100 protein-coding genes (1 of these 100 cut by a window edge) are annotated in these 115,343 nt (G+C 45.0%); 50 read left to right on the top strand and 50 right to left on the bottom strand.

Going from position 1 to position 115,343, the window contains the following annotated elements; all coding sequences use genetic code 11:
* Nucleotides 1–498: the 5' end (the start) of a fatty acid cis/trans isomerase gene (locus OAG1_RS04375; protein WP_338624303.1), read on the bottom strand. It extends 1,872 nt beyond the left edge of the window; 498 of the gene's 2,370 nt are visible here — the first part of the coding sequence; the start codon lies at nucleotides 496–498; its stop codon lies off the left edge, out of view.
* A gap of 354 nt (nucleotides 499–852) precedes the next feature.
* Between OAG1_RS04375 and OAG1_RS04370 the strand changes: the two genes are divergently transcribed.
* Complete coding sequence (locus OAG1_RS04370) at nucleotides 853–1,056, top strand: DUF2061 domain-containing protein (RefSeq protein WP_016401391.1); 204 nt, start codon at nucleotides 853–855, stop codon at nucleotides 1,054–1,056.
* A complete protein-coding gene (locus OAG1_RS04365; protein ID WP_338624300.1) occupies nucleotides 1,050–1,247 on the top strand; it encodes a DUF4250 domain-containing protein in 198 nt (65 codons plus the stop codon). Before OAG1_RS04370 ends, OAG1_RS04365 begins: the two co-directional genes overlap by 7 nt.
* Nucleotides 1,248–1,332: 85 nt before the next feature.
* Here the strand turns inward: OAG1_RS04365 and OAG1_RS04360 are convergent, their stop codons facing one another.
* Together OAG1_RS04360 and OAG1_RS04355 are read right to left on the bottom strand one after the other, a co-directional pair.
* Entirely contained in the window at nucleotides 1,333–2,007 is a 675-nt protein-coding gene (locus OAG1_RS04360; RefSeq protein WP_338624298.1) for a hypothetical protein, read from the bottom strand.
* 40 nt (nucleotides 2,008–2,047) lie between these two features.
* Nucleotides 2,048–2,761 (bottom strand): HAD family hydrolase, encoded by a 714-nt coding sequence (locus OAG1_RS04355; protein WP_338624296.1) that lies wholly within the window; start codon nucleotides 2,759–2,761, stop codon nucleotides 2,048–2,050.
* A 155-nt stretch (nucleotides 2,762–2,916) separates the two neighbouring features.
* On the opposite strand from OAG1_RS04355, the gene OAG1_RS04350 reads away from it, so the two are divergent.
* Nucleotides 2,917–3,153: a DUF2375 family protein gene (locus OAG1_RS04350; protein WP_016401395.1), complete on the top strand. Its 237-nt coding sequence runs from the start codon at nucleotides 2,917–2,919 to the stop codon at nucleotides 3,151–3,153.
* On the opposite strand, the gene OAG1_RS04345 is transcribed toward OAG1_RS04350, so the two are convergent.
* Entirely contained in the window at nucleotides 3,150–4,619 is a 1,470-nt protein-coding gene (locus tag OAG1_RS04345) for an MATE family efflux transporter (protein ID WP_338624293.1), read from the bottom strand. The two genes, OAG1_RS04350 and OAG1_RS04345, sit on opposite strands and share 4 nt — an antisense overlap.
* A gap of 103 nt (nucleotides 4,620–4,722) precedes the next feature.
* The gene (gene metE, locus OAG1_RS04340) at nucleotides 4,723–6,990 is read right to left on the bottom strand and encodes a 5-methyltetrahydropteroyltriglutamate--homocysteine S-methyltransferase (RefSeq protein ID WP_338624290.1); all 2,268 of its coding nucleotides are present in this window, start codon (nucleotides 6,988–6,990) and stop codon (nucleotides 4,723–4,725) included.
* A 269-nt stretch (nucleotides 6,991–7,259) separates the two neighbouring features.
* Between metE and OAG1_RS04335 the strand changes: the two genes are divergently transcribed.
* Nucleotides 7,260–8,183 carry a LysR substrate-binding domain-containing protein gene (locus OAG1_RS04335; RefSeq protein ID WP_338624288.1) on the top strand — a complete coding sequence of 308 codons (924 nt, stop codon included), beginning with the start codon at nucleotides 7,260–7,262 and terminating at the stop codon, nucleotides 8,181–8,183.
* A 143-nt stretch (nucleotides 8,184–8,326) separates the two neighbouring features.
* Nucleotides 8,327–9,313: a GGDEF domain-containing protein gene (locus tag OAG1_RS04330; RefSeq protein WP_338624286.1), complete on the top strand. Its 987-nt coding sequence runs from the start codon at nucleotides 8,327–8,329 to the stop codon at nucleotides 9,311–9,313.
* Nucleotides 9,314–9,369: 56 nt separating this feature from the next.
* Here the strand turns inward: OAG1_RS04330 and OAG1_RS04325 are convergent, their stop codons facing one another.
* Nucleotides 9,370–10,143 (bottom strand): glycine zipper domain-containing protein, encoded by a 774-nt coding sequence (locus tag OAG1_RS04325; RefSeq protein ID WP_338624284.1) that lies wholly within the window; start codon nucleotides 10,141–10,143, stop codon nucleotides 9,370–9,372.
* A gap of 174 nt (nucleotides 10,144–10,317) precedes the next feature.
* Here OAG1_RS04325 and OAG1_RS04320 point away from each other — a divergent pair, with 174 nt between their 5' ends.
* Entirely contained in the window at nucleotides 10,318–11,259 is a 942-nt protein-coding gene (locus OAG1_RS04320) for a helix-turn-helix transcriptional regulator (protein WP_338624282.1), read from the top strand.
* A 15-nt stretch (nucleotides 11,260–11,274) separates the two neighbouring features.
* Here OAG1_RS04320 and OAG1_RS04315 read toward each other — a convergent pair whose 3' ends face one another.
* Nucleotides 11,275–11,640, bottom strand: a complete 366-nt coding sequence (locus OAG1_RS04315) for a hypothetical protein (RefSeq protein ID WP_016401402.1) — start codon at nucleotides 11,638–11,640, stop codon at nucleotides 11,275–11,277.
* A 203-nt stretch (nucleotides 11,641–11,843) separates the two neighbouring features.
* Here OAG1_RS04315 and OAG1_RS04310 point away from each other — a divergent pair, with 203 nt between their 5' ends.
* On the top strand, nucleotides 11,844–12,803 hold the full coding sequence (locus OAG1_RS04310; protein WP_338624280.1) for an endonuclease/exonuclease/phosphatase family protein: 960 nt from the start codon (nucleotides 11,844–11,846) through the stop codon (nucleotides 12,801–12,803).
* Here the strand turns inward: OAG1_RS04310 and rarD are convergent.
* The 6 genes from rarD to OAG1_RS04280 all read right to left on the bottom strand — a co-directional run bounded on the left by rarD (nucleotide 12,800) and on the right by OAG1_RS04280 (nucleotide 17,920).
* On the bottom strand, nucleotides 12,800–13,744 hold the full coding sequence (gene rarD / locus OAG1_RS04305; protein ID WP_338624278.1) for an EamA family transporter RarD: 945 nt from the start codon (nucleotides 13,742–13,744) through the stop codon (nucleotides 12,800–12,802). The genes OAG1_RS04310 and rarD overlap by 4 nt on opposite strands.
* A gap of 80 nt (nucleotides 13,745–13,824) precedes the next feature.
* On the bottom strand, nucleotides 13,825–14,403 hold the full coding sequence (locus OAG1_RS04300; RefSeq protein ID WP_152784385.1) for a hypothetical protein: 579 nt from the start codon (nucleotides 14,401–14,403) through the stop codon (nucleotides 13,825–13,827).
* 90 nt (nucleotides 14,404–14,493) lie between these two features.
* Entirely contained in the window at nucleotides 14,494–15,141 is a 648-nt protein-coding gene (locus OAG1_RS04295) for an HAD family phosphatase (protein WP_338624274.1), read from the bottom strand.
* A 53-nt stretch (nucleotides 15,142–15,194) separates the two neighbouring features.
* Complete coding sequence (locus tag OAG1_RS04290; protein ID WP_338626412.1) at nucleotides 15,195–16,556, bottom strand: YjiH family protein; 1,362 nt, start codon at nucleotides 16,554–16,556, stop codon at nucleotides 15,195–15,197.
* Nucleotides 16,557–16,799: 243 nt separating this feature from the next.
* A complete protein-coding gene (locus tag OAG1_RS04285) occupies nucleotides 16,800–17,186 on the bottom strand; it encodes a hypothetical protein (RefSeq protein ID WP_338624272.1) in 387 nt (128 codons plus the stop codon).
* Entirely contained in the window at nucleotides 17,183–17,920 is a 738-nt protein-coding gene (locus tag OAG1_RS04280) for a type 1 glutamine amidotransferase (RefSeq protein WP_338624270.1), read from the bottom strand. Before OAG1_RS04280 ends, OAG1_RS04285 begins: the two co-directional genes overlap by 4 nt.
* 72 nt (nucleotides 17,921–17,992) lie before the next feature.
* On the opposite strand from OAG1_RS04280, the gene OAG1_RS04275 reads away from it, so the two are divergent.
* Together OAG1_RS04275 and OAG1_RS04270 are read left to right on the top strand one after the other, a co-directional pair.
* On the top strand, nucleotides 17,993–18,730 hold the full coding sequence (locus OAG1_RS04275) for a lysophospholipid acyltransferase family protein (RefSeq protein ID WP_338624268.1): 738 nt from the start codon (nucleotides 17,993–17,995) through the stop codon (nucleotides 18,728–18,730).
* 65 nt (nucleotides 18,731–18,795) lie between these two features.
* Nucleotides 18,796–19,176 (top strand): PilZ domain-containing protein, encoded by a 381-nt coding sequence (locus tag OAG1_RS04270; RefSeq protein WP_338624266.1) that lies wholly within the window; start codon nucleotides 18,796–18,798, stop codon nucleotides 19,174–19,176.
* On the opposite strand, the gene radA is transcribed toward OAG1_RS04270, so the two are convergent.
* On the bottom strand, nucleotides 19,173–20,534 hold the full coding sequence (gene radA, locus OAG1_RS04265; protein WP_016401412.1) for a DNA repair protein RadA: 1,362 nt from the start codon (nucleotides 20,532–20,534) through the stop codon (nucleotides 19,173–19,175). The two genes, OAG1_RS04270 and radA, sit on opposite strands and share 4 nt — an antisense overlap.
* Nucleotides 20,535–20,691: 157 nt before the next feature.
* Here radA and OAG1_RS04260 point away from each other — a divergent pair, with 157 nt between their 5' ends.
* Nucleotides 20,692–23,091: a PilZ domain-containing protein gene (locus tag OAG1_RS04260; protein WP_338624263.1), complete on the top strand. Its 2,400-nt coding sequence runs from the start codon at nucleotides 20,692–20,694 to the stop codon at nucleotides 23,089–23,091.
* On the opposite strand, the gene serB is transcribed toward OAG1_RS04260, so the two are convergent.
* Nucleotides 23,080–24,078, bottom strand: a complete 999-nt coding sequence (serB, locus tag OAG1_RS04255) for a phosphoserine phosphatase SerB (protein WP_338624261.1) — start codon at nucleotides 24,076–24,078, stop codon at nucleotides 23,080–23,082. The genes OAG1_RS04260 and serB overlap by 12 nt on opposite strands.
* A 10-nt stretch (nucleotides 24,079–24,088) precedes the next feature.
* Between serB and OAG1_RS04250 the strand changes: the two genes are divergently transcribed.
* Nucleotides 24,089–24,877 carry an AhpA/YtjB family protein gene (locus OAG1_RS04250; protein WP_016401415.1) on the top strand — a complete coding sequence of 263 codons (789 nt, stop codon included), beginning with the start codon at nucleotides 24,089–24,091 and terminating at the stop codon, nucleotides 24,875–24,877.
* On the opposite strand, the gene deoD is transcribed toward OAG1_RS04250, so the two are convergent.
* The 6 genes from deoD to OAG1_RS04220 all read right to left on the bottom strand — a co-directional run bounded on the left by deoD (nucleotide 24,874) and on the right by OAG1_RS04220 (nucleotide 30,890).
* Complete coding sequence (gene deoD, locus OAG1_RS04245) at nucleotides 24,874–25,578, bottom strand: purine-nucleoside phosphorylase (protein ID WP_016401416.1); 705 nt, start codon at nucleotides 25,576–25,578, stop codon at nucleotides 24,874–24,876. The genes OAG1_RS04250 and deoD overlap by 4 nt on opposite strands.
* A 58-nt stretch (nucleotides 25,579–25,636) precedes the next feature.
* Complete coding sequence (locus OAG1_RS04240) at nucleotides 25,637–26,857, bottom strand: phosphopentomutase (RefSeq protein WP_338624256.1); 1,221 nt, start codon at nucleotides 26,855–26,857, stop codon at nucleotides 25,637–25,639.
* Nucleotides 26,858–26,867: 10 nt separating this feature from the next.
* Nucleotides 26,868–28,199, bottom strand: coding sequence for a thymidine phosphorylase (gene deoA, locus OAG1_RS04235; protein WP_338624254.1), 1,332 nt, complete (start codon nucleotides 28,197–28,199; stop codon nucleotides 26,868–26,870).
* Nucleotides 28,200–28,230: 31 nt separating this feature from the next.
* Nucleotides 28,231–29,004, bottom strand: a complete 774-nt coding sequence (deoC, locus tag OAG1_RS04230) for a deoxyribose-phosphate aldolase (RefSeq protein WP_338624252.1) — start codon at nucleotides 29,002–29,004, stop codon at nucleotides 28,231–28,233.
* Nucleotides 29,005–29,104: 100 nt separating this feature from the next.
* Nucleotides 29,105–30,343, bottom strand: a complete 1,239-nt coding sequence (locus OAG1_RS04225) for a NupC/NupG family nucleoside CNT transporter (protein WP_016401420.1) — start codon at nucleotides 30,341–30,343, stop codon at nucleotides 29,105–29,107.
* 376 nt (nucleotides 30,344–30,719) lie between these two features.
* Nucleotides 30,720–30,890 (bottom strand): DUF1427 family protein, encoded by a 171-nt coding sequence (locus OAG1_RS04220; RefSeq protein WP_016401421.1) that lies wholly within the window; start codon nucleotides 30,888–30,890, stop codon nucleotides 30,720–30,722.
* A gap of 187 nt (nucleotides 30,891–31,077) precedes the next feature.
* On the opposite strand from OAG1_RS04220, the gene OAG1_RS04215 reads away from it, so the two are divergent.
* A complete protein-coding gene (locus OAG1_RS04215; protein WP_338624249.1) occupies nucleotides 31,078–32,499 on the top strand; it encodes a hypothetical protein in 1,422 nt (473 codons plus the stop codon).
* 58 nt (nucleotides 32,500–32,557) lie between these two features.
* Here OAG1_RS04215 and OAG1_RS04210 read toward each other — a convergent pair whose 3' ends face one another.
* A complete protein-coding gene (locus tag OAG1_RS04210) occupies nucleotides 32,558–33,352 on the bottom strand; it encodes a TatD family hydrolase (protein ID WP_338624246.1) in 795 nt (264 codons plus the stop codon).
* Between the two features lie 564 nt (nucleotides 33,353–33,916).
* Here OAG1_RS04210 and OAG1_RS04205 point away from each other — a divergent pair.
* From OAG1_RS04205 to OAG1_RS04190, 4 genes are all read left to right on the top strand, one after another.
* Complete coding sequence (locus tag OAG1_RS04205) at nucleotides 33,917–34,912, top strand: BMP family ABC transporter substrate-binding protein (protein WP_016401424.1); 996 nt, start codon at nucleotides 33,917–33,919, stop codon at nucleotides 34,910–34,912.
* 64 nt (nucleotides 34,913–34,976) lie between these two features.
* Nucleotides 34,977–36,542 carry an ABC transporter ATP-binding protein gene (locus OAG1_RS04200; RefSeq protein ID WP_338624242.1) on the top strand — a complete coding sequence of 522 codons (1,566 nt, stop codon included), beginning with the start codon at nucleotides 34,977–34,979 and terminating at the stop codon, nucleotides 36,540–36,542.
* Nucleotides 36,539–37,660, top strand: a complete 1,122-nt coding sequence (locus OAG1_RS04195) for an ABC transporter permease (protein ID WP_016401426.1) — start codon at nucleotides 36,539–36,541, stop codon at nucleotides 37,658–37,660. The genes OAG1_RS04200 and OAG1_RS04195 overlap by 4 nt, the downstream gene beginning before the upstream one ends.
* Nucleotide 37,661: 1 nt before the next feature.
* Nucleotides 37,662–38,627, top strand: a complete 966-nt coding sequence (locus OAG1_RS04190) for an ABC transporter permease (protein ID WP_016401427.1) — start codon at nucleotides 37,662–37,664, stop codon at nucleotides 38,625–38,627.
* Between the two features lie 76 nt (nucleotides 38,628–38,703).
* Here the strand turns inward: OAG1_RS04190 and prfC are convergent, their stop codons facing one another.
* Nucleotides 38,704–40,293 carry a peptide chain release factor 3 gene (gene prfC / locus OAG1_RS04185; protein WP_338624238.1) on the bottom strand — a complete coding sequence of 530 codons (1,590 nt, stop codon included), beginning with the start codon at nucleotides 40,291–40,293 and terminating at the stop codon, nucleotides 38,704–38,706.
* Between the two features lie 440 nt (nucleotides 40,294–40,733).
* On the opposite strand from prfC, the gene OAG1_RS04180 reads away from it, so the two are divergent.
* A complete protein-coding gene (locus OAG1_RS04180; RefSeq protein WP_338624236.1) occupies nucleotides 40,734–41,435 on the top strand; it encodes a PEP-CTERM sorting domain-containing protein in 702 nt (233 codons plus the stop codon).
* A 44-nt stretch (nucleotides 41,436–41,479) separates the two neighbouring features.
* Here the strand turns inward: OAG1_RS04180 and OAG1_RS04175 are convergent, their stop codons facing one another.
* The 5 genes from OAG1_RS04175 to nhaR form a co-directional block, all read right to left on the bottom strand.
* Nucleotides 41,480–42,514 (bottom strand): DUF2955 domain-containing protein, encoded by a 1,035-nt coding sequence (locus OAG1_RS04175; protein ID WP_338624234.1) that lies wholly within the window; start codon nucleotides 42,512–42,514, stop codon nucleotides 41,480–41,482.
* Nucleotides 42,504–43,598: an HlyD family secretion protein gene (locus OAG1_RS04170; protein WP_338624232.1), complete on the bottom strand. Its 1,095-nt coding sequence runs from the start codon at nucleotides 43,596–43,598 to the stop codon at nucleotides 42,504–42,506. Before OAG1_RS04170 ends, OAG1_RS04175 begins: the two co-directional genes overlap by 11 nt.
* Nucleotides 43,599–43,654: 56 nt before the next feature.
* A complete protein-coding gene (locus OAG1_RS04165; RefSeq protein WP_338624230.1) occupies nucleotides 43,655–44,728 on the bottom strand; it encodes an AI-2E family transporter in 1,074 nt (357 codons plus the stop codon).
* 278 nt (nucleotides 44,729–45,006) lie between these two features.
* Nucleotides 45,007–47,724: a TIM-barrel domain-containing protein gene (locus tag OAG1_RS04160; protein WP_338624228.1), complete on the bottom strand. Its 2,718-nt coding sequence runs from the start codon at nucleotides 47,722–47,724 to the stop codon at nucleotides 45,007–45,009.
* A gap of 146 nt (nucleotides 47,725–47,870) precedes the next feature.
* Nucleotides 47,871–48,761 (bottom strand): transcriptional activator NhaR, encoded by an 891-nt coding sequence (gene nhaR / locus OAG1_RS04155; RefSeq protein WP_338624225.1) that lies wholly within the window; start codon nucleotides 48,759–48,761, stop codon nucleotides 47,871–47,873.
* A 119-nt stretch (nucleotides 48,762–48,880) separates the two neighbouring features.
* Here nhaR and OAG1_RS04150 point away from each other — a divergent pair, with 119 nt between their 5' ends.
* The 7 genes from OAG1_RS04150 (at nucleotide 48,881) to OAG1_RS04120 (ending at nucleotide 55,533) form a co-directional block, all read left to right on the top strand.
* Entirely contained in the window at nucleotides 48,881–49,336 is a 456-nt protein-coding gene (locus OAG1_RS04150; RefSeq protein ID WP_338624223.1) for an HPF/RaiA family ribosome-associated protein, read from the top strand.
* The gene (locus OAG1_RS04145) at nucleotides 49,333–50,007 is read left to right on the top strand and encodes a Bax inhibitor-1/YccA family protein (RefSeq protein ID WP_016401582.1); all 675 of its coding nucleotides are present in this window, start codon (nucleotides 49,333–49,335) and stop codon (nucleotides 50,005–50,007) included. The genes OAG1_RS04150 and OAG1_RS04145 overlap by 4 nt, the downstream gene beginning before the upstream one ends.
* 22 nt (nucleotides 50,008–50,029) lie before the next feature.
* Nucleotides 50,030–50,722, top strand: coding sequence for a tellurite resistance TerB family protein (locus tag OAG1_RS04140; RefSeq protein WP_338624218.1), 693 nt, complete (start codon nucleotides 50,030–50,032; stop codon nucleotides 50,720–50,722).
* Between the two features lie 120 nt (nucleotides 50,723–50,842).
* Nucleotides 50,843–51,028 (top strand): DUF2986 domain-containing protein, encoded by a 186-nt coding sequence (locus OAG1_RS04135; protein WP_338624216.1) that lies wholly within the window; start codon nucleotides 50,843–50,845, stop codon nucleotides 51,026–51,028.
* A 224-nt stretch (nucleotides 51,029–51,252) separates the two neighbouring features.
* Nucleotides 51,253–53,490 (top strand): endo-1,4-beta-xylanase, encoded by a 2,238-nt coding sequence (locus OAG1_RS04130; RefSeq protein ID WP_338624214.1) that lies wholly within the window; start codon nucleotides 51,253–51,255, stop codon nucleotides 53,488–53,490.
* A gap of 170 nt (nucleotides 53,491–53,660) precedes the next feature.
* Nucleotides 53,661–54,233, top strand: coding sequence for a thioredoxin family protein (locus tag OAG1_RS04125; RefSeq protein ID WP_152784344.1), 573 nt, complete (start codon nucleotides 53,661–53,663; stop codon nucleotides 54,231–54,233).
* Complete coding sequence (locus tag OAG1_RS04120; RefSeq protein WP_338624210.1) at nucleotides 54,217–55,533, top strand: MipA/OmpV family protein; 1,317 nt, start codon at nucleotides 54,217–54,219, stop codon at nucleotides 55,531–55,533. Before OAG1_RS04125 ends, OAG1_RS04120 begins: the two co-directional genes overlap by 17 nt.
* Nucleotides 55,534–55,570: 37 nt before the next feature.
* Here OAG1_RS04120 and rimI read toward each other — a convergent pair whose 3' ends face one another.
* From rimI to OAG1_RS04080, 8 genes are all read right to left on the bottom strand, one after another.
* Nucleotides 55,571–56,041 (bottom strand): ribosomal protein S18-alanine N-acetyltransferase, encoded by a 471-nt coding sequence (gene rimI, locus OAG1_RS04115; protein WP_338624208.1) that lies wholly within the window; start codon nucleotides 56,039–56,041, stop codon nucleotides 55,571–55,573.
* Nucleotides 56,002–56,388, bottom strand: a complete 387-nt coding sequence (locus OAG1_RS04110; protein ID WP_152784340.1) for a DNA polymerase III subunit psi — start codon at nucleotides 56,386–56,388, stop codon at nucleotides 56,002–56,004. The genes rimI and OAG1_RS04110 overlap by 40 nt, the downstream gene beginning before the upstream one ends.
* Nucleotides 56,389–56,427: 39 nt before the next feature.
* A complete protein-coding gene (gene rluF, locus OAG1_RS04105) occupies nucleotides 56,428–57,294 on the bottom strand; it encodes a 23S rRNA pseudouridine(2604) synthase RluF (RefSeq protein WP_338624203.1) in 867 nt (288 codons plus the stop codon).
* Nucleotides 57,295–57,366: 72 nt separating this feature from the next.
* Complete coding sequence (locus OAG1_RS04100) at nucleotides 57,367–58,194, bottom strand: HDOD domain-containing protein (protein WP_221077405.1); 828 nt, start codon at nucleotides 58,192–58,194, stop codon at nucleotides 57,367–57,369.
* Between the two features lie 255 nt (nucleotides 58,195–58,449).
* Entirely contained in the window at nucleotides 58,450–58,746 is a 297-nt protein-coding gene (locus tag OAG1_RS04095; RefSeq protein ID WP_338624199.1) for a S24 family peptidase, read from the bottom strand.
* Nucleotides 58,747–58,751: 5 nt separating this feature from the next.
* Nucleotides 58,752–59,255 carry a superoxide dismutase, Ni gene (gene sodN / locus OAG1_RS04090; protein WP_338624197.1) on the bottom strand — a complete coding sequence of 168 codons (504 nt, stop codon included), beginning with the start codon at nucleotides 59,253–59,255 and terminating at the stop codon, nucleotides 58,752–58,754.
* Between the two features lie 10 nt (nucleotides 59,256–59,265).
* Nucleotides 59,266–59,454 (bottom strand): hypothetical protein, encoded by a 189-nt coding sequence (locus tag OAG1_RS04085; protein ID WP_338624194.1) that lies wholly within the window; start codon nucleotides 59,452–59,454, stop codon nucleotides 59,266–59,268.
* A 22-nt stretch (nucleotides 59,455–59,476) separates the two neighbouring features.
* Nucleotides 59,477–59,905: a hypothetical protein gene (locus tag OAG1_RS04080; RefSeq protein WP_215426388.1), complete on the bottom strand. Its 429-nt coding sequence runs from the start codon at nucleotides 59,903–59,905 to the stop codon at nucleotides 59,477–59,479.
* Nucleotides 59,906–60,291: 386 nt separating this feature from the next.
* On the opposite strand from OAG1_RS04080, the gene OAG1_RS04075 reads away from it, so the two are divergent.
* The 3 genes from OAG1_RS04075 (at nucleotide 60,292) to OAG1_RS04065 (ending at nucleotide 62,043) form a co-directional block, all read left to right on the top strand.
* Entirely contained in the window at nucleotides 60,292–60,972 is a 681-nt protein-coding gene (locus tag OAG1_RS04075) for a Crp/Fnr family transcriptional regulator (protein ID WP_338624190.1), read from the top strand.
* Nucleotides 60,973–61,017: 45 nt separating this feature from the next.
* The gene (locus OAG1_RS04070; RefSeq protein WP_338624187.1) at nucleotides 61,018–61,383 is read left to right on the top strand and encodes a VOC family protein; all 366 of its coding nucleotides are present in this window, start codon (nucleotides 61,018–61,020) and stop codon (nucleotides 61,381–61,383) included.
* A gap of 294 nt (nucleotides 61,384–61,677) precedes the next feature.
* On the top strand, nucleotides 61,678–62,043 hold the full coding sequence (locus tag OAG1_RS04065; protein ID WP_338624185.1) for a DUF4019 domain-containing protein: 366 nt from the start codon (nucleotides 61,678–61,680) through the stop codon (nucleotides 62,041–62,043).
* 70 nt (nucleotides 62,044–62,113) lie between these two features.
* Here OAG1_RS04065 and OAG1_RS04060 read toward each other — a convergent pair whose 3' ends face one another.
* On the bottom strand, nucleotides 62,114–63,886 hold the full coding sequence (locus OAG1_RS04060; RefSeq protein WP_338624182.1) for an IucA/IucC family protein: 1,773 nt from the start codon (nucleotides 63,884–63,886) through the stop codon (nucleotides 62,114–62,116).
* Nucleotides 63,887–64,076: 190 nt separating this feature from the next.
* Between OAG1_RS04060 and OAG1_RS04055 the strand changes: the two genes are divergently transcribed.
* From OAG1_RS04055 to OAG1_RS04020, 8 genes are read left to right on the top strand one after another with little or no spacing between them, the layout of a single operon-like run.
* Nucleotides 64,077–65,186: a hypothetical protein gene (locus OAG1_RS04055; protein WP_338624179.1), complete on the top strand. Its 1,110-nt coding sequence runs from the start codon at nucleotides 64,077–64,079 to the stop codon at nucleotides 65,184–65,186.
* A 28-nt stretch (nucleotides 65,187–65,214) separates the two neighbouring features.
* A complete protein-coding gene (locus OAG1_RS04050; RefSeq protein ID WP_338624177.1) occupies nucleotides 65,215–67,440 on the top strand; it encodes a TonB-dependent siderophore receptor in 2,226 nt (741 codons plus the stop codon).
* Nucleotides 67,441–67,450: 10 nt separating this feature from the next.
* Nucleotides 67,451–68,221, top strand: a complete 771-nt coding sequence (locus OAG1_RS04045) for an ABC transporter ATP-binding protein (protein WP_338624174.1) — start codon at nucleotides 67,451–67,453, stop codon at nucleotides 68,219–68,221.
* On the top strand, nucleotides 68,218–69,162 hold the full coding sequence (locus OAG1_RS04040) for an iron-siderophore ABC transporter substrate-binding protein (protein ID WP_338624171.1): 945 nt from the start codon (nucleotides 68,218–68,220) through the stop codon (nucleotides 69,160–69,162). Before OAG1_RS04045 ends, OAG1_RS04040 begins: the two co-directional genes overlap by 4 nt.
* A complete protein-coding gene (locus OAG1_RS04035) occupies nucleotides 69,155–71,077 on the top strand; it encodes an iron ABC transporter permease (protein WP_338624169.1) in 1,923 nt (640 codons plus the stop codon). The genes OAG1_RS04040 and OAG1_RS04035 overlap by 8 nt, the downstream gene beginning before the upstream one ends.
* A complete protein-coding gene (locus tag OAG1_RS04030; RefSeq protein WP_338624167.1) occupies nucleotides 71,074–71,697 on the top strand; it encodes a nitroreductase in 624 nt (207 codons plus the stop codon). Before OAG1_RS04035 ends, OAG1_RS04030 begins: the two co-directional genes overlap by 4 nt.
* Entirely contained in the window at nucleotides 71,694–74,420 is a 2,727-nt protein-coding gene (locus tag OAG1_RS04025; protein ID WP_338624165.1) for a GNAT family N-acetyltransferase, read from the top strand. Before OAG1_RS04030 ends, OAG1_RS04025 begins: the two co-directional genes overlap by 4 nt.
* 10 nt (nucleotides 74,421–74,430) lie before the next feature.
* Nucleotides 74,431–75,747 (top strand): SidA/IucD/PvdA family monooxygenase, encoded by a 1,317-nt coding sequence (locus tag OAG1_RS04020; protein ID WP_338624162.1) that lies wholly within the window; start codon nucleotides 74,431–74,433, stop codon nucleotides 75,745–75,747.
* A 116-nt stretch (nucleotides 75,748–75,863) separates the two neighbouring features.
* Here OAG1_RS04020 and preA read toward each other — a convergent pair whose 3' ends face one another.
* Both preA and OAG1_RS04010 read right to left on the bottom strand, forming a co-directional pair.
* The gene (gene preA, locus OAG1_RS04015; protein WP_221074687.1) at nucleotides 75,864–77,138 is read right to left on the bottom strand and encodes an NAD-dependent dihydropyrimidine dehydrogenase subunit PreA; all 1,275 of its coding nucleotides are present in this window, start codon (nucleotides 77,136–77,138) and stop codon (nucleotides 75,864–75,866) included.
* Nucleotides 77,139–77,142: 4 nt separating this feature from the next.
* On the bottom strand, nucleotides 77,143–78,498 hold the full coding sequence (locus OAG1_RS04010) for an NAD(P)-dependent oxidoreductase (protein ID WP_221074688.1): 1,356 nt from the start codon (nucleotides 78,496–78,498) through the stop codon (nucleotides 77,143–77,145).
* A 295-nt stretch (nucleotides 78,499–78,793) separates the two neighbouring features.
* On the opposite strand from OAG1_RS04010, the gene OAG1_RS04005 reads away from it, so the two are divergent.
* The gene (locus tag OAG1_RS04005; RefSeq protein ID WP_016401611.1) at nucleotides 78,794–79,444 is read left to right on the top strand and encodes a TetR family transcriptional regulator C-terminal domain-containing protein; all 651 of its coding nucleotides are present in this window, start codon (nucleotides 78,794–78,796) and stop codon (nucleotides 79,442–79,444) included.
* A gap of 86 nt (nucleotides 79,445–79,530) precedes the next feature.
* Here OAG1_RS04005 and OAG1_RS04000 read toward each other — a convergent pair whose 3' ends face one another.
* Nucleotides 79,531–80,799 (bottom strand): Zn-dependent hydrolase, encoded by a 1,269-nt coding sequence (locus tag OAG1_RS04000; RefSeq protein ID WP_016401612.1) that lies wholly within the window; start codon nucleotides 80,797–80,799, stop codon nucleotides 79,531–79,533.
* A 448-nt stretch (nucleotides 80,800–81,247) separates the two neighbouring features.
* Here OAG1_RS04000 and hydA point away from each other — a divergent pair, with 448 nt between their 5' ends.
* The 5 genes from hydA to OAG1_RS03975 are packed head-to-tail and all read left to right on the top strand — an operon-like array spanning nucleotide 81,248 to nucleotide 86,466.
* Nucleotides 81,248–82,687, top strand: a complete 1,440-nt coding sequence (hydA, locus tag OAG1_RS03995) for a dihydropyrimidinase (RefSeq protein ID WP_338624157.1) — start codon at nucleotides 81,248–81,250, stop codon at nucleotides 82,685–82,687.
* A 37-nt stretch (nucleotides 82,688–82,724) separates the two neighbouring features.
* Nucleotides 82,725–83,558 carry an ABC transporter ATP-binding protein gene (locus OAG1_RS03990; protein ID WP_338624155.1) on the top strand — a complete coding sequence of 278 codons (834 nt, stop codon included), beginning with the start codon at nucleotides 82,725–82,727 and terminating at the stop codon, nucleotides 83,556–83,558.
* Between the two features lie 20 nt (nucleotides 83,559–83,578).
* A complete protein-coding gene (locus OAG1_RS03985; RefSeq protein WP_338624153.1) occupies nucleotides 83,579–84,466 on the top strand; it encodes an ABC transporter permease in 888 nt (295 codons plus the stop codon).
* Nucleotides 84,459–85,421, top strand: coding sequence for an ABC transporter permease (locus OAG1_RS03980; RefSeq protein ID WP_338624151.1), 963 nt, complete (start codon nucleotides 84,459–84,461; stop codon nucleotides 85,419–85,421). Before OAG1_RS03985 ends, OAG1_RS03980 begins: the two co-directional genes overlap by 8 nt.
* Nucleotides 85,422–85,461: 40 nt before the next feature.
* Complete coding sequence (locus OAG1_RS03975; protein WP_016401617.1) at nucleotides 85,462–86,466, top strand: ABC transporter substrate-binding protein; 1,005 nt, start codon at nucleotides 85,462–85,464, stop codon at nucleotides 86,464–86,466.
* A 239-nt stretch (nucleotides 86,467–86,705) separates the two neighbouring features.
* On the opposite strand, the gene OAG1_RS03970 is transcribed toward OAG1_RS03975, so the two are convergent.
* The 5 genes from OAG1_RS03970 to OAG1_RS03950 form a co-directional block, all read right to left on the bottom strand.
* Nucleotides 86,706–87,215, bottom strand: a complete 510-nt coding sequence (locus tag OAG1_RS03970; RefSeq protein ID WP_338624147.1) for a DUF2937 family protein — start codon at nucleotides 87,213–87,215, stop codon at nucleotides 86,706–86,708.
* A 499-nt stretch (nucleotides 87,216–87,714) separates the two neighbouring features.
* Entirely contained in the window at nucleotides 87,715–88,227 is a 513-nt protein-coding gene (locus OAG1_RS03965) for a hypothetical protein (protein WP_016401619.1), read from the bottom strand.
* A 129-nt stretch (nucleotides 88,228–88,356) separates the two neighbouring features.
* Nucleotides 88,357–90,378 carry a methyl-accepting chemotaxis protein gene (locus OAG1_RS03960; RefSeq protein ID WP_338624144.1) on the bottom strand — a complete coding sequence of 674 codons (2,022 nt, stop codon included), beginning with the start codon at nucleotides 90,376–90,378 and terminating at the stop codon, nucleotides 88,357–88,359.
* Nucleotides 90,379–90,702: 324 nt separating this feature from the next.
* The gene (locus tag OAG1_RS03955) at nucleotides 90,703–92,055 is read right to left on the bottom strand and encodes a carbohydrate porin (RefSeq protein ID WP_016401621.1); all 1,353 of its coding nucleotides are present in this window, start codon (nucleotides 92,053–92,055) and stop codon (nucleotides 90,703–90,705) included.
* 391 nt (nucleotides 92,056–92,446) lie between these two features.
* Nucleotides 92,447–93,418, bottom strand: a complete 972-nt coding sequence (locus tag OAG1_RS03950; RefSeq protein WP_016401622.1) for a MalM family protein — start codon at nucleotides 93,416–93,418, stop codon at nucleotides 92,447–92,449.
* Between the two features lie 274 nt (nucleotides 93,419–93,692).
* On the opposite strand from OAG1_RS03950, the gene OAG1_RS03945 reads away from it, so the two are divergent.
* Both OAG1_RS03945 and OAG1_RS03940 read left to right on the top strand, forming a co-directional pair.
* Nucleotides 93,693–94,982, top strand: coding sequence for a GGDEF domain-containing protein (locus OAG1_RS03945; RefSeq protein WP_338624141.1), 1,290 nt, complete (start codon nucleotides 93,693–93,695; stop codon nucleotides 94,980–94,982).
* Between the two features lie 17 nt (nucleotides 94,983–94,999).
* A complete protein-coding gene (locus OAG1_RS03940; protein ID WP_338624139.1) occupies nucleotides 95,000–95,815 on the top strand; it encodes a hypothetical protein in 816 nt (271 codons plus the stop codon).
* Nucleotides 95,816–95,886: 71 nt separating this feature from the next.
* On the opposite strand, the gene OAG1_RS03935 is transcribed toward OAG1_RS03940, so the two are convergent.
* From OAG1_RS03935 to OAG1_RS03920, 4 genes are all read right to left on the bottom strand, one after another.
* A complete protein-coding gene (locus OAG1_RS03935) occupies nucleotides 95,887–97,971 on the bottom strand; it encodes a carboxypeptidase regulatory-like domain-containing protein (protein WP_338624137.1) in 2,085 nt (694 codons plus the stop codon).
* A 136-nt stretch (nucleotides 97,972–98,107) separates the two neighbouring features.
* The gene (locus OAG1_RS03930; RefSeq protein WP_338624135.1) at nucleotides 98,108–99,439 is read right to left on the bottom strand and encodes a glycoside hydrolase family 16 protein; all 1,332 of its coding nucleotides are present in this window, start codon (nucleotides 99,437–99,439) and stop codon (nucleotides 98,108–98,110) included.
* A gap of 160 nt (nucleotides 99,440–99,599) precedes the next feature.
* The gene (locus OAG1_RS03925) at nucleotides 99,600–101,492 is read right to left on the bottom strand and encodes a hypothetical protein (RefSeq protein ID WP_338624133.1); all 1,893 of its coding nucleotides are present in this window, start codon (nucleotides 101,490–101,492) and stop codon (nucleotides 99,600–99,602) included.
* A gap of 126 nt (nucleotides 101,493–101,618) precedes the next feature.
* Nucleotides 101,619–103,904 (bottom strand): hypothetical protein, encoded by a 2,286-nt coding sequence (locus OAG1_RS03920; RefSeq protein WP_338624131.1) that lies wholly within the window; start codon nucleotides 103,902–103,904, stop codon nucleotides 101,619–101,621.
* A gap of 555 nt (nucleotides 103,905–104,459) precedes the next feature.
* On the opposite strand from OAG1_RS03920, the gene OAG1_RS03915 reads away from it, so the two are divergent.
* From OAG1_RS03915 to OAG1_RS03885, 7 genes are all read left to right on the top strand, one after another.
* Complete coding sequence (locus OAG1_RS03915; RefSeq protein ID WP_338624129.1) at nucleotides 104,460–106,097, top strand: ABC transporter substrate-binding protein; 1,638 nt, start codon at nucleotides 104,460–104,462, stop codon at nucleotides 106,095–106,097.
* A 48-nt stretch (nucleotides 106,098–106,145) separates the two neighbouring features.
* A complete protein-coding gene (locus OAG1_RS03910; protein WP_016401631.1) occupies nucleotides 106,146–107,120 on the top strand; it encodes an ABC transporter permease in 975 nt (324 codons plus the stop codon).
* Between the two features lie 8 nt (nucleotides 107,121–107,128).
* On the top strand, nucleotides 107,129–108,067 hold the full coding sequence (locus OAG1_RS03905; protein ID WP_221074779.1) for an ABC transporter permease: 939 nt from the start codon (nucleotides 107,129–107,131) through the stop codon (nucleotides 108,065–108,067).
* Entirely contained in the window at nucleotides 108,064–109,032 is a 969-nt protein-coding gene (locus OAG1_RS03900; RefSeq protein WP_016401633.1) for an ABC transporter ATP-binding protein, read from the top strand. The genes OAG1_RS03905 and OAG1_RS03900 overlap by 4 nt, the downstream gene beginning before the upstream one ends.
* The gene (locus OAG1_RS03895; protein ID WP_016401634.1) at nucleotides 109,029–110,012 is read left to right on the top strand and encodes an ABC transporter ATP-binding protein; all 984 of its coding nucleotides are present in this window, start codon (nucleotides 109,029–109,031) and stop codon (nucleotides 110,010–110,012) included. Before OAG1_RS03900 ends, OAG1_RS03895 begins: the two co-directional genes overlap by 4 nt.
* Nucleotides 110,013–110,077: 65 nt before the next feature.
* Nucleotides 110,078–113,509 carry a hypothetical protein gene (locus OAG1_RS03890; protein WP_338624123.1) on the top strand — a complete coding sequence of 1,144 codons (3,432 nt, stop codon included), beginning with the start codon at nucleotides 110,078–110,080 and terminating at the stop codon, nucleotides 113,507–113,509.
* Between the two features lie 15 nt (nucleotides 113,510–113,524).
* The gene (locus tag OAG1_RS03885; RefSeq protein ID WP_040307117.1) at nucleotides 113,525–113,950 is read left to right on the top strand and encodes a WxcM-like protein; all 426 of its coding nucleotides are present in this window, start codon (nucleotides 113,525–113,527) and stop codon (nucleotides 113,948–113,950) included.
* 36 nt (nucleotides 113,951–113,986) lie between these two features.
* Here OAG1_RS03885 and OAG1_RS03880 read toward each other — a convergent pair whose 3' ends face one another.
* On the bottom strand, nucleotides 113,987–115,000 hold the full coding sequence (locus OAG1_RS03880) for a LacI family DNA-binding transcriptional regulator (RefSeq protein WP_152784213.1): 1,014 nt from the start codon (nucleotides 114,998–115,000) through the stop codon (nucleotides 113,987–113,989).
* Between the last annotated feature and the right edge of the window lie 343 nt (nucleotides 115,001–115,343).

Genomic DNA, 115,343 nt, shown 5'->3' with positions numbered 1-115,343 from the left:
AGCAAAATCAAAGGCCTCGGGATCTAGGATCTCGTTACCGGGGTCTACGTAATCGCGCTTTTGTTTTAAGGCTTGGTACATTACCCCCGCTTCTAAGTTCGCTTGTTCGCTTTGAATGCGCTCATTTAATACTGGGTTAAAACCTTTCTGACGCCACATTTGCGTAGACTTAGCATCAGTATATAGACGGGTGGTCGGAGCGGCAGTCACTCTGCTGGCATTGTACACGCGCTCAGTAGTTACCCCACGGTCAATCCCGGCGGCAGAAGTAAGTTTTAACTGACAAGGCGCGTCGTAACAGGCATGACACATCACACAGCGCTGGTCTAAAATTGGCTTTACCTCTGCAAGGAACTCTGCAGCAGGAGGATGGGTCTCTGAAAAAACTCGCGTTTGTACCGAGGCTTCGCCAAATTGTTGATCAAACTGATTAACAATTACGCTTGAACAACCTACTACAAACAGCAGCCCCCAAAAAATACTAAAACGTCGAAACATAGCTCATCCCTGATACAGCCTTATCTTTACTATTAGGCGCTTAACAATAGCCTAAGTATATAACAACTAAGCAGCTTAGCGCGCTTTTAGATTGGCCAGCTAACACAAGCAGGCAAGATACAGGTTTGTGGTTTTATTAGTAAAAAAGCAGTTCAACCGCGCTAATTGCAGCAAGATAAAGCACAACATGTGTCTGTTCATTTTTAGAAGTGACTGGTGCATTTAGCTACTTCCCTAGCCAGCTTTAAATTTTTGCCTCCCAATCAACTGTCGAATAAAAAAAGCACAAAAATAACTTGCAAAGTAAATGATAATGATTATCATTTAGATATAGAAATAAACGAGGACAACACTATGATTAAAACATTAACTTTTGCCAGCATGCATTTCACTATCGCTTTTTTGGTCACTTGGTTATTAACTGGTGACATGATGATTGGCGGTTTGGTCGCCATAGTAGAGCCAGCTGTAAACAGTGTGGCTTACTTCTTTCACGAAAAAGCATGGACCAAATGGGGCTTCAACCGCCCTCAACCAGCCAAGGAGTATGCATGTTAGACCAACAACGTGTTCAACAAATGGATATCAATATTTTGGTAAGCATTGTAAACATGCAAATTAGAAATGAGTTCTCTAGCTTTACTGAACTATGCAGATTTTACGAGCTAAATCAGAGCCAATTGAGCCAACGCTTAGAATCAGCAGGCTACCAATTGCAAACTAAGCAACAACAGTTTACCGCGGCCTAATCACCTACCCTGCTCTGCTCAACAAAGCGGATGGCTAGTTTACATAAGCACTTAAAAAGAATAAGCAGCTTGGTAAATAGCTAAACTACTCTGCACTGGCATTCATCGCGCTATAAGCACGGTAAGCAAATACTAAAAAGAAAGCTTCGAGCACTTGCCCAAAGACTCGATTGACAAACACCCATATGCCATTGGCGTTATTGTCTAATAGCCAATGATGCACAGCCCAAACCGGTATCATTGTAACCCCTGCAACCACTATCACACCCGCTAGCAAAGGCCACTTATAGGCTTCGGTTTGCCGCCAACTTGCGCTAATTGCTTCCACGGGATTGCTTTTATTTAGTACACAGTGTAAATCTGCCACCAACAACCGACTGGCGATAACAATACCAGGCAACACAAAAAAGCTCAGGCCAAGCATTACCAAAGCAAAACAAATTGCCACTACCGTAAACAACAAAGGCCAAATACTTAACGACGCTTGGAAGCAGCGAGCAATTGACCAAGGTTGCTGTTTAAACTGGGCGCGCATGTACAAAATGGTTGCACCTTGATAAACAGGCTGCATTAACAAACCTATTATCACAAACATCCAGTAATTTGCGGTTGAAGGCTCGCTAGGGTTTTGAACATATTGGCTTTGCAGTGCGGCAAAAGGAACAGCAAAGGGCAAAACCATTAATGCCAATTGAGCAAAGTGCTGACGGTAAAAACGTAAGCTATCGGCCAACCAGTCCCATAAACCAACTATTGCCATACTGCTTTCACTACTCCTTTAAAACCGCCAACCAACACGTTTAAGCTAAACCAATGCACTGATGTAATTGATTTAGTGAGGCTATTGTCCAGTTTACATTTTCCAATGGCAGATATTCAGGTTCACAGCTCTTGCTTCTTTGTAGCCACACACTGTTCATCCCCGCTGCATTAGAGCCTTGAGCATCATTCACCAAGTTGTCTCCCACATAACAACATTGGCTAAGCTCAAGCTTGGCCAATTGCGCGGCTTGCTGAAAAATCTCTGCTTTAGGCTTAGCAACACCAGCCGCTTCTGCGGTTAGAACAAACTCAAAATAATCGAACAAGCCAGCTGCACGTACTTTTCGCTGTTGCATATCTTCTGGCCCATTAGATACTAACGCCAGGCGCCAGCCTTGTTGCTTAAGCTGATCTAAACAAGCCAAGGTATCACCGTACAACACTGTTGCATCGATATATTGCTGCATGAAATATTCGAAAGCCTGCTCAGCAGCTTCAGCACTTAAACTCTTATCTTGCAAAGCCTCGCGCGCGCGGGCTTGGCGCATTTCAGCAGCGCTAAGTTTACCTTGTAAAAAAGCTGGATAATGAAGTTTTAGCGCACGCTTCCAATGACTTAAGGCGTCATCAACTTGCGAGGGATTATATTTACCAAACAAAGCTTTAGCGGCGGTTTCGGTAGCAATTCCGTCATCCACTAAGGTGTCGTCTAAATCAAACATTAGCATCTTGGCTTGGATTGGTTTAATCATCGGTATTCCTTTTATTTTCAGTCAGATTAGCGACAGGAAATAAGAAGTCAACGATTGTTTACAGCAAGTCCTTCTGCCTTCCCCCTAAAAGCTAGTGATCTAATCGGCCAGTGCTAACGTTATATTGAGGCAAAACACAATTGGAAGGACTCATCATGAAAACTCAATCTGTTGGCCTAAGTGATGTTACCGTGCTTTTTTACCCAAGCGACAACCCTTATCAGCTGCAATCTATGCTGTTAAAAGATCAAGTTGTGAATTGCCAAGGCAGAGTGGTGATCCCCAGCAAACACAAGCAGGGAAAAATTATTGTTGCCGTGATAGCCGGCCAAGCCGACTTACTAAACTTACTCGGCGACCGATTTGATGTAAGCCCCTTGTCTGTGGCTTAAGATTTAGCCGCTGCAGTATCTGTAGGAGACACAGTATCTTCCAGATCAGCTTCCGCACACATATAAGCGCGACTAGAACAAAATGGCGTAAGCGGCACACTGGGCTCTAATGGCTGCTCTTGCTCGGCCAATTGACGTTGATGCTTATTGGTGACTCTAGCCACAATATAGAAAGCCATTCGCAATGCCAATAATCCAAATACAACTGTTCCTACTGCTTGGCCACCCAACACGCCCAGCGGCCCAAACCACTGTCCACCTAGATAAACAAAAGGGATTGTGCCTAGAGTTGCTTTACCAAAATTAAGCATGGTAGAGGTGCTTGGGTAACCAAGATTATTAAAGGCAGCGTTAGCCACAAACATCGCCCCATTAAATACAAAGCTAAAGCTTATCCAGGTACAGAAGAAGCCAATAACAGTAGCCGCTTCGCCACCCACGCCAAACACATCCACAATGACGTTTTGCCCTAACAGCAAAATTAATGACACAGCAACAACAAACCCACCGTTAAACCAAAGCGCTTTGCTTAAGGCCTCATGTACTCTAGCGTAATTGTTTGCACCAAAGTTTTGCCCAACAATAGGGCCAATGGCGCCAGATAATGAGAATATCATGCCAAATGCCACCGGCATTATACGCCCAACCACAGCCCAACCCGCTACGTAGGCATCGCCAAAAATAGCAATAGAAGCAGTAACATAGGCATTGCCTAAAGGGGTGGCTACATTGGTCATCATGGCAGGAGCGGCCACCTTTAAGATAGCGCGCAGATCTTCCAACCACTTTTGCAAACTAAAGCCAGCAAACAACTGGTGCTTGTAGACCACTCCAGACAAGGCAACACCTGCAACCACAAAGCGCGCAATAACCGAGGCAATAGCGGCACCAGGTAATCCAAGTCCAAGCGCAAATATAAATATCGGATCGAGTACCGCATTTACCCCGCCGCCAGCCAAGGTAGACCACATCGCCCGTTTAGCATCACCTACCGAGCGCAGTGCAGCGCCACCACTCATGGCCAAACCAAGAATCGGTAGCGAAGGCAGCAAGATTCTTAAATATTGCACTGCAAGTTCATGGGTTCTGGCCTTAGCGCCAATCAAGCTCAATAGCTCTGGCGCAAAATACCAAGCCAAAGCGGCAAAAGCAGCACTAATTAAAAAACCAGTAAATAAGATATTGGTGACTAACTGCTTAGCCCGCGCTTTATCTTGTTGGCCAATCGCTTTCGACACCAAAGCGGTCATCGCAATCGATAAGCCAATAGAAATTGAAGTGGTAAAAAATGCGATAGTTCCGGCGTAGCCTACCGCTGCAGCAAGCTCAGCCTCCCCCAGCAAGCTAATAAAAAACAGATCGGCTAAATCAACCAAAAATAAAGCAGTTAAGCCAATGGCATTGGTGGAGGACATAACAACGATATGGCGAAAAATATCACCAGACACGAACTTTGCCTTTGGCATAGAAACTCTCAAAACAACTGGGTAATTTCTAGTGTAGGCGCTAATCAAAACGAAGTCATTGGCGAAATAGCCCCTTAATTAAAGGGGCTATTGCTGGTTAAATTTAGCTAAAGCTAGCACGTAGCTCTTTGGTTGCTAGTACCATGTTGTTTAGAGCTGCCTCAGTTTCCTGCCAATTACGGGTTTTTAAGCCACAATCAGGGTTTACCCACAAGCGTTGCAATGGGATCCATTGTGCTGCTTTATCGATCAACGCCTTAATATCATCGATGCTAGGAATGTTAGGCGAATGAATGTCGTAAACACCTGGGCCAATTTCATTTGGATACTCAAAGTGCTCAAAGGCCTGCAACAAACTCATCGCCGAACGAGAAGTCTCAATGGTTAATACGTCGGCATCCAATGCGGCAACCGCCGGCATAATGTCATTAAACTCGCTGTAACACATGTGAGTATGGATCTGCGTTTCTGGCTTGGCGCTAGCGGCTGACAACTTAAAGGCCGATACCGCCCAGTTTAAATAGTCATCCCATTGGCTGCGTTTAAGCGGCATACCTTCGCGAATAGCAGGTTCATCAATTTGAATAACTTGAATACCGGCTTGCTGCAGCTCGGCCACTTCATCATTAAGCGCGATAGCGATTTGCTCGGCGATTTGGGCGCGGCTAATATCCTCTCGGGCGAAGCTCCACGTCAAAATAGTCACCGGGCCAGTTAGCATGCCTTTAACCGGCTTGTTAGTTAAGGATTGCGCATAACTGCTCCACTCAATGGTAAGAGGTTTAGCGCGCTCGATATCATCTACAATAATTGCTGGTTTTACACAACGCGAACCGTAACTTTGCACCCAACCAAAGCGGCTAGCAATAAAGCCATCTAATAGCTCAGCAAAATACTCAACCATGTCGTTACGCTCGGCTTCACCATGCACTAACACATCCAAATCTAAGCGCTCTTGACGCTCAATGGCATCCTTAATATGTTGTGCAAGCGCAGCATCATAATCAGCTTGGCTTAGTTGTCCTGCTTTATATTCGCGACGCTGACGGCGAATTTCATTGGTTTGTGGAAATGAACCGATGGTAGTGGTTGGCAAGGGTGGCAATTGCAAACTTTGCTGCTGAATCTCTTGGCGCTGTTCAAAATTTAAAGTACGCTCACGCTCAGCCGGGGTTAAGGCGCTAATTCGCTGCTGCAAGCTGGAGTTGTTTTTCTTGCTAAGGTTTTGCAAAGCGGCGCTGTATTGGCGAGATAGCCGCAGGGCGTCAGCTTCACCGTTTAGCGCTTCATCCAGTATTTGCAGTTCAGATAGTTTTTGCTCCGCAAAAGCCAAACGATACTTAGCATCACCTAAGTCCGTTTCACTCTCTAGATCAAGCGGGCTGTGCAACAAAGAACAAGACGAGGCAAGCCACAAGCGCTCGCCTAAACGAACTTTAAGTGAGCTATAGTTCTCGATAATCTCTGGCAAATTTGCTCGCCATACATTGCGACCATTAATCACACCAGCAGACAGTATCCATGCCTCAGGTAACCAAGTCAGCACTTGCTCAAGCTGTTGTGGAGCAGCAGATAAATCTAAATGCAGCCCGTCTACCGCCAATTGCTTAATCACCTCGGCATTGTCTAACACATCTGCAAAATAGCTGGTCAAAAGCAACTTAGTGGGGCTTAGCTTTGTTTGATAAGCAGCTAACAATGCGTCTTGCCATTTCGAATCGAGCTCTAGGCCCAAGATAGGTTCGTCCACTTGAACCCACTCCACACCTAAATCAGCAATAGCTTGGAAGATCTCGCGGTAAACCGTTAACAACTGTGGCAATAACGACAAACGGTCAAAATCACTGGCTGCTTGGTCGTCATTTTTACCTAGGTACAGGTAAGAAACAGGCCCCAAAATAACTGGCTTAACTGCATGGCCTTGCTCAAATGCTTCGCGAATCTCATCAAACAGTTGCTGCCACTGTAGGCTAAATACGCTATCTTCAGAAAACTCCGGCACAATGTAATGGTAATTGGTGTTAAACCATTTGCTCATGTCTGATGCCGCATGATTACAGCCACAGCCCTGTTGGCCACGAGCAATTGCAAACATGCTATCTAGGTTAATTTGCTCAGACTGATGACGCTTAGGCAGGTTACCTAACAATAATGAGGTATTTAGTACTTGGTCGTACCAAGCAAAATCGCCTACGGTCACCCAAGCTTGACCGCTGTCTTTTTGCGCTTGCCAGTTTTGTTGGCGAATATTTTTGCCAACTTGTAATAACTCTTGCTGCGAAGAGTCACCACGCCAGTAGCTCTCTAAAGCAAATTTTAGTTCTCGTTGCTTACCAATTCTTGGGTAACCCAATACGTGAGTAGTGCTCATATCAATATCCTTTTAGCCGTCTAGATGTATAAATCCATATTGACCAGAGCGAGGCCTCAACACAATTGAAAAGCCATCAAGTTAAATTGAATTTCTCTCAACTCTGCTTAATCCAGTGAAAACTGGTTATACAGAATTAAAGCGATCCCCATACCTATATTGAAAAATATTCATGTTAAGCCATCTAACTTGGCACTTATATGTACAAACAAACCTGAACTACCTAAGCTGCAAATTCGCCCAAACACTTAAAGGAGCTAGTCAGATAAATGTTAGAGATAAAGCATTTACGTTGCATTCAAGCTATTGCTGCTAGCTCTTCTTTAAAATCAGCTGCTGCTAAGTTGTTTATTACAGATTCGGCGCTATCTCACCAGCTAAAAGACTTAGAGCAACGCATCAATAGTCACCTAGTGTTAAGAAAGCAGCAGCCCTTGCAACTTACTCAACACGGCCAGCAACTGCTTAATTTAGCTCAGCAAGTACTGCCTTTAATTGAACAAACCGAGCAACAATTTAGCGCCGCCCAACAACAGCAAACACGTTTAAACATTAGTGTTGATTGTCATGCTTGTTTTCAATGGCTATTACCAGCTTTGCAGCGATTTCAGCAAACTTGGCCAGAGGTAAATAGCCATTTTTGCCAAGATAAAGACTATAACGGCCTGCCCTTGTTACAACGTGGGGAAGCTGACATTCTACTAACGTCTGAAGTAAGCCCAGAGGAGCAAATCCACTTTGAGCCTTTGTTTGAATATGAAATGGTACTTATTTGTCCAGCTCAACACCGCTTAAGCAGCCAAGCGACAGTAAAAGCCTCCCAGTTGAGCCAAGAGACCATCATTAGTTACCCGGTAACGCCACAACGCTTAGACTTATATCGTTACATTCTTCAGCCCAGCCAAGTAGCTGTAAAACAATGGAAACACGCCGATAACCCAGCCATGTTACTGCAAATGGTCGCAGCAGGAATGGGAGTGGCAGCGATGCCTTATTGGGCTGTAGAGCATTATGCGCAGCAACAATTTGTGCACTTGTTGTCGTTTGAACAAGCCTTATGGCGTCCCATGTACGCAGCTTTTAGTAAAAACGCTCAATCAAGTACAGTGCTAAAAGATTTTGTTGAACTTATTTTGCAACAAGCACTCAGCCAACTAAAAGGCAGCAGAGCACTAAGCTTTAAGCATAAATAAAGCGTCAATTTGATTTGACGGATCCGCCAAAAAGAGTTTACTTTTAATAACATAAGGAAAGCTCCCAGCTCGTATTTTAACTTTTGGCATAGGTTTTTGCGATGGTGTCTGACTGGTCTCCAGCAGAGTTTACAGAAAGAAAAATGAGCCTTGTCATGCATTTGGCAGGTTTCATTCCTAGTGCTTATTTTTCAATTACTCATTTAGTTAATGGGGTATTTTGGTACGGTTTAGTGGTACTACCCTGCGCCTTGGCCATTTTAGTTTCGCTATTCTTCTTATTCACCAAACCCGAATCCAACCATTACAAAACTGCCGACGTATGGTTCTTATTGCTAGCCATTCCCCCGGTTTTATTAGCACTAACTCAACCTAATATGCATGGCGAGTTTTTTGTTCCCGCATTAATTTTGGCCTGCTTTATCCACTTACCACTGCAAATGGCAGAGCGCCTTGTATTGGCTGTAAGCATTCTGGCAATAATTCTTGGTGTTCATCACTTAGGTGTTCATCAAGGTATACGATTTAGCATTGGCGTAGTGGCTTCACACATCTTTGCTTGGGGCTTAGCGCGGGTACTGGTAAAACAAAATAACGAACTCAAAGAACTCGCTTTTAAAGACTCCCTAACGCGTTGCTATAACCGCAGAGCCTTGTTTGATGAGCTGCTAAAAGCCACCCAACAACACAAACGCAGCGGCATCAAAGCTAGCATTATCCTTTTAGATTTAGACCATTTTAAAGCCATTAATGACCAACATGGCCATAATGTAGGCGATCAAATACTAGTGTGGTTTGCCCACTTTTTGCAACAGAACACCCGCGTTAACGACCGAGTATTTCGCTACGGAGGCGAAGAGTTTCTTATCATGTTGCATGATGCAGACTTTGATACTGCCTACCAAACTAGTGAGAAGCTAGTAGCTAAAATTTCTAGTTTATTGGCGCCTAACCAACTGTCGATTAGCTTTAGTGCAGGCATAGCTAGCATCAAAGAAAGTGAGAGTATTGATGATTGGATTGAACGGGCAGACCAAGGTTTATATCAAGCCAAGCAAGCGGGGAGAAAGCAAACTTGGCCCAGTCAATTTGAGCGTGTAGAAACCAGCTCACCAAAACAGCCTATTTAAACACGTCGTTTAAATAGGCTAATCACGACTAACGTTAATTTATAAGTATAATTTTATTAGCTGATCTTGCTAAAACGATAAGACTGGATCATTTTCTCTTCACTACCCTGCTGTGAGTAGGTTTCAACAATCCATAGCTGCGGGCTCACCACTCGCAACTCCATGCGCATATTAGCTGTACTAACTTGGCTCAAAGGATAGTAGCTAAAACGATTCATAGCCGCTTGAAATTCCCCGGCATACACAACATCGTTCTCAAGATTTGAAGCGCTCACACTTAACTGATGTCCCTGTTGCAGGTTATAACTTATCGTTGTACTAGCTTGAAATTCAAGCTGTTCACCTGCCACTTCTAGCTGCTCTAGCTCTACCGTAGCAGCGTCACTTTCCATCATTTTACCGCGAGCAAGCCCCTGAGCTTCGATGGTGCTACCATCAGGCTGAATCGCCCAAACGTTTACCTGCCATTGACCCAGTAATTTGTTCAAATGCTCACCTTGATTGGCCGTTGCATTGTCACCATTCATAATCACTGTGTTTGGTTGGGAGATAGCTTCTGCAGTTACGTCGGTTCGACGATTCTCTTGGCTATTCTCGTAATCGCGCATTGCACCACTAGCACCACCAGCCGCAGCACCAACAGCAGCACCTTTCACTGCCAACTCTGCATCTCCAGTAACCGCGCCCATAACCAAGCCCACAACGGCTCCACCTACTGCACCGGTTTTCATTCCTTGGTTAGGATCTGGCTCACCATCCGTTGAGGCACAGCCAGCAAGCATGCTGCTTGCAAGTAAAACGACACTAATAGAGGTTCCGACTTTGTTCATTCAAGATTCTCGTGGTTGCTAAATAATCGGTCGCTAAGATAAATCAAAGCACCAGCTAGCATCAGAGCATGTCAAAAATATTTTTTTATAATCAATGCCTAGCGAGCCCCTTTGGGCGATTCAACAAGTGCTGCTAAAATAAAGCACTTAATAACAATTACTTGAACACTCTATATGGCTAACTACAAGAGCATTGCAGACTACTTGCAGCAAAAACGTAACCAAGCAAACCTAACCCAAGAACAGCTTTGCCAAGTATTAGCGGCCTTTAGCCCAGAATTTAGTGAGCTTGATGCCTTGGCGGTGAGCCGTTGGGAGCGGGGCAAAGTAGAGCCGAGTTTAAATCGGCAATTGGAAATTATTCGCTACTTTGGTGATGAAGCTTATAAAATTTTCACTTCCAGTAGCTTTAGCTCGAAAAACCTTCCCAGCAACCAAGCGATGAATAAAGTCCTTGAAGCTCGAGCCAAGTTTAAACACTACTTAGGTGCTCACCCTTACCTGCCGCAGAGTGAAGAGAATTTTGAACAAATTACTCCGCCCCATCCCCTTACTCAATACAGTGCACAACACCTAAGCAATTACATTGATAACCTCACCTTTGGCTATGAGCAGTGGGACAGCGCTTGGCTCGAGACGCTTCAAAACCATCCCGCTGCAGAGGTAAGTTACTATTTCTACCTCGGTCAACTCGCTGGGCATTGTTTTGCTCTCAAGATAAAACAGCCTTACTTTGAAAAGCTACTAGATAAAAGCTTAGATGAAACCGATATATGCGAGGAAATGCTAGCCAGCAACAATGAGCCAGCCAGCTTATATATTTACTCCATTTACACAGGGCGAGTAAACGCCATCACTCAAGTTTACGAAAACTTGTTTAAAGCCTTCATTATGAACAAGTCATTAAGCTATATAGGCATTAGAATTCGCCGCGACATCGCTTTTGTGATGTTAGAAAACGTACCACACTCCATCGAATCGATAGGCCCACCAAGTGACAACCGTAATGTAGGTATCAAACATAGAGGTAAGCGCTATCAGTACGTAACCTGTAGGATAGAACGACAAGCGCTATTTAATTCACCGGTATTTTTAAATATCTTAAGAAGTGATTAAGGAGTTCTGAAGAGGCTATTGAATAGCCAAGCTCTCTTGCTCTTTGCGCCACAAACGATGTCCACAGGCTAGACAAACACACTCACGGCGGTGATCCATCAGGCTTTCCAAACCATACTCCCAGGTTTGGTCGCTATCGCAATGGATACAACGAATCGTATTAGCATCTTCAGTTTTTTCTGGGTAACGAGTCTGATAGTCGTTTAGCGTGGGTAAACGAGCCCACACTCTTTGACTACTATCGCGGCGATTAAAAAACAGCACTACCGCACCCAGTAATATTAGTAACAGCTGAAACACACCACCTGCCTTGGTTTTTTTTAAGCTTAAGTTCTTAATACCGAACCCAATTTCTGCAACAGATCCTTGCTTAGAAAACATTTGAAATCAACCTACTTGTTAACAAAACCACCATTAACAGCGAAATGCCTGCGGCACAGCTGTTACATATTGTTTACGTTTCCATAACTGCGCATACTACAAGAACTTTGTTACGCTAAAACGACGTGACATGGTAATTTGCCACTTACCGCGTATATACTTATGCCCAGATTTCACAGGGCGCAGAAGGTAACAATAAGCTAATGAATAAGCTAGTAAAATTCTTCTCTATTACTCTTTCTATTTGCTGCCTGCTAGCAGCAGGAGCAATATTGAGCTTGCCGCATCTGCCAGATACCCCTCTAGGAATATCCATAAGCTATTTAAGCCTATTCTCTCCGCGCTGGTGGGCGATTTTACTGGCCCTTACGCCGATTTTGTTTATCCGTCAGCTAAGCAAATGGCAGTACCTAAGCTGGGCACTCTGCGCGGTGGTGTTTGTACAGTTTCAAGATCTTCAGCTTAAGTTGTCTCAGCAGCAAGCTAGCGCCATCACCATTTTGTCTTTAAACAACGGCAATGGCGCAAGTTCACCGCAAATTCGCCAGTTGGTGGCACAGCTAAAACCCGACATAGTGTTTATGCAAGAATCAAAGCCTGAGCGGGTGCAACAAGTCTTTGACGATAGTTGGTATAGCCACTGCGACCACCTTTGCACCGTAAGCAGAACGCCAATTGAACATCAAGGCAGCTTATCGCGTGAAACCTTTGGTGGATTCGGTAAATTTGCGGTGTTTTATCACACCACAATTGAAGGTAAAGAGCTGAGTATCGCCAATATCCATATGGACACCCCAAGGCCAACCATTAACGCCTTAATCCATCGAAGTTTTGAGCCTGAAGCATTCAACAACTTGCACTTTGCGCGCAACATGCAAGCCTCTTTGGTGGCATCTTGGGCTAAGCAGCAAACCAGCTATATAGCTGCTGGAGACTTTAATATGACGGTCCAAGAAAATCTTTATCAACGGCATTTGGCCGGTCTAAACAATGGCATTAACCTAGTAGGCAGCGGAATTAACTACACCAAATACACGTCATGGCACGGCGCAAGAATAGACCACGTATTAGCTTCAGAAGATCTTAGTTTTGCCAGCGCCAGGGTACTTGATTCAGTAGGCGGCGATCACCGCCCAATCACTGCAAATTTAGCGCTACCTTAACAAGTTTTAGGCAGTTTTTTGCGGCTTGCAGTTTGCCGAACACCGCGCCGCAGACCATCTATTGCCAATAACACTAAGGCAAAAATGATCAACATATAAGTTGGCCACTGCTCAGGACTTAAACGCTCACCAAGTAACCAACCCACGCTAAATACCAATACAGGTTCTAAATACCCCATTAAGCCAAACAAACTTAGAGGCAAATAGTTAGAGGCAAGTAAAAACAGTAACATAGGAATGGTACCCGCTACCCCCAGCCCGAAGTAATACAGCCAAGGTGCATAGTTATACAAATTCGAGAGCTGGCTTTGCGCTTCGCTCACGCCATCCCCCATTAGCAAATAAGCACACGCAAGCGGCAATAGCATTAAGTTATCAATAGTAAAAGCAATATGGCTGGGTAAGGGATACTTACGCCGCAACATAAAATACAAGGGGTACCCCAAGGCCACCAACAACACTATCCACGACAATCCATCAGCCATTACGTAAGCGTAAGCAACTCCTACAGCTGCCACTGTTACAGACACCCATTGCAGGCTACTAAGCTGCTCTTTATAAACAAAGCGTCCCACTAATACCAATACTAAAGGCAACGAAAAATAACCCAGCGCAACCGGTAGCGTCTGGCCGTTGGCTGGCGCCCAAATAAACAACCAAAACTGCAAGCCAACTAATACAGCAGCCAGCATCAAACGTGGCCAAGCTCGCCAATTAGCCATCTGCTGAATGAGCAAAGGCAATTGCTTGAAGCAAGCTAACCCTACAAACATCAGCAAACAGCTCCACACAATACGCTGAGCTGCTAGCCAGTTGCCGCTGTTTTCATTTAAAGGAAACTGATGGATATACCAAGGAAGAAAAGCAAACATGCACGAAGCCATTACCGAGCAAGCTAAACCAAAATAAAGACGGGAAGAATGAGAGGAAACTAGCGCCACAGCAGCCACTTAATCAATGAGTTAAACCCTGATTAAGCAGCAATTATGCTATGGCTGCAAGTTATTTGCACAATTTTTAACTAGTGTAAAAGCTTGGTACTAGATGATTGAGCTGATACTTGATGAAATTGTGCTGTGGCAGCCATAGCTTGCCATTGGCTTTGCATTTTTTGATAGGGGCTTAGGCCATTTTGACGCTGAGCGTAATCGTTAAGAATTACACCCCAACGAAACTCATCCATTTGCTGACTAGGTACTTTGCCTTCGCGTTTAGCCATTACTTGAACTAAGTTTTTAAGCTTATCTAGCTGCGGCGCTACGGGGTGGTTTACCCCATCGGTAACCAATACATTCTGAAAATCAGCCAACATATTCTTTTTCAAGGCTTCAATTTCTTCATCCTGTAAATCGGCTACGGCAATGGCCTCGGTCAATAAACGTAGCTGCCAAACTCGAGAAAAGTTTTGGTAATCACGCTTATTTAAATCAAAAAATAGCATTACGTAGCCACTGTTACGCTCTAGTACTGCTAAGCATTCGTGTGAATCTACAGCAAATGCGTGAGCACTCCAGCTATGACGAACAGAGGCATTTTCAAGGGAAGGTAACTCACGAGGAAGCCAAGCTTGCACATCGTTACTGATCTGAATTTCTATCATAATTTGCTCATTACTGATTCTAATAATCTTCAATGAGCAAAAACGATGCCAGCAAATAGCGTCAAATATTTGCTGGCTAGATGAACTCGACTATTTTAGCTCCAGCAAGACCTCACTTAAGGAGTCGCGAACCTTGTGTCCCAAGCGCTTGAGCTCGTCACTAGGTTGAATAAGATCCGGGATCTGATAGACCTGCATACCTGCTGCTACTGCAGCTCTAACTCCGTTTTCTGAGTCTTCAAAGGCTAAACACTTACTGGCGTCAATATTTAGCGACTTGGCGGCTTTTAAGAAAATTTCTGGATGCGGTTTACTATTATTCACCTGACACCCGGTAGAAACACTCTCAAAAAAATGCAGCAAGTCTGCGTTGCCCAACTTAGCTTCAGCAGTAGGTTTACCCGAAGAAGTGGCAACGGCTAATGGAACGCCTTGGCTTGTTAACCACTGCAACAAATCTACCACACCTTGCTTAATCGGTAATGCTTGATCAACAGCCAAGGCATGGTACTTATCCAACCAACAATCACGCAGCCTTGGATAATCCAAGCCCTCGCCGTATCCTTCACAAATGGTCTTTTTAATTTGCTCGGCATTGGTACCAATACAGCTTAGGTAAACCTGTTCTTTAAACGCTAAACCTAGCTCACTACAAGCATGAGAAAAGGTATCGTAAGACACTTGCTCACTGTCGAGCAGCAAACCGTCCATATCAAACACAGCAGCGCTAAAATGCATACAACTCTCCAGTAAAAGCTAAGCCGCGTAACTCACGCTAAGCGGCTTACATATTAAAAGAATAAATGAGCCATTACCGCAATGATCGGCAAGGTGACTAAAGTACGAATCAAGAAGATAGCAAACAGCTGCCACAGTTTAACTGGCAACTGGCTGCCCATAATAATCGCGCCTACTTCCGATAAATAAATCAGCTGAGTTACCGATACCGCTGCGATAACAAAGCGAGTTATATCAGCTTCAATAGACGCAGCAAGAATCGACGGAATAAACATATCGGCAAAACCTACCACTAAGGTTTCCGACGCTCTGGCGGCCTCTGGAAGTTGCAATAGCTCTAGCAAAGGAATGAATGGCTTACCTAAAAAACTAAAGATGGGAGTGTATTCTGCTACCACTAAGGCTACCGAGCCCACTGCCATAATCACCGGCAATACACCCAACACCATGTCCAGCACATTATGCACACCTTGCTTGGCTAATTGTTTAGGGTGACTCGCTCGACCAGCTTGAACAAGTGCCAGCTGCCAAGCCCATGTGATTGTGTTGTAACCAGCAGGAATAACTTCGTCGTCTTGCTTGCGCTCACTACCATCAATAAATTGATCTTTAAAACCAGAAAGCGGCGGAAGTCGTGGCACAATAACCGCTGCTGCAAGACCCGCAATACACACTGTAAGATAGAAAGGAGCAAACATATGCTCAAGGTTAACTTGCGCTAATACCACCAAACTAAAGGTAATAGATACTGCAGAAAAGGTGGTGGCAATCACTACGCCTTCACGTTGGGTATAGTGTTTATCTTCATACTGCTTGTTAGTTAGCAAAATCCCTACGCTACCATCGCCTAACCAAGACGCCATTGAATCTACGGCACTACGACCTGGTAAACCGAATAGAGGGCGCATGATTTTGCTAAGCAAAGTGCCTACAAACTCTAACAAGCCAAAATTAAGCAATAGGGGTAATAACAAACCAGCAAAAATGAACACGCTAAGTAAGGTAGGCAGTAAGTCACCTAAAATGAGGCCACCAGTATCACCCGACCAAATAGCTTGAGGCCCCAATTCAAAAGCGCATACCAGCACCAGAACCCAACCCACCATTCTTACCACATACCAAGGTAGAGAAACCTGAAACAATGACGTTAGCAAGGCATTTTTGCCAAGCCAATTTGGCTTAGCAATTAGTGTATAGGTAGACATTAGGGCACTAAGGGTGATTAAACCAACCACCAGCCACAAGGCGCTATCACCTAAAGCTGCTACCAAGCTTTTTGCCATAATCGCCACCGGAATGGTAAACGAGCCATCGTAAGGCAACGGCAACATAAACAGGAAAATGCCCAATAATGAAGGTAATACAAACTTCCAAGCAGAACCTACTGCAGGATGGTTTGTTGGGGCATTAGGCATAGATGCTGGCTTGGCGTCTCGCATATAAAATCACTCTATTTGGTATATTCTGTAGTTATATTCACTAAGCGTGAATATATTTTCGCGCAAGAATACAAGCAAAAAACCAGCTAATCAAGATTTTTAAGCTACTAAAAGGCAAAACCAAAACATCATTAACTAGTTATCTTGATCATTATCAAAACTTACATCTAGCCAGTCAGCAATAAATTCTTAAACTGCGACGAGCTTATTAGCTTACTTTTAAAAGTCTTCGCCACGGTAACGGTACTCCGCTAACTGGGCAGCGGCCAAATAATGCTTAATAAATAACTGCTTAGCACTTCTATTGTAGTGAAAGCGCACCGTGGTGCTGGTTTGCCATCGGCTATCTTGTGCCCTGCGCCATAACACTTGGTCACCTTCCAGCTGGCAATAGTAGCTGTGGCTTTGGCCATTGTGCCTCACTCGCATTTGCATGAGCGACTGAGCGCTGCGGTAATTATCGACCATTTTTACGTCCACACCTTGCAAACTGGCTATAGCTGCTTGGCAAACCTGCTCAGGCTTAAAACCTCCCAAGTTTGGTTTAGCTAATACAAAGCCAATAAACGTAGGCCACAACACCAGAGCTAAAAAGAACTTCTTCAAGCTAGTACCACCTTATCTATGAATGCCTTTAACAAACCATTGCTATCAGGCGTCTCTTGCGCGGCTGTTAACACTTGCTGCAAATGATTATCCCCTTGAGTGTAATGCTCACGAAACTGGCTTAAACGTTGAACTAAGATACTGCGATTTACCTCAGGGTGAAACTGGCTCGCCCAAAAAGGTGCTGATGATACTTTTAACGCGTGCACACAGTGTTTTGTAAACGCTAAGGAAACACAGCCTTCAGGCAGACTTAAGGCGCTATCTCGATGAACAGATACCGCCATAAAAGGATTGGGCAAACTACCAAACAATACATCCTCTTGAGCGTATTCGCTGAGTGAAATAGCTAAGGTGCCCATTTCAAAGTCACGCTCTTGATGAACAATCTTGCCACCCAGAGCCAGCACCGCAAGTTGAAAACCAAAACAAGAAGCAAATGTGGGTAACTGTTGCTCAATACAGCGCAACAGTAACTGCTGAATGGCTGTCACAAAAGAGTAGCTTTCCGGGTCAAGCACACTAGCTTCGCTAGAACCTCCAACCAACACCGCATCTATGCCCTGCAAGTCGTAATCGCTACAATCCGGTGTATCAAAAACATTGAGAATTCTAAACTGCTCTACCGCTACGCCGCAAAAGTGGCTAAAACTGGCTAATTCCTCGATGCGGGTATCGGTATCATCGCGGATCTGAATTAACAGAATAGTTAGTTGCTCACGTGACAGTTGCATAATTACCACTTAATATACTGATTAATAAGCTATAAAAACTCAGTCTTTGCCCCAGAACTACAAGGAGCCTAGGTGTTACTCAAGCTTTTATCGTTACTTATTCTTGGTTTTATTGCCCTCAGCTCGATACTGTTTTTCTTTATCGCCTGCATTATTTATGCGCTCACAGCAGCCTTTGATAAACGCCGACTATGGTTACACTACTTCACCTGCGCCTGGGCTAGCCTGTATTTAATCATAGTGCCTCATTGGCAAGTACGGCGTTTGGGTTTGCAACATATCGATAAAAAACAAGCTTATGTCATCGTATCCAATCATCAATCTGGATTAGATATTTTGTTGTCCTTTGCCCTTTTCATTCCCTTTAAATGGGTCTCAAAAATCGAGATGTTTAAAGTGCCATTTGTTGGTTGGAACATGTGGCTTAATCAATACATTGGACTTAAACGCGGTGATAAACACAGCATCAAGAATATGCTCCAGCAAGCCGAAAAACACCTTAAACAAGGTAGCTCGGTATATTTATTTCCTGAAGGAAGCCGCTCTGCCGACGGCAAGCTAAAACCTTTTAAACTCGGTGCGTTTTCTTTAGCAAAACACGCCGAAGTAGCGATATTGCCGATTGCTATTCACGGCACTGCCGAAGCCTTACCTAAAAAAAGCTTACAGCTTACAGGCCATCACCCTATTTACATTCAGGTGCTACCTGCTATCTCTACTCAGCAAGTGGCGCAAATGGATGAACAATCTTTGGCGTCACACACTCAGCAAATAATCGCTAAAGCCTTAACGCAAACACCATCGACTTAGCTGCAAAATTTGCTTATTTACGCTAGGCTTAGGCTAAAGTACCCCGAATAAACAGGAACCTTGACATGCACGAGCGTCGCCAATTTTTGCGAGTTCTTTTTGACCGCCCCGCCTACCTAAACCATGGGGAGCAATCTTGGTCATGCCAACTGTTGGATTTATCGTTACAAGGTGCCTTGGTGACCTTGCCAAATGACTGGGACGAAGAGCTCACTCAGCTAACCTTAAGTTTTAGCCTGAGTGATGTTGCAGTAGAAGAACTGAGCATCACCATGGATGTAGAAGTAAAACACACACGCAATCAGCAAATCGGTTTACGCTGTTTGCACATTGATATCGAAAGCGCCAGCCACCTAAAACGATTAATTGAGTTAAACCTAGGTGATGACGACTTATTGCATCGCGAGTTAGAACACTTAGTTTACCAACAGCAAGAAGCGGATTAAACCGCTTCTAAAGCTTCTGCCAACTTACTTACGGCAATCACCTCAAGCCCTGCTATTGCTTGCTTAGGTCGATTGCCCAAAGGCACTATCGCTCGCTTAAAGCCGTGTTTAGCAGCTTCGTTCAAACGTTCTTGACCATTGCTTACGGGGCGAATCTCTCCCGATAAGCCTACTTCACCAAATACCACCAACTCTTGCGGTAATATTTGATTTCTAAAGCTAGAGACCATGGCCACCAATAAAGCTAAATCGGCGCCAGTTTCAGCAACCCGTACACCACCCACCACGTTGGTAAATACGTCTTGATCAGACATTTGCACACCAGCATGGCGATGCATTACCGCAAGCAGCATCGCCAAACGGTTTTGCTCGAGGCCTACAGCTACTCGCCTAGGATTCGCCATTTGGCTGTAATCAACCAATGCTTGGATCTCGACCAATAGTGGACGAGTACCTTCCCACACTACCATCACGACCGAGCCAGGCGCTGCTTCTTGCCCTCGCGAAAGGAAAATAGCCGAAGGGTTAGACACTTCTCGCATGCCCTGTTCGGTCATAGCAAATACACCCAGCTCGTTAATCGCACCAAAACGGTTTTTGTTACCACGCAAGGTACGAAAGCGGCCATCGGCATCACCTTCTAGCATGATCGAGCAATCAATACAGTGCTCCAGAACTTTAGGCCCAGCTAACGAGCCGTCCTTGGTTACATGGCCCACCATAAACATGGCTATATTATGTTGCTTGGCAAAACGAGTTAACCAAGCCGCACTTTCTCGCACTTGGCTAACACCACCTGGTGCTGATTGAATATCAGCCATGTGCATAACCTGAATAGAGTCAATCACCATCATCTTTGGTTTAACTTCTAAAGCCACCTGGCCAATTTGCTCAACGCTGGTTTCGGCCAGTAACTTTAGCTTGTCTTTAGGCAAACCTAAGCGCTGCGCGCGCAAAGCGATTTGCTGTAGTGATTCCTCACCCGTTACGTATAAGGTATCCATGGTTTGCGCTAAGCCACACATGGTTTGCAACAACAAAGTACTTTTACCTGCGCCGGGGCTACCACCAATTAAAATGGCGCTACCAGGCACGACACCGCCACCTAGAACCCGGTCAAATTCTTTAAAGCCGGTGGAAAACCGCGGTAACTCAGCAAGGTCTATGCTCTCTAAGGTTTGGACTTTTCCTGCGGTACTGCCGGCATAACCGGTGAAACGATCATTGCGTGAGGGCGCGGCACTCAAACGTACTTCGCTAATGGTATTCCACGCTTTACATTCACCACATTGTCCCTGCCAACGAGGGAAATCGGCACCACAGTCGTTACATACATAGGCCGTTTTCGCTTTTGCCATTAACCCTCCAAGCGGTCACATAATGCTAAAATAGTGTTAAAAGTACTTGCCTTGAATCTCTCTCAAGGCACAATCTTTGCTTTGATCTAGAAGATTGTAAAGATTGAGACAGAGTTTTGACAGTAAAACCAATGATTAAGGATTAATACCCAGCAACATGTCGGAAAGCAAGCACTACGCCTTAATAGAACGATTACTACCAATATTGGGAAGCAGCGACTTTAACCAAGTATTTAAGCGCGCAACTCAAGACCTTCCTAATAATGAAAGTTTCTTGCTCAAAATGGAAATGAATCGTCTATCCGCACCTTGCCAACGATTGGTAGATCTTCGAGGAAAAGTAGACGGCGAATGCCAAGAGTTCCACTACCAAGGTAAAACCCACTACCTCGATGACATCGCCATTAAGGTATTTAAGCAACAGCTCAAACTCTATAACCAGCAATACACACTAGGCATATACGAGAAACTGCAAACCACCGAGAACAACTTCAAGGTAATGCAGAAGAAAAATATTAGCCCGCAAGAAGCCGCTGCGCGGCGCCCCAAAAATATCATCGCTCGCGCCGTGCGTTTAGGCCACTATATCGGCAGAAGTGAAGAGCGCATGCACCTCACTGCACCACTGCGAATGGCGGGTGTAGACGGTGCTCTATTTGATGCTAAAACCTCCAACATGTCGGTCTCTGGATTGCGTGCTAAGGTCGATAGCCAGCGAGAATTCTCTGTAGACGAACATTACTTCGTGTATTTCACCGGCTTAGAAAAAGAGTTTGTAAACCGCGTATTAAGCGCTGGCACCGAATACAAAGTGGTCGGAATAGACCGCAAGGGTCAGCAGCAATGGGTAAGAATGATCGTGGTTGACCCAAGCGAAGAGTTTAATAACTTCTTCAAAAACTTTTTACGCTCCTATCGTGGGCGTTACAAAGTCGACGTCGACAACATTACTGCAGCAGTTATCACCAAAGGTTATGAACAATACTTAATGCCGCGTTTAAGCAGCGTGCCTTTGTATTTTAGCGGCCAAACGCCAGCAAGCCTGCGTTATGCCTTAGCCACGCAGAATAATCTCGACCTGCTCTCTTATTGGCGCGATGAAACTAACCACAGTCATTTATCTCAACTGTTTCATCCACCAAGGATGATGCGCTACCAAGCCTTAAGCAGCGGTGAAAGCCTGATCTATTGCTTTACTCATACTGCGAACAATCGCTTATTTTTCTACTCAGCCAGCAGCGAAGAGCTTGCCGAGCATCCAGAACTGCGCGATCTTTACTTCGCCTTTGGCTGTCGCAAACCCAGCTGGAAGGTATTCAAGTTTCAGTATCAACCTGCGCAAGCCAGCGATGCAGAGGTAAGCTCTCCTTTACCCAAAAAAGATTCGCCAATTGAACGAGAGCGTGTCGCCAAAGCTTTAGATGGATTAAGCATGGTTGGCTTGTTAAGTGATGTCACCAACCAGCATATCGATGAAAGCTACCAGCAAAATTACCCCTTAGATGGTAACCCCAACAAGTTGTCGCTGTTTAACCAGAGCAAGCAACCAATCAGCAAGTTTGAGCAGGTAAATTACAAGTATTTGCAGCTGCGTAAAGAAAATCGCTACCAATATCGCTCCTTAATAGAAGTGGAACATCAGGGTAGCAACGAAACCGGCTGGACCAGCGATTTTTCCATCAGCGGAATGAAAATAGAAGTAGAAACGCCACTAGAGTATAGCGTTGGAGACACCGTCTACTTGGCGCTACCTCAGTTTCAAAAACTGGTGAAGAGTTTCGAGCTGTCTCATTTAGCCTATGAGGTCACCAACTGTAATAACAGCCACACCATTTACAACTTAAAAGTCATCGAAGTAAAAGGCCAACAACACCAAGGCAGCGCCTTTTTCAAACAACTTATCGACAACAACTTAGATAAGTTACCAACACTTCCCGAGGGCAAAGCCATTGCAGGTTTGTCCGATGCACTACGACAAATTTTCTGTGCGCCGCTATTTTGCCGCGCCATGTTCATCCATAAAGTGCCTGGTGCCTTAGAGGTTAAGTGTGTGAATTACGGTACCTTCGCCCAAGCAAGTGATAATTGGTTAAACATTGATAGCAGTGCCCATACTGCCGACTTAAGTAAGTTTCTAGCCAGCGAAAACCTCGCGTCATTTCTCGCCACTCAATTGCGTAGTCATGCGCCTAGTGATAACCCAGAACACATTGAAGTGATCACCGTAACGGCTAGAAAGAACGACAAGTTATTATCGGTACGCTGCAGCAGCAATTTTAATTCTGTTCCGCAATTACGTGAGTTTGTTAGCCTAAGTTTAGGCCGCGGCAAGGTGCATGCCTTCAACCTGCAGTTATCACGGGTTGGCCGACCAGATACCGAATATATTCAACGCGAACTCGATTACATTAGCCATTATGCGATTCACCGCGCTAAGCAGTTAGAAGACGAGCTGTGGAGTGTTGCAGGGGTAATAGAAGTGACGGATGTAACCGATGAGTTGATGCAGCGCTTTAACTTAAGCACTGCACCCCAGCCTTTAAAACTAAGCAGCTAGCATTTTAGCGGCGCGAAGAATACACACCGCGCCGTCTAAATCACCGTGTTTAATCGACATCTGCGCTTGCTGCTGCACCAGAGGCTTAGCATGAATGGCTACCCCAAAATCGGCCGCTGCTAGCATTTTAAGATCGTTTGCTCCATCACCAATCGCCATAGTTTGGCTGGCAGAATACTGCTGTTTAAGCTGCATCAAAATATCGGCTTTTGCCTGAGCATCAACCACCGAACCTAATACTTGGCCAGTTAAAGTGTCGTTTTCAATTTCTAGAACATTGGCTTGCACGTGGTCAAAACCTAAGTCTTGCTGCAAACGCTCAGCGAAATAAGTGAAGCCGCCCGAGGCAATCGCCACTTTCCAGCCAGCAGAGTGGATGGTGTCAATTAAGCACTGTAAACCAGGCATCAGCGGCATGTTATCGGCAACCTGCTTTAAGATGCTTTGTGGCGCATCTTTTAACAGCGCTACTCGGCTACGTAGGCTTTGTTCAAAGTCTAGCTCCCCGCGCATTGCTGCTGCCGTAACAGCGCTCACTTGTTCGCCAATATCGGCCAACACCGCAATCTCATCGATACATTCAATTTGAATAGTGGTGGAATCCATATCCATCAACACTACGCCTGGTTGGCTTAAATCTGGTAGCTGATCTAGTACCACCAAATCAAAGTTAAACTCAAGCCCCGCCAGCTTCTCCTTGCACCATTGGCTATCAGCTTGGCTTTGCAACAATACGCAAATGTTGCCCGCTTCAGGCATTAGCCCGCAAAAGTTCAAGGCAGTTGATTCATCAACCAAGGGACGCAATACAGCAAAGTCTGGTATCAGTAGTTCTTTGGCCCAAACCAAGATATAGGCACCAGTTAAAGCTTCGCGAGTTTCAACCAGCCCTTGTTCAGGACAAACCCGGTAGGGAAACTGCTTTAAAGCCACAGACCATTGGCTTAAAGATTGCGGTAAGCTTTCAAGACTATGTGGAGATTGCAAAACGAGATCCTTGTTTCTAAAAATTGCGGCGCATCAAGATAGCGTATTGCTTTTTGGTTTGGCAAGCACCTACAATGGCTTTAAGCATAAAAAAGAGGTTCGTGTGGCCAAATCTGCAGTAAGACGCTATCGAATTATTCAATTCACCCAATTGCTTCTCGCCATTGCGTGTTGTGTTTGGGTACTTTATTACTATGTGACCCTAAAGCACAATGGTGAGCAGTTAATTGAAAATCAAACCGAGAAACTGGCTCGCTCTCTTACCTCGTTAGCAGCCTTAAATGCCGCAGGTTACATTGGTGAAAATAGCCAAGCTGAGCTGAGCGAATTGGTTAATGCCTTAGTCAAAGAACATTTTGTAAAAGATGCCACCATCTATGACCATCAAGGTTTGCGTTTAGCCGAATCGCAGCAAGCCTTACCGCTTTCGCAGCTGTTACCTTTAGCTGGTCAAAGCCATACTCCCTTAGAGGGCTTAGGTCGTAGACCTTACATTGCAGAGATTAGAGGTGAACAAGGTGAAAGCCTAGGCTACTTGCGTATTACCCTAGAGCATACAACCCTACTAGCCGAAGCGAATACTTACATCACCAATGGCCAATCAAAAATCATGATTATGTTTTTGATGTCGATAAGCATTGGTTTTTTGTTAACACGGGTATTATCGAGGAAACGCCATCTTGCCACGCTGTTTAATATCAATAAGCGGGCTGAGCGAAAAGAAGCGAAAAAGGCGAAGAAACTTCTAGCAGACATTGCTGCTAGAAGCGATAACACTAAAGATAAAAGCCCAGCTTAAAGCAGCGACTCTAGAGTTAGAGTGATCATCTCGTTAAAGGTAGTTTGACGCTCTTCTGCGGTAGTTTGCTCACCACTGCGAATATGGTCAGAAATGGTTACAACACACAAAGCAGCTTTACCACACTCGGCAGCTACGCCGTATAAGCCTGCAGCTTCCATTTCTACCGCATAAACATTGTGTTTTTCCATTACATCGAACATATCAGGCTCTGGCGAATAGAAAAGATCGGCTGAGAAGATGTTACCTACTTTAGCGTCAATGCCTTGTGCTTTAGCGCTATCTACCGCTGCGCGTAACAAGTCATAATTAGCAATAGCGGCAAAGTCGTGGCCTTTAAAACGGCTACGGTTTACTTTTGAGTCGGTACAAGCGCCCATTGCAATCACTACATCACGTAATTTGATGTCGTTGCTTACAGCACCGGCACTACCTACACGAATAATGTTCTCAACACCGTATTGGGTGTACAGCTCATGGGCGTAAATAGAACAGCTTGGAATACCCATGCCTGAACCCATTACCGATACACGTTTGCCTTTATAAGTACCGGTGTAACCTAGCATGTTACGCACGCCAGTTACTTCAACTACGTCTTCTAAAAATGTCTCTGCAATGTGTTTTGCACGCAAGGGATCGCCCGGCATTAATACGGTTTCTGCAAAATCACCTGGTGCTGCATTGATATGTGGGGTTGCCATATAGTCTCCTAATTAAGTTTGTTCCAAGCAGCTAGCAACTTGCTGCTGCTCGTCATTGTTATTCTTGTAAAAAGCTAGTGCCGTACTCTAAAGCAGGCAGTTTCATGTAATCGGCGATGGTTTGGCCAATGTCGGCAAAGGTATCGCGTTTACCAACATTTTTAGCGGGTAAATTTTTGCCGTAGAAAATGACAGGAATATGTTCACGAGTATGATCACTGCCCGGCCAGGTTGGGTCACAACCGTGATCTGCGGTAAGAATCACAATATCGTCCTCGCTAAGCTTATCCAGCAATTCAGGTAAACGTTTATCGAAATATTCCAGCGCAGCAGCATAACCTGGTACATCACGACGATGCCCATATGCTGAGTCGAAATCGACAAAGTTAGTGAAGATGATGCTGTTGTCCACTTGGCGATCCATTTCACTCAAGGTTAAATCAAACAAGCCTTCTAGGCCGGTTGCTTTTACCTTGCGAGTAATGCCTTGCTGGGCATAAATATCGGCAATTTTACCAATGCTCACTACCTCACCGCCAGCTTCTGCCATACGGTCTAACAAGGTGGGCGCTGGCGGCAATACCGATAAATCTCTGCGGTTACCGGTGCGGGCAAATTCTTTTGCGCTGTTGCCCACAAATGGACGCGCAATCACTCGGCCAATGTTGTAAGGGTCCACTAGCTCACGAGCAATTTCACACAGCTCAAGCAAACGCTCTAAACCAAATGTTTCTTCATGAGCGGCGATTTGAAATACGCTGTCGGCAGAGGTGTAAAAAATCGGCTTACCGCTAGCCATATGTTCTTCACCTAAACGCTCCAGCACTTCGGTGCCCGATGCATGGCAATTACCAAGGTAACCAGGTAAATCTGCACGCTTAACTAACTCGTCTAGTAAGCTTTGTGGGAAGCTATTTTCAGGCTCGCTAAAGTAACCCCAATCAAACAAAACTGGTACGCCAGCAATTTCCCAGTGACCACTTGGCGTGTCTTTACCGCTAGACATTTCGGCGGCATAACCATAGTTGCCAATAGGCTGGACCTGAGCGTCTAATCCTGGCGGAAATACTCCACCACTTTCGCCGCAGGCTTGGCCCAAGCCTAATCGATTTAGATTAGGAATTGTTAACGGGCCACTACGGCCTTTATCGGCATTTCCTAGGGCACACTGCTCGGCAATGTGCAGCATGGTATTAGCACCTTGATCGCCAAACTTTTCGGCATCATCACTGGCACCAATGCCAAAGGAATCTAGCATTAATATAATTGCACGTTTCATAGGGGTCTCCTTAACAAGGACCAATACGCTGATAAACAGGGTTTACATCGGTCTGCGCTGAGCTAGGTTCGTCGAGTTTAATCGCCTGTTGAATTTGTTTTGCTGCTGCTTGCCAAGCGTCTTCGTCGTTGGCATGCAGCATCAACAAGTTTTGTCCCTTGTCTACCACATCGCCTAACTCTACTAGTTCACTAATGCCTACGCTGTGATCAATGGCGGCTCCCGGCACACTTCTGCCACCACCCAAGCCTACTACCGCCATGCCCAACTCTCGGCAATCTAGTTGCTTAACCATGCCACTTTGTTTTGCGGATACTGGCTTCACAACCTTAGCTTGAGGCAGGTAATGTTCGCTGCGCTCAACAAAATCACATGGCCCACCTAAAGCACTCACCATTTTGGCAAAACGCTCTAAAGCTGCACCAGAGCTAATGCTAGCGGCAAGTTTATCCTCGGCTTCTTGTTGAGAGCTGGCTAAACCGCTAGATAGCAACATTTCACTAGCTAAAGCCTTGGTCACCTGATGTAAGCGATGCGCTGAAGTATCGCCTTTTAAATAACGTAAGGTCTCAGCAATTTCTACCGCGTTACCGGCACTGGGTGCTAAAGGTTGGTTCATATCTGTTAGCAAGGCACAACATTTAACTCCCGCAGCATTAGCCACTTCTACAATGCTTTCGGCCAAGGCTTTCGACTGGGCAAAGTTAGGCATAAATGCACCACTGCCAGCTTTTACATCCATCACTAATGCTTCTAGGCCCGAGGCAAGTTTTTTGCTCAAGATAGAAGCTGTAATTAAGGGAATAGACTCTACCGTGGCGGTCACATCACGAATGCCATATAAGCGTTTGTCGGCCGGAGCCAACTCACCGGTTTGGCCAATAATCGCAATACCCACATCCTTCACAATGCTTTCAAACTGCTGCGATGTGGGGCTGATAGAGTAATTAGGAATAGCCTCTAATTTGTCTAAGGTACCGCCAGTGTGGCCTAATCCACGCCCCGAAATCATCGGAACATGACCACCACATGCAGCGACCATTGGCCCCAAGAGTAACGACGTTAAATCACCCACGCCACCAGTAGAATGTTTATCTACCACTGGCCCAGGCAAATTAAGATGATCCCAGTTAAGCACTTGCCCTGAATCACGCATTGCACAGGTAAGCGCAGTAGCCTCGGTACCATTCATACTGTTGAAGTAAACCGCCATGGCAAAAGCGCCAATTTGGCTATCACTTAGTTGGCCGTTGGTAATACCGTCAACCATAAACTGGATTTCTTCCAGCGACAGAGCTTGGCCATCGCGTTTACGTCGAATAATTTCTTGGGGTAACAACATGAGCATTCCTTAACTCTTATCGAAGAATTAACTAATAACCAGCGCCAGCTTGAGCGTTCTCATCACCTGATATAGTGGCTTGCAATGCAGCCAATAAACTTGATGCGCCAAAACGGAAATGCGCTTGGCTTAACCAATCGTCGCCAAGTGTTTTAGTTGCAAGATCTAGGTAAATTTTTGCTTGTTCGGCGCTTTTAACTCCACCTGCGGCTTTAAAGCCACAATCTGGGTTAAACTCTGCGATTGCTTTTAGCATGATTTCTGCTGCTTCTGGCGTGGCATTTACCGGCACTTTACCGGTAGAAGTTTTAATAAAATCTGCACCCGCTTTAATCGACAACTCACTGGCTTTAGCAATCAGTTCAGGACTGCTTAATTCGCCACTTTCGATAATCACTTTTAGCTTTATCTCGCCACAGGCAGCTTTACAGGCTTTAACGAGATCAAAGCCCACTTGCTCATTGCCGGCCATTAAGGCACGCCATGGGAATACAACGTCTACTTCGTCGGCGCCATAGGCTACAGCGGCCTTCGTTTCAGCTACAGCCAAGTCCACATCATCTTCACCTAAAGGGAAGTTAGTCACAGTAGCAATTTTCACATCACTAGCATCGTGTTCGGCCAATACCTTACGAGCAAATGGAATGAAGCGTGGATAAATACAAATAGCCGCAACTTGGCCTTGAGCCGATTTAGCTTGAGCACATAAAGCCGCCACACTCTCGCGAGTATCGTCATCGTTAAGAGTAGTGAGGTCCATTAAAGAAAGGGCTTGACGCGCCACAGCAGTAAGAGACTGAGACATAACTATTCCTCAAAGTTTAAGATTAAACCTAATGCCAGAGCAGCAATAGATTGAACTGAAATAGGGGCTTCTTGGCATATTGCCAAGAAGCCTTACTAGCTTATAGCAGGCTGAAGAAGAAACCAGCAAGTGCAGCACTCATTAAGTTAGCTAATGATGCAGCCGCTACAGCTTTAAGACCTAGGCGAGCAATATCACCACGGCGTGATGGCGCCATGCTACCTAAGCCACCTAATAAAATTGCAATTGATGATAGGTTAGCGAAACCACATAGTGCAAAAGTAACAATTACTTGAGTGTGCTCTGACAGTGTTTCACGAATATCAACAAAGTTAATGTAAGCAACAAATTCGTTAACGATAAGCTTTTGACCAATAAAGCTACCCGCTTGAATGGCTTCTGCCCAAGGCACACCAATAATCCAAGCAACCGGTGCGAAGATGTAACCTAAAATAAGTTCAATGGTTAGGCCTTCAACACCAAACCAGCCACCGATGCCACCAACCATGCCGTTTAGCAACGCAATCAAACCAATGAAGGCAAGTAGCATTGCACCTACGTTAAGCGCTAAGTGCAAACCGGTAGAAGCACCACTTGCAGCAGCGTCGATAACGTTAGCTGGGCGATCTTCTTCGGCTAAAGTAGCGTCCATATCTTGCTCAGAAGCATTAGTTTCAGGCTTGATGATTTTAGCCATCAATAGGCCACCAGGTGCTGCCATAAATGAAGCAGCAATCAAGTACTTAAGCTCTACACCTAAACCCGCGTAACCCGCTAATACAGAACCTGCAACCGAAGCCAAACCACCAACCATAATGGCAAATAACTCAGACTCGCTCATTTTTGGAATGAAAGGTTTAACCACAATTGGCGCTTCGGTTTGTCCAACAAAGATATTAGCAGTAGCAGACATAGACTCTGGGCGGCTAGTGCCTAATGCTTTTTGTAGAGCACCACCAATTACCAAGATGATCTTCTGCATAATGCCAAGGTAATAAAGTACCGCGATTAGTGAAGAGAAGAATACAATAATAGGCAATACACGAATGGCAAATACAAAGCCAACACCGTTACCAAACATTGCATCAGTGCCTAAGCCACCAAACAAAAAGTTAATACCCGCTTGGGCACTGTCAATCACCGATTGAACACCACCTGAAACAGCAGCTAGCACGTCTTGACCAAATGGAAGGTAAAGTACAAAGGCTCCAAATCCAGCTTGGATAGCAAAAGCTCCCAATACGGTACGTTTGTTAATTCGTTTTTTGTTATCGGAAAGCAAGAATGCAATCCCCAGTAGCGCGAGTACGCCGACCAAGCTCATTACTGTACTGTTCATACGTGTCCCTAATGTTTAATTATTTTTTTGTGAAACTTACATCGTTTCTATCTTCTTGCCACCAGCACAAGAAGCCTTCTACAACGTGTCTGTTTAGTATTCCATTACATTCAACTATCTGATCAGGCAACTACCTTAATGCCGGCTGAGCTGCAATGGATTCTACTGCCGGCGATCATACCTAGGGTTTTTGACCTAAATGATAACTAGATCAAATCTAATCGACTTATTAGCCGTTTCAGAGACCTTACTTACCAAATGTGTTTATGCCATACTTCTTCCTAAGGCGACTATCGATTCACAACCTTACTAAGCAAACTATAGGAAATATCAAATCTTATACCTAAGCGATTAGCCAAGTTGCTTAACGAATTTGTTACGAAAAAAAACGTTCCAAGACATTTTGGTAGGCCATGCCGCCCAAATAGATACCCAAAATACCAATGATGCCCGATAGCACCGGTGGAGCAGGTAGTGGCAGTTTAATAGCACTAAAAACCACGCCAACCACTGCGCCAGTAATTAAGGCAATAATAACTTCGTACATTTTCTTTCGTCCTTTAAATACGTGGGAACTTGCTAAAGGCACAGCGCTATTGCTGTTTTGCCCCTCAGTTCATGGCTGGCAGTTTAAGTTTCTAAGTTGTTAAAAATCGTGAGACTGATCACGGGATAATAGTCAAAGATTAGTCAAACTAGAGTTAGTTACTAAATATGTTGAAAAGGAATACAAAGTGACAGCAGCACTTGAACCTGAAAAAGAACAAAAATTCGCCTACAGACAACGGTTTAACTGCTGTAAGAATTGCCGCTGCCCCAATTTTGGATTAACCGAAAGCTCAGACTATTTAGCCGAAAGTCATCAATTGGGTTATCCCGCTTTGCATTGCAAAGCGTGTGGTAGTTACCCGCCTCTCGTTGACAGCCACAGCGTAAACTTGATTGTTGAAGAACGCACTAAGCTACACTTAAGCAAGGCCCCTTGTGGTTGCAGCAATTGCGAACCTGGCTTTTTCCTAGGCCCAACTACTGGCGTTAAACGCTACGGAAAAACCGGTGCTAACAGCCAACGTTACCAATGCCGAAAATGCCAAAGCGTCTTTACCCAAGTACACGTGAAAGGCAGTGAACAACTGTGCCGTTTATTCAATTCTCTAAGCTTAGGCCACAGCCCACAGAAAATAATGCAGCAGCTTAGCATCGCGCCAAAAATCTATTACCAACTGCTACAGCGCCTATTTCACTGTTTACGGTTTTATTCGCGCCAGCAAGAGGTAATGGCTCTCAAACGCCAGTTTTTAGCGATTCATACCGAAAGCAATGTGCATGAGTTTTCCGAGCAAAAGCGTGTTTGGGCGCTGTGCTCTAGCGAGGCGCAATCAGGTTACGTATTGCTGCATACCCATAACCAAACGCAACTGCAGCTTAATGATTCGGTTTACTACCAACAACAAGCGTCTACGAGGCTACCAGCGCTGCAAGATAGCCCCATTGTAGAAGCCTTAAAGCGCCGTTATCAGCTCACTCTGAACCGTTATCACTTTGAAGATTTACACTACGGTCCCACCTCGCATCTACGCGGTACTCAAATTATTCAACCGGCAATTTGTGCTTACGCACACTTTCAACTTTTATCCGGTTTTACCCACCAAGTTAAGCATTTTCACCACTACATAGAGCACGAAAGCAGTATCCGCGGTGCTGCTCTCATGAGCTGTGTTGAACAAATACGTGAGAAATCTGCCGATGTGTATTACATCTATCAGCATCCTCGAACTCAATCAGATATGGGCGCTGCAGGTAACAAAGTAGGTTGGTGGAATGACCGCTGGTATCCAGCGCCTTTTGGTGCGTTTTGTGGCATTAGTTCAGGCCAGCAAGTCCCCGCTCCCATCGACTTACCTCGTCCGCAAGCTTGCCAGAGCTTCTTTGAGCACCTTGAGCAAAACATGTCGAAGCAGCTGAAAAGTGCCAGCTCGGTTGACGCCTTATTTGAAATTAATCGCGCCCTATTTAACTACGTCATCACCGACCAAAACGGTGAGACACCCGCCATGCGACTAGGCGCTAGTGAACAACCACTAAGTGGAACCACGTTAGTAAGCGCAGCCGTCGCCGCCGTTAATGCCGACCATATCGACAAATTTAAGGCATAAATCTGAGTAGGCTTGCTAACTAGCTTAAGTGTCTATGCGCCAGCAAAGCCATAGAGCTTTAAGATTCTATTCTTAAAACTTGTAGGCTGTTATCCCATAGGCGCTGCTCAAGCTCTTGAGGTGATTCGCTGCGCAGCGCTGCTAATTGCTCAAAAATAACTGAGAGATTAAGTGGCGTATTGTGCTGTTGTTGCATCTCAAACAAAGGCATATTTGGCGCGTCGGTTTCTAGCACCAAAGCATCTAGCGGTAGGCGTTTTAGAGCCTTGCGCGTTTTTTCCGAACGTGGCCAAGTAATGGTTCCGCCTACGCCAATTTTAAAACCCAAATCAACAAAGCGGCTAGCTTGTACATAGCTGCCACTAAAACCGTGAATAATCCCGCCTTGGTCAAACTGAGCTTGTTTGAGTAGATGAGCAACGCGATCATGCAGTCGCACCGAATGGATAAGTAAGGGCAAACCTTGTTGTTGGGCCGCCTTTATTTGCCAATTAAAGGCAAACTCTTGATGGGCGTTGGTTTCGGGGAAACGACCGTCTAAACCACACTCCCCCCATGCACTTAGCCGCTCTCGATGCTGTTGGACTATTTGGTCTAAAGCCCCTAGTTCGCCGAGCAATAACTCAGGTTCTCCCTGCAAGGCATTTTTATCTAAAAAGCATGGATGGTAACCCAGGGCTATTTTCAACATTTTTAGGGAAGATAGGTCGACTACGGTTTGCCAGTTTTCTGGGCCCACAGCAGGTACTACGCAGCCTTGTATATTGCAGCGTTTGAACTCTGCTAAGTAACTGGGTAAATCCTGCTTAAATGGTGTGAAGTCCAAGTGACAATGGGTATCAAACCAGGCCATTACTCGCCTTTGTCCTGTTTTGGGTGCTCTTGAGGAATGCAACTTCGACAAGGTTTGTCCAAACCATTTTTGAGGAGCCAACTATCGTAACAAGCGATATAGTGGCGAAAAAGCGTGATTATTCGAGCTACCATAGACCACCTCTTCTGCTGAGCTTCATGTCACTTATAGTAATTTTACCCACATATATAGGTAATATCTCTTAAATACCCAACAAATTAAGATAAATACTGAGAATAGCTTATTGAATTCAGTAATTCTTAATCCTACTCTACCAATGGATCACTGTATATAAAGAGTGGTTACAGGGAAAATAGTTAGTATTCGAAACGCGACACCGACAATATCTAGTAAGTCATGCTCGATGGTGCAACACATTCCCAATAGTAGATTACACTTAGTAAGTTTAAGTAGGTGTTTACTATCCTTGGATAAATGCACTTCATCAACAATGAATACATCGGCTGTGAGCTTCGCCATTTAAGCAAGTGTACTGCTTGGGCCTGTTCCAGTAACGCTGACCGAACTAGATAAAATATTTCAATAAAAAACAGGGAGTTTGACGTGAAAACATTCACAACCAACCTTACAGCTGCAGCTTTAGCAGTTGCCTCTTTTAGTGCGTTAGCCGCTAAACCAGCCGTTGTTTATGATACTGCCGGCAAATTTGATAAATCATTCAATGAAGCTGTTTTTCGCAATGGCGTAGAAGTATTTAAAAAAGAAAAAGGCGTTGATGTACGCGAATTTGAACCACAGAATGAAGCGCAACGCGAACAAGGTTTACGCCGTTTAGCAGGTCGCGGATTCAGCCCAATTGTTGCGGTAGGCTTTAACATGGCATCAGCCGTTGAGAAAGTAGCAGCCGAATACCCTGATACTCAGTTCACCATTATCGACATGGTGATTGATAAACCCAACGTTCAATCGGTGGTATTTAAAGAACACGAAGGCTCTTTCTTAGTTGGCGCATTAGCAGCCAAGGTATCTAAAACCAATACCGTTGGTTTTGTAGGCGGTATGGATATCCCGCTTATTCGTAAATTTGCTTGTGGCTATGAGCAAGGTGCGGTTTATGCTAATGCCGACACCAAAGTACTGCAAAACATGACCGGCTCTACGCCAGCTGCTTTTGCCGATCCAGCTAAAGGCTCAGAGCTAGCTAAATCTCAGTTTTCTCAAGGTGCAGACGTTATCTATGCAGCAGCAGGCGGAACCGGTTTAGGTGTTTACCAAGCCGCTAAAGATGCCGGCAAATATGCCATTGGTGTTGATTCAAACCAAAACCACTTACAGCCAGGCACTATGTTGACCTCAATGGTTAAGAAAGTGGGCGCCGTTGCTTACAGCACTTGGGAAGAAGGCATGGACGGTACTTGGCAGCCAGGTATTAAAGCCTTAGGTCTTAAGGAAGATTCTGTTGATTGGGCGCAAGACGAGCACAACGCTTCATTAATCACTCCAGAGTTGAAAGCATACGTAGACGGAATTAAAGCCGATATTATTTCTGGCAAAATTACTGTTCATGACTACATGTCGGACAACACCTGTAACTACTAAATGCTAAAAATACGCGCCAACCTCGAGTTGGCGTATTTTTACTTGCTAGAAATGGAAATCGAAATTGATTCACGCAGCTGATTTTGCCATTAAACTGGAAAAAATCGATAAGCGCTTTGGCAGCGTTCATGCCAATCGCAGTATCGACCTTGCCATTCCTAAAGGCACAATTCATGGAATTATTGGCGAAAATGGCGCCGGTAAATCCACCCTAATGAGTATTATTTACGGCTTCTATCATGCCGACTCTGGCTCTATGCAGGTACATGGCCAGCATTACCAACCACATAATTCTCAAGAAGCCATCAAGGCGGGTATTGGCATGGTGCACCAGCACTTCATGTTAGTGGATACCTTTACAGTGCTAGAAAACATCGTTCTTGGTGCAGAAGACGGCTGGAAGCTTGAAGACAGTTTAAGCGCAGCGCGTAAGAAGCTTAAGCAACTAGCCAAAGACTACGGTTTAGATGTGCCACTAGATGCCGTTGTTGGTGAGCTAGCGGTAGGTTTGCAGCAACGTGTAGAGATCTTAAAAGCCTTATATCGTGGTGCCAAAATTCTCATTTTGGATGAACCCACAGGGGTACTCACGCCGCAAGAAGCCGATCACTTATTTACTATTTTAGGTAAGTTACGTGAGCAAGGCACCACCATCATGATTATCACCCATAAGCTTCGTGAAGTATTAGCCATTACCGACAAGGTATCGGTGATGCGACAAGGAGCAATGGTTGAACATGTAGTAACAGCTGAAACCAATCAAGAGCAACTTGCAGAGCTAATGGTAGGCCGCAAGGTATTACTGCAAGTAGAGCGCGGTGAAGCAAAACCACAAGCGCCTTTGATTGAAGTAAACAAGCTTAGCTACGTAGATAGTGCCGGGGTTAAACGCGTAAAAGATATCTCGTTTAATGTTCGCGCTGGAGAAATCGTGGGTATTGCCGGCGTATCAGGCAATGGTCAGTCAGAAATTCTTAGCTTATTAAGCGGTATTATCACCCCAAGCAGCGGCAGTATGACGTTAAACGGACATACCATTGATGCCGAAAGCCATTACAACCCGCGCAGCATTAGGTCCATTGGCGTAGGCCACATTCCTGAAGACCGACACAAGCAAGGTCTTATCAATAAATTTGCCGCCAAAGAAGCTTATATACTCGGTTATCACCACCTTGCGCAATACAACAAAGGGGTATTGCAAGACAAGCAAGCGATTGAACAGGGCTGTCAACAAAGCATGGAAAAGTGGGACGTTCGCCCCGCAGATACCAGCTTAAAAACAGCCAACTTCTCGGGAGGTAATCAACAAAAGTTGGTGATTGCTCGCGAGATGGAACAAGACCCAGACATTCTCCTGGTTGGCCAACCTACCCGTGGCGTAGACATTGGTGCTATTGAATACATTCACCAACAAATCATCCACTCGCGTGACGCAGGTAAAGCAGTATTGCTGGTCTCGGTAGAGTTAGATGAAATTGTCAACTTAGCCGACCGAATCATCGTGGTCTTTGATGGCGCGATTGTAGGTGAAGTGAGCGCAGAACAAGCGGATGAACAAACCTTAGGATTAATGATGGCCAACATTGTGCCAGAACATATAAAAAACGCCGCGCAGGGAGGTGAAATATGAGCCAAGCTCAAGTACCTGCATGGGTCAGCGTTGCCCTATTACCTGCAATCAACGTGTTTGCCGCATTTTTAGTGTCGGCCTTGCTGTTCATGTATATCGACATATCACCCATCGATGCGATTAAGGTGATGTGGACCGGCGCGTTTGGCTATGCCGAAGGCATTGGTTATACCTTGTATTACACCACGGGATTTATCTTTACCGGTTTAGCCGTGGCTATCGCCTTTCACGCTGGTTTATTTAATATTGGTGGCGAAGGCCAAGCCTATATTGGTGGTTTAGGGGTTGGTTTAGTCTGCTTAACCTTAGGCGAGTTTGCGCCTTGGTATGTGGTATTCCCTGTCGCCATTGTTGTGGGTGGTTTATTTGGTGCAGCTTGGGCGTTTATCCCTGCCTACTTGCAAGCCAAGCGTGGTTCACACATCGTAATCACCACCATCATGTTCAACTTTATTGCAGCCTCATTAATGGCCTATTTACTGGTTGATATTCTTAAACCTGAGACCACAATGGCCACCGAAAGCCGAGTTTTTGCGGCGTCTTCTTGGCTACCCAAAATGCATGAAATGCTTAGCTGGGTGGGTGTGAGCATGTCTGCCAGCCCGCTCAATTTAAGCTTCATTTTCGCCTTACTGTGCTGTTTGTTGCTGTGGTTGTTTATTTGGCATACGCGCTGGGGCTACGAAATACGCTCAGTAGGTTCTAACCCTAGTGCCGCCACTTATGCAGGCATTAGCTACGTTAAAATCGTGATTATTGCGATGTTGATATCGGGCATGCTGGCTGGCTTCTTTGGCCTTAACGTTTTGCAAGGTGAACTACACCAAATCAAATTAAACTTTGTAGAAGGCTTTGGCTTTACCGGTATTGCTGTAGCACTGATGGGCCGTAACCACCCTCTTGGTGTATTGCTCGCCAGCTTACTGTTTGGTTTCCTATACCAAGGTGGCGCAGAGTTAAGTTTTGAGTACGGTGTGGACCGTAACATCGTTGTTGTTCTGCAGGGTTTGGTGATTCTCTTCTCAGGCGCTTTAGAGCACATGTTTAAGCCATCGCTTGAACGTACTTACCTCAAGCTTTTTGCTAAAAAAGCAAGCCCATCAGAAGGAGTCGCTTAAGATGTTTGAAACTATTATCTTAATGTTAGACGCCACCATACGGGTTGCGACGCCGCTTATCTTCGCTTCTCTAGCCGGTATGTTCTGTGAGCGCTCGGGTATTGTGAACATTGCCTTAGAAGGCAAGTTGCTCGCTGCAGCATTTGTTGGTGCAGCAACAGCGCATGTAACGGGCTCGGCTTGGCTAGGTTTACTGGCAGGTATTGGCATCTCGGTACTATTAGCGCTATTACATGGCTTTGCCACCATTACTCACCGTGGCGATCATGTTGTAAGTGGTATGGCGATTAACATTTTAGCCGCTGGTTTAACGGTGACCCTTGGGCGTCACTGGTTCCACCAAGGCGGTCAAACCCCCGCTTTGAGTGGCGATGCCCGCTTCGCGCCTATTCAACTGCCGGGTGCAGAGGCAATGGCCGATGTACCCGTAATTGGTTTGTTGTATTCAGAGCTAATTAGCGGCCACTCAGCCTTGGTGTATTTGCTAATCATAACCGTGCCTTTAGCATGGTACGTAATGTTTAAAACCCGTTTTGGACTACGTTTACGTGCGGTGGGTGAATCACCAGCAGCGGTTGATACTGCCGGTATATCAGTAGTGAGAATGCGTTACAGCGCGGTAATTATTTGTGGCTTACTGGTCGGTATTGGTGGTGTGTACTTGTCGGTGGCGCAAACTGCCCAGTTCATTCCGAACATGAGTGCCGGTAAAGGTTATATGGCGTTAGCCGCGTTGATTTTTGGTAAGTGGCGACCATTTACCGCATTGGCTGCATGTTTACTGTTTGGTTTCTTGGATGCCATGGCAATACGTTTACAAGGCGTCTCCATCGGCGACTTCGCGATTCCAGTGCAAGCCATTGAAGCGATACCTTACGTACTTACCGTGTTCTTACTGGCAGGCTTTATCGGTAAAGCTATCGCACCAAAAGCGATTGGTGTTCCATATACTAAAGAGCGCGAATAGAACCTTACTACTAGACACAAAAAAGGTCGCTTTATGCGACCTTTTTTTATGGCGATTAAACTAGCTTAAAAGCGGCTTAGTGCTCGCGAGTTTGCATAAACTTAACGTCTGGGTAACGCTCGGTGGCTAGGTTTAAGTTAACCATTGTAGGCGCTAAATAAGTTAAGTTGTCGCCGCCATCTAAGGCTAAGTTATCGTGAGCTTTTTTCTTAAACTCTTCAAACTTCTTAGAATCGTCGCCAGCGCACCAACGCGCAGTGGCAAGGCTAATGCCCTCGTAAACAGCTTCTACTTTATATTCAGTGCGTAAACGATGTACCACCACATCAAACTGCAGCACACCTACTGCGCCAACAATTAGGTCATTGTTACGCATAGGGCGGAATAACTGCACAGCACCTTCTTCAGATAATTGAATCAATCCCTTAAGCAATTGCTTTTGCTTCAAAGGATCTTTTAGTCGAATACGGCGGAACATTTCCGGTGCGAAGTTAGGAATACCGGTAAACTTCATGGCTTGGCCTTGAGTAAAAGTATCGCCAATTTGAATGGTGCCGTGGTTGTGTAAACCGATAATGTCGCCAGCAATCGCTTTTTCAGCAGCGGCGCGGTCGCCAGCCATAAAGGTTACTGCATCAGAAATGCTTACATCTTTACCTAAGCGTACATGACGCATTTTCATGCCTTTATTGTATTCACCAGACACAATGCGCATAAAGGCAATACGGTCGCGGTGTTTAGGATCCATATTCGCTTGGATCTTAAATACAAAGCCAGAGAAGCTATCATCAGAAGCGGTAACTTCACCTATATCAGTAGCACGTGGCTTAGGTGCTGGTGCCCAGTTGGTTAAACCTTCTAACATATGGTCTACACCAAAGTTACCCAGCGCGGTACCAAAATACACAGGTGTTAGTTCACCGCTCAAAAACAGTTCAAGATCAAACTCGTTAGACGCACCTAGTACCAGCTCAAGCTCATCACGCAAGGTTTCGGCAAGCTCATCGCCTACAGCGGCATCTATTTCGGGGTTATCTAAACCTTTGATGATTTGTTGGTCTTGAATGGTATGGCCTTTACCAGTTTGGTAAAGAATCACTTCATCTTTAAGAATGTGGTAAACACCTTTAAACAATTTACCGCAGCCAATTGGCCAAGTAATTGGTGCGCACATCATGTTAAGTTCGCTCTCTACCTCATCCATTACTTCCATTGGGTCGCGAATATCGCGGTCCAATTTGTTCATAAAGGTAACAATAGGCGTATCACGTAGACGAGTGACTTCCATTAATTTACGGGTACGATCTTCTACACCTTTCGCCGCGTCAATCACCATCAAACAGGAGTCAACTGCAGTTAGAGTACGGTAAGTATCTTCCGAGAAGTCTTCGTGTCCGGGAGTATCTAGCAGGTTAACAATACAATCGTTAAACGGGAACTGCATCACCGAGGTAGTAACCGAGATACCACGCTCTTTCTCCATTTCCATCCAGTCAGATTTAGCGTGGGTAGCGTTACCGCGACCTTTCACTGTACCGGCTTTTTGAATCGCGTTTCCGAATAACAATACTTTTTCAGTAATGGTGGTTTTACCCGCATCCGGGTGAGAGATAATTGCAAAGGTTCTTCGGCTAGCAATATCTTGCAAGAGTGAAGCGTTAGACATCGAATCAATTCTTCTAATTTGGTAACGCGAGGATGCAGCAAAGCGGCAATTTGGCCGAAACAGCACAATCACCCAGCGTTTAGTTAATCGTAATTGGCGGGTATTTTCGCCGATCTAGCTTTGATAAACAATCAGCGCTTTAGTTACTATTGGAAAACCTTAGCTTTCGATAGCGAATAGGTAAGAGTTTTGCGTGTAGCTACTCATTTAAAGGCGGGAATTACTCAATACAACAACTCCCTCTTTGTTAAGCTAGCAAGCACTTTAGTATTAACTCCAGCAATTACCACAAAAGCAGCGATTAATTCGTCAGTATTCTTTACACCCAGTATTTATTGTTAATAAAAACAGTAAGAAAAGCGATACTGGCCATGGACTTGCGAGTTTGGTACAGTAATTGCCTTGAACTGGTCGAACCATTTATATCAAGGAAGATTGTTTTGAACCGCAAACATGTATTTTTCGCCGTTGTAGGCTTACTTAGCACTTTTGTTAGCCAAGCCAGTGTGATTACTTTTGATGAATTGGCCAACGGTGAAATTGTTAATGGTCAATACCAGTTAAGTCATGGTGTTAGCATAGATGGAACCAATGTACGTTTAGGCCAAAACAATTTGGCCGTCGCTTTTGATACCAGCCTTATCAATACTCAAGACCCAGATTTAGAGTCGCCTTTTAGTAATATTAACCAACCCAATTTAGGTATTGCTAACCCTGGCAATGTACTCATTATTCATGAGAACCCAAACTCGTGTAATGGCCTTATTTGTAACAACCCAGATGACGAAGGGCGTCGTCCTGCAGGTTTCTTCACCATTAACTTCTCAAGTTCGGTATACCTAGAAAGTATCGACTTTTTTGACATTGAGCTGGCAGAGAATGGCTACACAGCACAAAATGCCATTCACTTGTTTGATGCGCAAAACAACGAAATTTTCCCAACTGATTTCTACACTCCGCATACCGGCGGCGACAATACTTGGGACCGCTTGGATTTTGCAGTAGCCGAAGTAGCCTCAATGCGTATTCACTTAAACGGCTCTGGCGCTATCGATAACATTCGCTTTTCGGTTCCCGAGCCTGGCAGCATTGCCCTATTTGCACTAGTCTGTTTTGGCTTGGTGGCAAGACGCTTTAAATAAAATCAAAAACGCCGCTTACCCTAAGCGGCGTTTTTAGTTAAACCTCATTCATTCGGCTTAAGCCAAGCCAACTTATGCACTAAGTAAAAACTGCCCACCACATACAAACCCACCATGCTTAACTGGAAGATACGTGCATAAAACTTAGTGGTAGCTAAGCCGCCATCACTGCCAATAGTACTGCCCAGTATAATGATATAAGCCGATAGGCCAGCTGCTACTATCGCGCCTTTAGGATGCAGGTAAATAGCTTGGGCGATCAGCATAAAACTGAGGGTAATTAGCAGCGCCATAAAACTAAACTGCGGCGCTGCAACCAATAAATTAAATACCAGCACAGCAATTAACCCACCTACAATGTTGGTGAAAATAATTCCTATACTGGCTTTTGCACCTTTAGTTAACTCGGGGTTTTGCGCCAAAATAGCCACAAAAATAACCACCAGCAAATCACTGAGTTTATCGAAAGCAAAGAAGTAGATAATAAGTGGCAGTATAACTATGGTGCTAACCACTGCCTGACGACAGGCATCTTGATGTTTTAGAATCGGCGCTTGCTGCTTTTCTGCTCCTTGATGGAAGTCGTCTTTCACTGGTATCAGCCAATGCACAAAGGCCACTATCAACAAGGCCAAGACAAAGGCCAGCATAAAGTCGACAACAAAACTGGACGCTGCTGCCCTGCTAGCACTGGCCAACATCGGCAATGCGATCAGCGCCACCAACAGAAATAGCACCACTAACTCATTTAAACCGGTACTGGCTCGGTAAAATACAAAAAACAAACACCAAGCAAGAATAATAAACAGCAGCAAAGGATAAGGCTGGGCAATAAGCACAACCCCAAGCCCAACCAAAAAACAGCTTAATACCGCTAGCGCTAAGGTTTTAATTAAGGCCAAGTTTAACGTGGGCTTGCCAGGCAACAACAACTGAGCGGTAAAAATGGCAGTAACAAATGACATACTCCACTCTAGACTTACCGCCAGCACCAGTACCAAGGCACTCACTAAGCTAAAGCGCAACATGTGCGCTTTTAGAGGATTAGCAAGCCGCAAGCTTAAGGCCTTAGTAGACATAAGAGAACCAGCTTTTGACCCTTAAGGCCAGCTTAGCCAACGCTTTCATAATGAAAGTGCCTTCGGTATATACCGTTACATCTGCTTGTGCGCCAATTCGTCGTAAACCATGGGCAGTATCATCAGAGAATTTGATGATTACCGGAAAGCGCTGCGGGTCTCGCAACCAACCGGCTGTTTGCGGAATAGTAGGTAGCGCACCTAAGTTGTTAGATTGACCATAATTAACTGCAAACCCAATTGACACCACTTCGCCTTTGAAGATTTTGCCAGGTGCAATATCTAGGGCAATTTCCACTGGGTCGCCCGCTTTAATATTGGCAATATTGTTTTCTCGCATGTAGGCCTCAATCCACACCTCTTTGGTGGTGACAAAAGTCATCAGCGGTTGGCCTTTATTCGCGTAATAACCAGCTTCTAGCTGTAAGTTAGTCACCCCTCCCTCAGAAGGCGCAACGATTACGGTTTTAGATAAATCTAAACGGGCTTTGCCCAACTTGGCTAAAGCCGATTGCAGCTTAGGGTTTTGCTCGCCACTCACCCCAAGATTTTGTTTAGCTTGCTCCAACTCTGCGTTGGCCTTGGCTACTGAAGCTTTAGCTTTGGCCACATCGCTGCGCGCTCTATCAATATTTTGCTGCGGCACTACATTTTGGTCTTCTACGGCAAACAAACGATTAGCATCGGTAAGAATCGCTTGATAAGAGGTGGATGCTTCAAGTAAGCGCGCTTGCGCAGCCGAAACGCCAGCAGTTCCTGCGCCAATTTCTTGCCCGGCTAACTCTAATGCGGCTTCGGCTTGAGTGACCGCCAGCACGTATTCTTCTTCAGCTACCTTGGCCAAAGGTTGGCCTTTTTCAACTAACTGGTTGTTCGTAACATTCACTTCAACCAGTTTGCCCGATACCGAGGCGGCAATCGGCACCACAAAACCAAATACTCGAGCATTGTCGGTATTGGGCGTCACTCTATCGCCTACGACATAAATAATAAAAACCAAAATACACAGGGCAAATACCAACAACGAACTTTTACGTAAAGGGTTGCTTGGCGCAGCTTCTGAGGCTTCATTTTGTTCAGACATCGTGTTTCTCTTATTTCCGTATTTATTTTACTTAAGGCTAATTTTTGTTTTGCTACTTATTCGTTAGCATCTGCCTGCTCTTGAGAATTAAGCTCTAACCATGCTACTAACAAACGGTAACTAACTGCTAGAACTACTGCTCCTAAGAACAAGCCTACAAAGCCAGACATTAGCATTCCCCCTAAAGAACCTAACAAAATCACCAGCATGGGCACATCTACGCCGCGCCCCAGCAATAAAGGTTTGAGCACATTTTCACTAAAGCCCGCTAGTATGCTCCATACAGCAAAAATCCCTGCCACCACCGTAGACTCGTGGCTAAAGACATAAATAACCACCGGCAATACCACTAAAAAAGGCGGTAACTGGGCAATGGCTAAAATCAGCACCAATACCGACCATACAGCCGCCCCCGGTACGCCTACGGCAAAAAAGCCGATTGATAGCAAAGTAGCTTGAATAACCGCAACACCAAGCACGCCTTTTGCCACACTTTGAATGGTATTGCTGGCTAAATTGGTTAAGTAACTACCATGCTTACCTGCCAAGGCATTTGCTAACGATTGCGCTCCCAGTACCGCTTTTTCACCGTTTGCCATAAATACTCCGGCAATAATTACCGAGAAGCAAAACATCAACAGGCCGCCAATAAGCCCACCAGCAAAACCAATAACCTTGCCAGCCACGTCACCCACTTGGCTTGCATAAGTACCTAAGTAGCGCTGCAAATCACTGGCAGCTAAGGACCACTGCGCATGTACTTTTTCGCCAATTAGCGGCCAAGATTTGATTGAATTTGAAGGAGGAGGAATTTCAAAGCTGCCCTGCTGAACTTGCTTACCTACAGCAGCTAAACTGTCGATAGCTGCGGTAGTCACCTTAACCCCAGGTACCAAAATTATGGCTAAAAACACCAGCACAATAATGGTGGCTGCGACACCACCTTTACCCACCACATTTTTGAGTTTTAAATACAGAGGATTAAGCGCTACAGCCAAGATCATCGCCCAAATAACCGGGGTAATAAAGGGCCGCACAATGTCGATACACCAAGCAGCTAGCAAAAATAGTAAACCTATTTTTATGGCGGCTTCCATTGCACCGCGCTCAAAGGTTTTTTGATTCAACATATCCATGTTCTCTAGGTTATTAAAATGAACTGAAGTTGCTACCCTGCCACTTCAGTGATGCTAAATAGTATAGAGAATAAGCCAAGTAATTGTTTAGTTTATTAAAAACAATCTATAGATAATTTTGCTGATTTAAGCGCCTACTTGCTGCACAGTTTTGCCACTAAACTAGGATCTGTTGACCTTTGGTGTTGACCTTTAATGTTGAAATTTCGTTAGCTTATCCCCCCTTCTGAGCAGCATCAGCAAATATAAGCAGCCCCTAGTAATTTCTTTGTTTAAAACTGCAAGCTTTGCTCCTCTCCCACATAAACTAGAGTTTGTCGCTGAATATCAAAAGCGCTAATTAAGTGAACATTAAAGGTACGTTGTTGCAACATACCCGCAAAACTGCCGCTGCGTTTGGCAATATGTAAACAGCGCTTACTGTTATCCCATTCAAACACAATTTCGCTATAGGCCCCTTGCTCATAGCGATAACTGTCTCCCTCATCTTCATACAAGCAAAAGCGGCCATCCTCACCCGCGTATACTTCAATAGTAAGCGGGTCGCTCGGTAATTCATCGTGATACTGCACCTCAGGGCCATGTGGAATAATGGCTCCGGCTTTTACCAATAAGGGCATAATGTCGATAGGCGTGCCCATCGCAATAATTTGCCCACCTTGATAACAATGCTTGTTCCAATAGTTATACCAAGCAAGGCCAGCAGGTAGCACCACCTCTCGCTCAGCTGGATATAACTGCGTTTGCTGATGAGCGATACCTGCATGGGCCCAACTTAGGCTACATTTTGACGAACCTTGCCAATGCGCATATTCAACCACCAGTTGATATTGTTGGTTTGCTTTTAAATGACAACTCGCTTTATGGTTAAGCTGCGCCTGAGTTTGCCAACTATCAATCAACAGCTTACCGTCTAAATAGAAACGCACCCCATCGTTAGCATGAATCAGCCAGTTGTACTCGCCATCGACCGGCGCGGTGAGCAGCCCTTGCCAACGCACGCTATAACCACTTAAAGGCAAACCCGCTGGCGGGCCACCTGCCCAGTTGCCATCGATGCTTTCAACCACTTGCGTAGCAACCAGCTGTTTGAATTGATCATCAGAAAAGTGTTGCTCGCTAATACCTTGTAAGCCTTCCGCCGTGTGCAAGTGCTCTGGAGCAATCAACTGTTGCTGCAAACTTTGTTGATGGAACATAGCTTGGGTAACTGGGCACACCATCAAACTGTCGCCAAACATAAACTGATCGCTAATGTTATGCAGCTGTGCTTGTTGCCTAAAATCAAAGGCCAGCAAACGCATCATGGTGCCGCCATGCTCAGTAACATTCCAAGCTTGTGAATAGATATAAGGCAATAAGCGATAACGTAATTTGTTGAACTTTAACAAGGCGTCAAAGGCCCAATCACCCGGCTCGCCAAACTGATAGATTTCGCGCGGTGTATTGGCGCCGTGAGAGCGAAATAGCGGACAAAAAGCCCCATATTGGAACCAGCGAACATACAGCTCTTTGTAGGCATCATCGTCTACACCTTCTGGGAAATTCGCACCAAAACCACTGGTAAAAAATCCACCGATGTCGGTAGTCCAATAAGGTAAACCCGCGGCACACAAGTTTAAGCCTGCTGGAATTTGCTGACGCAATACTTGCCAAGTGGCGCTAATGTCTCCCGACCAACAAGCTGCGGCGTAACGTTGCTGACCTAAATAGCTGGAGCGACTAAGAGTGAAAACACGTTTGTCTTCTGCTCCTAGTAAAATTTGCTGACGCTGCGCTTCATAAACTCCTCGCGTGGTCATTAAGGAATAACCATTTAGCACCTGCTTCCAAGATCCCAACTCGGTATCACGTTGCTGATGGCAAAACTCCACGCCATCTTTTGGATTTTGGCTTGAGATAAACTCTGGCTCGGTGCCATCCATCCACAACGCATCAACTCCTAGATCCATTAATCCAGCTTTAAGGTGTTGCCAATAAATATCACGTGCGCCTTGGCTATAAGCATCGTAAATATGGCCATCGGCCCAATGTTCGGTTTCAAATAAATAGCCATTTTCTAACAAGGCCTTAAACACCGGACTGCCTTTGCCAACGATTGGCCAAATCGACACCATGAGTTTGAAGTGCATATCATGAAGTTGAGCAATAGTTGTGGCAGCATCGCCAAACACTTGCTCGTCAAACTGCATTGCGCTCCAGCCCAAATCTCCCCAGTATTTCCAATCTTGCACGATGTTATCGATGGGAATTTTTTTATCGCGGTAAGTTTTAGCAGTGGCAACTAGCTCGGCGGCATTTACGTAACGCTCTTTGCTTTGCCAGTAACCATAAGCCCAACGGCCAAATAGCGGCGCAGTGCCAGTAAGCTTTCGATAATGCTGAATAATTTGGTCAAACTCGGGGCCATAAATAACGTAAAACTCTATGCACTCTCCAGCGGCTGAGCTAAAACTAAAGCCCTCTCCTTGGCTAGTAAACTGGGTAAAAGCAAGTTGGTTCCATAGCACTGCATAACCTTTGGTGGATAGTAGCAAAGGGGCTGCTATACCTTTATTAGATTGGCAAATCTCGCGGCTTTGATCTTGGTAATTAAAGATCCCATCAGGATATTGACCTAAGCCATAAAAAGCTTGTTCACCAGAGCTAACAAAGTGCTGGCTAAGCGCGCTATCATCACCTTGTTGCTTAAAAGCAGTTTGCGCTACGCGCAGCAGCTCACCTTCGGCAGTGCTAATGCTCAAGCCGTTTTCGCTAAACGCTATATTCAAGTGCTCGCTGCGCATTTGCTCGGTAGAGCTATACAGCGGGTCAACCGTTAATTGCGGCAACACCACCAACTCACTTAGCATTTGCTGTTTGCTTAAACTCTCGGTATCAGGGGCAATCTTCACTCTAAGCGTATTTGAGTTAAGCAAGCTCAGTTCGGCAAGCCCGTTACTTGGTTTGCCATCTTGAACAATAGAGAAGGGAAATACTTGGCGCGACATACAATAAACCTAAGGCATACAGAGATATGCTTAAGTGTAAATCACCCGGTAACATTTAGCGGTTTAGTAAAGCAGCAAACAAACTCAAATTAATCAATTTGGAGCACATAGCACAAAAGCGTTCTAAGCTGGCTTAACTAGAAATACTACGCTAGCCATTCGCGTGCCGACTCGGTAATCGCCACTACCGCTGGATTGGCAATTCTGCGCTCAGCAGTAATCGCAAAAAACTGCTCTCGTACATCTTGGGTGCTGCCAATTAATTCCACCCCATATTGATTCACCACTTCATCGGCAATGGCCGTAGGCACAATAAACGCCCCCACGCCGGCTTGGCCAAAGGTTTTCATCAATGCGCTGTCATCAAACTCACCCATAATTTGCGGGTGAATGTTTTGCTTATCAAACCATTGCAATAGTCGTACATGCATAAGGTTTATTTCACTTGGAATCAGCAATGGCGCACCATCTAAGCAGGCCGGAAAGTTAGCTTGTAGTGACTTAGCAATACTTGGGCTGGCTACAAAACTTACGCCACTTTCCCCTAACGCATGATTAAAACCACGCACGCCTAAACCGGGAGGCACAGGGCCATCTGCCAACACTAAATCCAAACGGTTTAGGGCCAACTCTGCCAACAAACTCTCTAGGGTGTTTTCTTTGCACAACATGCGTAAAGGCTCACCCATGTTGTAGGCCGGTTCTAACAGACGGTATGCAATGGTTTTGGGAACCACTTCGGCGATGCCCACTTTTAGCAATTGGGGTCGCTCTGCCGAACCTTGCCTTAGGCTATCTTCCAGCTCATCACCTAAAGTGAATATTTCGTCGGCGTAACTAAGTGCCAAACGGCCGGTTTCGGTTAGTTCTAAATTTCGCCCCACTTTACTAAATAAGGCGCTGCCAAAATGCTGCTCTAACAAGCTTATCTGGCCGCTAATAGTTTGTGGCGTGATATGCAGTAATTCACTGGCTCGAGCAATACCGCCTTGCTTGGCAGCCACCCAAAAATAATGCAGATGTTTATAATTTATCACAGCAAACACTTCGTATTTTTCGAACCATAAGGAAAGTATATTCGAGTATACCTAAGTATAAAAGCCCATTAAGGTAGTGACTCGTGATTCAAAGTATTGATTCAGCTTAGGAGCAGACTATGCCAGGTAGTATGAAAATTGATATGCATTCACAACACTTTCCACTGAATGAGCCACTACAAGCCTATATCAAAAGGCGGATTAACTTTGCACTTGGGTCGCAGTACAACAACATTATGCGCATTGCGGTCAAGCTGTCAGATAGCAAAGAGAGCAGCGGGGCAAACGGCAAGCGTTGCCAAATTCTGGTTAAGTTAGCTGGCCAAGCCGATGTGGTGATAGAAGACATTCAAGCTCAAATATATGTTGCTATAGACCGGGCAGCTAGCCGGGCTAGTCGCTCGGTAACTCGGCGTATCGCACGGGTGCGCAATAAGGCACTTCGGGCTCCCGACATTAGTGTTGCCGACTATTACAACTTGAGCGATGAAGACGATAACGATCCACTAAATAGCGAATTTGTAGAGTTCACCGAATACCCAACAAACACTGCTGAGGAAGGAGTGACAAGATGAACAATCACCCTATTAGCAATACCCCTAGCCATGTTAATGAGAGCGTATTAGCCACCAATAAAGTTATTCGCAATACTTATGCCTTGCTCTCTATGACACTTATGTTTAGTGGCGCTAGCGCGGCATTTTCCATGGCAATGAACCTGCCCCACCCCGGTATCATTATCACTTTGGTGGGCTATTTCGGCTTGCTGTTTGCCACCATGAAACTGCGCAATAGTGCTTGGGGCATAGTTTGCATTTTTGCCCTAACTGGCTTTATGGGCTTAACCCTTGGGCCGATCCTTACCGCTTACTTAAGCCTGCCAAATGGCGGCCTGATTGTTAGCCAAGCCATGGTAGCTACCGCGGTGATCTTCCTATCGCTATCTGCTTATGCCATTACCAGCAAAAAAGACTTTAGCTTTATGGGCGGTTTTTTAATGGTGGGCATTATTGTGGCTTTTCTTGCCGGTTTAGGCGCAATTTTCTTTGCCATTCCGGCGTTATCCTTAGGTGTATCCGCCATGTTCGTACTGTTGATGTCGGGGCTAATTTTGTATGAAACCAGCAACATCATTCATGGCGGAGAAACCAACTACATCATGGCTACAACCTCGTTGTTTGTTGCCATCTTCAATTTGTTCACCAGCTTGCTGCATATTCTTGGTTTTCTTAACGGAGAAGACTAGCTAAGCAAGAGGAGAAACTAGCATGATTAACAATTTACTTAACCAATTTTTAGGTGCTTCTGGCGATGCTCCCAAAACCGCACAGCAAGGTGGTGGAGTATTGGGGGCAATTCCGGGTGGATTAGCCGGAGGCGCTGCAGCGGGTGGCTTAATGGCCTTATTAGTAAGTAACAAATCCGCACGAAAATTTGCTGGCAAAGCCGCAACCTATGGCGGTGCAGCGGTACTTGGCGGCTTAGCTTATAGCGCTTTTAGTAACTGGAAAAAGCAATCTAGCTCTTCGCAAAACCACCATACTAGCCAAAAATTAGAGCAAATTGATCAATCCAGCTTTACCAGTATAGCCAATAACAACGATTTTCAGCTCACGATACTTAAAGCGATGATCGCATCCGCCAAGGCAGATGGGCACATTGACGAGCAAGAGCAACAACGGATATTTGAAGCGCTAGAACAAATGGCGCTTAGCGAGCAAGTAAAATCAACCTTGTATCAACTAATGCGTCAGCCAATTCCTGTTGGCGAGTTGGCCAGTGAAGTAGAGACCATTGAACAAAAATCTGAGCTCTACTTAGCCTCTTGCTTTGCTATCAACTTAGACAACGCAGCTGAGCAAGCGCACTTAGATGGCCTAGCCTACGCACTGCGCCTGCCCTTCGATTTAGCTGAACAGCTTCAAAAACAAGCCCATCAAGCCATACATGAGGCAGCCTAAGCATTCAATTTAGCAAACCGGCATGGATGCTGGTGCTAACTTATTCCTCAGGCATAAGCTAAAGAACTTATTGCTACAATTTGTTAAACTTGCCCAATCATTTAGTACAGGCACAAACTCGTGAACCGCAAAAAGAAAATCAACGAAACGCTGAAGAAAAAAGCTAAAAAAGCCAACGCTAAAAAGCAAAATAGCAACAAACCGCGCTATGTTTCAAAAGCTAAGCGCGCCGTTTTAGAAGCTGAGCAAGCAAACAATGAACAAGCTGCAACTCCCCTCTCAGAAGAAAACAACACCAAGCCTTAGTTCAATCTAAATATCGTTATTAAACAAGCAAATAGTGATGACTGCGCGGAACAAACATTAGCAAGTTTCATCTGCAACTGAGAAATTCATTAATTATCATACAAGCATGAGAGAGCTCACATTAGTGATTTTTCGCAACGAATTTATCAAGTTTCGCAGTGCTCCCTAGATAAAAGGAGGGCTAAGGTAGCCTTAAGCTAAGAACGGTTTAAGGAGTGAGAAACATGCGCCAGCATGCGATTAAGACAGGAATTTTTAAAGTGGCGGCGCTTGCTGCTGCAATTTGCAGCTTACAAGTAAACGCTGCTCCGTTAAGAGATGTAGTAAAAGGTCAAGACACCTTCATCGGTGCGGCCTTAGAAACACGCCACCTTCAAGATAAGCAATTCGCCGAGACACTGGCTCGTGAATTCAATCAACTTACCCCAGAAAACGAAATGAAGTGGAGCTACTTGCAGCCAGAGCGTGGCAAGTTCACCTTCGATAAAGCTGACAAGCTGGTAGATTTCGCTCAAAAAAATAACATGATGGTTCGTGGCCACGCCTTGGTATGGCACATTCAAAACCCTGATTGGTTAGACAATGGCGATTTCTCTAAAGAAGAAATGCTAAAAATCATGGAAGAACACATTACTGCTGTAGTAAGTCACTACAAGGGTAAAGTGAAATACTGGGACGTAGTAAACGAAGCCTTAGATGATAACGGCGGCTGGCGCCCAACAATATGGTACAAAGCGCTAGGTGAAGACTATATTGCCAAAGCTTTTGAGTTTGCCCACAAAGCCGACCCTGATGCGATTTTGGTTTACAACGATTACTCTACCGAAGGTAAAACACCAAAAGCGAACGCAGCTTACCGCTTAGTGAAAAAACTGAAAGAGCAAGGTGTGCCTATTCACGGTATTGGTACTCAAGCCCACTTGGTAGTTGGCGTACAGCCTCGGGTTGCCGACATTGCTGCCAACATTGAGCGAATTCAAGAGCTTGGTTTAGAGTTTCACTTCACCGAAATTGATATTCGTATGCAAGATCCCGCTACTGACCGGATGTTGCAACAACAAGCCAACATGTATGAAGACTTAGCTAAGCTAACAGCTTACTACGATGAAGTTAACTTCTTCACTACTTGGGGTATTAGCGATAAATACAGCTGGATCCCGCATTGGTTTAAAGGTTACGACCACGGCTTAATGTTTGATAAGCAATACAAAGAAAAACCAGCTTACACAGCGGTTAATAAAGTATTTGCCGATAAAGCCGCAGGAAAATTTGATTGGGAGCCACCAGCACCATTAGCTGATACAGGACGCCGCTTCGAAGCCTTTATTAGTAATGAAGCGAAAAAAGCAATGCCTCTAGATGGCGATATTGCCAAGTGGAATGACGCGGTATTCTACCCCTTCGCCTACAACCAGTTAGGTGGAAAAGACTTAACCTTACCAGCAGAGAGCAACATCTCGGGTCGCTTTGCCTTACTTTATGATGACAACACCCTTTATGGGCGTGTAGAACGTAGAGACGACAAAACTGTTACCGGTAACAAAGCGCAGGTTTGGGAAAATGACTCTGTAGAGGTATTCCTAGGTTTTGGTGAAGAGTTTGCGCAAATTCGTGCGTTAGTTGGCGAAGAGTTTGCTCCTACAGCCTTCCAAGCTGATATAAAAAACTACTGGAGCGAAGATGGTACTGTTCTAGAGTTCTCAATTACGCCGAAGAAAACCAAAACTCTGTCGGGTACAACTTTAGGCTTTAACATTGCCTTAGCCGATAACGATGCTGGCCCAGAAGCTGGTCGTCACGCGCAGCTTTACCCGGTGCCTGGTACTAACAACGGCTGGCAAGGTCATGATTTTGGTGAAGTATTCTTTACTGCTCAAAACACTGAAATTAGCGATAAATTGAAAGGCCAAGTAGTTAGCTTTAAAGCCGAGCCAATTGAAGGCTTTGACGCCACTAGCGCTTTTGACCTATCAAAATGGGAAAATGTTTACCACTACCCGTTTGCCTTTAACCAGTTAAATACCCAAGACCAAACGCCGCCAAGCCAAGATATTATTCATGGTAGCTGGCGCGTAGCTTACTCTGGTAACACCTTGCATGGTGTTGTTCACCGCCATGACAACAAAACGGTGACCAGTGGCGATGATTGGCAAACTGACAACATTGAAATTTTCATTAAAGTTGGTGAAGAGTTTGTACAACTGCGCAGCATAGTGGGTCAAGATTTCCAGAAAAACACCTTCCCTGGTAAGCGTGTTGCCAAATGGAATGAAGATGGCACTATCATGCAATTCTCTATTGAACTGCCGGTAGACAGCTTAGCGGGTAAAACCATTGACTGGAACATTGCCCTAGCAGACAACGACGATGGACAATCTCGTAGTTCGCAGCTGTATCCAGTTCCTGGTAACAATACTGCATACCTAGGTGAGCAACTAACAATTCTAGAATTTGTTAAATAGCTAAGCTCTCCTGCAAAAAGCCTCGCATTTGCGAGGCTTTTTTTTAAGCAAATCGTCCAAGCTAGCCCTAGCTTGATTTATCAACAAACTAAAGCTTACTATTATTAGGCCGATAGCTAACTAAGTACTTTTATAAACAAATGCTTAGTTAATTCACCAAGGGGCAAGCGATGAGCTTTGAGCTATTCAAAAAAGTCTTCTTTACTTTGATATTGATAGCCTTAGGTGGCGCTGCTCTTAGTTACATTTTTATCTACCACGTTCATGGCCGCGGAGTGAGCGCCAAAGATGGCTGGCTATTTGATATTCAGGGCTACCATCAAGGCATTAGAGAATCAAAACTCACTGAAAAACCGCTGTTTTTGTATTTGCGCAGGCAAGCCTGCCAACGCTGTATCGCTTTTGAATATGACTATTTAAACAATCCTCAGATCAAACGGATGCTTGAAGACTATGTGAAAGTACAGGTGAACATTGATACCGACCGCACCCACGAGCGCTTTGCCGACCAGTTCAACCTTAATACCTACCCATCTTTGTTTGTAATGTTTGATCCTGAGCACCACGTTTCTAGCTATTTGGTTTTAGAAATGAATCAAATTTGGGTGGCGCAAGATACTTTGCAGAAAGGAAATTTCATGCCACTTTCTGAAGCGAGCTTTAGTTTATCTGTGACCCGTGCGACAATATTGGCTCGAAAAGCAGCCAACATGGAAGAATCAAGCGGTGAAACGCCACCTTAACTCGCTACTCTCATATTCTCTTGTCTTAACATTGTGGTGTTTTAGCCTAAGTAGCCAAGCCAGTGAAATGGTTGACGGTTTAATGGATGACGATTGGGGCATCGCTTTTGGATTTAGAAATGCCACTATCCCCTTTCGCTCAGAAACCAATACCGTTGCTGATGTTATGCCGCTGCTATATTACCGAGGCGACCGAGTATATCTAGACGGCTTAGAAGCTGGCTACAAAATATGGAAAGAAGACGACTTTGATATCTCTGTTATGGGCCGATATCGCTTCTTCGACATTCCGTCAGAGTATCAAAACCAAATTCGCGGCGACGGCATAGATTACGGTGTTAGCAGCCAATGGCGCTTCAAACCCAATTATTCTTTTAACACCGAGTTATTAAGTGATGATTCCGGTAATTTTCACGGCAACTTAGGCCTTACTTGGCAGAAGCACTACAATCGCTGGTATCTAGCGCCCTATGCCACCGCTCACCTTAAAAGCAGCGAGTATAATACCCGCTACTACGGCCTAGAGCTTTTTAAAACCCAAGCTGATGTGGATTTAAAAGCCGGTATTGATATGCGCTACCACGTATGGCGAGACTTCTATCTTGTAGGTCGCTTAGGGGGTACTTATTACGGTAAAGAAGTACAAAACGTAGATATCATCGACAAAGATTTTCAATTCGAAAGCTTTTTGGGCATTAGCTTTTTCAACCAGCAGTATCAAACCACTGAAGGCGACTGGCCAAAAGGTTACTTGAGGGTATCTCATGCTTGGGCAACCCCTTCTAACTTAGGCGATATCATCCACTTTAAAGCCGAAAAAGATGAATATAACAACCAGTTAAGCTCGGTGTTTTATGGTCACTTACTCAGTGAAACCTTGCTCGGCTTCCCGATAGACGTTTACCTAACCCCAGGTTTGGCTTATCACCATAGCTCTGAGGTACAGGATCCAATCCTAGAGTATGTGATTGCCTTTAAAGCTTATTACACCTTCACTTGGCCAATTCGTTGGCGTTTTGGTGTAGCAGAGGGCCTCTCTTATGTCACCAACATTACTTATATCGAAGAAGTTGACTTAGCCGAAGAAGGTAAAGGTTATAATCCAAGCAAGTTGCTCAACTATCTGGACTTTTCTTTAGATGTAAACTTAGGTGACTTGTTTAAGAAGCCGGAAATGGAAAAAATGTGGCTGGGTTATAACATTCATCACCGCTCGGGTATTTTCGAGAATTCATCGCTGTTTGGCAGAATTAAAGGTGGTAGTAATTATCAGGGTATTCATTTTCAGTGGCACTGGTAATGACGAGAGCCGCAACATCGGTTGCGGCAAAAAAAGCCTAACAAAAACGTTGCATAATAAGGGCGTCTTCCCGCCCTTTTTTATCACAGGGATAATAGCCCTTGCGACGATCTATTTGCTCAAACTCAAAACGCAGATAGAGCTTTTGAGCACTCACATTGCTTTCTCTAACTTCCAGCAAAATCTGTTGCCATTGCTGCTCGTCTGCCATTGCTAACATTGCCCGCATAAGCTGGGTGCCTAAGCCCTTACCTTGCTGTTTGGGCGTTACCGCAATATTGATCAATTCAGCCTCGCCAGCCACCACCCGCAAAATAATGTAAGCCAATAAGCGGTCGTCTTGCCAAAGACCAAGGTTTCGATACAAACCACCGAAGTTACTGGTGAGTAAAGCGCGGCTCCATGGGTGCGAATGTGCTTGTTGCTCTATGTTTAGCATCATCGGCACATCCATCACCGATAGAGGGCTTAAGCTTGTTTTAAGATCTGAGCACATATCTGCTGCCATAAAATACGCTTAGCTTGTTTATCGCTAGCTAACTGCTGTGGGTCGCAAAACAAGATTTTAGAATGCTTAGGTGCGGTGCTCAAAGGATCGGCCCATAACACCCAAGTATCGATAGCTTCAGGAAAATGCGCAGCACTACAAATATGAATATCGGCCCACTCTAGCTTCATCGCCGCAACAATGCCTTTAAACAGCGCTAAATGCTGCTCTAAAACTGCAGACTCTATAATTAGCACTAGCGGCCAAGACGGCGACGCTCGCAGAGTTTTGCTTACCGGTGTGGCCCGCTTGAGCCACACATCGATATCCATCTCTTGCAGGTATTGCCGCGCTTGTTTATCTATCATAATGAGCTTCTAAGTTGCTGAATATTAATCCGCTTAAGATTACTTTTTCTTTAGGCTTAAAGTAGCTTTATTTGCCCCTTGGCTACGCGCTTTTTTAAACTTATCACGCGCCTTGTTGCTTGCCGCTTTATTCACAAACACCTTTTTCTCGGTGACTGCTGTGGTTTCTGGTGCGGTTTTACTTGAATGGGCTACAGCTTGATTAATCTCGGCCATTTCTGCATCTGTTAAGTTGCGCCATTGGCCAGGGCGAAGTTTATCTAAGTGCACATTCATAATACGGGTGCGCTTAAGCTTGGTAACTTCATAACCCAAGTACTCACACATCCGGCGAATTTGGCGGTTTAAGCCTTGAGTAAGCACAATGGTAAAGACAAACTTGCTGTTTACCTTCACCTTACAGGGCTTAGTCACGGTGTCTAAAATAGGTACACCACGTTGCATTCGCTCAACAAAACGCTCGCTTAGGGGTTTATCTACCGTCACCACGTATTCTTTATCGTGAGCATTCTCGGCACGCAAAATCTTATTTACGATGTCGCCGTCACTAGTTAGAAAAATAAGCCCTTCAGAGGGTTTATCTAAACGGCCGATAGGGAAAATGCGCTGCTTGTGGCCAATGGCATCAATAATGTTGCCTTTAACATGACGCTCTGTGGTACTGGTGATGCCAATGGGCTTGTTGTAGGCAATGTAAACACGATCAGATTTATTGCTAGCGATAGCTTTTATCAGTTTACCGTCTACTGCAACTTTATCGCCCGGTTGAACTTTAGTCCCTAACTCAGGCTTTTGACCATTAATGGTTACTCGCTGCTGTTCAATCAATTTATCTGCTTCACGACGGGAACAAAATCCCGAGTCACTGATAAATTTATTTAGACGTTTTTCGTTTGATGCGCTCACTACAAGGATCCACTAGCTAATTAACGCGCCTATTAAACCATAGAATAGCGAGCTCAATAAGCGCTTTTAGAACTAGCTCGCCATTTGCAGCGCCATTTCTCGGCCTTGGCCGCGGATTTTGTCGATAGACACATAAAAAGAGGATGGCAATACCAGCGCGCCAGAATTTGCATGGCTGGCAAAATAATCAATTTTGGCAGCTTTGCTTTCCAAATGATCCCAATCTTGATGCAAGCGACAAGCAAAATTAAGCACCAAGGCACGTAGCGGTTCAATTTTAGCGGCATCAGGATTTACATGAAACTCGATGGTATCTACTAAGCGCGGCGCAAATTTCCAAGCGCGTGCTAGTTCGGCGCCCAGTTTTGCGGTGGTAGTGCCAAGGAGCTCTTGCTGCACAGCTTGGCGGTCTTCCCCTTCTGCCACTCGAGCGGCCACCTGTTCGGCAACATCGGGCGCTAAAGTAAACACCATTAAATCGCCAATGTTATGCAAGATCCCCGCGGTGAACATTTCATTAGCATCGATACGCACTTTTTCGGCTATTTTACTGGCAATGCTAGCAATCTCGAAGGTATCACTCCAATAGGTTTGCATATCGAGCTTAGGTACTCGGGGAAACGCACTAGTAAGCCAAGATACCACAACCATAGTTTTAAGCGGCGCAATGCCTAAACGAATCACCGCCTCATTAATCGAGGCAATGGTGCGGCTGCGACCAAAATGAGCAGAGTTAGATAAACGCAATACTCGCGCACTAATCACTTGGTCCATGGATATCTTTTTTGCCAGCATGGCAAAATCACAATCAGGGTCGTTAAGCATGCTAACAAGCTCTTGAACCACACTGGAGACTTTGGGTAATTCATTCACACGGGATAGTAATTCTTGTTCGGTCATCCAACCCTCCTGCTAGAAAATACCGTCACTACGCTCATACCGCATCAAAGCAATGCCTTTTGCTTGTTTACACGCTTAGTTAAGCCAAGCTTAATACATAGTTCAAGCTAAACAAATAAATAACAACAATATCAGTATGATTTATAGGGGTAAAGAAAGGAATTGTCAGCAAACTCGCCTAATAGTGCCAGCCTTAGAACCTTGTTAGCAAACAGAAACTACAGTATTTATCGATAATATAAACTGCTAACTTATTTAGCTCGGTTTAACCCAGAATAATACCTTGCCTTTAATGCGCGAAGCACGCACAGGGCCCATATCAACAGTAGATACACTGCTAGGGTTTTCGCCGCGTAACCAAATAAAGCCATACCTGTCGATACAACCTATTCGTTTCACAATTAGACCAAACTTAGGGTGCAATACTTTAACTACATCACCCACTTTAAAGTGCTTAGTCAGGTAATAACGGTGAAACATTACATAGCTGTTTTTGGGTAAAAGAGGAGACATACTATCTCCTCTAATCTTGTTAATGCTTAAACCAAACAAGACAATTACGCCTTCAAATCCGGGTATACGATCTGTTGCGCTGGCGGATAAGGGCAAGTTGCCTTAAAGGTAGCTACACCTTTGCTTTGCCAAAAGATATCGGCAAATTGATTCACTTTATCAAGTAGCTCTAGACAAGCACCTTTATCGATATTTTGCTTAGCCTTAGATGCAGCCAGCATAATACTGTGGCTAAGCTCATGTAGTTGCGGGTAAGCATCAAGCTGAGGCTGCTTGATGTAGTCTCCCCAAATCACCCTGATCTCTTCTTTTACTTTTAAACCGTGTTCCTCTTTTTGCGCTACTAGTCTGCCAAATTGAGCTTGTTCGTTAGCACTCAGTTCAGACTTAGCTTGTAGCTCTTCAAGCAAATCAACCATACGGATCATGGTTAATACCGCTAACTGAGCCGAAATAGGATCGTAGATTTTGCACGGAATATCGCAATGTGCAGACACCTTGTTAAAGCTAAACACTTCATCCAATCTTGCGAAAGCATTGTAAAACATGCTTATCTCCTTATTTTTTTGATGCTGCTTTTTTACGTATAATAAACAACAGGCCGGCCGCAACAAGAATCGGGGCTAACCATAGAAAGTGAACTAAGTTTGACCAACTAGATTGATGATCGTGACCAGCATGGGCAAACACCATACAAGGCAGCAACGCAGCACTTATTGCCAGTGTTTTTACGGCAAGATTTTTCATAAAAGTCCTTTTACATTTAGGGTTAGTGGTAGGTTCTTTGATCGCCATAAGCTAGCTCAAGTTGAGATTCAAGCTCGGCTAAACAGGCCTCACAGGGTGGATGTTCTTTGGCAAACTCAAGCAAAGGATTAAGCGTAAGTTTGATTGCCTTAAGCGCAATCAGCTGTAAATCCTCATCACTTTGCTGATCTTGATAAATGCGTAACATCGACTGATGCGGAATAAACAAACAGCGTTGAGCATCTTCAAACTTGCCGGCACGGTTAAACATTTCGGCAAGGTTGTGATAAGCACAAATCCACCCTTGAATGGATTCGACGCAACGTGGATTTTTAACCAATCGCTCTTCAAGCAGAAAAATTGCGTCTTCGTAATAACGTTCAGCTTCAGGCCAATTTTGTTGGTTAAAAAACTGATTGCCGATATTCATCATTCCTTGCCAAGTATTCACATTTCACCGCCAACAAATACAAATGAAAATCATTATCATTAAGATCTTTTAGCTTTGCAAATACTTTGTTAATAAGAAAGTGATTATTTTTTAGCTAAAATGTCACAGGCCGAGCTGTAGCGAATAGGCAAACGCAAACATGGCTATTACATAGCGACATCGCTATACAGAAGAGACAAACTGCGGCTAAACAGCAGCGACTGAGAACATCAGCAGGCTTAGTAATACAGCTATTGCAACTAAGACAATCCTTTGAAACTCTCGACTAATACCAAACATATATCCTCCAAAACCGCTTGCCTTTCAAATGATATTGATTATCATTCCCAATATAATTCAAGTGAATGTTTTATCTTCTTGATAATTATCAAGCGTGAGGTTTAGTTATGTCAGCGTCGATGATATCCATATTAAAAACCAAAGAAAAACAGCTATTTCTTGAAGGAAGAACAGAGCTTTATTGCAAAGCTGGCGACCTGTTATTTAGCCAAGGACAGTCAGCTAACCACATGTATCGCATAGAAAAAGGTAAAGTATCACTGTTTCGACTAATGCCTAATGGCGATGAAAAACTGTTTAAAGTGTTCATGGCCGGCGATATTTTTGCCGAAGTTGCGTTATTTTTAAGCCCAAGAAAATACCCAATGAGTGCTCGTATAGAGCAAGACTCCATTCTCTCCTCTTTCTCCTATGATCATGTCTTTAGTACGCTTCACCAATGCCCTGAGCTGTCACTACGAATATTGGGTTTTATGGGCAACCGCATAGGCGAATTGATGAATACTATCGACATTTTAACCCAGGTAAATGCTAATCAGCGCTTAGTGATGAAACTGGCAGAGATCTACAAGAAACAGTATGTAAAAGAGAACCGAATAGCCCTGCCTTGCAGTAAAAAGCTGCTAGCATCTCAATTAGGCATGACGCCAGAAACCTTATCCAGAACCATGAAAAAACTTAAAACCGAGGGCCTAATTGAAGAAGTAGGCTCAAACCTGTTGCTGCCCGATATCCCATCACTATGTCGCTCGGTAAACTTAACTCAAGAGATGTTTAGTGCAGCTTAACTAAATAACCACAACTGCTAGACCTGCTTAGCAGTAAGGAAAACCATGAAGCCGCTACAGTCCATTGAAATAAAAGCATTTATACCTAGTAAGGATTTTGAAACCTCCATCCAGTTTTACCAAACCATTGGTTTTACCATGGCTTCAAAAGAGCAGGGTGTTGCCTACTTCCACCATCAAAATTGTTCTTTTTTACTGCAAAACTTTTACCAAAAGCAGTTATGCGACAACTTGATGTTGCATTTACTGGTTAAAGACCTAGAACACTGGCATCAAACCATTAGCGACAAACTCTCTGGCTCGGGATTGGCATTTAGCATCACACCAATCAGTGAGCAACCATGGGGAATGCGTGATTTTTGCCTCACCGATCCCAGTGGAGTGCTGTGGCGTATTGGAGAAAACCAATAGAACCAAGCAACAACTTAGGGCCTGTTGATCTTTGCTGATGGTTTTTACAGCAATTTATTAACCATTTAGGCAAGGCAGTGAGTGTGAAGTTAAGTGGGCTTAATAATCACTCGCTAACGCTGGATAAATGGCTAAGAAATGCTACCCGAAGGGTTCAGATAAGCGAACTTTACTCTTCGTTGAACACTTTTCACTTAGCCCACTAGGTTTCAAAGTGCTCGCCGCGATTAAAGCCCGCTTATCTTGAATAAAATTTCAACACCAAAGATCAACAGGCCCTTGTAAGGAAATAAGGTGAAAATAAACAAAGAGTTAAAAATAGAAGCAGTAAATGAAGCTTTAGCTTGGTTACATTTAATTGATAATAGCCACTATGGAAAAGCCTACAAGGCAACAGCTGACTACTTTCGCTCACAAATTTCCTTAGATGAGCTCAGTAAACGCATTAAACTAGTCAATCAGCAAGTGGGAGAAACCACCTGCCGAACCTTAAAAAGCACCAACCACATTTGCAAAGTACCGCATGCTCCTGTGGGAGACTATGTCATTATAGAATTCGAACTAGAAGCTGAACATACCGCAAGGGTGATAGAAACCGTGACACCGGTGTTTGAGAACGGTCATTGGAAGGTTTGCGGCTATTACGTCTCTGCAGCTTAGCCAGCCTCAGATCAACAAACACTTAAGAGCGAGCTTCGCCCTTAAGCATTATGCCAGTAAAGCTTGAGAATCAATTCTCAGGGCTAATAGAGCAACACAGAGGATTTGCTATCGGCTCGCCAATTTCCGGTAATGGCCGCTGATCACTATCGCCATACCCAATCTTAAATCGCACCCGATTTACACAAATCTTTTCTATTTCTGGTTTAAATATATCAAACAACTCAAAGCGTTGTTTTAGCTCTGGATGACTAGCTTGATAACTAGCAAGCTCTTGGGCAAGCCAGCTATAAAACTGCTGTTCACTCACACCTAAACTGACCAACTTAGGCGAAACAAAGCGCAGCACCGTAACAAAGTGGCCAGTAATCAAATCATGGATCAAATAGTTAGCGGGCAAGCGAGTTAAGTTAGCTCTCACTTCGCTATCTAGGCTTTCAAGCTCTGGAAATGCTTGGTCAATTAAGCGCAAATCACCATGAAAGTCTTTAATAATGCAACCTGCAGGTTGGTGTTTATCCAGTACCAAGGTAATGTTTTGCCCGTGGGCGACCAAGGCTACGCCATAGCGACACATTAAGTGATATAGGGGTACTACCACGTGTTTAAACAACTTACGCAGCCACGTTTCGGCACTAATCTCAGCTAAGCTGATCAGCGCAACAATCGCAGCTTCTCCCCCATTGTCTTGCTGCATTAGAGTGGCCATAGACATCGGCCGCTGCTGCTGTGGAATTACTGCTTCTGCGCGCTCTCGCCATATACAGCCCAACATTTCTTTATAGCGGTAAGCCCCCGCCTGCAACTGTTGCTGCTGAGGATGAGGGCAAAATACGCCTGCCACCTCTTGTTGAACATACAGCCCGCGCTCTACAAACAAAGCGTCTTGCTGGCTCAACCCCGCTAACCATTCAGACAACTGTGGCCCCTGAGCAATAAACTGCCCGGGGATCCCTCGATAACAAGAAGTATTAAGAATGGTTAAGGCGGTTTTCACATCAAAAGCCAAGGCTGGGTTGTCGCTGCTTAGGGTGCGAATAGATTGCTGTGCTAGCCAGCAACCGGCTACTTCGCCCAAGTAAATCATCGAGCCTTCGGCTAAGTATTGCGCATATTGCACCTGAATAAAGCGCTCAAACTGCCATGGATGAACTGCCAAAACATAATGGGTATTCTGCCAATCATTAGGCAGTTTGGAATTCATAGAACTAAATGCTTGCTCACTCAAGGTTTGTTCAAGTAGGGCTGCTTGGCTTAAGCCAGGTTTAAAGCCTACCTGGCAGAGCGTTTTATCTACGGCTAGGTAATGCAGCTTAATTGCGCTTGCCGATTCTGGCGCATAGCTCGCAAGCTCTTGGCTACCCCAGCCTAAACGCCCTTTGTTAGCAATGGCCTTAGGATGAGCGTCTAAATAGACTTGTCGCTGGGTTTCGTTAAGCAATACTAAATCGGTCGCATTGATGTTTTGTTGCTGCTCCCAACGTAGCACATCACTGTATAAGGTTTGTTGTATCTCCTCTAACAGCCCGGCCAAATTAATATCACTAATCTGAATTTGGCTTTGAATATCCAACAGTAATTCACTAGCAAGCGGGACACTTGCGTCACTTAATTCAATACTTGATGGCTCAATAATAAACATGCCCCAGATAGTCTGCTTGGCGTTAAAACGCCAGTTACGACTTGCCGTAGCCAGAACATATTGCAAAGTATCCGAGGATTTAGCTTGCTGTTTACTAGCGGCCACTAGGCTAAATTTAAGCCGTTCTTCAAACTGTAATTCACTCAAAATTTTTGCGACCAAATGAATATTGGCCAACTGCCACTGAGCTTGATTGAACATTACTTATCCTAACCCCTTGTAAAACTAAGTTTATTTTTTGTTGCTATTTTTGTTAGCAATATATTGACATGAGCCACAAAAATAAACAATGATAATGCAAATTATTATCATTTGTATTTAAGTTATAGTTTTGTTGTATCGCTGCTTACTCATTCTTTTGGGCTTAAACCAAACTTTGGTGCTGGCTTTTTTGCCAGAACTATCGAACTTACTCGGGTTTAGCCAAAGCGAAAAAGACTTAGGATTAGTCACCCTGATCTTAAACCTGAACCTAATCACTTATTGGTTTGGCGTGAAATTTTGGGGAAATAGACTTAGCCAATTAGGCCTTTGGACTAGCACACGCATTGCTGTGGGCGGCTTCTTGGTAGCCAATGTATTATTTTGGCTAAGCCTTTTTGCCAGCGAGCAAACTTCGCTACTAGTGGTTGGTGCAAGCCGTTTGTTGTTGGGTGTATTTAGCAGCGCTTTTGTTATTTTGGCTCACTGCCACCTTAGCGTGGTAAACAAAACTAACCTTGGGCAACTGGCCAAAACCAGCGGTGCCATCACCATTGGCAGGTTATTAGGGCCTAGCTTGGCCTTACTTCCTCTGGCCACAAATTGGCTTATGTTTAGCCCTATTGTGCTGGTTTTACCTGCCTTGTTATATAGCCTTAGCACCACCCCGCCGTGGTCTAGCGCTAAGCAACAGCAAACCCAAAATCACGCTATAACCTCATCTAAGTCTTGGCATTTTAAAAGTATTTTAAGCTTGGCGGTGCTAACCACTTCACTGGTTAGCATTGTTCAATATTATGTTCTTCCCCAGCTATTTAACTTTGGTTATCAGGGTGAACAAGCCAGCAAGGTATATGCCTCTCTACTGCTGTATTTAAGCTCGGCACTGATTGTTTATCAGTTCTTCTTACTGCCTGTAATCTCCCGCTACGCGCGGCTTATTCCCGGCATTTTTTTACTATTTCTTGGTAGCGGCGCCATGCTACTTAGCCTCTCGGTAGCCACTTGGTGGCTGTTATTGCTGGCATTAGCCCTCTTGGCTTTTGCTATTTCAGGCCTGCCAAGTTGGTATAGCCAACAAGCCTACCAAGCCAATCCATCACTTTCGTTTAGAGCAAAACGAAGTGCCTATTTGGCCAGGGCTCACACCGCTGGCTACCTGCTAGGTACCGCAGTAGCGAGTATCAGTTTATTGCTGAGCATCCCCCTGCTCACCCCAATTTGGTTGTTCAGTTTGGCAATGATCGGATTGATCGTTCACCTAAACCGACAAGCTCAACTGCAAGCAACTCTTACGTAACAACAATAACTAAGGTTCAAGGAAGATAATGAACAAACTAAACACTTTAAGCACCAAATTAACACCACTAGCACTCGTGCTGTTTGCCAGTTGTGGCCATGCAGCCAATACCTTGGAAACGGTGGTGGTCACTGCTAACCGGGTGGATACCTCAATCTCAGATATCGCAGCCACCATGTGGGTGATTGAGCAAGACCAGTTAAACCGCGAAATAAACACCGGTGCCGACTTAAAAACCGCCTTAGGTCGCCTTATCCCTAGCTTTGATTTTGGTAACGAAGGACGCACCAACTTTGGCCAAAATCTGCGTGGCCGCTCTGCGCTGGTAATGATTGATGGCGTATCGCTTAACTCAACCCGCGCAATTAGCCGCCAGTTAGACAGCATAGACCCATTCAATATTGCTCACGTAGAAGTGCTATCGGGCGCTACATCGATATATGGCGCAGGCGCAGCCGGCGGTATTATCAACATCATCACCAAAAAAGCGACGCCTGATGAAACAAAAGTTGAGCTAAGAGTTGGCGGTTCTTCTGGTTTTAATAGCAGCGAGGATCTCAACAAGAACCTAGCGTTAGCAGTATCTGGTGGTAGCGAAAAACTACGAGGAAGACTGTCTGCAGCCTACGAAGGGCGGGGCGCATCCTACGACGCCAATGGCCAAATGATTTTGCCAGACATCACCCAAACCGATCTGCAATTTAATCAAAGCATCGATATCATGGGTAATCTTGAATTTGAACCCACCAGCGAACAGCTATTATCGCTTACAGGCCAATACTACAACAGCGAACAAGATACAGAGTACGGCACTTATTTAGGCCCTAACTTAGCCGGTATTTTTGGTGCACCAGAACTAATTAGCATTCAAAAAGGCCTGCAACTAGAGGAGCAACCCGCCACCGAGCGTGTGCTAGTAAATGCGCAATACCGACACAACAACCTGTTAAATCAAACCATGCTGGCCCAGGCGTATTACCGCAGCGAGTCGATGCAGTTTTATCCCTTCCCATCGATTTATCAAGTAACTGGTTCGCCGCTACCCGGTAATAGTTACCCCTTATACGGCGCGTCATTACAAGAAACCGATGTACTTGGCGCAAAACTGCTGTTCACTAAAGACTTTGATAGCCTGGAAATTAGCTACGGTATTGATGCCGAGTCTGAGTCTTTTTCTGCCAAGCAAAAAATCTTTGATACCAACACCGCGCTAGCCTCTGGCGGCATGAACTTTAAGCAAGTACAAACCCTGCAGCGCTACCCAGATATTGATACCCAGAAGCTGTCGGCTTTTGGCCAAGCGAACTGGGACATCAACCAAGATTGGAGTGTATCTGGCGGCCTACGTTACCAATACATAGAGCATGAAGTAGGCGACAACGTAGGCGTATTGCAACAACACTTAGCAGGCATTGGCGCTTACGGCGCAATTGCACCTGATGCTATTAAAGGCGGCAAAACCGACTACAACGAGCTGCTGTTTAACCTAGGTGCAATTTATCGAATTAACGACCAACAGCAACTTTGGGCCAACTTTAGCCAAGGTTTCAACTTACCAGACCCAGCCAAATACTACGGCAATGGTACTTACAGTGGCACCTATGGAGACGGCCCAAGCTTGGTTGACAGCATTAACGTTGCCGATAACCGCCTTGAAGGGGTTAAAACTAACTCACTCGAACTAGGTTGGCGTACCGCCCAACAAAACTACGATGTGCAATTAGCGGCTTACTATTCATTGTCGGATAAGACCACCTCTTACGATCGTAGCAACCTAGCAGTAGTAGTGAACGACGATGAACGACGCATCTACGGACTAGAAGGACAAGCCAACTACCTGTTCACCGAAAACTGGTACGGCGGTGTACAAGCGCATTTAATCAAAAGCCAAACTAAATCAGACGGCTCTTGGAGCGCACTAGCAGCCGAAGAAACCAGCCCATCTAATGCCGTACTGCGCGGTGGTTACGACAACTTTAACTATGGCGCCGAACTGCAATGGCAAACGCTGGCTGACTACAGCGATGACAACGGCGGAGAGCTTAAGGGTTATTCGTTAGCTAACTTAAGCGCTTACTACGCCTTGCCGGTTGGCCAACTTAACTTTGGTATTCAAAACCTCTTCAACAAAGACTACGAAACCCTATGGTCACAACGCGCGCAGATCCTTTACAGCAGCATTTCGGCACCAGAATTGTTTAGCTTTAAAGGCCAAGGCAGAACCTACGCACTTAGCTACACCGCTGAATTCTAGGGGATAGCGCTTGTTTACTTTTAATAATATTTCCCTCCAACTGGGGGGAAATACCATTCTCAAAAATATGAGTGGAACGATACAGCAAGGCGCGGTTACCGCGCTGATTGGTCCTAACGGCTCAGGCAAAAGCACCCTTTTGTCGGTGCTTTGTGGCTTGCAAGCCCCTTCCAGTGGGCATGTGGAATTTGCTGGCCAAGCTTTACCAAGCTATAGCCGTGCTCAGCTAGCTAAAAAGCTAGCCTTGTTACCACAACGCAACCCCGTGCCTGCTACCTTAAATGTGGCCGACTTAGTGTGTTTTGGTCGTCACCCTCACCGCCCTTGGTACAAAAATATCTCTAGCAAAGATAAGGAAATCATTGATTGGGCGATGCAAGAAACTGGGGTTAAACATTATGCTCGGCAATTGCTTACCGATTTATCGGGTGGCGAATTACAGCGTGTTTGGTTAGCGATGGTACTTGCCCAAGATACCGAAGTATTAATGTTGGATGAACCTACCTCTTGGCTAGATATCTCTCACCAATTGAGCCTGCTTAAAATTGTTCGACGCTTGAACCAGAAATACCACAAAACCATAGTATGGGTACTCCACGATTTAAACCAAGCCGCGCAGTTTAGCGACCAAGCCATTTTGATAAATCATGGCCTCATTGTGAATAGTGGTGAGGCAAAACAGGTGATTAACGCCAAGGACGTAAGCGAAGTTTACCAAACACCGGTTACCAGCCACCAACTAGGGCAACAACAAATACTATGGCCAGAGGAACAGCAATGATCCTGCTAGCAACTCGCCTCATGTTTTTAGCCATAACCTTACTAAGCACAACAGCGGCTCATGCCGCGGGCCAGCGAGTATGTTTAAGCAATTGCGTTAGCCTTGAGCAGCCTGCTGTGCGGGTAGTGGCACTTAATTGGTCAGCAGCGGAAATGCTGCTGAGCTTAGATATTGTGCCAGTGGGAGTGACCTTAACCAAAGGTTACAAAAAGTGGCAAACCAACCACCCTGCACTGCCCGACTCGGTCACTGAAATAGGCCGTCGCCAAGAGCCAGATCTGGCCACTATCGCGAGGTTAAAGCCCGACTTAATTATCGGTTATGAATTTCGCCATCGCCGAATTTTAGACGCCTTAGAGCACATAGCTCCTACTTTGCTTTACCAGCAATTTCCCTCAGCTAAGCAAACTGACTTTAGTTACTTTGAGCAGTCGCAAAAGGTATTTAGTGGCATTGCTAAGTTAGTGAATAAAACTGAACTCGCCGATGCAACTTTACAGCGTTTGAACCGGCGCTTAGCCGAGCTAAAACAGCAACTTGCAGACCAAGGTTTAAGCAATAAACCAATTGCTTACGCCAAGTTTGTTGGCATGGGTTACGGCTTAAGAGTATTCACCGATAAAAGCCTGGCAGGGGCGATAAGCCAGCAGCTAGGGCTCAATTATGTTTGGCAGCAAGGTTTGCCGGGTAAAGATTTTATCCACCTGCAACTTGAGCAGCTGCCAAAGCTAAGCAACAGCCATTTGCTGCTTGCGGGTAACCAAGTAGACGGCGAGCGCATGATGCATTCACCGGTGTGGCCTTTATTGCCTTTTGTTGAGCAGAACCAGTTTTCGGAAGTTGAACCTTTATTTAGTTTTGGTGGGCCACTGTCGTCGATAAAAATGGCTGAATCCTTTGCTAATTCACTACTAGATTGGCAGGAGCAACAAGGTGGTTAAATCTCTTTCTTCAAGCCTAGGTTTGCTACTGTTACTGCTAAGCGCATACTATTTTAGCCGCCCCGCCATTGCACCGGTTGGTTTGGCAGACGCAATGCTGACTAACATTTGGCTACCTACCGCGCTAATGGCTTTATGCACTGGCGGACTGCTGGCAAGCTCCGGTTTTTTAATTCAAAACAGCTTAGATAACGACTTTGCCTCCCCATCTACTTTAGGAATTGCCGCTGGTGCGCTGCTTGGAGCAGTGCTAGTGCGGGTAATTGTGCCAGAGGCTAATCTACAACTAGTATGGGTGGGTGCCTTAGTTGGTGGCCTGTTGCTGTCTTTGGCGGTATTAGCGGTTAGCCAGCTAATTGGAGGCGGCAAACTGCCAGTAGTATTAATTGGCATGGCGCTGGGTTTAAGCGCTGGCGCGCTATCTTCATTATTTATGCTGTACTTCGAAAATCAAACCGATGGCTTGTTTTTGTGGGGCAGCGGCCAAGTACTGCAAACCAACCCAGAAGTACTAAAACAAACAGCGCTCCCCATGCTGGCATTTTTGGCCTTAAGCCTCTTGGTCTTGCCTAAGCTGGCGCTATTTTTATTAGGCGATACCAATGCCGCAGCCTTGGGTTTAGCAGTTAAACCTTGGCGATGGACTATTTTGCTGCTCGCCATTGGCCAAGCTGCGTTAGCCACATCAATCGTTGGCATGATTGGCTTTGTGGGCTTAATGGCGCCTCACCTTACTCGCTTGGTATTAAGACTCGCTAAGGGCGAAAACAATAATGTCGCTTTACAATGGTTAGTCACCGTTATTATTGGTGCAGCCTTAGTATTAGCCGCAGAGTGGTGCTCGCGCAGCTTACTGTTTCTGGGGTATCGCTTACCAACTGGCGCTTTTACTGCCTTGCTTGGCGCGCCTTACTTTGTATTCCTGCTCTTTCAACGCTCGGGTAAAGCACTTGCAGCCGTGGAAAGCCAAAACATCGGCTTAACACCAATCATTAATGCCCGACCTCGCGTGGTACTGGCTTCGCTTTGTGCTCTGCTTGGTTTAAGTTTGTTTTTTTGTTTGCGCAGCCCACAAGATGTAGGCGCAATATGGGTGAATCAGCGGGTGCTGTTGGCGGGTTTAGGTGGTTTTGGCTTAGCCTGCGCAGGTACTTTGCTGCAAACCTTATTTAAAAACCCCATGGCCAGCCCAGATATTTCGGGTGTAAGTGCGGTGGCAGTATTACTGATTGCCGTGGTATTGGTGTACTTTCCAGCTGCAAATCAATGGCAGTTAACCCTCGCCGCATTAGTAGGTGGAAGCTTGGTGATTGGCTTACTCTCTTGGGGCTTAAAACAGCAACTCAGTGTTGCCCAGCTAGCCTTATTTGGCATTGTAATTACTGCTTTTGCTGGCACCGCCACCCAGATTTTACTCACCTTTGGCAGCTCCACCGCCTCGGTCACCATGATGTGGTTAGCGGGTACCACCTACGGGGCAACCTTTGATCGAATTATCCCAATAGCTTCGGTTATCGCACTTTGCTTGGTTGCCATCATCCCGCTATTAAGGCAGTTAGATTTAATGCCGCTTGGCGAAGTTATTCCTAAAACCTTAGGCCTGGCGTTACAGCGCCAACGTTATTTGTTATTGGCTATTTCGGCGGTTCTCACTGCTATTTGTGTATCCAGTATTGGGGCGATTAGCTTTATCGGCTTGTTAGCACCGCACTGTGCGCGGCTTTTAGGTTTATATCGCCACCAGCATCTATTACCTGCATCGGGCATTACTGGTGCCATTTTATTGATATGGGCCGACCGCTTAGGCCGCGAATTAATGGCGCCTAACGAAATACCCGCTGGCCTTATGGTATCGGTTATCGGCTCCATCTACTTCATTTTACTCTTGCTTCTTAGCTACAGGAATCGCGTGTGAATACACTCCAACAATTTCTCAATCAACGTGTGTCTTACCACGTTCATGAGCTGTCTTTGCCGGCGCCTAATACCCAGCAAATGACCGATATATTACAAGCGGCCATGAGCACTCCCGACCACGGAAAGCTAAAGCCATGGCACTTTTTAGTGATTAAGCAAACACGCATTGAAGAGCTAATTAGCTTGCTACAAACCGCATGGCAACAAAGCAATAGTGAGCTAGAACCACAGCGAGCGAAACGCCTTGCTAGCTACTTAAAACAAGCCCCCAGCATCGTATTGGTATCAGCCGAAATAAACGAGCCTAGCCCCATCTCCAAACAAGACCAAGTGTTCTCTGCAGCAGCCGCGTGCCAAATGATTTTGTTAGCTGCAGACGCTTTGGGGTTTGGCGGAGTTTGGTATAGCACTGATGCGGTCGAGCTACCTAATGTGCGCCAATTATTGGGCCTACAAAATAAGCACCAACCAGTAGGTTTTTTGGTGTTAGGTAGCCCAATAAGTAAAAGAGAAAAAGCCCGCTCCAATGTGAGCGACCACAGCTTCGAGTGGCTTGGCGCGGCAAACGTAAGCCCTTGGGGAGAAACTAAATCAGCCAATCAGGAGCGACTAAAATGAGTACCCATGCACTTTGTCAGCAGGCTTTTTTCAATAGCCTTTTGGCTGAAACCGCCAACAAACATCTCGAGGGAGAGTCGGTCTTTCTTCCTCTTTCTACTAAGGCCAGCTTGGAGTTAAAGCTACGTTACGTATCGCCCAGCTGGCGCCACCGTTATAGCGGCGAAATCATTTTGCATGAGGCGCAAAGCCAAAGCCCAATAAGCTTTAAGCAAGCTACTACGCTGGTTGTAAATGCACTTTACCCTGAGTTAAGCGAAGACAAAAAAGCCTTATTTTTACAGCGGGTGCAAGATTCTAATTGCTACATAAACAGCGCCGAGCAGGCACGAGCAGAGCGCTCTACGCTCACGCTAGACCAATTTATCATGTCGGAGCAAAGTTTAACTGGTGGCCACAGCATGCACCCTGCAGGTAAAAGCTGCGAGCCGCTTAACCAGCAAGAGAAAACCCAATATTTGCCAGAGTTTGCTGGCCAATTCTCGATAGAATGGTTTGCGGTACATAGCTCGCACTTAGCAGGCGAAAGTGAAGTTGGCGACCTAAGCGAAAAGCTCAAGCAACTGTATAGCAACAGCGTTAAGATCGCCAAAGAGCCGAGCGATATTCAATTTATCGATAAACAATGGGTGCCGTTTCCAATGCACCCCTTGCAAGCTAAAGCTTGGCGAGAAAGCCAGCAGGCTTTAAGCCTGAACGAAGTGGTAAAAGACTTAGCGCTAAGCTCACCTGGCTGGACAGCTACCTCGTCTAGCCGTGCGATTTATCATCCACAACAAGCTTGGATGTTAAAGGTTTCATTACCGGTTAAGCTCACCAATTCTTTACGCCTATTAAGCAGCAAAGAAGCCAAACGAGGCATTCAATTTTCTCAACTACTTAACAGTGAGAACGGATCAGAGTTACGCCAACGCTTGCCAAACAGCTACTTTATCGAAGAGCCGCTTTGGGCCAGCATTAACGACATAGATGGAGAGGTGTTAGATCTTCCACTCATTAGTTTTAGAGAAAATCCCTTCCATAAATCCAATCAAGAGAAAAGCCAGTTAAACGCAGCCAATGTGTATTGTTTAGCTAGCATAAACCAAGTAAACGCCAGCCAAACCGAGCCGCAAATAGTTAGCTGGATTAAGCGCTATGCCCAGCAACAGCAACTGTGTTTTGAGCACGCTGCACTGCGTTGGATGTCGACCTTTTGGGATAATGTAATCAAGCCACTGTGTATCGCACGTTCAGATTATGGCTTTGTTTTGCTGGCCCACCAGCAAAATATCTTGGTCAAAATTGAAGATAATTTACCGTCAGGCTCAGCCTTTAGAGATTGCCAAGGTATAGGCTTAACCAGCCAAGCATTAGCATTATTCAAAGAGCAACTTAGCGATGGCGCACCAGAGTACTTTATGGAAGCCGAGCAGGTTAATCCTTATCACGCTTATTATTTGATAGGCAATACCTTACTCAACACCATAGCTGCCATCGGAGCGGACGAGCTAATTAACGAAACCAAACTGTGGGATTTATGTCGCGACAAAATTAGTGAGCTTAGCGCCAGAAACCCGAAAGATAACTCTTTTTTCAGCTATTTACTCAACTCATCAAACCTTCACTGGAAGCGCAATTTCTATTGCTTTTTAGCCGACCATAACGAGGCCACATTAGCTGACCCGAGCCAGATTTATTGCTCTATTTCCAATCCTTTTAAACAGCAAAAAGCTGAGCAATTAAGCTTTAAAAGCTTAGCCGGAGGCCGAACCCTTTGTTTCGCAGATGAACGCATCTCGGATAATGCCATTAAGTTCGAGATTCGAGAGAACGGGACAAGCCTAAGCCAAGGATTAATAGAAAAAGTAGGTGATTGGTGCCAACTCAGTTTTGAAGAAGATGATGCGCAGCTAAATGCGATTCATAAAACCGATGACTTACTATGGTGGAGCGCAGCTGAACATGGCTTGTTCCAACTTAACGTAGCAGCCTTACAAAGTAACTACTACCCCAAAGCAGCCAAAGCATTAGTTGCGAAGTCTCAATATAAGGCTTTGAGTTTAAGTCAGTTTTTGCAAACTGCGCCACTATGGCGAGAGCCGCAAGCAGCGCATCAGCCGCAAACCTTAGTGGCCACTAACGGCATAAAGCATCCTACTCGCCCCAACAAACCAACCGGGCAAGTATTTACCCGCTATTTTTATCACCTTAAGCGACAAGTCACCTTTAGGGTGATAGACAAACAGCGAGATTTAAGCTGCTTTAACCGCTGGCACAACCACCCCATTATCTCACCGGTATGGGAGTTAGAAGGCAGCCTTCAAAGCCACACTAAGTACCTAAGCAAAATGGAAGATGACGCCCATCAATACGCCGTAATTGGTGAATTTGACGGCATTCCCTTTGGTTATTTTGAGGTGTATTGGACGCCAGAAGACAGGTTAGGTCCGCATTATCAATGCCAAGGTCACGATCGAGGAGTACACATACTGGTAGGCAATTTTAGCTTTAGAGGCGGCGTGTACTTTGATACATGGGGCTCGGCCATTTTGCAGTACTGCTTTTTAGATGAGCCCAACACCCAACGAATCATGGGCGAGCCGCGTGCCGATAATCACCGCGTAGTTAGCATTACCGAAAGACTAGGTTTAGAAAAGCAATTCGAGTTTGATTTTCCTCACAAGCGAGCGGCTCTATTACAGTGTGACCGCGAACGTTTTTTCACACAATATGCGATTTAGGGATAGTAATATGAACACTCAAAAAGTAGATCTATTAGGCGTTGGTATTGGCCCCTTTAACCTTAGTATTGCCGCGCTTGCCAGCACTAAATCGGCCCTTTCCACTCTATTTTTGGAACGAAAGAAGGAGTTTGCGTGGCACCCTGGTTTGTTGCTTAACGACGCAAAAATGCAAACCTCTTACTTAAAAGATTTAGTTACTGGTATAGACCCAACCAACCCCTATAGTTTTTTAAACTACTTGGTGGAGCAGCATAAACTCTATCCATTTATTGCTTCCGGCCAATCGGTAATATCGCGTTTAGAATTTTCCCACTACTTAAGCTGGGCGGCCCACAGTTTGGCTAATACCCGATTTGACCAAAACGTTCAGTCAATCGAGTTTGATGGTGACCTTTTTAGTATCGAGACTGACAATCAGTGTTATCAAAGTAAACACTTGGTAGTAGGCACTGGCATGCAACCGCAAGTACCAGCGTTTTGCGAACCACACATAAGCAACAGCTGTTTTCATGCCAGTGAATTAGCGCTAAGAAAACCCAATTTATGCGGTAAACGAGTAGCTGTAATTGGTGGCGGACAAACTGGTGCAGACGTATTCCAACACATCTTCGACAATACCTTTGGTGAGGTTAAAGAGATTAATTGGATATCGCGCCGCTCTAACATAGAAGCCTTAGATGAAAGCTGCTTTACTGACCAGTACTTCATGCCAGATTACGTAGATGGTTTTTACCAACTGGCACAGCAAACCAAGAACAGTGAAGTATCGCGACAGAAGCTAACCAGCGATGGCATCACCAATGATTGCCTACAAGGCATTTATCAACGCTTATACCACGACCGTTTTGTACTCAATAAACCGAGTTGGTGGTCTATTCAACCCAATCGTACCCTTATGTCTATGGCACATTCAGAGCTTGGTTATAAGCTGCATTTGGAACACGGTCTTACCCACGACAATACTCAAATAAACGCCGATGTAGTGATTTTGTGCACCGGTTATAGCCGTGCTCTGCCGGCATGCTTAAGTGAACTTGCCAAGCAAATCCCACTTAATCCGCAAGGCCTGCCCGAGCTATGCCCAGACTTTAGCGTGAAATGGCCTGGTGCAAATCGCAACCACATTTACATGGTTAATGCTGGCATTCATAGCCACGGCATTGCCGAGCCGCAATTAAGCTTAGCCACTTGGCGTGCGGCGAAAATACTTAACCACGCCAGCGGCCAAAATCTCTACGATATTGAGCCCGCCGAGGCAGTCGTTGACTGGGGATTAAATGCTATGGAGCAAACCGAGCAAGGTTTAGCGGCATTAGGTTCATAGTTGTTAATTGCGGCTTCGGCCGCTTTATCTCCCTTCAGCAGCCCTCAAGTTAGCTATCTAGAAACAAGCCTCCAAAAGTTCTGGAGGCTAGTAGTTATGCGCTGAAACTAAGGCCGTTATGAAGCATCTTTATAAGGGTTACGCGGGTCTTGCGTCCAGTTCATGTAAGGCTTCTCGGCCTCCTTTTGCTCCATCTTAATACACTGCTCAACTGGGCAGGTGATTTGGCAAAGGTTACAGCCTACGCATTTATCTTCAATTACTTCAAACGCAACACTGCCATCGGCGCGCTCTGTTTTATTGATGGCTTGGTGAGAGGTATCTTCACAGGCAATATAGCAGCGGCCGCAGCCAATACATTTGTCTTCGTCAATATCGGCTACAACTTTGTAGTTCATATTGAGGTACTTCCAATCGGTAGTATTAGGAACTGCTAGGCCTTGAAAGTCAGTGATTTTTTCATAACCCTTGCTGTCCATCCAATTAGATAAGCCCGACTTCATCTCTTCAACAATTCTAAATCCGTAGATCATCGCCGCGGTACACACTTGCACCGAGCCCGACCCCAAAGAAATAAACTCTGCTGCATCGCGCCAATTACCGATACCACCAATCCCCGAGATGGGTAAGCCCGCGGTTTCCGGATCACGAGCAATTTCGCTCACCATGTTTAAGGCAATCGGTTTAACTGCTGGGCCACAATAGCCACCATGAGTACTCTTACCATCTACAATCGGTCTGGCGGCCATTTGGTCCAAATCAATACCAGTAATTGAGTTAATAGTGTTAATCAGCGATACCGCGTCGGCGCCACCTCGTTTTGCCGCCTGAGCAGAAAAACGAATATCGGTAATGTTAGGTGTGAGTTTTACGATAACCGGCATGCTACTGTAGATTTTGCACCAGCGAGTCACCATTTCTACGTACTCTGGCACTTGTCCTACCGCTGCGCCCATGCCTCGCTCGGGCATCCCATGAGGACAACCAAAGTTAAGCTCTAAACCATCGGCTCCTGTTTGCTCAACTTGTTTTACAATTTTCTTCCAGGCTTCTTCTTCACAAGGCACCATCAGCGATACTACTAGCGCCCTATCTGGCCAGCTTTTTTTAACCGCTTCAATTTCACGTAAGTTAACTTCTAAGCTGCGATCGGTAATTAACTCGATGTTGTTAAAGCCAGCCACTTCGCCATTGTGGTCATAAATCGCCGAATAACGAGATGATACATTTACCGCTGCAGGATCTTCGCCTAGTGTTTTCCACACCACCCCACCCCAGCCGGCTTCATAGGCTCGTTCCACATTGTAAGCCTTGTCTGTTGGCGGAGCAGACGCTAGCCAAAATGGGTTTGGAGATTTAATTCCTGCAAATTCTATTGATAAGTCAGCCATAATTTCACACCTCTACCGAATTAATATGTTGATGAATAGCTAAGGCAGCTAACTTGCCTTGCTGAACAGCTTCAACAGTAAGATCTTGTCCCTCTGCGGTGCAGTCGCCACCAGCAAACACGCCATCAAGGCTAGTAACCTGCTGGCCTACGGTAGTGATTTTACCGTTACTTAGGGTGGGAATTAGCTGCTCTTTTTCGGGGTAAGCAAATTTTTGCCCCACCGCTTTGAATACAGCAGAGCAAGCAATATCAAAGGTTTGCTCGCTATCTTTTAATTGCCCGTCTTCACTATAGGTTTTCCTAAAGGTCATACTGCGTAGCACGCCATCATGGTCGAGGTTAATCTTCTCGGGCTTGGCCCAGGTTTTTATTCTCACCTGATGATTTTTAGCAATTTGTTGTTCGTGTTTGGTGGCGCTCATTTGCTCTTCACCACGGCGATAAACTAAGGTAACTTCTTCGGTGCCTAAACGTTTAAGCTGGCATGCCATGTCTATTGCGGTATTGCCCGCCCCAATAACTACTGCGCTTTCCGGTGGGATATCGAGTTGATTGAGGTCACTGGCTTGGCGTAACTCTCTAATAAAATCAACAGCATTAATCACTTGAGGATGAACTTCGTTCACCAACATTAATGACTGCACATCTTGTAGGCCCAGTGCCAAGAACACTGCATCAAACTTGTCTTTTAGTTGCTCTAGGCTGATGTCTTTTCCTAAAGCTGTTTCGGTATGTAAGGTAATACCGCCGATGCTTAATATAAAATCCACTTCTTTTTGGGCAAAGTTGTCGGTGAGCTTATATTTGGCAATGCCATACTCATTTAAGCCACCCGCTTTGGATGCAGCTTCGAAAATTTCCACATCATTACCCAACATCGCTAAACGGTGAGCACAACTTAAACCGGCTGGCCCAGCACCTACAACAGCTACGGTTTTTCCAGTGGCAGCTTCACGCTTAAAGGGATGACCAACAAATACTGCATTGTCTGTCGCATGACGTTGCAATAGGCCAATCTTCACCGGAGCCTGTTCTTGTTCTTTGTTTCGAACACATGCTTGTTCACACAGTATTTCCGTTGGACACACCCGCGCACAGCTGCCACCCATTATGTTTTCTTGGTAAATGGTTTTGGCTGCGCCAGTTAAGTCATCAGCATGAATACTGGCAATAAAACTAGGAATGTTAATTTTTGAAGGGCAAGCGGTTATGCAAGGCGCGTCGTAGCAATAATAACAACGCGAACTTTCTATTCCGGCTTGGCGGGCACTTAACGCAGGGTTAATGTCCTTGAACATTTGATCAAGCGCTAGCTGCTGTTGCGAATAGCCTTGCGGCTTCTCCATACTCATCACCATGGGATCTCCTTATCTTTTTTATTACTGAGACGTGCATCTCTAGTTGTATAAAAATAAGGCAAAGCCCATGCCACCTCCTGACCGCGCGGTCAGAAGATCACTTTGAAACAATCAATATCATCATATCCATTTGTTTTTTATGGATAATTAAGTCACTTTCCAGCTAAAAATAACTTAGCACTATTACAACTGCTGCAATTACACGGTATGCTTTAGTTAGGCTACTTGCTCACTTTAAAGGCAAACAGCTACATAATAGTGCAATAAGTGCTCTTACATTGAGAAACTAATTAGTATGAAAACTCCGCCGCCAGGCAAAGCAAAACGCCGTAAGCTCGCCGATATTCGCAAAGACAACTTGAAGCAAATCTTAGAGGTAGCAGAAAAGCTATTTGCTCAAAATGGCTATAGCGCTACTACCATTGCAGCCATCGCAGCCGAAGCTAACTTACCCAAAGCAAATGTGCTCTATTACTTCAAAACTAAAGAAGCCTTATATAAGGGTGTTTTAAGCCAACTGCTGGTGGTTTGGATGAGCCACATGGATGAGATGACAGCCGATAACCACCCCAAGCTGGCGCTACGCCAATACATATTGCAAAAAATGACGCTATCTAAAGAGCACCCAAATGCCTCTCGAATATTTGCTGCCGAAATCCTGCATGGTGCGCCTTACTTGCGTGAGCAATTAGCCACCGAGCTAAAACAACAGTTTGATAAAACCTGTCAGGTATTTAGGGAATGGATCGCCAAGCAGTGGATGGATCCCATCAACCCAGAGCACCTGCTATTTATGATTTGGTCGTCTACTCAGGCTTACGCCGATTATGCAATGCAAAGCAGTATGATGATGGATAAAGAGAAGTTGGAAGAAAGCGACTACGAGGAAGGCGTTGAGTTTCTCACACGCATGGTACTTAAAGGTTGTGGCGTTAAACTATTCTAATAAAACAATAGCTTAACATCACAACAAACTAACAGAGCAAGCAATATTACTCAGTACTCTGGATAGCTTTTTTCGTTAATTTAAGTTCAAGCCAAATCACTTGCCAGCATCGTACTATCTTCACTAACTTGTTCTGCCATTGTCAGCATGGCATTTAATAATACCGAGCAGCCTGCTTCACATTCTTCTTGGGTCGTGCTCTCAATTTCGTTATGACTAATCCCATCTAGACAAGGGGTAAAAATCATTCCAGTAGGCGCAAAATCGGACACATAACAGGCGTCGTGTCCGGCACCAGCGATAATATCCATATGGCTGTACCCCAGTTTAGCCGTCGCGTTTCTTACTGCTTCGACACACGCTTTGTCAAAGTGGATAGGCTCATAATACCAAAACGGATCCAGCTCAATTGCTACTTCGGTTTGCGCGGCTAACTCAGCAACAAAATCACTAAGTTCTTTATCCATAGCACTTAGCTCTTCATCCAAAGGATGGCGTAAATCAATACTCATTTCAATTTTACCGGGAATGGTATTTCTAGAGTTGGGCGTAACATTAACAAAGCCTACGGTTCCGCACCCCGGAGGGTGAGCTTTGGCAATGTCTTCTACCTTTTGAATGAGCTGAGTACTGGCCAACAGCGCATCCTTACGCAAGTGCATTGGAGTAGTACCAGCGTGTGACTCTCGACCCGTTAACGTAGCATTAAACCAGCGCTGCCCCTGACCTCCGGTCACTACGCCAATCTGTTTTTCTTCCGCCTCTAAATAGGGGCCTTGTTCAATATGCGTTTCGAAAAAGGCATGGAACTGTCTACCGGTTACTGGAACATCTCCGGCAAAACCTATTCGCTGCAGCTCGTCACCTAAACGCAAACCATCAACATCACGACTGTCCAATATCTCTTGCAGACTAAAGCGGCCAGACACCACCCCAGACCCCATCATTGCTGGTGCGAATCGCGAGCCTTCTTCATTAGTCCATACCGATATTTCAATAGGATGTTTGGTTTTAATACCAAGATCATTGAGTGAGCGCACCACTTCTAAGCCGGATAGTACGCCGAAAACCCCATCAAATTTACCACCCGAAGGTTGAGTATCTAAGTGACTGCCTGTTCCAACAGGCGCTAAACTCATATCCTCACCGGGGCGTACACAAAATATGTTGCCAACCTGATCAACACTTACCGTACACCCGGCTTCTTCAGCCCACTTAATGTAAAGCTCGCGACCTTGCTTATCGAGATCAGTTAAGGCTAAGCGCTTGCACCCCCCTTTGGCTGTGGCACCTATTTTTGCCATTTCCATTAAACTGTCCCACAAGCGGTCACTATTAATTTTAAAGCTACTCATCATGGCCTCCAATAACCAAAATACGCCTAGTACTAAGCAGTGAAGTAACAAATCAGTTCTATACGAGGTGGACACATGCAAACTACTGACCACGCGGACAGGATATAAACCATAAACACATAAACCATTGATTTATTTAAAAATAAATAAAACGCATACAAATAACATCAGTAAAAACAGTTAATTCCCGAGTAAATTGCTCAGTTTTTATGCACTAATATTGGGCTTAACCGCCCAGCCTTGAGGCGTTAGCCTTCTTTGCCAAGCTATATAATCACTGCCACCTTAAGCTCTCAAGCCAAGTAAGTACGCGGCTTACAGCACACTCAAACACAACTTCTGTCCATATGGTCAGCAGATTGCATAAACACAAATACCTCAAAAGAGATAGATAAACACCTCATGCATGGTGTTGTCTTTAAGCAAGTCGAAATGGAGTTTGTGAGCCATGAGTTTATTAATAAAAGGTGGAAAGGTAGTAAACGCTGATCAAAGCATATTTGCCGACGTTTACTGTGAACACGGTTTGATTAAAGCAATAGGCGAGAACCTAAGCGTTCCCGACGATGCCGAAGTCATCGACGCCAAAGGCAAGCTGGTTATGCCTGGAGGTATCGATCCGCACACTCACATGCAGCTTCCGTTTATGGGAACAGTGGCAAGCGAAGACTTCTATAGCGGCACTGCTGCTGGCTTGGCCGGCGGCACCACCATGATTATCGACTTTGTAATTCCCAATCCTCAGCAACCCTTGATGGAAGCGTTTAATACTTGGAGAGATTGGGCTTCGCGCTCGGTAGCTGACTACTCTTTCCACGTAGCGGTAACCTGGTGGGACGACAGCGTATACCAAGATATGGGCCTGTTAGTTAACGAACATGGCGTGAACAGCTTTAAACACTTTATGGCATATAAAAATGCCATTATGGCGGAAGACGAAACCTTGGTGAACAGCTTCAACCGCTGCTTAGAGTTAGGCGCTATGCCTACGGTGCATGCGGAAAATGGCGAGCTTGTCTATCACCTGCAACAAAAGCTGCTTGAAGCTGGCATGACTGGCCCAGAAGCTCACCCACTCTCTCGGCCTACCGAAGTAGAAGGCGAAGCCGCCAACAGGGCGATCCGTATCGCGCAGTCTTTAGGCGTACCACTGTATTTAGTGCACGTTTCATGTAAAGAAGCAGTAGATGAAATAGCCAGGGCTCGCCATGAAGGTCAACGGGTTTACGGTGAGTGTTTAGCCGGACATTTAGAGTTAGATGACAGCGTTTATCAAAGCACTGATTGGGCAACCGCGGCTGCTCATGTTATGAGCCCGCCTTTCCGACCTAAAGGTCACCAAGAGGTATTATGGAAAGCACTACAGGGTGGCACATTACAAACTACCGCCACTGATCACTGCTGTTTTTGTGCTGAGCAAAAAGCGGCTGGGAAAGATGACTTTAGCAAAATCCCCAATGGCACTGCCGGCGTAGAAGACCGGATGATGGTGCTTTGGGATTCGGGCGTTAATCAAGGCCGTTTAAGCGAGCAAGAGTTTGTCGCGGTTACATCGACTAACTCGGCCCAAATATTCAATATTTACCCGCAAAAAGGCAGCATTGCCGTGGGCTCGGATGCCGATATCGTTATCTGGGATCCGCAGAAAAAACATACTCTCTCGGCCGCCACCCATAACCAGAAAATTGATTTTAATATCTTTGAAGGGCGCACGATAACCGGCGCACCTCACATCACTATTAGCCAAGGTAAGGTGGTATTTAAAGATGGTCAGTTGTTTGTAGAGGAAGGAGCCGGGCGCTACATAAAACGACCCGCTTTCCCTTCTATTTTTGATGCCGTGGAAAAATTTAATAAGGCAAATACTCCAGTGCCAGTACAGCGCTAATTATTTACCGAGTTAATCGCAAGACAGAGGGACAACAATGCTAGCAATTAAACAAGTCATGGATGAACAGACAATAGACCAAGCTGCTGAACTCAAACGTTCAATGATTTCGGTAGAGGATCTGTCGCTGGTGTTTACTACCAACGACGGCCCAGTAAATGCCCTTTCAAACATTAACTTGAATATTAACGAAGGCGACTTCGTTTCATTTATTGGCCCATCTGGCTGCGGTAAAACCACCCTATTGCGGGTAATTGCCGACTTAGAACAAGCCACTTCTGGCAGTATCAAAGTAGACGGCACTTCTCCTAAAGACGCCCGACTTAATCGACTTTATGGCTACGTATTTCAAGCGCCTGGCTTACTACCGTGGCGCACCATTCAACAAAACTGTGCCCTGCCAATGGAGATATCGGGTCAGTCTGGTGCTCATCAACAAAAGCAGATTGATAAAAACCTAAAAATGGTTGGCCTACAAGACTTTCACAACAAGTTTCCTTGGCAGCTATCAGGAGGCATGCAACAACGCGCCTCAATAGCCCGTGCTTTATGCATTAATCCGCAATTACTGCTAATGGATGAGCCCTTTGGAGCTCTAGATGAAATTACCCGTGACCACATGAACATGGAGTTACTACGCATCTGGCAGGAAACACAGAAAACCGTGGTATTTGTTACTCACTCTATCGACGAAGCGGTGCTTCTCTCCACCCATATCGTGGTGATGTCGCCACGACCTGGGCGAATAGTAAAAGTGATTGAGAGCCCCTTGCCTAGGTTAAAAACACTGGCATTACGCGACCAAGCGGCTTTTCATCAATTGGCTGCCGAAATTCGTAGCGCCCTAGCCAACGACCATGCCATTGATTAGATTCATGGGAGAGTAGTGATATGAAAAACCTCAACTTCCGCGCCAATTGGCTACCGCTCGCCAGCATGATTTTAGCCATTATTAGCATTTGGTATATCGCTGCCTTGCTGATGAATGGCAACCAACTAATCAACCAGCTAGAACGTAAAAAACAGCAGTGGTCATACAGCCAAGTTATTAGCCAAGCCTATCAAGTAAAACGCCCCATGCTGCCGGCTCCGCATCAAGTAGCCTTAGAGTTAAAAAAGTCGGTTTTTGATACGGCAATTAGCTCTAAGCGCTCCTTAGTTCACCATAGCTTAATCACCTTAAACTCGACCATGCTTGGTTTCCTTTTGGGCTCTGTTGTAGGCATTGTGATTGCCATTGGCATCGTTCATAACAAGACCTTAGAAGCGAGTTTAATGCCCTGGATTATTGCTTCCCAAACCATTCCAATACTCGCTATTGCCCCAATTATTGTGGTGGTATTAGGCGCGCTTAATATCACCGGGGTATTACCTAAAGCGGTTATTTCTATGTACTTGTCTTTCTTCCCGGTCACCATTGGCATGGTAAAAGGCTTACGCGCTTCAGACACTTTGCATGTAGAACTCATGCACACCTACAATGCCAGCGCTCTACAAACGTTTTGGAAGCTTAGATGGTATTCGGCCCAGCCCTACTTATTTGCCAGTTTAAAAGTGGCCATTGCGGCCGCATTAGTAGGTGCCATTGTTGCCGAACTGCCAACAGGTGCCCAAGGTGGGTTGGGCTCTCGCTTGTTAAGTGGCTCTTACTATGGCCAAACGCAACAAATTTGGGCAGCACTGATCATGGCAGCACTCCTCGGCTCATTACTAGTATGGATAGTTAACCTAGCAGAAACCGCCTTGCTAAAACGTCGCGGAGGGCTGAGCAATGCCTAAGTATGTTTTAACCATCGTTTACCTCAGCCTATTGGCAGGCCAACTAGCGCTAGTAAGCACCAGTGAACAAGGTTTTTATCAGCAATCGCCAGCCTTGCTAATGCTGCTTGCGGTATCTGCTTATGCTGTTGCGGCCTTACTCAGTCAGCTGACACAACTGGCCGAAACTCGCCCTAGCTACGCTGCCGTTACTAAGGTACTAGTGCCTAGCTTGTTTGCCTTTATGCTACTGCTTACTTGGCAAAGCATAGTGGTAGGTTTTGCCGTCTCTGCAGTGTTGCTGCCAGCACCTAGCGATATTTTTTATAGTTTAACTAACAACTTACCGATGTTTTGGGCCGACTTTAAACAAACTTATTTAAAGGCGGTTTTGGCGGGGTACTTCCTTGGTTGCAGCGCTGGATTCATAGTTGCTCAAGTGGCAGTAAAAAGCCGGTTTTTGCGAGCAGGTTTAGTGCCATTGGGGAACTTTATGTCGGCGATCCCAATTGTTGGTATCGCCCCCATCATGGTGATGTGGTTTGGCTTTGACTGGCAATCAAAAGCGGCAGTGATTGTAGTGATGACATTTTTCCCAATGTTTATTAATACGCTTGCGGGTTTACAGTCAACCGACGCCATTCATAACGACCTCATGCATACCTACGCTGCTAACAAGTCACAGATTTTTATAAAAAGCCAACTACCACAGGCTTTACCGTTCATTTTTAACGCCTTAAAACTCAACTCTACACTGGCACTCATTGGCGCAATTGTGGCTGAGTTTTTTGGCACACCTATCGTAGGTATGGGCTTTCGGATTTCTACTGAAGTAGGCCGAATGAACATGGATATGGTTTGGGCCACGATTGTTGTTGCGGCAATTGCGGGGTCCTTAAGTTACGGAGCCTTGGCTCTTTTAGAAAGGTCATTACTGTTTTGGCATCCCGCTTTTAGAGGAAGCCATAAGCGCTAATTTACACACTCAGGCATTGTTGCAATAAAGGGAATTAACTATGAATAAGAAACTGATTTCATTGGCATCAGGCGCTGCATTACTTGCAGCTAGTTTTGGGACATCTGCAGCAGAGAAGCTGACTTTACAGCTAAAGTGGGTAACTCAAGCTCAATTTGCTGGATACTACGTAGCGCTAAACAAGGGTTTTTACCAAGACCAGGGAATTGATTTAACCATTAAACCAGGCGGACCCGACATCGCCCCAGCACAAGTGCTTGCCGGTGGCGGAGCCGACGTAGTGGTCGACTGGCTACCCTCTGCATTAGCAACACGAGAAAAAGGCTTACCACTGGTTAACATAGGGCAGATTTATGGCAAATCGGGCATGATGTTAACCTGTTTGAAATCTAGCGGAATTTCTAGCCCTGCCGACTTTAAAGGCAAAACGTTAGGAGTGTGGTTTTTTGGTAACGAATACCCGTTCTTGAGCTGGATGTCTAAACTAGGCTACGACACAACGGGCGGCGAAGATGGAGTTACAGTTCTAAAACAAGGGTTTAATGTAGACCCTATTTTCCAAGGCCAAGCAGATTGTGTTTCAACCATGACTTACAACGAATATGGCCAAGTGTTAGATGGCGGCTTAAGCAATGAAGAACTGATGCTGTTTAAGTATGAAGAAGAAGGCGTTGCTACTTTAGAAGACGGCTTATATGTACTAGAAGACAGCTTAAAAGACAGTAAAAAACTAGCTACTTATGCCAAGTTTTTAAAAGCAACGATTCAAGGCTGGGAATGGGCGGCAGCTAATCCTAAAGAAGCAGGCCTAATAGTATTGGATTACGATGATACTGGCGCTCAAACAGAGGAGCACCAAATTCGTATGGCTAACGAGGTAGCTAAATTACTGGCCAGCAGTGATAAAGGTATCGGCTACTTAGACCCAGCAGCCTTTGACCGCACTGTGAATGTTTTACTGGATAGTGATTCGACGCCGGTAATCACCAAAAAACCGGAAGGCGCGTACACTCATGCAGTATTCGAAGCCGCGGCAAAACTATAAAGAATTAATCAGACTTGGCTAACCCAAAGGCTGCTTATTGCAGCCTTTTTACTATCTGCTGGTAACGACTTCTCACTTATACCAATCACACTAAGTAAGTGATCAGAAATAACGCCGGAAAAATACTCGAGAATAAGGCCGAATTTTTCGATAAGTAGTTATTCTACAATCAAAAATTCTAACGCAGTTATCGAGTATTTTAACCAGATAGAATGAACAGTTACTTAGTACGATTGGTATTAAGACTTTAGTGTCCGCCTCGCCCTTCTAATCGGCCACATCAGCAGGCCGCCAAACAACAAAGCGGCCAATCCACTATAGGCTAATAATAATGGCTCTAAAGATATACCAGGTTTGAAGTTAGCGAGCACTTTTTCAAGCGTTTCCCAGCGCTGAGGGCTAAACATGTATTTGGCTTTCTGATAATAAGTGCCTTGCTCAAAGACTATAATGGCTTGGTTCAGCTCCTCGTATTCATACATGGTTTGCTGTTTTTGCTCAGCGTCTGTGCGCACCGCCAAGTTAGGATTATTTTTAAAGTCATCAATCATCGCGTCAATGCTTGGGTATTGGTGCAACTCAGCATTCCGATGAAAGTTGTCCACTTGCTGTTGCAATACATCATGTTGGCCACTAACAAACTGCAAGTAATGATTGCTTAACAGCGGCAACTGCATAAAGCCCAACAACAGAACCGCAAACAAAACCTTGTCTAAGGTATTAACCAACAAACCGCGCCCTCTTAACAACCGATGCCAAACAAGAACAATAAGCGAAGTCAGAGCTTACTTCAAAGCCATTGATTGATAACGCTCACGAATAGGCACGTGAAACAGGATTGCTTGTTTAAGCTATTTGATTGAAATCCGATTGGGCTAAATGATGGCACACATAGGGAAAACGCCGGCATCAAAATGCAAAAAAGCCGTCACTAGGACGGCTTTTTCTAAATATGGTACAGAGGCCGGACTTGAACAATACAATTAACGTATTGATTTTAAATCATTAAAAATCAATGAGGTTGGCAAAGGGTTACATTCAGGGTTACTTAAACTAATCGTCAACTTAAAATAATAAATAAACTACACCCAGATTACTCAATTCAAACTAAATTTATGCGTATGCATCCCCCACATATTACTAATCTACCCTACAACTTCTATCATTGGTTTTCTGTCGGTGCAGCAACAAAAAATTACTTAGCAACCAATAAAACAGCCTTTGCTCAACTAAGCATGAACAATCATTTTACAATCGCAGTGCAGCCGTCACTTTCTGTTGCTCATTACACAAATAACTCACCCGATAATAAGATGCTTCAAAGCCTGCTAGCGAGATAACCTGATTAGCCGGAATAACCTCTCCAGCAGTATTGGTGATCTCTTGAGCGAAGCTGACTGAATTAGCCACTTTTAAATTAGCAATAACCGGTTCAGGCAAGCCGTGGCTTAAATCCACCGCTAAGGCCTTACCATCGAGGTACAAGGTTTTATGTTGAGCGCTTAAAATGTTGTGTTCGACCCTTACCCCACCCTCGGCAGCACAACTAAGTTTGAATATGCCGTAATGCTTAACCAAACCTACCAAGCCATGAATGTTCGATTTAAGCACTCCCGCACTAGTGAACAGTTCTTTATAGGTGATTTGCGCATTGTTACTAATGGTTTCGTTGGGTTGGTTTTTAACCCTAAAGCTGTTGTAGGCAAACAAGCTAGGAGACACAAGCAATGCGAACAAGCCCAGCCAAATAATCGATTTCAAAACCCACTCCTTGTAATGACCAATTTGTTGCATGTTGCTTCCCTAGTTGATAACGCTTAGTTCAGGCTATCAACCACTGAGCCTTGCTTTACTTAACGCAGCACATCCTTGTGCTTTATCTGACGCTCTTTACACTTTAAAGCCCAATACCAGCTCATTTTGCTGATGGGCTAATTCGTCGAGCTTATTACTCACTTTGGCTACCAGCTTCATTGAGTGAGTATTGGAGTCGGCAACATTGTTTATATCCTCCAAGCTACGAGCAATCATATTGGCGGTAGTCGTTTGCTCTTCAGCGGCATGAGCTATTTGATAGCTCATTTGGCTAATTTCGGCGATGCTGGTTTGAATATCATTCATGGCTTTATTAGCTTGCTCTGAATGCTCCACGCTGTTTTGCATTTCACTCACACAGCGTTGAATCACTGCGTTAGCATCTTCTGATTTATCTTGTAAACCTTGGATCATTTCTTCAATTTCGCTGGTTGCATCAGTGGTGCGTTTCGCCAACACCCTCACTTCGTCGGCCACTACCGAGAAGCCACGCCCTTGCTCACCCGCCCTAGCAGCCTCGATGGCGGCATTTAGCGCTAATAAGTTGGTTTGCATCGCTATTTGCTGAATTACGTCGAGAATAGAGCCAATGTCTACACTCATTTGCTGCACCGCAGAAACCGCATCTACCGACTCATTAAGTTGACCAGATAGGGTATTAATAGTGGCGGTGTTGTTACTCATTACTAAACTACCGGTGCGCACAGCAGACTCTACATCGCCCACCTTTTGCATCGAGCTTCTCGCACTTGCCTCTACATCTTTAACTGAGTGCTCCATTTCGGTCATGGCGGTCGCAACAGTAGCCGTTTGATGGCGCTGCTCGCCAAGGCGATCACTTGATTCCGACATAGCAGACTGGTTTTGCGCAGACACCTCGGCCAGGTTAGTAGAAGTTACTCCTAGCTTTTGCAAAATGCTCTGCAAGTGGCTCGCTAAGGTATTAATGTGCGCGCCCAATTGTTCAAATTCGATGAAACTGTGATTGTCCACTCGCTGGCGCATATCACCAGCAGTAAGCGCTTCTAAGGTCTGCAGCATACTGGCTAAAGGTTTGCGCACGTTACGAGAGAGGATCCAAGCCAAAAATAGTAAGAAGGCACTCACCACGCCACCAATAACAAAAGCATGCTGGTAACTATCGCGGTAAATAGTTTCAGCGCTATCTATGGCGCTATCTTTTAGTACGTTAGCCGCTTGTCTAAACTCGCCTAAAATGGCTAGCGCGCTATCTACTTCTTCGGCCAGCACTGCAATATTTTGATACAGTAAGTTGCGTGATTTAACCGAGCGGTGATGTAAATCTAATACCCCACCCTTTTTGCCAACGTCTTGAATAAACTGTTCAGTAGCTTGATCAAAATGCTGGCTAAGTTCGGGCAATTGTGTGGCCAGACCTTGGTAAGAAAAGTTAAGCCTAGTAACACTTCGCTTATTGTTTTTGATTGCCTCGGCAATAGCTTTTACATCATCACTAGCCAAGGCATCTGAGGTAATGGTTTCGGTTTGTTTTAGTTTTTCAAAATAGCTTTTAGCCATTAGTTTTACGGCTAGATCATCTTGGCTATTTACAAACTCGCTCATGCCTAAGCGCAATTCGGTTTGTAGTTGTTGAAAACGGCGAGCGGTTATTCGGCGCTCACTTTGAGCAGAAAGTTGGTTACGATAGTTAGCCATAGCCAGTTTAGATTCGGCAAAATAACGTTGCTCTAGTTCTTCTAATGCAAACAGTTGCTCAGTTAGTGAAGAACCTTTAGGTGTAGCTTGCTTAAGCTTTGCCAGAGCTGCTAAAAATGCTTGATGGTCTTGCTCGAATTTATCGGCAAACTCTTGCTGTTTGGCATTGTTTTCTGTGGTAAGAAAATCTTTAAAAGTTTTATCAGCAATCAGCAAGTTTACGCTGGTGAGATTGGAATAGGTGACTAGTGGAAGGGCATCGGAGTTAACCATCAGTAGTTGCTGGTGAACCCGACTAGTGCCATTTAGCATTAAAACAACAGTAACAATAAACAGCGACACCATTACCGCAAAGCCTAAGTACATACGCCTTACCAACGAGGTATTACGGGCTTTTTTATTTGAGAACAATCTAATCATACATCACCAAGAATTTACTATGTTGACAATATCAATAACAACGACATAACTAATTACCAGTAAAATAAATACTCCTATCAAAACCATTATCTGACTCCTAAGTTGGCAAGTAGTTAAAAAAGGACGAGACAAAAGCGCTACTAAATACAGTCCTACACAAACAGTATTCGTGGTTACTTAAGCTAGCGAGCTCTTGTTCAGCTCTCTATTGCTCGCTGTCTAGCTAACCGCGTTATTGCCTCGCCTACCCCAATAAAAAGGTAAAGAACGAAAGGAAACGTTTTGAACTAGCTAGCCTCTAGTTAAGTAGAGGCTATAAAGGGTTTACCACCACACGTCGGCTTGGAAGCCTAAGATGAAGTCACTATCTGACTCACCCGATTCGTTAGTGTGGGTCCACGACTTAGGCAGATATGTAGCTAAGAAACGAATTTCTGGAGCAGGTCCCATACCGGTAGGTAAGATGAAGGTTGGCGCAACAGTAATTTTAGACTGGTTAGACGTAGCACCACTCCAGTTGTTGTGCACATAACCTAACTCACCTTGTACGTAGAAGTGGTCGCTTACAGGGAACGTTGGGCGAACCATTGCAGAAATCCAGTAGTCGTAACTACCTAGGTCATTTTCGTGGTGGTCGTTGTATTGGCCTTGAATAGACGGGAAGAAGCCAATGCCATTATCTAGGGTGTAACCGCCCCACAATAATAAACGCGCCGAGGTATCTTTCTCATCAACCATGGTTAACAAGCGGTTGGCATCACCACCAGCAGACGCTGAACTCCAGGTCCAATCTGGGTGTTCACCTTGGAACTGCGAACCAGGGTGGTAAGCGTTATAAGAAGTGATAGTACCTGCTAGCAAGTTGCCTGAACCTAAACCTTTACCGGCTTGAGCAATAATTTTAGAGAAGCCATTACCAGGAATACCAAAGAAGCTATTAAGGGTATAGATAGCGGTTAAATCGTAGCCCGTTTCGGCCCACTCTTTACCATCCATATCCCAGTTATCTGGCATGGTTTTATACATAGCAGACAGTTCAAGCGCGCCATAAGTCACACCAAATTGAAAGGCATGCATGATGTTATTAAGGTTTTCTAAATTACCTGCATCGTCAGTCGCCCAACGGTCAATATCAGGGTCTACGCGATCACTGGCAATGTAGGCAAAATCCAGCAGTGCATCACCCACTTCGTAGCCAGTAATACCTACACCGGTACCCGACATATCACTGTAGAAAAAGTCGGTCATAAAGATGTAGTTATCTTTACCGTATTCTCGTTTACCTCCCCAGAACACGCCACTTGAGGACATGCCATCAAACTCAATAAATAACTGGCCAAAACCCATTTGGAAGGCATCGGCGCTGGCGCTTAGAGAACTCTCCTGGCCGTAGTCGCCTAAGCCAACATTTACTTTAACTGAGCGGCCATCATCAAAGGCCCAAGTATTAGCAAAGTTAAGGCTAGCATCGTTATCGGCTTCCAAGCCTAAACGACCTAAGGTTTCTTTTTGGCCTGCAAAATTAGATTTTTTAAAATCGTTTTCGGCACTTGTTAGTAGCCCTGCACGAAAGTAGCCATGAAACTCAAAACCTTCGGTAGACGCATTAGCACCACCAGAGAGAGACAAGCTAGACACTGCAGCTAAGCACGCAAGCGATAGTTTAGACAATTTCATTTTAACTCCATTAAAAGTCAGTATTTTCCATATAAAACAACCATCAAAAAGTAAGCGCTTTCTTTTCTTGGCTAAAAAAATGAAAATCTCTAATGCACAAAGCTCACAAAACAGCCACAAACGGCTTAATGAGACAAAGACCAGTAAAAACACATTAAAAAACTTTCATTTTTAGTATAAATATTTAGCAAATAACATAATGTGACCGCCTCCACACAAAAAGAAAGCGCTTACTATTTGAATTTGAATGAATTAAATATATATAAATCAAAGAATTATATGAATAAAACCAAGCTAAGTGGAGATAGGTTAAGAATTTTGTAGCAAATTCACACTCTACGTTACCAACGGGCGCAGTTAACTAGAGTGTGAAGAAGGTTATAACTAAACTTTACTGTGCTTTTACAGCCTTAACAAAAACCTCATTGGCATTCACTAAACCTGCTTGCTCAGCGTCTTTAACTATTTTTAGAGCTTTATCATAGTTCCCATCGGCAACTGCTTGCTGAATAAGTTGCTCAAACATGGCCGCTACCTCTGGTTCTATGCTAGATATTTGCGTATTGCTACTGGCTGAGTTAGCGGAAATACTATCGACACTAGATTGACTAGGTTCTACCTTTACAGCGCTATTGCTAGTTGTAACTACCGCAGCAGCAGCAAGCGCATCAGCATTTTGCTTCTCTGCTGGGACATAATCAAAAGCGAGGCGAGCGGCGCCAATGGCAGTATGTGGTACAGGCTTGTTCATATGAATCTTCATATTTACATCTACTCTGCCAGTTTCTGCGGCCTTACTGTCTGGTGGGTTCAGCTTAGTTTGCTGCTGCATTGCTTCGGTGGTAGTAAACACCAATAGGTATTTCGCCTTTTGCTGGTCTCCGTAGCGGCTCGGCAGCAATATATTGCCGTAATAACGATCTACGCTAACAATAGAGCTGGGATCGTAGTTAATCGTAGTGTCGTCGAATAACTGCAAAGGTTGATGATCTTCATCAAGCACCAAAATCGATGGTACAAACACACTATTTACTATAGGGGCCGATACATCAATATTGGTTGCTCCTTGCGCATTAGGTAGCTCAAATGCCTTTACAAAGGAGCGCCCAGAGCTAAAGTTAAATACCGGGTCACTGGCCGTAATAGTAAAATCTAACTTGCCTGGCGCAGTAACTAATTGGTAATCAAGCTGCTTTAAAGATTCACAACATATTGCAGCTTGCTTTAAGGCTGCATAACCTTCTTCTGGCGCAATTTTCTGAATATCTTTGGTATCGTCAGTTCCGTAGTCAACAATCATGCTTTGATTATTACTACAAGCGGTCAAGGCTAACACTATACTTGCGGCCAAAATTGTTTTCATAACAGTTCCCTTTATCTCTAGCAATGCACGCCACACCGCGTGCTACGGGCCTTCCAGCCCTGCCACTTAGTACCTATAAATGTGTTCCGCTTAGCATTTTAGAGTAAAAACACCGACAAACTTCACGTTCAACACATCAAAGTAAGCGCTTTCTTTTTATCAATGTAATAATTCTGCTGCCAAATACAAGGCAAATATTAATCAATAACGCGTTTTGTGAGATGCCTACCAGATAGCATTACTGCGCCAAGCAATACCAGAGGTAACAAAAGTAATGAAGTATTGTCGACAAGAAATCTACTATCCCTTGTTGGTGGTATTCACCATAAGCCTTATGTTGTGGCAGCAGTTTGGTATGAACATGTCGCTAAACTACCCGATTGATCAGCACTTTAATGCGACAGCACTTAACGATGACATAAATGGGGGGGCATCTGTTGGTACTCTTATGGTTAACGATGCCAATGTCACTTTGCACTGCAAAACCGTAAACTCTCATACCTTTCCATTTTGCAGTATGTTAATTCCACTTAAAGCTAAGCTAAAACAATATGCCGACTTATCTAAGTTTGACACTTTAACGATAGACTTAACCACCGTTGATCTAAGGCGCGACACTGTGCTGATTTACCTGCTCAATAATGAGCAAGATTTACCAAATGGTAATGACAGAATCAGCCATACTCGCGCCAATATTCAAGCCATAAACCCAACCATTGGGCGCGCTCAATATCAGCTAGCGCTAAATCAGTTTTATGTGCCTTCTTGGTGGGTATTTGCCAAACCCTATGGTATAGACACAGCAGCTAGGTTGGATAATGTAGAGTATTTACAAATTGCGACTGGCGACAATCGTTCACTTAAAGATTTAGAAATTACCCTGCATGCCTTTAGCTTTAGTGGTAAATGGATAAAAGCCAAAGATCTGTACTTTTTGCTGCTGTCGCTATGGATTGCCAGCATAGTGGTACATGCTATTTTCCTTGCCGGAAAAATGCGCAATAAATACCTAATATCGAAAACTCAAACTGAAGAGCTTAATAAAATCAATAGCTTTTTGAGCATTGAACGTGACAAATATAAAACCATGGCTAAGCACGACCCACTCACTAAATTGCTTAATCGAGCCGGCTTGAGTGGCACCCTCTCCACATTAATGAGTGAGTTCTCCCATTCATCTAAAGCAGCCAGCTTAATCATGTTTGATATTGACCACTTTAAACAAATAAATGATCAACATGGTCATGATGTGGGAGACCAAGTATTAGTATCTATCAGTCAGCAAGTAGCAGAGGTTATTAGAGACCAAGATGTATTTGCCCGCTGGGGCGGCGAAGAGTTTGTGATTGTGTGTCCTAATACCCAGTTAAAAGGGGCCTGTGTCTTAGCCGAAAACATTAGATCACTTATCGCGAACAGTCCGTTAATAGAGCAACAGCAAGTAACCAGCTCCTTTGGCGTTGCACAGCTAAACTCGGCCAACATTGATACTTGGTTTAAGCGTGCGGATGAAGCGTTATATAAGGCCAAAATGAATGGCCGAAACAAAATTGAATTTAGTTAGATATGATGCGAATACTCATGCGGCCTAGGGCACAGCCAACACTCGCTACTGCACTCTTACTAGGTCTATTGCTGCCCTATGGTGTTATGGCTGATAACCCACAAACCATTAGTTATCCTAAGTTCAGTCAACGCTCAGAGTATTTTGAAAAAGTTCTGGCACTTGCCCTAGCCAAAACCGAACAAGAATACGGCATTGCCAACCTTCAAGCCTATGAGCGAGAGCTAAGCAATGAACGCTTGCGCCGCTACCTACAAGACAAACAGTACATAGACGTAATGTGGTCCACAGCCACTAAACAGCGTAATCAAGCGCTGCGCCCAGTTAAGTTCGACTTATTAAAAGGCCTTGGCAAATATCGATTTTTGTTAGTACAGGCAGGCGACAGTAAGCGCTTTAAAGAGATAAACAGCTTACGCCAACTTCGCCAGTTTAGCGCAGGCTCTGGAACCTACTGGAGCGATACTAAAGTAATGCGTTATAACGGCATCGAGCCAGTTACCTCAGTAAACCACAGCTTGTTGCCTATGCTGACCGCTGGGCGCTTTGATTACCTTTCACGCGGTGCGCATGAGGTATGGTCTGAGCTTGCTGCTCATCCCAATCAGTTTGAATTACTGGATAACGTGGTTCTGAAATACTCTTGTCGTTACTTTTTCTACGTGAATAAAGACAATGTTGAGCTTGCAGAACGTTTAGAAAAAGGGCTTTATCTAGCTCTAAACGACGGCAGCTATAACCAGTTGTTCTTTAGTGAAAGCGACTTTAAGCAAGGCTGGGACAAACTCAATGAACTTGCTCCAGAAAGTGTCATCACACTTAATCTGCCCTAGGATTAAACGCCCAAACCACACAACCAAAAAAGGAAGCCAAGGCTTCCTTTTTGTTAAGTTAGCGATGCAAGCTAGTAAAAGTAGATGTTGTCTAGGTATACGCTATCACTGGTGGTACCCCAAAGCTGCACACCAAGTTGCGATAAGCTGGCGGCATCAAAAGCACCGGGTTGAACCATATCTGCAAATACTAGCTCAACACTAATCCACTGCTCGGTTGCCACAGGTAGCATGGTATGGATAACTGGGCCACTGGCAGAGACAACCTGGAATACCGCTTGGCTAACACCACTGGTAGCATACATATCAAAGCGCAAGCCAGTCATGCCAGATGCATTCACAACCCCATCTTGAATACCGTATTGAATGCCCGTTACGCCGCCTTCAACGCCATCTGGAATAATCTGTAAGCGAGCAACATTGTTACCTGCTACTTGAATCTCACTATGGCTTGGCGCATTCCACCAGTTATCAGACCAATAAGAAATCGGTTTATCTACTTGTAAACTATCACTGTATAAAACCAATATCTCATCATCGCTCACGCTAGGAACGTTAGCCGCAACGCTTGGCCCCGGATTTTCTGCTGCTAGTACAATTTCTAGGCTGGCATCAGCTCCCAATAACTGCTGATTTTTTTGCGCAGCTCCGTAACCGCTAGCATCGGCTTTAACCTTGTGCTCGCCTTCAGCAAGGCTAAGGTAAGCCACGCCACTGGCGTTAGTAGTTGCACTTTGCTCACCCACGCTCACCTGCGCTCCAGCAATGGCTTGAGCGGACTGATTTACAACACTTACTGCTAACTCGAAGGTATTTGACTGGCCAGAGAAGTACAGGTTATCTAGGAACACTGCTTTACCCTGCTCTCCCCACAACTTAATGCCGGCCATAGTTAACGTGGCTGGGTTTAATACACCGTCACCGTCGCCATCAGCATCTTGCATATCCGCGAAAGGAATTTGATAAGACACCCATTGCTCAGTTTGAGGAGAGATAACGCTATACAAAGCTGAGCCATCACTGGAGACTAAGTGGATCTCCAGTTGACTAATGCCCGCCTCTAAATACAAATCTAGGTTCATATTCACGTGAGAAGAGGCATCAACGCTGCCATTTTCAATACCAAACTCGATACCAGTAACACCGCCTTCTACGCCCAATCCGGCAATCTCATAACGGGCATAGTTGTTATCATCAATCACTCCAGGCGAGTAAAATGGCGCATTCCACCAGTTGGAGTTCCACACCGATATATATTGGTCTTCATTTAAGCTATCACTAAAAATCACTACTGCTTCGTTGTCGGCTAAGGCAGGTGGCTGTGGTGCAGCGCTACTTGGTTGGCTAGTCACTAACTCTTGGCTTAACATATAAATGTCTGTGAGCAACAAGCTGTCACTAATTGCGCTATCAAAAATTAAGCCCAGCCAAGTTAGCTGGCTAAAGCCATAGGGCAGAGGAACTTCCATTTCTACCCATCCATCATCCAATGGCGTGCCGCTGCTCAAGGCGTAAGCGACTTTAGATTCAGGATTGCTTGGCCCCTGCAATACCACCTCTACCGCAGTAAATGAATTGGCTTTTATTTTAAATCTAAGGTGGGTATAAGCATCAATCGCTACCGCATTTTCAGGCTCATTCCCCCAGGCAATAGACGCTTTATTGCCCCAGGCGGTGCCACTGGTGATATTAACAACGCGACCCATACTTGCATCATCAAGGTCACTAATTACACTGCCAGATCCCCAGTTATCTCCCCAGTGTTCAATGTTATACGAGCTATCATTGTCGGAGTGAAAAACATATAAAGGCCCACTAACTGTTGGCAGCGCCTCCAAATTAATACTTACGCTTAAGCCTTGATCACCAAGCTCTATAGATTGTTGGTGAGTTTGATATCCAGCCAAACTCACGCTCAAGGAATAGCTACCAGCAGCTAGCTCAAAGCTAGAGTAACCTTGTTGATCACTTGTTTGAGCCTGCTCTGCAATGCTTATCTGAGCATCTGCTAATGGTAATTGGCTATTTGCATCCACTACCGTGACAGCAACTTGATAAGCGTTTTGTGGCTCGGGGTCTGTCTCGCTGCTGCCTCCACACCCCAGCATTAAGGCACAACATATTGCCAAAAAGTAAATTTTGAGCATTTCAATCATCACTAATATCCTTATTAATTTTAATAAATTTCAGGTACAAAAGTGCCTACCCGATTGGGGACAGCAAGGCGAAAGGTAAAGCTTGGCTAAGCGCAAAAAGGCTTAGCCAAAAATGAAATAGCGCTTAAATCAGCGCTTATTTGAAGTGTTTACGACGAAAAACCAGCAGACCAGCTAAACCAAGCAAAGTTGCTAAGCCAAAGCTGCCACCACCCGAATCACCATCTGATTGACCATCAGCAGGCTCACTGCTTGCTTGCACAGTAAAATCTAAACCATCGCGGGTGCTAAGTTGGCTATCAGCGTTATGCTCTAGGCTTACTTGCAGGGAGTAGCTGCCATCAAGCATTGACGCAGGGTCAAACTGCAAAGTGGTTCCCTGCATAATTGGACTAGGTAGTTCATCGGTTTGCCAATACAAACTGTAATTGTCGAGTGGCTCTTCACCCTGCTCAATGTTGGCAGTTACCGTAACCATGCCGGCAGCAGGGTCGACTAAGCGAGTATCATTACCTGCTTGAGTAAGGCTAAGTTCAACACTGGCTAAACTGTCGCTAGGCTCAGAATCATCGGCTCGGGGCGCATTTTCATCACAGTAGCTAGCATCGCTGCTATCGCTAAATTGGCAATGGGCAATGTAATCGACTTCCATAGTAGCAAGCGCTAAATTAGGGTCGATAAAACCACCTAAATTGCCGCCCATAGCCAGATTAAGCAGTACAAACATAGGCTCTTGATATTGGTTGCAGCCACTAATATCCTGGCTAACTACCAAGGTCTCATCAACGTAAAAGTCTATTTTGTCTTCGCTCCACTCCATGGCGTATTTGTGCCAATTTAATACATCGCTACCACCGTTTGGATAAGTATAACGATGCTCTTCACCACAGCCTGATACATTAAAGAAGTTGGTAATATAGGTATTTGGCTCATTAGAAAACCATTCCCATACATCTATTTCACCAGCCCCAACATTTGGCCAGTTTACATTATCGCCATCACCCTTTATTGGCTGCTCGGCAATGCGGTTTTCTAACATCCAAAACGCTGGCCAAGTCCCCGCTTCTAGGTTGTGAAAACGGATCCTCGATTCAATACGACCATACAGAAACTCTCGTTTGTCTTTTGAATTTAAGCGCCCCGAGGTCCAGGTTTTTTGTTGACCGCCTAAAGTTGCACAGTTTTGAGTCTTTTTGCGGGCGATAATTTTTAAGCTACCTTCCGATACCTCATAGTTGCGCTCATCAGAGTAATCATCGTCGGTATAACATTGCACTTCGTTGTTATAGTTTGCTTGGGTTTGAGCGGTCCAATTACTCCAATTTACCCGGCTACCATCAAAGGTGTCGATCCACTGTACTTCCCAGCCGGCTTGCGCCGATGAAGTAGCAGCAAAAAACAAACCGGCCAACAGCGTTGCTTTTTTAGCAACTGTAAAACGGCTTACTGCATCGTCTTGAGAAAACATCTTGCTTACTATCCTTGAGTTAAGCTGAGCCGTTTTGCTAGCCACGCAGATCGCAGCCGAGCAAAGGGCTAAATAAAAAAGGCGATGATCAAACAGGTTTAATCATCGCCTCTGGCTTACGCGCTAACGACTGGTACGCTAGCTAATGGTTAGAGGCGCTTTACTCCAACCAAGAAATGTTACGAATTTCTATGTTGCTTAAGGTTGGCGCACTGCCACCTGATTCAGCATAAAGATCCGCAATAGTGAACGGTGAGTTAACCACGCTAAGATCAGCAGCAGCAAAATTAGAGAAGCTGCTTAAGCTAATAGTGTGTTCAACCCACTGGTCAGTTAGGGTGTAACCTTGGCCATCGTTAAAGCGAACCCAATGATTAGTGCCGCCCGAGGCCGTAGTTTGGAAACCAAGGTAGAAGCCATAAGCAGCGTCGCCTTTAATTTCAAAAGTGATTTGGGTAGAGCTTGAAAGGTTACTAGTTTGTCCAGGAATACCTACGCCAGCGCCCCAACCCCAATCTTTGGCAGTAGCAGGATCTGAAGCAATGGTTAATACGCCAGTGGCATCATCGACGCCAGCCCAAGCGGTAGCTGGGCTGTCCCAACCATAGGCAACCGCACCTTCGTATAAGGCAGTATTCAATACTACAAACTCACCTTCTTCAGGAGGGGTAACAACTGGTGCATAAGGAGGTGGTAAAATAGTTGCCATTAAAGTATCAAAGTCACCGCCAAAGCTAGCAGTAAACGACGATACATCACCGCGGGTTAAGCCAGCGCTGTTTAAGGTCTCTACTTTATCCCAAGCCAGATACTTAACATTGCCGTCAATATCAATTAAGCCAAAGTGTTTTTCTGAGTGCCCAGGGTTGCTCTCATCGCCCTTCCAAGGCTCGTCAAAGGCTTGGAAGAAAAACAATGACGCACCAAAATCGTTGGAAAAAGTACGCATTGCATCATAAAAAGCTTTTTGCTTGTACTCGTCGGCAGCTTGAGTGCCTCCGGCACCAAAGTTTTCATTTGAAACCGTAGACCAGCCCGTTTCACCAATGTGAATTTGCTTGCTCGAATCAATGTTATTGATAAAGTCTTGTGCCACTTTAATTTGTGACACGGTATGCAAGTAGGCTTTATCCATTGCTGAATCAACTTGCTCCTGCAAGGTTAAATCTTGCTCGCTGGCAGGTACTTTCCAATCGGCAGAAAAAGTAGGGTCGTAAAGCGTGTCGTGGTGAGCATAGGTATGTAAAGACACATAGTCTACTGCTTCAATCAATGCGATAAGATCTGCTTGTTCACCTATATTGGCACTGTCGTCTATGCCTGCCCATACTGCATGGTTATCAGAACTGGTAATCCAAATATTGGCTACCGATGGGTTCTCAGATTTCCATTGCTGTAAGTCGTTAACGTGACCAAGGATAATGCCAGGTACCACGTGGTATTCCGCCCAATTAACCATTGCTTCATTACCAACCGCAATCACTTTGATGATTTCTGGGTAAGCTAAGGCAAGCTCTTTGGCTTTAGCCATTTCTAAAGCATTTTCTGGGTTCTCTTGGTCGTGAATCACTGGTTGATCAGTCCATGAGTTTAGGGCATCAATCCATACCCCTAACTGCACGTACATTTCAAAAGATTCATCTTCGGCCATTAGCTCGGCAATGGCTTGTAATAGGTTCTCGGTATTGCTTTTACCATCAAGGCCAATGAAACCTTGAGTATTGTAGGTGCGGAGCATTTTTATGCCCATGGCCGATAAAATTTGCATATCTTCTTTATGCATATCAACCGTAGGTACATTAACGCCACTTTCGCGTACTGTTGAACGCCAAGCACCATAAGAAATCGCTAAGTAATCGGGGTTACCCAAAATTACATCGCCGTTTAGAGCGCTAGGATAAACGCTACCAGGGCCAGGTTGAGGAGCAAGCTCGGTGCCAGTTCCAGGGCCAGTTCCCGGATCACCCAAATCATTCAGGGGCTCATCGGCACAAGCCACCACTAATACCGACATGGCGGCCAGCAAAATTGATTTTAAACTACATATTTTCATCTTTTTTCCACCAGTTAAATTGAAACAATTAACCTGATACTTCCTTGAAAATGAGAATACGTTTAGCGCATTCTCGGTGACGGATAAATGCAGGGGCACTTAGCAAAATGCCCCTGCAATCTAAGCTTACGGTTGAGCGCTAAAGCTGATGTTGTCGAAATACATAACAGTATCAGCAGGGCGAACCTCTACGATGGGGTCATCAAAGTCTGGGAATACCACAACTTCAACCATATCTCCTTGTGCAGCAGCTGCGGCAAACTCTGGGTGCTGACTAAAATCAAAAGTCAGCTCTTCCCATTCGCCCACCTTAGTATTGCTCGCAAGAATCTCTGCTCCCCATTGGTTAGCCGCTGCTAACTTAAGGCGTACTGCGCTGATTTTGTCTTTATAAACCATCATTTTCACAGTGCTGTTGCTAGCGTTAAGCTCAAAACCTTCTACTGATCGAGTCACTGTGCCAGCCCATGGTGCTCCCGCTGCGCGAGCGGTAATTTTGGCTACCGTAGCAGAGCCGTTAATGCCAGAGGTATCAGGGTTAGCAACAAACTCAATAACTGGGTTGTCGTCGTTTTCAAATACTTCCCAACTCAGTGTTTTGGTTTCGAAGTCTATGCCTTCATCGATAGTTACCGTGTTGTCATCACCAGCAATTGGCGCTTCTGTACCGCCAGTGGAAGAGACTTGAACGTTGTCGACTAAGTATTTAGAACCGATGCCTGTTCCCCATGCTGGAAAAATCATCACTACGTCAATAGCGCTTGGATCTAATCCTGCATTTTGTAACTCCGCTAAGTCAAAGCTGTAGTGCTTCCAAGTATCTAGCTCTGGAAGCTCGGCTAAGCTCAGTTCAGCAAAGTTAGTTCCGCCGTTTGATTCAACTTTAAACTTCCAATCGGTTGCGCCACCTTCAGCGGTCAATTTCAAGTCAAAAGAGATAGACCCACCGTTTGCCCAAGCACTCGCATCAATAGACGCTCCGTTGGTAGCGCCGTGATCGGCACGGCTACTAAAGCCATTAACCTGTTCGCCAACGACTTCAAACTCGGTGGCTGCTCCATAGCTATCATCGCTATCGGTCACCACGGCTGGTGTGGTACCGCCACAACAATCCCAGGCGATCCAACTTGGGTTAGCGGCATCATTGAAAATTACCACTGAGTCACCTTCAGGCGGGTCAACTGGGTCAACTGGGTCAACTGGGTCAGTCGTGTCTTCTTGTTCTACAAAGGTCACGTCATCCCAGTAAAAAATTTTGTCTTCACTGGCGTCCACTAAGAAGTCGAAGAAAATTGATTTTTTGTTAAAGGTATATTCTGGATTAAGTTGCTGGGTACCATCTGCAACATTGGTAAAGTCGAAGCTAAGTTTTTCCCAGGCAGCCGCCACAGTAGTGTAAACAAGTACCTCGGCAGTTTGTGTATCGTCGTCTGCATTCTCTACTTTAAGCAGCACTGGTACGCCCGATTCTGGTGAATACACCCACACACTTATAATGCTGCGATCTTGGGTAATGGCTAAGGTGGCCGTATCGCCCAGTGTGGTGCCAGCCCAGTCTTCTGCAGCCGCTGCTTTGGTAGTTTTAATTACCGTAGCACTAGTGCTGTAAGCGGTAATGCCATTTAAGGCTGGATTAGCTGCGGCTAACTCGGTTACCGCACCACCAAAATCTGTCATGGGTAAATCTAATGATAGTTTTGTTCCGCTGTCAGCATCTGGGTTAGTTGGTTCTACCGGATCAACAGGGTCGGTGGTATTACCGTCTGCCACAAACTCTACATTGTCTACGCGGTAAACTGCGCCTTCACCTTCTCCCCAAGCTGGGTAGATTAAGATGTTATCAATGCTGCTTAGGTCTAAACCTTGGGTCGCTAAGTCTGCAAGGTTCACACTAACGTGCTGCCAAGTATCTAACACCGGCGCGGTGATCATTATTTCAACTTCTTCACCACCGGCGTCATTTTGAATGCCGCCATTACTTTCTAATTTTACCGCCCAGTTCACATCGCCTGGGCTGGCTGTCATTTTAAGGTCAAACTCCAAAGTACCAGTGCTTTCCATTGCACTTGCATCTAGAGCACCACGCTCACTATCACGTACAAAACCTAAAACCGCTGGCTGAGCATTAATCGCAAACTCGGTGACCATGCCGTAGTCACTAAGCTCTATTGGATTCGTTGGTGTGGTGCCACCACAACAGTCCCATGCAGGCCAATAAGGGTTCACTGCATCATTAAACACCAGCAGGTCGTTGCCTACTGGATCAGTTGGCTCAACTGGATCGGTAGGCTCTACTGGATTTGCGGGGGTTTCGCCATTTACTACTTCGTCAGCACAACCACTTAACGCAAGAGCCAAAGCGGCAGCTAATACCGTATTGGCCAGTTTGAATTTGCTATTTGTCACTGTCATTCCATGTGTCCTTGATAGTTATTAACATCATGTTTTAACTAAAAAACGGATTATTTTCGGCTCCCAAAAAAGAAAGCGCTTACTTTTTATTGCTAAAAAAATGACTTTTCAGCCAGTATTCTTGTCCATGAATTTGTTTAGAGCGCAATGCTACATCGCCATTACACGTATAAATAAACAACAGCTAACGGAATCTGTACAGCGTTACCGCAAGGCTTAATTAAAAATATTGAGGCTCATCACGAAAAGTAAGCGTTTTCAAAATATTGTTAATACAAATCCTATGAAAAGCTTATCAAGATCAAACGCGCATGACTTAAACCCCAAGGGAATAGTGTATTTTCCACTCGTAAACACCCCTAATTAGGTAAAAACCGAGCTAAATGTGACCCAAGTAGAAAAATAACCGCCTTTAGATTGCCTACATTTCGATTCTAAAATAGAGTGCCACAAAAGAAAGCGCTTTCTTTTTGGTTTTTAAGACTTATAGTGTGGACCTTAAGGATTAATAAGAAAGCGTACCTAGCGAGAGTGCCGATAAAAAAGGATTATCTAATGCAGAGTAAAACGGTTTTATCTTCAATTATTTGCGGTTTAATGTTGTCATCAGGAAGCGCAATAGCCAGCGATGTTAAACAAGGCGGAACCCTTACCGTACCGATTATTGGTACTGGTTTTGTAGAAAACTACAACCCTTATACTTCTAAAGACTTGTTACATGGAGTGATGTTTGAACCATTAATGGTTTTCAACAATATGACCGGTAAAACTGAGTGGCGCCTGGCTAAATCAGCTGAATATTCCGACGATCTTAAAACCATTAAGCTCACCCTTCGTGATGGTTTAACCTGGTCTGATGGCAGCCCTCTTACTGCTAAAGATGTAGCTTATAGCTTCACCATGACCAAAGAAAATGGTGCATTTGACCAACGTGGTATTTGGACCGACGGCAACCTAATTAGCATTGAAGCAACGAATGATACAACGGTAGAGTTTAAGTTAAACCAGGCTGATTCAACCTTTATCTGGAACCTAGAGAAATACCATATCATTCCAGAAAAGGTGTGGAGTAAAGTAAGTGACTTAACCACCTTCACAAACCCCAACCCTATTGGTAGCGGTCCTATGACCGAAGTGAAGTATATAAAAACCCAGCAAATGGAGTTATGCCGCAACCCCAACTATTACCTGGAAGGTTTGCCTCACCTAGATTGTATTACCTACCGCTCTTACAACGATAACTCGCAAATTCAGCCAGCTTTAATGAAAGGCGAAATTGACTGGGGTTCCAACTTTATTGCTGACATCGACAATACCTTTGTTGCGGCAAGCCCAGAAAATCACCATTACTGGTACCCAGCTAACGATGCTATTCATTTATACGTAAATACAAAAGAAGCGCCTTTTAGCGATTTAGAATTACGTAAAGCCTTATCAATGGCTTTAGACCGTGAAGCGATTGTAGATATCGCGGCCTATGGTTACCCAACGGTTAACTTTAATGCCGGTGGTATTGGTGAACTATATAGCACTTATATTGATGCTGACGTTACCGCTAAATACAAAGACTTAACCACTTACAACCCAGACAAAGCTAACCAAATGTTAGATGCAGCTGGCTATGTAGATAAAAGTGGCGATGGCTTCCGCCAAACCAAAGACGGTAAGCGCATCGAATTTGATATTGAAGTAGTAAACGGCTGGACCGATTGGATCCAAGTAGTACAAATGGTTACCGAATACTTCGAAGAAGTAGGCATTAAAGCCAATGTAAAAACCGTTGATTGGGCAGTCTATGACTCGTCACTAAAAGACAGTAAATACAAAATGTCGATTAACTGGTCGCTAGTAGCTACCCACCCTATTTTGGCTTACCAAGATTACTACTCAAGTTCGCGCATTGGTAAAACGTGGCATGGTGGTCATGGTGTTCACTCACCAGAAATTGACGCCCTAATTGATGGCTTTGGCAAAACTAACGACACTGCAGAACAGGCCGACATTATCAAGCAGCTGCAAGTATTTAGCGCTGAGAACTTACCTTTCATTCCGCTATTTTCTAACCCAACTTGGTTCCAATACAACAGCTCTAAAATTGTTGGTTGGCCAAACGCAGAAAACCCATATGTACAGCCAGTATGGTACGACGGTGGTAAACGAGTGTTAATCATTAACAATCTTCACCTTAAGTAACACAACTGTAGAGAGCCACTGGTTGGCTCTCTTACTTTGGAAAATATTATGAGTTTTTTATTACGCCGACTGGGCTTTTACTTCACAGCCTTCTTGATCGCCATCTCCTTTAACTTTTTGTTACCCCGGTTAATGCCAGGCGATCCAGTTGACGCATTATTTGCAGCAGCTCAAGGCAGAATGGATCCCGCGCAAATGGACGCGGTAAGAGAAATGTATGGTTTTATGGATGGCTCGGTTTTTGAGCAATACATTGCCTACATTAAAAGTGTATTTACCTTGGATTTAGGTCCTTCAGTATTAATGTTCCCAGTGGGAGTAACTGAAGTGATAGGTATGGCCCTGCCGTGGACCATGTTCCTAGCCCTAGGTTCATTGATTGTAGCGCTAATTATCGGGGTATCAATTGGCACCTACGCTTCTTATCGACGTGAAGGTTTTTTTGGTCAGGTATTTCCGCCGGTACTCGCCTTTATTAGTAATTTCCCGTACATCGTAACTGCATTATTGCTGTTCTACTTTTTTGGTTTGCAGTTAGAGCTGCTGCCACTGGCTTATACCTACGACCCTACCTTAGACCCTGCTTTTAGTTGGGAGTTTATTGGTAGCGTACTTAAACACGCCATATTACCCATGGGCTCCATGGTTGTGGTAGGCATTGCCACCTGGGTATTTAACATGCGTAACGCCATGATTAATGTGCTGGGTGAAGACTATGTGACGATGGCAGAAGCCAAAGGTCTATCGAGCTTTCGGGTAATGTATCGCTACGCTGGGCGTAACGCGATCTTACCGGTAGCTACCGCTATAGCCATGGCCATTGGTTTCTCATTTGCCGGCTCAATCATGACCGAGGTGGTGTTTAACTACCAAGGCTTAGGCAACATCTTGCTTAAAGGTATTGTGGCGCGCGACTACCCACTTATTCAGGCTATTTTGCTCATTCTTGTTACTGCGGTACTTACTGCAAACTTCATCGCCGACTTGTTGTATGTCTGGCTTGATCCCCGTATTTCGAAGTAGGTTTTACTATGGAACATCATCACAACTCAGCTAAGTGGCGCCAAGTATTAGCCAAGTGTTTAGCCTTTTTTCATGGTAATCCACCGGCAATTATTGGCGGATTACTAGCTACAATTATTTTGCTCGGTGCACTATTTGCTCCAGCAATTGCAACACACGATCCACAAAAACGTGTATCCAGACCTCACCAAGCGCCAAGTGCCGAATACATTATGGGCACAACCCGTAACGGCCGCGACGTTTTTAGCCAAGTGCTTTTTGGCGCCCGTAAATCACTAACGGTTGCGATTACTGCCGGTATTATTGCCATGAGCATTGCGGTAGCCGTTGGCGTTAGTTCTGGTTATTTTGGTGGCAAAATTGATGAATGGTTAAACTTCATCACCAATGTATTTTTGGTTTTTCCGCAACTGCCCTTATTGATTGTATTAGCCGCCTTTCTTGGGCAAGTGGGCTCCTTAGTGATAACCGTGCTGCTGGGGGTCACCTCCTGGCCATGGGGCGCTAGGGTTATCAGAGCCCAAACCATGGCAATACGAAACAAAGAGTTCATCATCTCGGCCGAGGTAATGGGCGAGTCCAAGCTTCGCATCATATTGGTCGAAATTCTTCCTAACTTAGTTTCTATCGTATTTGGTGGCTTTTTGGGTACCGTCATTTACGCCATGGGTTCTGAAGCAGGCTTAGGTATCTTAGGTTTAGGCGACGCCACCGAAGTTAGCTGGGGCTCTATGCTCTACTGGGCGCAAGTTTCTTCTTCTCTCTACACCGGCGCATGGTGGGAGATGTTAGTACCAGCCTTAGCACTGGCCTTTACCGGTGGAGCGCTAGCGCTAATTAACATGTCAATTGACCAAGTAAGTAATCCAAAACTTAAAACTGGTCCGCACCTAAAAGTATGGAAAAAACTGCAAAAAGCAGCCAATCAACGTCGAGGTTTAGCATGAGCCAAGCATTATTAGAGATTAACAACCTAAGCGTTGACTATGTTTCACCCAATGGCATTGCTCGCGCGGTAAACAATGTAAGTTTAAGCATTGCCCCAGGCGAGACCCTTGGCCTAGCTGGTGAGTCGGGTTGCGGTAAAAGCACCCTCGCCTTCGCGATTTCCCGTTTACATAAAGCACCCGCGCTAATCCCTGAAGGAGAAATCCTTTATAAGGGCAAGGACGTGCTGAAAATGAACGATAAACAGCTACGGGCATTTCGCTGGAATGACACCTCGGTAGTATTCCAAAGTGCCATGAACTCACTTAACCCAGTAATCACCATTGGTGAGCAGTTAATCGATGTTATTTTGGCTCACAAGCAAGTCAGTCTAAAACAGGCTAACGAAAAAGCCACTGAGTTGCTGTCGGTAGTGGGTATTCATGGCGACCGCTTAAAAAGCTTCCCTCACCAATTAAGTGGTGGCATGCGCCAACGCGTTGTTATCGCTATCGCCTTAGCGCTAGAGCCAAAGCTAATCATTATGGATGAACCAACCACGGCACTAGACGTAGTGGTTGAACGAGAGATCCTTAATGAGCTTTACGATCTAAAAGAGAAGTTTGGCTTTTCGATTTTATTCATTAGCCACGACTTAAGCTTAATGGGCGAAATAGCCGACCGTATTGGAGTTATGTACGCCGGTAACTTGATTGAAATTGGCGACGCCAAAACGGTATTTAACCAGCCTAGCCACCCTTATACCAAAGGTTTGGTTTCGTCGTTCCCAACCATTCATGGGCCAAAAGAGCGCTTATACGGGATCCCAGGCGACCCGGTAAACCTGCTCAAATTACCTAGCGGCTGTAACTTTCAAGCGCGCTGTAACGATTGTGTAGAAAACTGTAAAAGCGATGAACCTATTTTGCGCGCACAAGCTAGCGGTGTTCATGCTGCTTGTCATATTTTGGAGGTTCAAAAATGAGCGTAGTAAGCGAAAATCAAACCGTACTTGCGGTCGAAAACTTAATTAAAGACTTTCCCATTGGTTTATCGTCTAACCCAAATAACCTAATGCGGGCAGTTAACGATGTATCTTTTGAGCTTAAAAAGGGCCAAGCCTTAGCGATTGTTGGAGAGTCTGGCTCCGGTAAAAGTACCGGTGCTCGGGTGCTAACACGCATCTATGAGAAAAATGGCGGTGACATCCTATTTAAGGGCCTGCCTTTGGATGAGTTTGTAAAACAACATGGTTCGCTAGAATATGCTCGCCAAGTACAAATGATCTTCCAAGACCCCTTTGGCTCACTTAACCCAGTGCATTCAATCTACCACCATATTGCTCGCCCCTTGCTAATTCACAAACGCGCCAGCAAAAAAGAACTACGCAATAAGGTTTACGAGTTGCTCGATTTAGTAGGCCTTTCGCCAGTAGTGGAAACCGCCGAGAAATACCCCCATGAGCTAAGTGGTGGTCAACGCCAACGGGTTGCTATTGCTCGCGCACTAGCGGTTGACCCAGAAGTTATCTTAGCTGACGAGCCGATTTCGATGTTAGACGTATCGGTGCGCTTGGGCATTTTGAACCTCATGGCCGATTTAAAAGACAAACGTGGCATCAGTTTCATGTACATCACTCATGATATTGCTACCGCACGCTACTTTGCAGAAAAGACTGCTGTTATGTACGTAGGCCACATGGTGGAATGGGGTAACAGTGACAAAGTAACCCAAACGCCCCAGCACCCCTACACCAAGCTATTACTGTCGGCGGTGCCAGAGGCAAGTAAAAGTGGTCGCCGTGAACTAGGTGCGAAAAAGGGAGACATTCCTATGTGGCACCCTAACTCAGTGGGTTGTCCATTTGCTGCGCGTTGCCCAAATGCCTTGGACAAGTGTAATCAAGCATTTCCAGAAGTGACTCAAATTGCCGACGATCACTTCATACGTTGCTTTAACGTTTAACAAGAATTTTTTTGCGCTGTAAAGTAAGCGCTTACATGGATTTTAAGCTAATGAAAGAAGAAAACATGGATACATTAACAAAAGACATCACTGGAGAGTTTGTCTCTATTGATGGTGATAAATACTACCAAATCAAAAACGTCGATCAGATGGCCCCGTTTTTTATCAGTGTGGTTTCAGCCAGCGACCATTGGTTATTCATCTCTTCAACCGGTTGTTTATCGGCAGGGCGCATTCGCCCAGAGAACGCTTTGTTTCCCTATAAATCAGTAGATTATATTCATGAGAATGCTGAAAACACCGGCAGCAAAACTATTGTAAAAGTAACGAGCGAAGCAGGCATCCAACAGTGGGAACCCTTCAATCAACACCACGATAGTTTGTACCAATTGCGTCGCAATATTTATAAAAATATTGCGGGTGACAAAATCATCTTTGAAGAGCTCAATTTTGATTTAGGTTTAAGCTTTAAGTACCAATGGAGCAGCAGCGAAAAGTTTGGTTTTGTTCGTCAAGCAACACTCACCAACACCACTCATAAAACACGTGAAATTGAGCTAGTGGATGGCATTCAAAACTTACTGCCGTCGAATACGCCATTCTCAATTATGCAAGGCAGCAGCGCCCTACTTGACGCCTACAAATGGAATGAGCGCGAAGCCAACTCTAGCCTAGCCACTTACAGCTTATACGCTAAATTGAGCGACCGCGCAGAGCCTGCAGAATCACTGTTAGCAACTAGCGTATTCTCGCTAGCGGAAAACTGCCAATCAATACTGCTGTCTAGCCAGCAGTTAGCTGCATTTCGCCGTGGCAGCTCAGTAGAAGACGAACAACTAACACGTGGAGTAAGGGGCTCTTATTTCATTCATAAAAAGCTAACACTTGCCGCCGCCACTCAGGATAGCTGGAGCATTGTCGCCGATGTTGACCAATCACACGCCCAGTTAGCAGAGTTGCAGCAGCAAATCAGCAAGCCGCAACAACTTGAGCAAGCGGTTATGGCATCGGTTGAACAAAACCACCAAGAGCTGCTTAAGCTTATGGCTGGCAGCGATGCTTACCAGAAAACCGCCGAAGATGAGACCAGCGTACACCACTACGCCAACGTATTGTTTAACAACATGCGCGGTGGTGTGGTTGTTGACCAGTACTGGGTTGAAAGTGCCGATTTTGTGAAAACCCTAAAAAATGCCAATACCCAAGTAGCGCTTGACCAAGCAAGCTTCTTAAATAGCTTGCCAGCTAAGATCAACTACGACGAGCTACTGTCGTTAGCGGCTAAACAAAATAGCCCGCAATTATTGCGTTTGTGCCACGAGTACTTACCGCTTACTTTTGGCCGTCGCCACGGCGACCCAAGTCGCCCTTGGAACCATTTCGAGATAAAGCTAAAAGATAACCAAGGCAATCGTTTGTTGTCTTACCAAGGTAACTGGCGTGACATTTTCCAAAACTGGGAAGCGCTAGGTGTAAGCTACCCAAGCTTTATTAAGAGCTTTATTGCCAAGTTTGTGAATGCCTCAACCATTGACGGCTACAACCCTTACCGCATAACTAAAGCTGGGGTAGATTGGGAGTTATTGGAATCTGACGACCCATGGAGCAACATTGGTTACTGGGGCGATCACCAAATCATTTATTTGCTTAAGTTTTTGGAGCAGTCAGACAAATACCAACCTGCAGAGCTAAAAGCCCTGCTAGATACAGAGATCTTTAGCTACGCCAATGTGCCTTACGAGATTTCTTCAGCAGAAGCTATTTTTGCCGACGCCAAAAACACCGTTGAATTTAACGAAAACAAACAGAAAATCATTGAAAGTCGCCAAAGCGTAATGGGCAGCGATGCTCGATTATTACTAGACCAGAACCAAGAAGTCTACTTAGCAAACTTGGCTGAAAAACTATTAGTTCCACTGCTCGCTAAGCTAGGAAACTTAGTGCTAGACGGCGGTATTTGGTTAAATACCCAACGCCCAGAATGGAACGATGCCAACAACGCGATTGTGGGTACTGGCTTGTCCATGGTAACCCTTTATTACATGCGTCGTTATGTTGCCTTTATGCAAAAACTATTTGCCGACAACAAGCAATACGCCATGTCTAAAGAGCTCGCCGAGTGGTTAAGTGCTAGCAGTAAAATTTTACAAGAGGCTAGCCAACTAGTAGCGGCCGCTCCGGTAAGCGAGATCCAACGTAACCAAGTATTACGTGATTTAGCCAAGGCAGCAGCAGATTATCGCCAGTATGTATACCAACATGGCTTCTCAGGCAAAGTAACCGTAAGCGCTAAAGACATTCAAGCGTTGCTTGCTCCAAGCCTAGAGATTATGGATAAGAGCATTGCCAGCAACTACCGTAACGACGGTTTGTACAACGCTTACAACATCATTAACTATAAACAAGATGAAGTGGCTGTAGATTACCTCTACCCAATGCTAGAAGGCCAAGTCGCGGTATTGTCTGCCGGAGTACTCACGCCAGACGAAGCCGTTCACTTGCTTGATAAGTTATATAACAGCAGCATGTTCCGCGCCGATCAAAACACCTTTATGTTATATCCCGATCGTGATTTAGCGGGCTTTGCCAACAAAAACCGAATCGTAGCTGCGCGTGTTGCGGGGAACCCTGCTCTGCAAATCATGCTTGAGAAAAACGACCCACGTATTGTTGAGCAAGATAACCAAGGCCACTACCATTTCAATGCAGATTTCGAAAATGCCGGCGCATTAGCGGCAGCCATCGCGGTTGCAAAAGCAGATTACCCAGAGATCGCCGACCAAGCTTGGCAAGACATTTTTGCCATTTATGAAGAAGTATTTAACCACCAAGCCTTTACTGGTCGCTCTGGCACCATGTTTGGCTATGAAGGCTTAGGTTCGATTTACTGGCATATGGTGTCTAAGTTATTGTTAGCGGTGCAAGAGAACTACTTTGCCGCCTACAACCTTGACCCGCACTCCTTAGCAACTCAACAATTGGCTGAGTACTACTACAAAGTGCGTGCAGGCATTGGCTTTAACAAATCGCCAGAGGTGTATGGCGCCTTCCCAACCGACCCTTACTCGCATACTCCTAAACAAGCCGGTGCACAGCAACCAGGCATGACTGGGCAAGTGAAGGAAGAAATTCTCACCCGCTTTGGCGAGCTGGGTATTCTGGTAGAACAAGGTAAAATTAGTATCAAACCTTCACTACTTAAAAGCAGCGAGTTCTTAAGCGCTGCCGATGAATACCAATACATTGACCCACAAGGCAATACACAAAGCCTAGCACTAGAAGCAAAGCAATTAGCCTTCACCTATTGCCAAGTACCATTTGTTTACGCCAGCACAGAGCAAAGCCAAGGCCAGCTTGTGGTGAGTTATAAAAATGGTGAACAATGGTCGAGCGAGTCCTTAGAAATGAGCGAAGAACTCAGCAAACAAATCTTTGAACGCAGTGGCGAAGTAGCCAAAGTATTTGTATCGGTGCCTAGCCAAATGTTACTGAGTTAAAAAAGAGGAAAAGCAGTGAACAGCCACCTAGTAGAGGTGTCTGATTACAACGCGGCGGGATATGCTCCCGTCGTGGATTTTCAGACCTGGCGAGTCGCCATATTAAACTACATTGATGAGCTCGAAACTGAGCTCATCGACAACTTTCAGTGTCACTTAGCAACCGATGAAGTGTTTGTTTTACTTGAAGGAAAGTGCATTCTATTTTGCGCCGAAACCACTCAAGGAAAGCTCGGAGAGATTGTTGCAACCGACATGCAAGCCGGAAAGCTTTACAACATTAAGCAAGGGGTTTACCACACTCATACACTAAGCCAAGACGCCAAAGTGCTGATTGTAGAAAACCAAGATACTAACGATAACAACTCACCTAAAATCACCGTTTCTGGCGATATTCAGCAACAACTTAGCCACCTAAAAGCCCAGCTTTGGGGCAGCTAAAATCCTGTTTAATCACTTAGGCTATTGGCTAAGTGATTACCCTGCTTTATCGCTATTCAACTGCTTAACTGAGTTACGAATGATTAACTCTGGCGCTAACTTCTCAGTGACTTCGTGGGCTCTGTCATTGATTAAGGCAAGCACGCCTTGAGCAGCTTCGTAACTAAGCTGTTCGATAGGAAAACTAACCGTAGTTAAACGAGGACGGATGTGCTGGCTGTAAGTATCGTTATCAAAGCCAACAATTGAAATGTCTTCACCAATGGTTAACTTGGCATCACTACATACATTATAAACAGCTAATGCAATATTGTCGTTTTGACAAAAGATAGCGGTAAAGCCTTTATTGCGAGACATTAAACGCTGCACAGTTTCGTGATTACCTTCGTGATCAAAGCGGCCTTCAATCACTAAATTTGCATCATAGGCAATGCCCGCCTCGGCGAGGGCGTTGCGATAGCCCTGCAAGCGATCGCGGCTTTCCACTTTACTCATTTGCCCAGTGATGCAAGCAACCTTGGTATGGCCGCTATCGATTAAGTGCTTAGTCGCTAAATAGCCACCCAACTCATTATCAATCCAGATACAACGCCCTGCTAGCTCAGGAATATTGCGGTTTAAGATAATCGACGCAGGCGTATCTTCGGCAATCTTAATTAGTTCGTTGTCTGACAACTTGTCTGAGTGGATGATCAACCCATCAACCTTTTTCGAGGCCAAAAACTCAATCGAATCAACTTCTTTAGTTTTAGATTCCTGGCCACTGGTAACAATAAGGTGCAGACGTTCTTCACGAATAATGTTTTCAGTGTTGTGCATTAAGGGGCCAAAGTATGGACCATCTAAACTACCCACCAGCATGCCAATACTGTTTGAGCGATTAGACGCTAAAGCCTGGGCGAAAGTATTAGGTTTATAGCCGAGTTGTTCTATCGCATTAAACACTTTAACGCGATTTTTTTCCTTTACTGAAGAGTGACCGTTAATCGCTCTTGATACAGTAGCCTGAGACACTTTGGCCAGCTCAGACACTTCCTTTATTGTTATCAACTCATTAACCCTACTGTTCAATACCTGCTTTACTCATGCGCATAGCGCAATGCATGTTACTTTTTACTAAATATCGCCGCAGCTTGCTAGTAATATGAGCGGAAACGGCGATATAGCCAACAAAGTAAACGCTAACAAAATAAACTTGCGCATATTTTGAACACATTATCACACACTCAACAAAGCCAAATGCTACCACCGTACATGTTCACTCACTTCGTGTAGCTACACGTTTACTGAATAAGTCGACCGAAAGAAGGTTTTGCACTTACAGAACACCCAACAAAAAGAAAGCGCTTGCTAAATAAAGTGGGTAAAAAAGAACAGCACACGCAGCGCAGCC

The organism is Agarivorans sp. OAG1 (assembly GCF_037076485.1).
Classification (GTDB): domain Bacteria; phylum Pseudomonadota; class Gammaproteobacteria; order Enterobacterales; family Celerinatantimonadaceae; genus Agarivorans; species Agarivorans albus.
The sequence above is the reverse complement of the archived record's forward strand: the minus strand, read 5'-3'. Positions and strand labels throughout refer to the sequence as shown.

What these genes read in the sequence shown, in the direction of transcription:
- OAG1_RS04140 (WP_338624218.1), top strand. Translation starts at nt 50,030, where the DNA reads ATGATTAACAATTTACTTAACCAATTTTTAGGTGCTTCTGGCGATGCT.
- metE (WP_338624290.1), bottom strand. Translation starts at nt 6,990, where the DNA reads ATGAGCACTACTCACGTATTGGGTTACCCAAGAATTGGTAAGCAACGA.
- OAG1_RS04005 (WP_016401611.1), top strand. Translation starts at nt 78,794, where the DNA reads ATGAAAACTCCGCCGCCAGGCAAAGCAAAACGCCGTAAGCTCGCCGAT.
- OAG1_RS04350 (WP_016401395.1), top strand. Translation starts at nt 2,917, where the DNA reads ATGAAAACTCAATCTGTTGGCCTAAGTGATGTTACCGTGCTTTTTTAC.
- OAG1_RS04220 (WP_016401421.1), bottom strand. Translation starts at nt 30,890, where the DNA reads ATGTACGAAGTTATTATTGCCTTAATTACTGGCGCAGTGGTTGGCGTG.
- OAG1_RS04270 (WP_338624266.1), top strand. Translation starts at nt 18,796, where the DNA reads ATGCACGAGCGTCGCCAATTTTTGCGAGTTCTTTTTGACCGCCCCGCC.
- OAG1_RS03920 (WP_338624131.1), bottom strand. Translation starts at nt 103,904, where the DNA reads ATGACAGTGACAAATAGCAAATTCAAACTGGCCAATACGGTATTAGCT.
- OAG1_RS04295 (WP_338624274.1), bottom strand. Translation starts at nt 15,141, where the DNA reads ATGCATTTTAGCGCTGCTGTGTTTGATATGGACGGTTTGCTGCTCGAC.
- OAG1_RS04150 (WP_338624223.1), top strand. Translation starts at nt 48,881, where the DNA reads ATGCCAGGTAGTATGAAAATTGATATGCATTCACAACACTTTCCACTG.
- deoC (WP_338624252.1), bottom strand. Translation starts at nt 29,004, where the DNA reads ATGTCTCAGTCTCTTACTGCTGTGGCGCGTCAAGCCCTTTCTTTAATG.
- OAG1_RS04365 (WP_338624300.1), top strand. Translation starts at nt 1,050, where the DNA reads ATGTTAGACCAACAACGTGTTCAACAAATGGATATCAATATTTTGGTA.
- radA (WP_016401412.1), bottom strand. Translation starts at nt 20,534, where the DNA reads ATGGCAAAAGCGAAAACGGCCTATGTATGTAACGACTGTGGTGCCGAT.
- OAG1_RS04110 (WP_152784340.1), bottom strand. Translation starts at nt 56,388, where the DNA reads ATGATAGATAAACAAGCGCGGCAATACCTGCAAGAGATGGATATCGAT.
- OAG1_RS04325 (WP_338624284.1), bottom strand. Translation starts at nt 10,143, where the DNA reads ATGAACAAAGTCGGAACCTCTATTAGTGTCGTTTTACTTGCAAGCAGC.
- sodN (WP_338624197.1), bottom strand. Translation starts at nt 59,255, where the DNA reads ATGTTTTACAATGCTTTCGCAAGATTGGATGAAGTGTTTAGCTTTAAC.
- OAG1_RS04290 (WP_338626412.1), bottom strand. Translation starts at nt 16,556, where the DNA reads ATGCCTAATGCCCCAACAAACCATCCTGCAGTAGGTTCTGCTTGGAAG.
- OAG1_RS04145 (WP_016401582.1), top strand. Translation starts at nt 49,333, where the DNA reads ATGAACAATCACCCTATTAGCAATACCCCTAGCCATGTTAATGAGAGC.
- OAG1_RS04370 (WP_016401391.1), top strand. Translation starts at nt 853, where the DNA reads ATGATTAAAACATTAACTTTTGCCAGCATGCATTTCACTATCGCTTTT.
- OAG1_RS04000 (WP_016401612.1), bottom strand. Translation starts at nt 80,799, where the DNA reads ATGAGTAGCTTTAAAATTAATAGTGACCGCTTGTGGGACAGTTTAATG.
- OAG1_RS04020 (WP_338624162.1), top strand. Translation starts at nt 74,431, where the DNA reads ATGAACACTCAAAAAGTAGATCTATTAGGCGTTGGTATTGGCCCCTTT.
- OAG1_RS04130 (WP_338624214.1), top strand. Translation starts at nt 51,253, where the DNA reads ATGCGCCAGCATGCGATTAAGACAGGAATTTTTAAAGTGGCGGCGCTT.
- OAG1_RS03950 (WP_016401622.1), bottom strand. Translation starts at nt 93,418, where the DNA reads ATGAAAACAATTTTGGCCGCAAGTATAGTGTTAGCCTTGACCGCTTGT.
- OAG1_RS04280 (WP_338624270.1), bottom strand. Translation starts at nt 17,920, where the DNA reads ATGCAACTGTCACGTGAGCAACTAACTATTCTGTTAATTCAGATCCGC.
- OAG1_RS03975 (WP_016401617.1), top strand. Translation starts at nt 85,462, where the DNA reads ATGAATAAGAAACTGATTTCATTGGCATCAGGCGCTGCATTACTTGCA.
- OAG1_RS04010 (WP_221074688.1), bottom strand. Translation starts at nt 78,498, where the DNA reads ATGGTGATGAGTATGGAGAAGCCGCAAGGCTATTCGCAACAGCAGCTA.
- OAG1_RS04125 (WP_152784344.1), top strand. Translation starts at nt 53,661, where the DNA reads ATGAGCTTTGAGCTATTCAAAAAAGTCTTCTTTACTTTGATATTGATA.
- OAG1_RS04160 (WP_338624228.1), bottom strand. Translation starts at nt 47,724, where the DNA reads ATGTCGCGCCAAGTATTTCCCTTCTCTATTGTTCAAGATGGCAAACCA.
- deoA (WP_338624254.1), bottom strand. Translation starts at nt 28,199, where the DNA reads ATGTTGTTACCCCAAGAAATTATTCGACGTAAACGCGATGGCCAAGCT.
- OAG1_RS04060 (WP_338624182.1), bottom strand. Translation starts at nt 63,886, where the DNA reads ATGTTCAATCAAGCTCAGTGGCAGTTGGCCAATATTCATTTGGTCGCA.
- rimI (WP_338624208.1), bottom strand. Translation starts at nt 56,041, where the DNA reads ATGGCAGCAGATATGTGCTCAGATCTTAAAACAAGCTTAAGCCCTCTA.
- OAG1_RS04355 (WP_338624296.1), bottom strand. Translation starts at nt 2,761, where the DNA reads ATGATTAAACCAATCCAAGCCAAGATGCTAATGTTTGATTTAGACGAC.
- OAG1_RS04335 (WP_338624288.1), top strand. Translation starts at nt 7,260, where the DNA reads ATGTTAGAGATAAAGCATTTACGTTGCATTCAAGCTATTGCTGCTAGC.
- OAG1_RS03945 (WP_338624141.1), top strand. Translation starts at nt 93,693, where the DNA reads ATGAAGTATTGTCGACAAGAAATCTACTATCCCTTGTTGGTGGTATTC.
- OAG1_RS04225 (WP_016401420.1), bottom strand. Translation starts at nt 30,343, where the DNA reads ATGAACAGTACAGTAATGAGCTTGGTCGGCGTACTCGCGCTACTGGGG.
- OAG1_RS04100 (WP_221077405.1), bottom strand. Translation starts at nt 58,194, where the DNA reads ATGACCGAACAAGAATTACTATCCCGTGTGAATGAATTACCCAAAGTC.
- OAG1_RS04345 (WP_338624293.1), bottom strand. Translation starts at nt 4,619, where the DNA reads ATGCCAAAGGCAAAGTTCGTGTCTGGTGATATTTTTCGCCATATCGTT.
- OAG1_RS04240 (WP_338624256.1), bottom strand. Translation starts at nt 26,857, where the DNA reads ATGAAACGTGCAATTATATTAATGCTAGATTCCTTTGGCATTGGTGCC.
- OAG1_RS04165 (WP_338624230.1), bottom strand. Translation starts at nt 44,728, where the DNA reads ATGTTGAATCAAAAAACCTTTGAGCGCGGTGCAATGGAAGCCGCCATA.
- OAG1_RS04320 (WP_338624282.1), top strand. Translation starts at nt 10,318, where the DNA reads ATGGCTAACTACAAGAGCATTGCAGACTACTTGCAGCAAAAACGTAAC.
- OAG1_RS04260 (WP_338624263.1), top strand. Translation starts at nt 20,692, where the DNA reads ATGTCGGAAAGCAAGCACTACGCCTTAATAGAACGATTACTACCAATA.
- prfC (WP_338624238.1), bottom strand. Translation starts at nt 40,293, where the DNA reads ATGTCTAACGCTTCACTCTTGCAAGATATTGCTAGCCGAAGAACCTTT.
- OAG1_RS03910 (WP_016401631.1), top strand. Translation starts at nt 106,146, where the DNA reads ATGAGTTTTTTATTACGCCGACTGGGCTTTTACTTCACAGCCTTCTTG.
- OAG1_RS03900 (WP_016401633.1), top strand. Translation starts at nt 108,064, where the DNA reads ATGAGCCAAGCATTATTAGAGATTAACAACCTAAGCGTTGACTATGTT.
- deoD (WP_016401416.1), bottom strand. Translation starts at nt 25,578, where the DNA reads ATGGCAACCCCACATATCAATGCAGCACCAGGTGATTTTGCAGAAACC.
- OAG1_RS03905 (WP_221074779.1), top strand. Translation starts at nt 107,129, where the DNA reads ATGGAACATCATCACAACTCAGCTAAGTGGCGCCAAGTATTAGCCAAG.
- OAG1_RS03895 (WP_016401634.1), top strand. Translation starts at nt 109,029, where the DNA reads ATGAGCGTAGTAAGCGAAAATCAAACCGTACTTGCGGTCGAAAACTTA.
- OAG1_RS03980 (WP_338624151.1), top strand. Translation starts at nt 84,459, where the DNA reads ATGCCTAAGTATGTTTTAACCATCGTTTACCTCAGCCTATTGGCAGGC.
- OAG1_RS04070 (WP_338624187.1), top strand. Translation starts at nt 61,018, where the DNA reads ATGAAGCCGCTACAGTCCATTGAAATAAAAGCATTTATACCTAGTAAG.
- OAG1_RS03960 (WP_338624144.1), bottom strand. Translation starts at nt 90,378, where the DNA reads ATGATTAGATTGTTCTCAAATAAAAAAGCCCGTAATACCTCGTTGGTA.
- OAG1_RS03890 (WP_338624123.1), top strand. Translation starts at nt 110,078, where the DNA reads ATGGATACATTAACAAAAGACATCACTGGAGAGTTTGTCTCTATTGAT.
- OAG1_RS04085 (WP_338624194.1), bottom strand. Translation starts at nt 59,454, where the DNA reads ATGAAAAATCTTGCCGTAAAAACACTGGCAATAAGTGCTGCGTTGCTG.
- OAG1_RS03930 (WP_338624135.1), bottom strand. Translation starts at nt 99,439, where the DNA reads ATGTTTTCTCAAGACGATGCAGTAAGCCGTTTTACAGTTGCTAAAAAA.
- OAG1_RS03925 (WP_338624133.1), bottom strand. Translation starts at nt 101,492, where the DNA reads ATGAAAATATGTAGTTTAAAATCAATTTTGCTGGCCGCCATGTCGGTA.
- OAG1_RS04310 (WP_338624280.1), top strand. Translation starts at nt 11,844, where the DNA reads ATGAATAAGCTAGTAAAATTCTTCTCTATTACTCTTTCTATTTGCTGC.
- OAG1_RS04050 (WP_338624177.1), top strand. Translation starts at nt 65,215, where the DNA reads ATGAACAAACTAAACACTTTAAGCACCAAATTAACACCACTAGCACTC.
- OAG1_RS04025 (WP_338624165.1), top strand. Translation starts at nt 71,694, where the DNA reads ATGAGTACCCATGCACTTTGTCAGCAGGCTTTTTTCAATAGCCTTTTG.
- OAG1_RS04190 (WP_016401427.1), top strand. Translation starts at nt 37,662, where the DNA reads ATGTTTGAAACTATTATCTTAATGTTAGACGCCACCATACGGGTTGCG.
- OAG1_RS04075 (WP_338624190.1), top strand. Translation starts at nt 60,292, where the DNA reads ATGTCAGCGTCGATGATATCCATATTAAAAACCAAAGAAAAACAGCTA.
- OAG1_RS03935 (WP_338624137.1), bottom strand. Translation starts at nt 97,971, where the DNA reads ATGATTGAAATGCTCAAAATTTACTTTTTGGCAATATGTTGTGCCTTA.
- OAG1_RS03955 (WP_016401621.1), bottom strand. Translation starts at nt 92,055, where the DNA reads ATGAAATTGTCTAAACTATCGCTTGCGTGCTTAGCTGCAGTGTCTAGC.
- OAG1_RS04175 (WP_338624234.1), bottom strand. Translation starts at nt 42,514, where the DNA reads ATGTCTACTAAGGCCTTAAGCTTGCGGCTTGCTAATCCTCTAAAAGCG.
- OAG1_RS04300 (WP_152784385.1), bottom strand. Translation starts at nt 14,403, where the DNA reads ATGATAGAAATTCAGATCAGTAACGATGTGCAAGCTTGGCTTCCTCGT.
- OAG1_RS04195 (WP_016401426.1), top strand. Translation starts at nt 36,539, where the DNA reads ATGAGCCAAGCTCAAGTACCTGCATGGGTCAGCGTTGCCCTATTACCT.
- OAG1_RS04360 (WP_338624298.1), bottom strand. Translation starts at nt 2,007, where the DNA reads ATGGCAATAGTTGGTTTATGGGACTGGTTGGCCGATAGCTTACGTTTT.
- OAG1_RS03985 (WP_338624153.1), top strand. Translation starts at nt 83,579, where the DNA reads ATGAAAAACCTCAACTTCCGCGCCAATTGGCTACCGCTCGCCAGCATG.
- OAG1_RS04315 (WP_016401402.1), bottom strand. Translation starts at nt 11,640, where the DNA reads ATGTTTTCTAAGCAAGGATCTGTTGCAGAAATTGGGTTCGGTATTAAG.
- OAG1_RS03990 (WP_338624155.1), top strand. Translation starts at nt 82,725, where the DNA reads ATGCTAGCAATTAAACAAGTCATGGATGAACAGACAATAGACCAAGCT.
- OAG1_RS03915 (WP_338624129.1), top strand. Translation starts at nt 104,460, where the DNA reads ATGCAGAGTAAAACGGTTTTATCTTCAATTATTTGCGGTTTAATGTTG.
- hydA (WP_338624157.1), top strand. Translation starts at nt 81,248, where the DNA reads ATGAGTTTATTAATAAAAGGTGGAAAGGTAGTAAACGCTGATCAAAGC.
- OAG1_RS04170 (WP_338624232.1), bottom strand. Translation starts at nt 43,598, where the DNA reads ATGTCTGAACAAAATGAAGCCTCAGAAGCTGCGCCAAGCAACCCTTTA.
- preA (WP_221074687.1), bottom strand. Translation starts at nt 77,138, where the DNA reads ATGGCTGACTTATCAATAGAATTTGCAGGAATTAAATCTCCAAACCCA.
- OAG1_RS03940 (WP_338624139.1), top strand. Translation starts at nt 95,000, where the DNA reads ATGCGGCCTAGGGCACAGCCAACACTCGCTACTGCACTCTTACTAGGT.
- OAG1_RS04040 (WP_338624171.1), top strand. Translation starts at nt 68,218, where the DNA reads ATGATCCTGCTAGCAACTCGCCTCATGTTTTTAGCCATAACCTTACTA.
- OAG1_RS04210 (WP_338624246.1), bottom strand. Translation starts at nt 33,352, where the DNA reads ATGGCCTGGTTTGATACCCATTGTCACTTGGACTTCACACCATTTAAG.
- OAG1_RS04330 (WP_338624286.1), top strand. Translation starts at nt 8,327, where the DNA reads ATGAGCCTTGTCATGCATTTGGCAGGTTTCATTCCTAGTGCTTATTTT.